Source organism: Sphingobacterium sp. 2149, from assembly GCF_031455655.1.
In the GTDB taxonomy this organism is placed as follows: Bacteria; Bacteroidota; Bacteroidia; order Sphingobacteriales; family Sphingobacteriaceae; genus Sphingobacterium.
This window is the reverse complement of sequence record NZ_JAVDTD010000010.1, coordinates 57672-173014: the sequence shown is the minus strand read 5'-3', so window position 1 is coordinate 173014 and position 115343 is coordinate 57672. Positions and strand designations below refer to the sequence as shown.

Genomic DNA, 115343 nt, shown 5'->3' with positions numbered 1-115343 from the left:
AGCAAATTGACTTCTGTGCCTACAAGATCTGCCCTAAACTTCCAGGGTGCGTAGTCCACCATAATGTCTTTGACATTACGTGGATCATATTTGATCTTGACCTGATACCGTTCTTGCATCAAGGCAAGCACTTTTTCCAGGGGTTGCTTAAATTTATGCTCATAATTGAGTAAGCTGTCCTGCCCCTTGACAACAAGCGAAACCACAAACAGACATGCGGTGAAAACAAGCTTAATCTTCTTCTTTGACATATGCATTAGGGTCTGGTTTTTTATATCCTTTTTTTGTTGGCCAGATGCCATCCTCAATCGGGATTAATTTCACTTTCTTCGGATCTACGACGACATGTTTCATTTTCTTTCTACGCCAGGTATAGCCAAAATGCAATAGCCCATCTTTGGTTTGAATCACTGCGGGATAAGAATACTGACTGATTGGCGAATCCTCAAGTATAAGTGCGGCCTGCCACTGCTTGCCATCTTTGGAAAAAGCAACATTCAATGGTGTACGTGCCCCTTTGGCTAAGTTACCTTCCGGAAGCACGTGGTTATACACCAACACATGCCGTCCGTCTTTTAGCGTTACGGCATCCGTACCCGAATTATTATTTGGGAGCGCCGTTTTTTCCAGTGGGGTCCAATGTTCGCCCCAGTCCTTAGACCAAGATGTTACGACCGCACGGTTGCGTGTGCGCGCCAATATTTGCAACCGACCATTTCCGTGGTCAAGTATGCTCGGTTGTATGGCATCCAAATTATCTGCACCACGGGCGATAGGGCCTATTTTACGCCAGGTCTTACCAAAATCCGAACTCGCCTCAAAATGTACATTCCAGCCATTTCCTTCTGTACTGGAAGGACTCAGCAAGGTGCCATTTTGCAAAAGAACAGGCTTATTTTTCACCGGTCCAATAAAGCCCTCGGGCAACTTCTCGGCAGCAGACCAAGTCTTACCGCCATCTTTGGAACGTTTGAGCATCCCCCACCATTCCGATGGCTTGGGTCCAATTTTGTAAAATAACAAAAGATCTCCGTTGGGTATTTGATATAAGACCGGGTTCCAGGTCGGCAAGCGCTTGCCATCTGGCTGTACACCATCCGCTGCCGACACTGGCGCTAACCAGTTACCGTTTTCAAGTCTACTCACATAGATTTCCACATCGGGATGACGTTCTTTCGTTCCACCAAAAAAGGCATATACCAGGCCTTGATCCGTCTCTGCCATCGTAGCGGAATGGCAGGACGGAAAAGATTCTGTATCATAAATAAACTCATCTTTTATTACGCCTTTTTGCCATTCTTTTAATGTCGGATTTTGTCCGTAAGAACACAAGGAATATAAAAACAATAGGGCTGTTGCTAATTTAATTTTTATCTTCATAAATGTATTTTTAATATTATACATGTATACTAAATACTGCTTATAGTTTAATTTTGAATTGGTAATCTCCTGATCCTATTGCGAGCCAAACACCTGATTTTTCCTGTCGTAGGATCTGAATATCTTTATCGTTTTTTATTTTTTGATTATTTTCCAGGATCGTGGACAGTTCTGTCGTAGGCAGATAGATCTCTGCTCTGGTATTGGCCGGAATAGAAATCTTCCATTCGAAAGTCGATTTGCTTTTGCTCCAATTGGATTGAATGGTTCCATAAACACTTTTGTAGCTTGCATCCACATGATCCAATCCTGCTACGACCTGCGGTTTCATGACAACAGTCTGAAAGGCATGCTCCTTTGATTTGATACCCGCCAAATCCTCATAGAGCCATATCAAGAGATCGCCCAACATCATCACATGATTTTGTGAATTCATCTTGGGATGGGCTGTATTGCCATTCCACAACTCCCAAATTGTTGTGGCCCCATTTTCGACCATATAACCCCAGGAAGGATAGGTCTTATTGGTTGCAATTTTATAGGCAAGATCCACACGGCCGATTTTGGTCAGCGTGCGCATAATCCATTGTGTTCCGATAAGTCCTGTACTCAGGTGCCCGTGATTTTCTTTTTCCACAATCTCCACGATCCGGTTGCTTAGCTTTTCTTTGTTCGTATCTTCGACTAAGCCAAAAGATAACGCCAATATATTATCAGTCAATGAATTGCCACCATAATATCCTGCTTCGTTATAAAACGCAGCATTAAATGCTACTTTCATCTTCGCTGCGCGATCCAAAAAGTTAGCCTGATCTTGTCCATTGCCGACGAGGATGCTAAATCGGGCCATCGTCTGCAACAAATGATAGTAATAGGAAGTTGCGATCAATGCACTCGGATATTTTTTATCGGCAATCTTACCTCTTCCAGCTTCAATGGTTACCGGTGGGAAGCACCAATCACCATAACTATCCTTGGTAATAATACCATCCGTTCCTGTATAACGTAACTGCATATAATCCATCCATTTTTTCATGGCCGGATAATGTTTTTTCAAGATTCGCAGATCGCCAGCCTGCTGATAAAGCATATTGGCGATCAATAGGTAAGTTCCAGGCCAGCTGATATTATCACTATAGTAGCGCCAAAATGCTGGTGCAACATCCGGTAATGCGCCATCCTCCTTTTGGGACAGCCGAATATCTTCGAGCCATTTAGTATAAAAATTAGCGTTATCAAAGAGAAAGTTCTCACCGTATGCACTGACTGGACGATCACCCAACCAGGGCTGACGCTCATTGCGTTGTGGACAATCTACCGGTATACCTTTGTAGTTTGAAGCAATCCCCCACCATGCATTTTGATGGATCTGATTGATGAGTGTGTTGGAAGACACAAAGGCTCCCGCATCGCGTATATCGTCGTAGACAAAGCGGCCAACAAAATTACTTTTTGAAGCTATGCCCGGATAGCCGCTGACTTCGACATAACGAAATCCATGGTAAGTAAATCGCGGTTCCCAGGTTTCCTTTTCGCCACCTTTTAATATATAATGATCCGTTGCTTTGGCGTCGCGCAGATTTGTTGTAAATAGTTCGCCATCTTCTGTCAAAGATTCTGCAAAACGGAGTGTCACTGCTGTTCCACGCCTACCGGACACCGTCATCTTTACCCAACCCGAGAAATTTTGTCCAAAATCAAGGATGTATTTTCCTTCGGACTTTTTGACGATCGAAATTGGTGCAATATCTTGCATCACCTTCATACCTTCCGACTGCGCTTCGTAATTGCCACCGGGCTCTTGCACAAAAGCAGCCTTCAACCATGTTTTATCGTTAAAACCTGGATTTGCCCAGCCCGTTAGTTCTTTTCTGGCATCATAATCCTCACCATCATATTCGTTATTTGCCGTTATGGGTCCTTCGGTCGTTCCTTTCCACGAATCATCGGTCTTAATGACCTCTGTAGAGCCATCCGTATAAGTCAGCATAAGCTGCATTTGCAATTTTGGGAATCCAAAGGTTTTTATTTTATAAGGTTTTGCTTGACGCATGGCATAAAACCGTCCATTTCCCAAGATCACCCCGATCGCATGCTTACCTGCCGAAAGTGATTGTGTTACATCCAAAACATTATACTTAATGTTCTTGGTATAATCCGTAGGCACTGGAGCCAGTACTTGATCGCCTATCTTCTTGCCGTCAATATATAATTCATAAAGTCCTAGCCCCATCACATAGGCTGTAGCCTGCTTAATCTGTTTGGTTGTTGTAAATTCCTTTCTGAAATAACGGGCAGCCAATTGACTAGTCTTTTCATTGTCTGATGGGAAATACTGATCAAAACCAATCCAGCGTCCTGTCCAATCCTTGTAATGCAGCAGCCCCATAGTCCAACCAGCCGGCTCAGACCAGCTACTTTCACCCTTATTCGTATACACTTTTACTTTCCAGAACACTTCCATGCGGCTCTGCAGAGCGCTGCCTGCATAAATAACATGCGTGGAATTATTCGAAACCTGTTTCCCAGAATCCCAAAAATCGCCGATATTCTGATCCAGTTTTTCTTGTGAGGAAGCGACAAGTACCTGATAGGCTTCTTGTCGGATAGACCGCTCACTGCCCTGCAATTGCCAGCTCAGTCTTGGAGCAATGACATCTATACCGATCGGATTCGAACGTAATTCGGTCCGCAGGTCAGCAACAGTGATCTGTGCTGTAGCCTGATGCCACAAGATCGACAAGAACATGGATAAAAAGGATGCAAGAGTATTAGCTTTCATTAGTTTTCAAAATCAAAATAAAGTACCATATGCAAAGCCCGAGCTGGCTCCTTCTCAAAATCATAGTAGACGTGCTTCATACCCATCGGCCCCGTCGTTTCTGGCTTTTGTGTTTTCGTGCCGATGGCTGAAATACCATTCATAAAAGAAATATCGCCTTTCGGAAAAGTAGGTTCCATGTTTTTCCATTCGGTATCTTGCTGTTCTTTCGGCGTATATAAACGCAAAAACACATCCTCCCGATCAGTAAACACCCGGAAACTTTGATCCTTTCCGATAAATTTGGTCCAATACATATTGGCATGGTACCCTTTAAATTCGGGATATTCGAATGGCGATTCGCCCGTTGCGGTGTTATTGTACTTCTTTTTCCACACGCCAAACTGATTCCCTTTCATCCGGTTTTTCCAAACCCGATAAGGGCCCATTCCTCGATATTCAACACCTTCGATTTGATCCTCCGGAAAATCGAAATTCACTCCGACAAAACGTGTAAAATAACTTTCAGGAAAATATTGAACATGCATTTTCAACTGTCCCGAAGCAAGGATTTCCCAACGCAAGGTATTGTAACTCTCTTTTTTATCAAAAGTAGATGCGATAATCACCTTTCCATCCTCACGGTCCAATTTGAAATCCTTATAATTTGTCGCCGCTTCCTGTAAAACCGGTCCGTTTTTGAAAGGAATTACTCCTTTGGCATTTTGAACCTGCTCCAGCAATCCGCTTGTCTTATTGATTTGATAGCTAATGCCATTCGCTTTCACCAGATAGGCATTCGCGGTCTCCTGTACGGCAATATCCCCTGTTCCATTTGGTTTCAGGAGGCTACTTGCCACCTGATTCGGCAATGTAATCGGAAAGCTCCAGGTAAAGAGTTCCTGTTGATACACATCTTTTGCGGTAATATATAAGACATCAAAGTCCTCCCAACCTGTAGGGAAATCAACTTTTAAAATCCCTTTATCACCGGGGCGGATATTGGGAGCGACAATCGTTCCTTTTTTTGTTTCCTTAACCTCATCATAACCGCCCAACTTTTTGAGTTCGTACGAAAAGGTACACTGGTTAACATTGGTAAATGCGTATCTATTTTCAATATGGAATGCCCCATCAAATCCCTTGGTCATTTCCCGCTTTTCAAAGAAAATAGGACTCCATACCTCTTTTATCGTAAAGAAGCTTCCTTCTTTTTCGCCATGTGGGCCAATAATACCATCCGGACCACGATTTCCATCAGTATCTATAATACCGCCTTTATCCGTCCTGACGATTCCCTGATCACGAAAATCCCAAAGAAAACCACCCGCAGCAAGGGGATTGGCAAGCATCGCTTTCCAATAATCCTCCAATCCGGCACCATGCCCGCCATCGTACATGCCATGCAAAAACTCCGTCGGCATAATGATATTGTGCCCATGATCATAGGTACCAATACCATAGTTATATTCCCGGTAATGGGTTGTTTCAAAACCATCATGTACGGCCCAAGGATAAATCACAGCACGTTTTTGAATATCCTCTTCTGCGAAGATGGGATCAAAATCTGGATTATGCCCACCTTCATTCCCATTTGCCCAGAAAACAACGGAAGGATTATTTTCAGATACGACCATCATCTCCCGCAATAATTTAGTGCCGACTTCCTTATCGTAGTGTCCGTGCCAGCCCGCTATCTCGTTCATGACATATAAACCCAATGAATCACAGACAGCCAGAAAATGATTGTCTGGTGGATAATGGGCCATTCGGACAGCGTTCATATTCATTTCCTTCATGAGCTTCACATCGGCAATGCTAACTTCTTTACTCGTCGTCCGTCCGGATTCCGGAACGAACGCATGCCGATTGACCCCTTTGAATCGGACCTTTACGCCATTGACATAAACGCCATCACGTTCTTTGACTTCTATAGTCCGAAAACCAAATTTTTGCTCCAGCTGGTGCTGTACCTTACCATTTTTCGACAAGGTAAATTGCGCTGTATATAAGTTCGGAAATTCGGCAGACCATAATTGCGGAGCTGAAAATTGTCCCTCGAGCCAATTGTTTTTGTCTGACAGCTTTGCTTTCAGCTGTTTTCCAAATTTCTTTCCTTTTGCATCAAGCAGTTGAACCGTAATTTCGTCCGCTTCTCCCGCTGTCGCTATTTTTGCCCGGAATGTACCATTGGCCTTTGCGTCCAATGAAATACGTTCAATATGATGCTGGGGCAGGGCCTCCAAATAGACCGGTCTAAAAATCCCACCAAAAATCCAGAAGTCACCTTCCCGTTCCGCCGCATTCACCGACTTGTTTGCCGAATGCTTAGCAACATGGACTTCCAATAGATTTTCTTCGCCAAACTTCAACAGTTTCGTAATATCGTATTTGAAAACATAATATGATCCCTGATGGATAGCGCCGGCTAGCTTGCCATTGATCTTGACTTCGGTATCAGTCATAGATCCTTCAAAAACAATACGCACCTGCTTATCCTGCCAAGCATCGGATACTTTAAATGTATATTTATAGTAACCTACCTCTTTGCCTTTATCAGCCTCTTTATTGAAGCCGTAATTATATTTCCCGAAGCCCTGTTGTTCCCAGTTGGAGGGAACTGGTATTTTCGTCCATTTCCCGGCATTCATGCCTTCGCTCACATAAAAGTCCCATAATACACCATCATCCTTTCCTTTTCCAGAGAGGTATTGGCTCGCTGTTTTTTGGGCAGATACCTGCAATCCCATAGTGCCAAAAAAAAGTAAGGATAACGCTATTTTTGTTTTCAAGTTCATGATCGCTAAAGACTATTTCAATTTAATATGTTGTAATGGATTATTTGTTCTAAAAGGTGCGGCCGGCAGGTCAGCGGTATTCACCAGGTTGGGCTGGGCAGCTTCGTCCCAACCAAAACGTACCTGACGAATCTGTTGTACCTGGTCACTTTCAAGTACGACTGTCTGTCCGTTGATAGCAGCCTGTGCTGAATAAAATATGCCATCCTCATCCGCAACTTCAAACGATGTTAAGGGTTTGCCATCGATAGTCTTTAAGCCTTTCGCATGTTTCAATTTTACCGTTGCTTGTTTACCTTGGTATTTTACAGCCTCTAGTTCAGGGCCATCGGCTACAATATTTCTATGATAGACGTATTTTAAAGCCTTAAGGGCATGACGACGACCGATTTCCCATTTATAACTTGGATGGAGATCGTGTGGATCATCGACCAGATCTGTCGTAATGATACGTGCTGTATGCGGCAATTGCAAAACCAGATCTTGGGCTTCCCGAAATTCCGGCAACACTGTTCTCGGCATACGGACATGACCTTTTTCGTCCAGGGAATAATAGAAAGGTGCGATTTCGGTAAAATAAAACGGTAATTTGGGGTTTCCCCAAAGTGTCCGCCAATTTTCGATCAGCGCCTTCATTTTATAACTATAACTAATAGTTTCTTTTAAAAAGGTATTGGATTCACCTTGGTACCAAACAAATCCTTTTAAAGTGTAAGGTGCTAATGGTGCAATCATCGTATGAAAGAATTTACCGGGATCGCCTTCTTTCTTTTTATCTTTCAGATAAGGTGAACTTGTCCAATATTCTTCGGAGAACCAGGGCTCGATTCTGCTGCCGCTCACAGCTGATGAAATAATGCCTACAGGGACACCTAATTCTTGCTGTAGCGTTTTCCCGAAGAAATAGGCCGGCGCAGAAAATTGACGCAGTGCCGAATCCCGGGCTACAGCCCAGCCCTCATATTGGCCATCCGGCTTGGCCAGAAATTTCCGGCGGACCAAAAATAATCGGATATTGGGATTGTTTGCTTCAGAAACTTCGTTTTTAGGAAAATAATCACCCTTCAGCGGAGTTTTTACCTTCACAATTTTACGCATTTGGTATTCCATATTCGATTGGCCCGAGCACAGCCAAACTTCACCGACCAAAACATCTTTAAGTTCGATCGTATTGTTTCCCCTGATGGTCAAGGTCTGTGCAACCGCATTAGCCGGCATGGCTTTTAGTTCAACTTTCCAATGCCCATTTTGATCAGCTTCTGTCGTCTTCAACTGATTTTGAAAGGCTACACTTACCTGCTCACCGGGATTTGCGGAACCAAAAATGGCGACCGGCTGGTTGCGTTGCAAGACCATGTGATTGGCAAAAATATTGGGCAATATGACATCTGCCTTTGCCGAGAAACCGGCTACCAATAAAGCAATATGTACAATAAACCGTCTCATTTATTTCAACTTTTCCGCTTTCAGCGAAGTAATCTGATAAATAGCTTCTTTGATCGAAGCACCTGCATTTTCAACATCAAAGTCCTGGTCTGTTTCTGTATCTGCATTTGGAAATCTTCTGACATCGCCTGTTCGGAAAGAGATTTTATTGACGTTGCTTACGGGTTGGAAAAATAGCTTCGTGCCTTTATCCTCGCCATTGATGGCAACTTGATAAGAGCGGGTGCTCACGTCGAAAGTTAACACAAAGTGATAGGTCTTTCCCGCTGCATATTTTGTCAGCGAAGCATTTCGATAACCTGCCTTATTTTTGATAATACCATCTTTGTCAATGATAATTCTAGCGGCAGCTAAGCCTATATCGTTGACCAACTCGATCTGTAGAGTACCATGATCATTTTGCTGTGGCTTCACTGTAAATTCGATGGTCCCTTTTTGGGCCGATTGAATCACACGATCTGCTTTTGCATAGTCGAAAGGGTCTTTATCGCGCAAGACCAATGCTTTTCCTTCAACCTTGGCACTTGCCCACAAAGGACTATAAATATTCCAGTTGTGATAGGCTTGCACAGCATTTTTCGCAAAATCATCGTTCACGACCTCATCTACTGTAGACTTGATCGGAACAGGTACAACAGCAGTCCAAATATCTTCTTTGTTCATACTGTACGTCAACCACATGTTACGATCGGGAACCATGCCATTTCCTTCGACGATACCACGAACATATTGCGGTCCATATGACTTATAGTTACCGCCATAACGCATTGTGGTGATCTCCCCGTTAACCAATAACAAATCCGTGTAATTCAATCCATCATTACTGGTCGATACGGCCAAGGGCCATCTGAATTCCGATGGGTTATACACTGTTGCATAGCGCCCGTCGGATGTTTTTTGTCCCCAGATCTTCGCATTGCTGTTCACAAACCCGGGGGCGCGCAATGGTGAGTATTGCCAGGTTTTTCCATTGTCCTTGCTCATCGATGTCAATGCATGCTTCCATAAACCGACGACCCTTCCATCATTGAGATGATAAAAGGAAAATGCTTTTACCGGACGCTGCAAAGGAATTAATGGATCGTTTCGATCAGACTCCTCTACCCATTGTTGCATCATGAGTGGCGTGCCCAGCAATTCGTCACAAGCTTGTACGAAAGCCTTGTCTTTGCTCTTTTTATAAAAGGGATATTTGGCACCCTTCTCATCAAAAGAGGCATTGAAGTGAATAAAATAGATTGGCCCAAAGCTACCATCTTTGTGAATTTCTCGGACTACACGCCCAAGACCATTTCCATCATTTGGATCGTCCTTGGCATCCAGTGCTACACCGTAATATCCGAGCGTCAGCAATTTATCATTCTTTGCATGATAAAAGCCCATACGTTGGTGCATGATTGCATATAAATTTTTCCCAGCCTTATCCGTACGTCCTGGCTTGGTAAAACCTTCCGGAACGAGATAGGTCGGGAATAAATCTGTCGGATTAGACCAATTTCGGCCATCTTTTGATGTTAACAGCAAGGTTTTTCCTTCCGCGATATGCTCCCCCACAGGATTGCTGAGAAACTGTAGGTAATAAGTATTGTTCCAATACGCTAAAAAAGGCTGGTGGTTATAGGTAAAACTATGCCCTCCGGCCAAATCAGGAAACTCTCTATTGGCTCGAAATACCTGGATATTGTGCGTACCCACAGCAGGGGTCAGCTGTCCATGATGGTAATCTACATTGGATAATGTCTTTCCTATATACTTTACTGTATCTTGTTGTGCTACCGCATGGTTCATAACAGAAGACAGCGATAGACCCACTAATACTAATTTGATACACATACTATTTCTTTTTGGCTTCAACCCGAAGCAAATTTTTTAAATCTTTATTGGATGCTTTGAAGATCGTTCCATGTTTATGTCCTTCTGGAACGGAAATCTTGTCGTTGATTTTTTCGAAGACCTTAAAATCTTTGGTGGACACAGCCTCATAGCTTTTGCTACCATATGAATCGAAATAGATTAACCATTGATCCTTGACTTTAAGCACCGCAGGTCCCTCACTTAAATACGGCGAGAAAGGCTGAGAGATCTGCTGAAATGGCCCCAACGGATTTTTCGCAAAGGCCACCTTTAGATTTCGATTGGGCCGCGTATTATCCTTTAATACAAGCACATAATCTTTTTGCTCTTTTTTGACAATGACGGCATCAATGATACTAAAGCCCGGATCACTAAATAATTTCGTCTTCGTAAAGGATTTAAAATCCTTTGTTGTCGTATAGTACATGCGGTGATTGTTTTTCTCTTCTTCTACGCCTTTTGCAAAACGATAAGGAATGGTGGAAGCCCAAATAATAATAAACCGGTCTTCTATATCATCATAAAATAACTCTGGTGCCCAGATATTAACTGTGGTCGCCTCTTGCTGCATCACAGGGATAATTTGTTGGTGTCCCCAATGGATCAAGTCTTTTGAACGTGCATAGCCGATTCCTTCATTTCCCTGCCACCCAATGGTCCATACCAGATGATAAATACCTTGTTTATCCCGTATCATCGACGGATCGCGCATGATTTTCTGTTTTCCTAATTCTGGTTTTAAATAAACCCCATTAATTGCATTCCAATGGTAGCCATCTTTGCTATACAGATAGCGCAAACCTTCATTGGCGGGTTCGTGGAACGAGGTAAATAGGTAAACATCCCGCTGACAGGAAGCCAAGATCGATGCCACACTAAATAAAATAAACAATTTGACCAAATTCCTCATTAAATGCTATCTAAGATCAATACCCAGTCGTTTCCATCTTTTTGTCCTCCCTCAGGCACAAAAGTTTGTACACCTTTATTTTCAAACTCTCCGATCACTTTGGTCGACCCATTTCGGGGATCAAACCAGGACGCTTTTACTTTGTCCCCATTGATTTTTCCCATATTAATTTTCATTTCCCTACCGTTGTAATTGTAGATAAATGCGTAATCCGCTGTTCGTGTCGCTAGTAAACGATTGTATTTATCACCATTATCCGCAATTAAAGACTGGTCTGGAACACGATCAAAGTAATTGTCTCTGGAAAGCATAAGTTCCTTCAAAAATTTCATCTGAGTAGCCCCCGGCGCATGAATTGCCGAATTCCATAGCTCATCCGAACCATACGCCGATGTCGAGTCTTGTTTTCCATGCATCTGCATCACTGAGTTCTGTCCATAAGTATAGCCAAACGCCCCCGCAAATACAGACCAATAACCGTATCTTCTGACGTCAGCATCTTTCCAGCGCGGTTGGGTGATATCGTGTAATCCCTGTGGGATGCCTTCATAAGAAGGTTCCCCGTCGATCGTTGGTTTAATGGGTTTTATATCCCAGTCGGCTGCCATAAACTTCCAGTTATCCTCGCCATAATGTTTCTGTTCATTCGCGGAAGTGTCCTGAGCGTAGGTACGGTGTCCAGATTGCACCATATTGAAATCCAGCCAGGGTCTATCGTGGAACCAATCCGAAGAAGCCGTTCGTCCTCTAGGATGAAAAGTCATTAAATGGTTATGATCGATGGCTTTTATTGTTTGGCCGATTTTCTCCCACACTTCCATCTTATCTGATCCCTTAATATCACCCCCATTTAACCAAATGATATTCGGACGGTCTTTCCACCTTTCCGCAAGAAACGTGGCATATTTTTCTGCTTGCTCAGCTGATACTTTTCCATCCTTCACCGGTGATCCCCAAACCGGCACCAAAGCAACATAGAGTCCTTTTTCAGCAGCCTTGTCAATAATATAATCGACATGATCCCAATAATCGTATTCCGTTGCCTTATCAGGATTGTTACCTTCGGTCACCAGCGGTCTGGAAATATCTTTATTGACAACCGAAGAATCTCCATAAACATTTACAGAAGGAACGGTATGCAAGACCATCGCCTGAATGACATTGAAGCCCTTTTGTTTTCGATCTTCAAGGTATTGATCGGCTTCGGATCGGTTGAGTTTATTAAACAATAACCAACCTGTATCACCCAACCAAAAGAAGGGCTGTCCATCTTTGGTCATCATGTATCTGCCATTTTCAGATATCTTCAATAATGTAGTGTGCTTTGACTCTTTATTGGAAGTACATGAAAACAGTGCTCCTGCAACTGTAAATAATATAAGTTTCTTACGTATAGACATGTTGTTATTTCTTATTTAGCCAAATAATTTCCGGCCCTTTTATATAATTGCTTAAATTAATGTGCTTGCCCAAATTGATCTGCTCGGTTTTGGTAATCGCTCCGCTTTTCGGATTAATATGTGTCATTTCAAAACGTCCTTTATAATCGGATAAGTCAATGTTTTCACCTATAGCTTGCTCGCTATAAATAATCAATCCCTGCGTGCTCTTTAATAGCCACGTACCGCTGTTGACTTGTACAGCTTTCATAGTCGATGCCGCACGGTAGAAATCGTTGTTTCCTATTTTAGGTAAGTTGGCCATAGACCCACCAGCCATAAAAGATGCCCAAGCCATCGTTGGGTAGTTGTCAGCAAAGTATAACACTGCTTTATCCGGATATTTTGTGCGGTATTCGGATACGGCTTTATAAACGGCCTCCATCGATGTTTTCTTTGGTTTCAACAAGCGTGCATGTTGACGCGGTGCCAGATTTTGCCCTCCTTGTGGCGCATAGGTCTTTCCGTCGGCTTGGTAGTGCCAGTAGCGGATATCAATGACCTGGATTTCTTTGGCACGTTCGGTATCCGCCAAAATAGCATCCTGTACGTCTTTCGTAGCACTTAAACCAATCATTGGATTTTTACCCGTCTCAGCCTTCCATTCTTTGATCACATCGATCCAAAACTGAACGAAATGCAACGGTCCGGTATATTCGGCGCTAATCATCTGAATAACTCCCGAGTTGTCTTTAAAATTATTTAAACATTGACGGATGTATGCGCGGTGTAATGAACGACGAACAGGGTTATCGATATCGTAGAACTGTTCTGCCATGAAAATTCGTTTATTACCCGCATAAGGAACCGGTTCTGGAAATCCGACATTATTGATATTATTAGCTGCACGCCATGGGAAGTCCGCGTAATGTGCACCAGCTTCGATAATATTATGTTGAAAATAATTTTGATGCAGCAATACCAAACCTTTTTGGTCTGCTAGATCTGCATATTGTTTCAAGCGTCCCCAGTAAAATTTGTTGTACTTTGTTAAATCATACTTAGACAAGCCGTCATAAGCTAAGCCCTGGCCACTACGCGCAAATGGCAGTTCATAAAACGGAGGCCACACCTCCCCATTGATCCGACGAATACGCTCGTGGTCATCACGTCTCCGATCGTACCAAAGCCCGTAATTGTGATCAATGGCAAGGATGTTGTCGTTAAGCAACGAATCTGTCATCACATCAAGATCATCTGTCAGTCCTGCTCCGACCTCTCCAGGCACATAGCGTGTGATATGTGGTTTCGCTTTCCCAGCACCATGCGGTCGAGCGCTACCATTCCACCACGGAACATCCGATTTGGCCCCTACGAGTACTTCATCACCACGTACCAACCAACCGTTTACGACACGCATATCGGCTTGTTTTTTTGCTGGGGTGATCTCTTTATAGCCGATTTGATCGATGGTTTTTACATTTGCGGTCATATTTAAGGGATAACGATCACCGGCTTCTGCAATAAAGTCAACCAGTTTCGTCATTGGATTTTCAGACTGACGCGTCAGCTCCATGGCAACACTGACGGGCGGACTACTGGATGCTTCGGTCAAAACTGGCAACAGTACTGTGCGTTCATCAGCCGCTAGGCCAATTCTTTCCCGTAACTGTGCATAATACAAGCTTTTGGGCTTGATATATTCATTCGATTGCTCCCAATAGCCATTTCCCTGAAATTGAGACCAAATCCCAAAAGCCCAGTTCTGTGCCGTTGGGGGTTGATAACACTCTACAAGTCCAGCTGTCGACTGCCAAAATACAGAATTTGCTGCCGACCAGCCAGCTCCCTGGCCATCTTGACCTCGGTTTTTATAGCTTAGTGCCTGCGCATCTATATCTGCATTATCAAAAAGAACTCCCGACGCCCAGCTGTCTATCCCACCACTGAAACTGAAAGGCTCTACTGCCTGACATTGGACAAAAGCATTTGGCCCTGCTGCCAGATAGCCCACTGCGAAATCATGATATCCCTGCTCAGAATAAAGCCGCTGAAATAAGGTCTGCTGTCCTTTTGTGAAAAAAGTATATCTTCTTTGGCCACCAATTTCTGAAACCGGGTCCCGGGAAATACAATCCTCAACAGTTAATTTTTGGGTACTTGCTAAAGCGTAAACGGCTGATCCTGCGAAATGCTGGAACTGCATGCGACGCACCCATACATTTTCCGCATTTTCAATAGTAATCGCCATCCAGCGATGGTCTTCGTCTTTCGGGTTATTCGCATCGAAAGCAGATTTAAGTGTGATATTTTCTATACCGACATTTTCGATTCTTCCTTTCCAATTATATTGCTCAACAGTCGTTTGGCCATAGCGTCTGTCCAATGCAGTTGTGATTGGTGCATCAATCTCGATACCATTACCTTTCACTGCGACAATCGTTCTATCCCAAGTAACATCGCGTTGCCCGGGTTTCCAACCTAGCGAAGTAATGCCACCACCAAAATGATCAGTACCAAGCTGATTAATCCAATCTTGCGTGGAAGGTCTTGTAATCCTAATTTTATCGCCAGCTTTATAGGAAGCTGCATGATCAATATCCAATACCCGCGCGTTGACAGGGACGTAAGTACTTGTTACGTTTGTCTTTTTTGCAAACGTGATATCGTCTTTTCCGAGAATACGGATGAGTGTTTCTCTTGTTGTTCCTTCACCAATGATGACAGTTCCATTTGTTGTGAAACCACTACCACGCAGAATAACACCCGAGGCACTTATTTTAAGAGAACCGGAAACAGAATAAACTCCCGCTTGTAAAAGCACCACTCCTCGTAATCCATCTTTACCCAACGGTAGCATTGACACATAGTTGATAGCAGCTTGTATACGTTGCGTCGCATCACCTGTTTTTAGAGGAACAACAACAGCAATCTGTCCGGTAGGAATAGCTTCATTGCCTCCTTTATATCCCGCGTAAGAAAAATCAGGAATCTGATTTCCTAAGGAATCTGCATGGTACACAAACTTGGCCTCATCCCATACCAGAGGACTATATGCCTTCATTTGTTGTGCATGTGCAGTATAAGCAATGCAGGTGAAAGCATATAATGCGATACAAGAAAAGAGCGAAATTCTTTTTATCATGATTATTTTTTATTTTTTGGCACGACGGCATCTATTGCAACCACCCCATTTAAATAATTCTCAATATTGGCGTAGCCGTTTTTCGCTATTTTTCTAGAATCACTTGGATCATTTGGATTCAACCCCATACTTTTTTCTACATTATCTGGAATGCCATCGTTGTCCGAATCTTGGTAAGGCATCCCCTGATAAGTCGGATATCCGCCTACTTGTGCAATATGGGATATAATCCCTTGTTTGTAGGAGTCTTCTGGAAGGCGTCGTTTAACATATGCAGACACAAATCCATGTTGCGTTTTTGTTGTATCATAATACACTTTATTCTCTGACACTTGCCTAATAATCCGTTGATCAACAGCGTCCTGTTTTGGTAGAAATGCACCTACATTTTTAAGAACATAGTTGTAAGCATCCTGAGCAGATAGTGCGGTAACGGGAGCCATTGAAAACGCTTTATCCACACGGATTTCTTTTTCACGATCACCAACATTCGGTAGATCTTCAATCTGGATGCCTCCGGCCCAGTTATTTTTAGTGACCTCTGGGAAACCTTCTACCACATTTCCATGTGCATATACTTTCCCATACTGATCTTTAAAGGCTTTATCTCTTCCAGATTCTGGCTTTAAGATACGGTACGCAATCGGCTTATCTTTGGGTGTAATTGGCCCCGGCTTATAGTAATTATTGATAAAGTTGAATAAGGATTTATTATCTCCGCCATCAGCACTTCTATTCCACCAGTTCCAAATAACATTATTAACAAATCCAAAGTCACCATACATTCCTATGGAAGGATTCCGACTGATATTTGACGCCCATAGGTTACGCATAAAGGTACTGTTTAAACCACCTATTGTACTTCCGAAAGCGTGGTTGTACGCATCCAGTGCTTCAGAAAAAATAGAATTTTGGATCGTAATATTGACAGTAGGTAATTTGAGATTTTTACCTTCACGGTCGTATACATGTCGATAGATAGACATATTTTCATCCAAACCCCAACTTGCAGACACGTGGTCAATCATAATATTGCCAACCACATTGCCTCCTACAGCATCATCACGTCTCGTTACATCGGTTTCACCGCGGCGGAAACGTAAAAACCTTAAAATGACATCGTGCGTATCAATCAGAAAAGATTCTCCGGCCACACATACCCCATCCCCTGGCGCTGTCTGTCCGGCAATCGTAATATAAGGCGCTCTGACAACAATTGGTTTTTCAAGTTGAATAATACCAGCAACATTAAATACAACGATACGGGAACCACCGGCCTCACAGGCTTCTCTCAACGTTCCAGGACCAGTGTCCGCAAGACTTGTCACGACAAAAACTTTTCCTCCTCGTCCACCAGCGGTATAAGCGCCTCCACCTTCAGCACCAGGAAATGCTTTAATTTTTGCCTGCGGTAAGTCACTCGGTTTTGCAGCCCAAGGGATATAGGGCTTCCCTTCCTCCTTTATAATTTTTTGTGCTTCTGCCCAGACTTTTTCTAAACGTATGATTTCTGCCTTGTCCCGTTCAGCAGCCAATTTTTTCAGGGAATCTGGAATAACCGGATATTGGCCCAATGCCGCTACGGGGCTTATTAGCCCCAATAGCAACACAGTATTTCGATTCAGTAACGATGTCATAGCTTTATTTAGCAGCTAATTTATTCAGATAGATTTCGATGTTCGCATAACCTGATGCTGTAATCTTCGCTGAATCGCTCGGATCATTTGGATTGAGCCCCATTTCTTTCTCGACTGTATCTGGAATACCATCATTGTCCGAATCTTTGTACGGTGTACCTTTATACACTGGATATCCGCCAACTTGAGATATGTCGGTAATAATACCAATTTTGTACGAATCCTTTGGTAATCTTCGATGTTCAAAATCTTTTTCCGGCAATTTCACATTGCTTAATAATTTGACTGGTTTACCATTTTTCACATCACCAACAACCCGTGTGTCGACAGGGTCTCTTTTGGGCAAGGTGGCTCCTGCATGTTCAAGAACAAAGCCGTAAGTTTCCTGCGCAGTCATTACCGGAAAACTAGCATGTGGGAATGGTTCCTTAACGCTCATTGCAGCGAAATAAGGCTGAGCTTCAGCATAAGTCATCGCATCCCCTTTTTTATTTTCCAGTTGCACACCACCATCCCAGTTGTTAGCCGTTACTTTCTCGTTTCCTTCTACAATATTACCTTTGACATGCGCCCGGCCGAATACCACATAAGGCAATTTACTTCTACCCGATTCAGGCTTCAAGATGCGATAACTTACAGGCTGATTTAAAGGTGTCGCTGGTCCTGGTTTAAAGTAATTGTTGACAATGTTGTATGTAGCTTGATAGTCTCCACCATCAATTGATCGATGTACCCAATTGTACACAACGTTGTTGTAGAAATTGAACAGACCATTCCACCCAATAGATGGGTTACGAGCCGCATTGTTTGCCCAAAGATTGCGCATGAATGTGCAATTCTCACCACCTAAAGTACTACCAAATGCATGGTTCCATGTATCTAAAGCTTCAGAGAAAATAGAATTTTGGATGGTAATATTTACAGTACCACGTTTTTCTTCTGCTTTTCCAGTACTATCATTATACATGTGGCGGTACATGGACATATTTTCGTCCAAGCCCCAGCTTGCCGAAACGTGGTCGATCATAATATTTCCCACCGGATTACCACCGATGGCGTCATCCCGACGGCCAACGTACGTTTCGCCCCGTCTAAATCTCATATGTCGGATCAAGACATCGTGTGTATTGATCCAAACAGATTCACCGGCCACGCAGACACCATCACCTGGTGCAGATTGTCCGGCGATAGTCACATACGGCGCACGAATAATCAATGGCGTTTTTAGGCGGATGATACCAGAAACGTTAAATACGATAATGCGAGGACCACCTTTTTCACAGGCCTCCCGCAATGAACCAGGACCATTATCTTCTAAGCTCGTCACCACATATACCTGACCGCCACGACCACCAAAAGTAAATTTACCACCACCTTCCGCTTCCGGGAAAGCCAAAATCTTAGCTTGTGGAAGATCATCAGGCCGCCCCGCCCAAGGAATATAAGGTTTACCCAGCTTTGCATATTCTTCTATGACAGGTAAAGCTTTTTGCCACGCTTCGTCAGATTGCTCATATGCTTTTTTCATTAGGTCATCTGTAGACTTCTTAACGTCTTCTGGTATTTTGGGATATTGACAAAAGGCAATGCATGTGAAAAGGCTCAACAATGCTGTCAGCGTTATTTTATGTAACATGTTTATCTAGTTAGTAGGATTTATAATTTCTATTTCAAATATATGTCAACTGTACATTTATTAAAAGCAATGTATGTCACAATACGCATACATTGCCTTGATATTCTGTACGTGGGAAACTATTTTAAAGGATCGAAAGATCCGGAACCATTCATGCTATCCCAACCCAAAGTTTGCTGTAAATAGGGAGAGGTAGACAAGATTGTCTGATTGAGTCCGAAGAAGTAATATTGTGGATACCAGGAGAAAGTCCATGCTCCATTTGTGGGATCCAAATCGTCTTTTTCTGCAATATTAAAGTAATTGTCGTATAAATAATCCAAATATTCATCTTGATTCGTGATTCCAGAAGGATACGAAGAGGGCTGACGCTCTATTACCGGCACGCCGCTTTTACTGTCCCTTAATAGCGGATCTAGATCACCAACGTATTCCGTACCACTATTTTTTACAGTAATAAATAAGCCTGTACGCCTTGTTCCATTCAATGGTTTCACTCCGATTCTTTGCGCAGTAGGAGAGTCTGCCTCGAAAAGCTTCCATCTCCTTAGATCGTAGAATCGTTTTCCCTCGTAAGCGAACTCTAATCTACGCTCATTAATCACAGCCCCAAATAACTTATTTCTATTTCCTATTGCAGCGCTTAAACCATAAGATCCATCCTTATTTTCAAGCCCAGCACGTTTACGAATCTCAATAATTCCCGCAAGTCCTTCTGTTAATTTATCTGAACCAATAGCCGATTCAGCTAAATTCAATATCACTTCCGCAAAGCGTAATTCAATAAAATCAGTTCCACTTTGTTGGAACCCTGCTCCGCCATTCGATATTCCAGAAGCTTTTGGATCAGCACCCTTTTTCAAATATATACCGCTGGCATTGGCACCTTGGGTTTCTGTAGACACATACGCTCCCTTTTTATTTTTCCAATAATAAGTCCACTGGCGATATTCGCTACCATTCGCATATGGGAAAAGCGCACCGTTAAATACAAATGTCTTTGAAAATCGTGGATCCCTATTTTTATAGAACTTTCGTTTATCATAACTATAAGTAGATGATGGATCATCTATACTTTTCCCATCTAACATTGGAAATGCATCCAGCATTTGTTTAGTAGGGGAAATAGACCCAGAACCAGAGAGTGCACGAGGTCTAACCACTTGTTCCCATCCATTATTTTTAACAGCCCCGCTTGTTGAGGTTAGATTATTAAATCCATAGACTATTACCGCTTCCGAATTTGCACTGCCTTCAGTCAAAAACAAGTCAGCCCAAGATTTGCCATTTGCTGTACCACCATTCTGAAACAAACCAAAGCCATTTTGCTCCAGCAAGTTTTTCGCCTCCAAATTGGCAGTATATGCCGCTTGCCACCTCTCACGAGAATCGTTTGGATTAAATTGCGGACTAGCATAGGTTAACAAAACGCGTCCTTTTAATGCTGCTGCTGCCCCACTTGTAATACGGCCCCAATTTGCGGCATCCCATTTTCCTGGCAAAAGACTCTTTGCCAGGTCTAAATCCTTTACAATTTGAGCAACGCATTCCGCAGTGCTGCTCCTTTGAACAGAATTCTCTTCATTATTTCCAACAACGGGTGTCTGTGAACTTAACACTAAAGGCACACCTCCATACATCCGAACCAATTGAAAATATTGAAATGCGCGCCAAAAATATAGTTGACCTTTCATTTGGTTTCGCGTTGCCTCGTCAATTCCTCCTTGATCGATTTTTTCTAAAAAAACATTGATCTCCTTCATTCTGGTCCACACGTTATTTCCTACGCTTGCTGACATTCGTTGACCAAAATATTTATTAGCATGATTATTAATATAAGAGATCGTATTCCATTTTTTGTTATAATCCGTTTCCCCCGCCAATTCATCTGTCGTTTGGGTAAATGTATTGCTATACCCTCCATTTTCAGACGCATCTTGCGTCGCCACAAATGTTTGTGCATTATTTGGCGGCAAAAACAAACCGTAAACATAATCCACATACGCACGCGCCAATATGGGATCTTTAAATACATCATCCTCTTTGACAGCAGCTAAGTCCGTTTTCTCCTCTAGAAAATTATCCTTACAAGCTTGATTTGCCAAGAGTAGGCATACTAATGCTATATTGAAAATTGATATTTTTTTCATCTGTATATAATTTTATTCCATCATTCGATGGAGCTGACCATTCAATCAAATTATCTTTAGTTTGTATTGAACAGTTTATTTTCACGTTATAATGTCACATTTACACCAAAAGAATACGTGCGCAAGTTTGGATATGTATCCCAAGCCGCTCCATTACCATCCTTATATTTAAATGGATTATAGATAGTTAATGGATTCATAGCGCTGGCATACACACGAGCATTGGCTACTTTTAGATATTTCACCAGTTTTTCAGGTAATCTATAACCTACATTGAAACTACTCATACGGAGCTGAAATGCTGGAACTGACCAAAAATTAGATACTCTATTATAAATATCAGACCATTGTGGGTTCGGCATTGAACCCGTAGGATTAAGATCTGGATCGTAGATATTTCCCCAAATGACAGGAAGATTGGTATAAACACGCGAAATATCGTTATTCAGTTTATTCCGTTCAGTAATTTCAGCATATCCACCAAAAGTTCCAGTCAATACCGCCTCAGCGCTAAAGCCTTTATAACCCGCTTTAAAAGTCATCCCTAATGCGTAATGGTTTGTATTATTTTTTGCTAATTGTATTTGGTCATTTTCGTTAATGATTCCATCTGGTCCCGCAAATGTACCATCCGCCTGGAGTGCCCCACGGACATCGCGGTAATAAAGCATACCTGGTCTTAGCTTATCAGCAGTCTCTTCAAATACTTGTTTAATATTATATTGACTTACGTAGTTGTCAATATCTTGCTGCGTTTTAAACATTCCTAAATAATCGTATCCCCAAGCACCGTTGTCAGATGGCCCATTCGGACGTGCTTTCCAAGGGTATAGAATATCTATATCATTAAAATCTCCCAAGATAACCTTATCATTAGACCAAGAAAAACGTGTGCTGATACCATAGTTAACCTCATTAACCTTATCTTGCCAACCTAATTCAAACTCATAGCCAAAGGTATTTTTACGGCCATAATTTTCCGCCGCTACAGATCCCCCAACTGAAACAGGAATATTCCCTGTTCTTATTACCAGAAGATCATAACCTTTGTTGTAGTAGCCATCGATTGTTGCGGATAATCGACTATCTAGAAACCGCGCATCAATTCCAATATTATTTTTATATTCATTGGCCCAAGTCGCATTTCTATTCGGGGATTTTTCCATTTTTAAGCCAGTACTCGCATCAATGGAGTTATTATTTTCACCAAAGACACCACCTTTTCCCTGCTGATATGTGTAACGTTGTAACCATCCCCAGGCAGCAGTCTGGTCATTACCGAGCTTACCATGAGACAAGCGTAACTTCAAATAATTAATCGCATTCGAATGGAAAAAGCTTTCTTCACTGATCACCCAACCTGCAGAAACATTGTAAAAATTTCCCCAGTAATTCTCCGGAGCAAATTTTGTTGACGCATCCGAACGAAACAAAATCTCTCCAAGATATTTATTACCATAACGATAGTTCAAACGTCCCACATAACCAAGTGTTCCTGATTCATAAGCGGCCGTACGCCCGCTCACCGCTCCAAAAGCGGTGTTAAATTGGCCATTCGTTGTTGCCAAAGGATCGTCTTTCCAAACATCTTCTTGTGAACTATTAGCCTCCGCTTTCTCAACAGAAAATAACCCAGAGAAATTATGCTTTTTCCATTGTTTATCATAAGTAGCGGTAAAATTTACCTGATAGTTGCTACCTGCCGCATTCGAAAAATAGACTCTGTTACCATTACTAAAAGTAACTGCTTTAGGATCTGTAGCAAGATCATAGATATGTCCATTGTCGCCTGCTCTTGTAAAGGTATACGTCTGATATTTTGTACCTATTTGTGTACCTCTATCATTTTTTAAATTTCGATTGTAAGATCCGCGTAAGATCAATCCATCAAGCCATGGTGCTCGATATTCCCCATTTAAGTTGATACTGAATTGCCGGGTGTCTGACGTTGCCAGATTACCAAGTTTTTGCAATTCAAAATAGTGATAGGCTGATAGATCTCCTGATGTCCCGGGTAATCGAACGGGCAAACCATTAACATACGACGGCACATAAGGAGAGGCCAACAATAAGTTACGATAATCGTTGTCATCATTCTCACCGCCTATTTTGTTAAAAGTTTTCTGCAAGTTTCCGGTATTTCCAGACACTTGTATCCCTACTTTGAAGTTACTTGCTACTTGAATATCGCTACCTGCCCTAAAGTTCCAACGATCATAGTCGAGCGTGCCCAAATTTCCGTCTTGTTTGCTGTATGCAACATTCGCAAAATAGGTTGCTTTATCAGTTCCCCCCGAAACATTCAAAGAATGTCGGGTCAAATAACTCGATTTCCATGCATCATCCAGCCAGTTGTAGGAATGATTTTTAAAGTAATCCAGCTCATCCTGTGAAAAAAACCATTTATCAAAGCCCGGCTTTGTCGCGTCACTATTGCTTCCATTCGGCCCGTTCATGATATTGAAATACATACCATATTGGTAAGCATCCATCATTTTTGTTCGATAAGCTTCATCGTTAATGGCATATGAACCGTTATAGCTAATCTTTGGCGTGCCTACTTTTCCTCTTTTCGTCGTAACCAAAACAACACCATTTGCCCCTCTAACACCATAAACTGCAGCTGCCCCATCTTTCAAAAAAGATATACTCTCAATTTCAGAAGGATCTAAATTGCCGAACAATGTTGCATCAGGTTGATTCTGTCCATCTACCTGAACCATACCATCAATAACGTATAGAGGATCTGTTGTTCCTCCATCTTTACTTGGCCCCATAGGTTTTCGTATAGTTAAAGACGCTTTCGTGCCAGGTCGAGTATTGCCTCCACTTACACTTAGTCCAGTAACACGACCCGCTAACGCAGCACCAATATTCGTCGTAGGTAAATCTTCTATCTCTTCCGCTTTGATCGCCACAACCGACCCTGTCAAATGTGCTTTTTTCTGTGTGGTATAACCAACCGTAACAACCTCATCGAGCTCCTGACTTTCAGCTTCCATGCGTATATTTAACACACTTTGGTTGCCAACTGGTATTTCCAATCTTTTATAGCCAACAAAATTGAGCACCAAAATCTCATTCCCAACGGGCAAGTTCAGCCTAAAAGTACCTCCCTCGTCTGTTGAAGTCGCAGTTTTAGATCCTTTGATGGATATCGTTACTCCCGCCAAAGGTTTTCCATTTTGATCAACCACCTTTCCTGTTATATTTTTAAAAAAAAGCAGATTGAGTTCACTTGGATTCGCACCATAAGAGAAGCATGGAATGGCCCCACCTGTCATTATCCCAATGGCGAGCAGCTTTGCCAACCGAATAGAAGATTTCCTTGGGAATATAAAGTAATTCATAATTTAGGTCCTTGTTTATTGGTTTGTTTTTTTGAGTCTCGCGGCCCACTTGTCACCTTCCTCTTTTAAATTATAGCCGTGAGACGCTAAATAGTTATTGATTTTGCCTTTGTATTTACCGAACCAGGCGTGTTTTTTTTCCGAAGATTCGGCCTGCATGGCAAAATCTCGAGCTTCATAAAGTAAACTGTCAATCATATGTACTTCATCTTTTGAAAGACTTGGAATCATATCTTGATAGGCCTTCACGGTGTTCGGATAAACATGATAGGTCATGCCGTTTTTAACTGCTTCAACTTCTGCCGGTGTTAAAACTTGTTTTAACCGGATTACGAAAGCTTGATTTAAATTGGAAGTTTCCTGAAGCGTCTCCTGTGCGATCTGTTCTTTTAGACTCTTATCCGTATTCTCCTTAATTTTCAAATCGCGAAGCGAATAACAGGCATTCAAAAGATAATATTGATCACGAATAATGTGAACCGCTCTCTCTTGCTTGGCTTGATCTGCTAGCGCTAGTTTAGCTACAATTTTTGCAGACCGATCTGTAATAGTTTTCCAATAGGCGTCCTCTGTTTGACTAAATGTCATAGACACGCTTAAAAATAAAATTGTGAATAATGTAAAACGTTTCATAGGCATGAAATGGTTTATCCCTTTTTTGGTTATTAAATATTAAATAAAGCCCCTTAACTTTATTTCCGTTATAATTGCTCAAAATAAACGTCAAAACGACACAAAATTTCAAGTGCTCAATATAACTGAAAATTTCATCGGCAACCGTCATGTACTATCCTGACCCACTTGCTATTTGACCTCTAGATTATCCACAACAACACCTTTAGAATCAAGACTATACAGCTTAATAAAATAGGTCCCAGCATTGATCATTGTCTTTGTATCGGTATTGATATAATTCCATTTTCCGGAACGCGTAGGTTCCAATGATACGAGAGTTTTGGGCACCAACACATGCCTATTTTTGTCTAAAATTTCATAGTAAGCACGACGAACTTCCTTAAATGGATTATGATACTTCACCAATAATGAATACACATCCGCTGCACCGACCTGAAACTCCCAAGCGATATAACTCTCACTAGCATTAAATACTAAACGTCTTTGTCCGGCAAACTCAATTTCGGAAACACCTTCCCGCCAAAGGGTTTGATAGGCTTTATAGTTTTTGACCTCCTTCAAGTCATACACTGGAAGAAGCCCACTTTGCTGCTGAAAGACCACAATATCTCCGCCGCGCTCAGTTTTCAGCAAAATTTCCTCGCCTACCTTTAGCACCCTACGGAATACGGCAAAATATTTTCCCGTATTCAATTGTACACTGTCTTTGGTCTCTTCAAAATTGTCCGGTTTCTCATTTCGTAGATAGAAAGCAGTGGTAGGTTCTTTAAAACGTAGATGATAGGTGCTATTGCTATCAAGCTCAAAATAATCTGAGCCAAACAAGGATGGTGGCAAGGAAAAAAACGATGTTACGCTAGAGCCATCCTTTTTCAATACACTGCCTATATCCAGCCAACTATGGAGTTTTATATTCTGCCGCGTTAAATCTAGATTATAATGATCTTGACCGCTTGATTCTGAAACTATGGCAACACCCTTCTTTGAGGCAATGGCAACGGCGTGCATTACTGCTTGTCCAGCATAAACGCGCGGGAAATTGATAACAATCTTTCCGTCAGCAACCCTAACAGTATAGTTTTTTCTGACTACGCGCTGGAATCCCCCATTTTTATAAATATCAAACTTATGCTCAACAAGTTGGCCATTGATAGCAATATCGAAAACTCGATCGCCATTGCCTGACGAAAACTTACCATGCCAAGGTTCGGCGAAATATAATTCAACTAAATATTCTCCATTAGGTACGTCAAATTGATAGCCCAACTTCTCAAGCCCATATCGGAAGCTCTGAAAAAGAGGCCAGTCTTTAGTTCCTTTAATTGGATCAAAAATAACGCGTTGACTGGCAAAATAAGTGTTCATCCCTTCAAAACTATCCGCCCAAGATTTACTGCCCCAGCCCAATTTCGACCGATACGGTTGGTCAGCTTTCCACTCTGCCCCGTATTCATCTGTATAATTATCGCCACCGCAATTAACACGGTAGAGATAATGATATCGAAGATCTGGTTTTAGAATCTTGGATGAGCCTAAGGAAAAGTCTCGAAAATGTGGACTTTCGGGAAAGTTATGTAGTATAATGGTGTCACGGCTAACGATCTTTCCCCCTATTCGTCCCTCGGCGTACAATATATTATACCTCACCTCAACACCATTAAATTCAATATGCTTTCCAAAACCAGGATGTTGCTTTTTTCCAAGTGACAGGAATCCTAAGTCATTGAAAAGTTCGACTTCCTCACAATTCGAAAAAATACGAATGTTGTCTTTCACTCCAGGGGCCAACCACCGATTTGGCCAGGAATGCATTGCGATATAAACCATTGGATGCTTCTTTTTACCATAATGCGACAGATACATGTAATAAGCATCCGTAGGCTCTCCCCAGGGGGTTAATAAACCTTTATAATTAACCGGGCCAATCCTGTCAATATCACGATTTCCTTCTCCCCCCTGAATACGCCCCGGATTATCATGTGAGTTCCAAAGCCATAAATAATGACCAATCGCTTTGGTTTTAACAGAATCTGCTAAACGAACTTTTGTTTGTAGTATATCGACAAAGCGCTCTTCGTTGTAGTTACTCTCGTTAGGAAGATAGGGTGGTTCGGCATGTAAGCCCAAGCTCCTCCAAGCGCCGTACTCTCCTACAAGCTGCTGCTTTTTAAGATCCTCTCCATAGGTATTTTGATTTCCCCCGTAAGTGCCTGTCCAATTTTGCGGAACATCCCAATCGGTACCACTACCACCATTACATGTAGTCACCAGTCGTTGTATAGACGCCGTAGGATCTAATTTCCGAATTAGTGCTGTACATTCCCGTGCAAAATCTTCGGGTAGTGTACTCTCATTTTCAAGGCCCCACAAAATTACTGAAGGGCTATTTCTACGTTCTCGTACCCATTCTGTTAACAATTTTTTGAAATTTTCTCGAAATGCTGGTGTGTCAAACCAAATATGGGCGGCAAGCTGTGTCCACAATAAAATGCCATGACGATCCCATGCGTGTTGATAGCGCAGGTTATGGGGTTGATGTGCATCACGAAATGAATTGAATCCGAGCGTTCTAATTTGTCTAATCCGGGCATCAATCTCCTCTTTATCAAAGGCATGTGATTGCCCCAATTTATGTTCATACTCCGCAATGCCATTAATAAATATAGGCTTTCCATTAACCAAGAAACGTGGGTCGCCAGAGGGCTTTAAACCTTTTGACCAACGAACAGACCTAACTCCATAATGTGTTTCAACCTCATCTGTAATCTGTCCACCAATTTTGATCTGCATTTTTATGCGATATAGGTAGGGTGAATCCACAGACCATAATTGCGGATTGGCCAAAACCAGATCTTTCAGCCGAATTTCCTTTGTTGTGTTTACTTTTATCTGATCTTTCGATGTAGATTGAAGAATTGATATCCCTTTCTGATCCAACACTTCGGTTACAATCTCCACATCTTTATTTCTCTGGCTTTTATTGCTCACTTCTACAACTTGATGTACGATCGCTTTTCGATGATCGGCAGTCTCATCGTTCCAGTAATGCTCGCCAAAAGGAGTAATAGCTACTTCATTTTTAATTAATAAACTCACAGGTCTAAAAACGCCCATAGGCTGTGATCCTTCTGAAAATCCACGCTCAGTAGAACAGCCGCCATCCACCCAAGGAAGATCCATGATATGAGCTGGATGGTCTGCCCGAACAGCTAACAAATTAGGACTCCCGTCCAATTTAATTGCATCAGTAACATCCAATGTAAATGTGGTTCTTCCCCCTGCGTGATATCCTACGCGCAAACCATTTAACCAAACTGTAGCATAGGAACCTACTCCCTCAAAAAATAAATAGAACCTATTCTTTTTTCTTTGCTGTTTGAGCGAGAAATTTTTCCGATACCAGGAGTAACCATGTAAATTGCCATGTAACAATCTACGATAACCTTCGTAGCTCTCCCAATTATGAGGAACATCGACTTTCCGCCAGTTATCGTCTGTCTTAAAAGAAGCCTGGTGAAATCCATTATATCTCGCGGAATCTTTTTGATCCATTATCGTCATCCAGTCAGCATCCAATGTTACTATTTTACGAACGTTCTGACCAAAAGAAAATAGCCCAAACACTAAGATACATATACAGCAAAAGAGTCTTCTTATCAACATCAACGTGGTCTTCATTATTTCTTTAAAATCAATTCCCTACTAAAGGCATAAGATTTGCCCTTCTTTGTTTGAATCTTTACTTCATGGTTCTGATAACGTAAATGGAGGTCTTCTCCTGAAAGTGATTCAACGGTAACCCCTAACAACTGACTGTCTTTCCACTCCATATTGATCTGAAATGCTCCTCGCGCTTTGATTCCTTGGACTTTTCCTGTTCCGATTTCCGCCGGTAATGCCGGTAATAGCTCAATTCCATCCGTGTGGCTCTGGAGTAACATTTCTATAATTCCCGATGCCCCACCGAAATTCCCATCGATCTGAAACGGTGGATGGGCATCAAATAGGTTTGGATAAGAACCACCTCCATTATCCGCCGGCCGCAATAGCATTTTTACCATGTGATAAGCATGCTGAGCGTCTTTTAATCTCGCCCAAAAATTAATTTTCCATGCTAAGCTCCAACCTGTCCCTTCATCTCCCCGTAACACCAACGAGCGCTTTGCAGCTTCAACCAGCTGTGGTGTACCAATCAGATTGATTTCATTTCCCGGGAATAAACCCCACAAATGGGATATATGTCGATGTTTATTCTGCGGATCGTCCATATCTACCAACCACTCCTGCAGTTGTCCATATTGCCCGATTTGGTTAGGTGCAATCTGATTCCGCATGTTGCTAATCGAATCCCGTAAAAGATTATCGCTATCCAGTATCTTGGAGCTTTGGTTGAAAATATCAAATAAGGAGCGAATAATCTGATGATCCATAGTAGGTCCCTTGACCAACCCTCCATTCTCTGGGGAGTTTGAAGGTGAGCTGACCAACCATCCCGTTACTTTGTCCTTGACAAGAAAGTCCTTAAAAAATAAGGTAGCATCCTTAATAATTGGATAATATTCTTTTAAAAAGTGTAAATCTTGTGTGTAAAGATAATGTTCCCAAAGATGTCTCACCAACCAAGCTCCACCTGTTGGCCATATACCATGGTTGGAATTATTAATGGGAGCTGTACCCCGCCATAAATCCGTATTGTGATGTAAAACCCAACCCCGGGCAGCATAATATTCTTTGGCCGTTTCTGCACCCGCCACATGCAAATCTTGAATCATTTGGAATAAAGGATCCTGCAATTCAGAGAGATTTAAAACCTCGGTCGGCCAATAGTTCATCTCCAAATTTATGTTAGTCGTATATTTGCTCCCCCATGATGGTTCTAAAGATGAATTCCAAATGCCCTGAAGATTCATAGGCTGGCTACCTGGTCGAGAAGCTGCAATTTGGAGATATCGGGCGTATTGCACATAAAGCGCGAGCAGCCCAGGGTCATCCAGCATTACTGCCCTTCTTAATCTTCTATCTGTTGGAATAGTATCGAGCTGGCTGCTATCGTAAAGTTCTATTGCAAAGCGATGGTACAAATTCTGGTAATCTTTTTGATGGATTTGATACAATTTATCAAAGTCCGACTTCCATAAATTTTTGGATCTATCCAATGCGATAGTAGCATACTGATCGTTCAGTTCTCGATACGATTTAAAATTGGTTGATGCAGTTAGATAAATCTGGACCTCATCGGCTTGTTTAACAACAAGATCATTACCCTCATAAAATACCCGACCACCTTTCAATTTGAGCTTTACGAAGGCTGTTCCTCGCATCGAACCATTTTTGACCCATACCTCCATACCGATGGAGGAGTCTATCATGTGATCAAGTTTGGCACGCTGATGTTTGGTATTCAGGCTTAATCTAAAAGTGATTTTCCCCTTCTGATCTGCCTGTAATCTTAAGCCGATAAAATTGTTGGGATAACTTGCAAAATAAGTTCTTTTATAGTGAATTCCATTAGCATCATAATTGACACGAACTTCACCTTTATCCATATCGAGTATCCGGCTGTAGCGCTTTGCCTCTTTGTGATCGAATTGCAAATTTAACGTACCAAAAGGCTGATAAGATGCCTGATAATTTCCTATTTTGGGACTGTTTGGATCTTGAATATAGTATTTCCACTCTCCATTAAGCGAGATTAGTTTTCCGGTGGAACTTTTTAATCCTATTGACTGCTTTGTATCCTTATAACCAGCTACCCCTCCTTTTCCTTCTAAATTGATCACCTGAATTGCGATACTATTTCTCCCTTCTTTCAGTAGCCCTTTAGGTATTTGATAAAGTCTTCTGGTATCATCTCCCACCGACTGACCGACGAGCTTACCATTGATATATGTATAATCAATGGTCCTGATCTTATTTAAATCCAACGACCATAGCTCTGACAGCTGATTTTTTGAAAGGTGAAATTCATAACGAAACCAAACGGCACCATCCAAACCCTCCAGTCCTAGATTCTCCCAACCCTCATAATGCGGAGCCCTCATAAGCGGCCATTTACTATCGTCAAAAACGAACTCAAAAGGCCCATGCTTTTGCTCGCGAATTTTCCCAATTTTTTCCAGCCAAGCATCAGGATCTTCTGATTCACTTTTAAGCCCCATAAATTCCCGCATCGCTAAAGATTCCGCACCTCTCTGTTGCCCTTGATCAAGCAACTCCCGTATGTTTTGAAGATACTTTGATGCGCCTTTTTTATTATAATTTCGTGGTCCATCCGTCCATAATGTTTCCTCATTAAACTGTAATTCTTCCTCCTCGACTCCCCCATAAACCATGGCTCCGAGTCGACCATTGCCAATAGGTAAAGCCTCCTCCCATTGTTTGGCAGGATGATCAAACCACACACGTGTTTGTGCAAAAGCGAAGCCCAAGGGCCATATCGACAAAAAAGACAATAAAATATACAGATACAAACGCATTATTTAGCTTCCAAAGGGTTTACATTTGACGTTAACTGACCGTTTTTATAATTACCACGGAGTATTTGTTTTACACGAGCTAGATTATTACCGTGAACATAGATAGCTTCATTCGCTGATCCGACTAAATCCAAAAAGAGCGCTGTACCTAACAATGGAAAGCAACTCTGCACATTCACTGATTTACAATTTTCAAGCTCGATAAGCGATCTTTCAGCCACCGGTGTTATGTTTTTTATATTCAATAGATTCAGTTCTTTACCGTTGTTGACGGATAATAGCGCACCCTGTGTGATCGCGACGTTTACATTACTCAATGTCAATCCATTCACATTGAGCGCTGAAAAACCTGTGGTTCCCTGCATGTTAATATCCGAAAACACGACATTTTCAATTGGCATTTCTGCTAAGCCTCGCATATAACCAATGCGATTTGTTGTACCAGATAAATTGTTGATAAAGATGTTCCTGAATTTAGGCGTACGTTCACTAACAGGTCCCGGTTCACTTTTAGCATATTCCATATCTAGTACAATAGCCTGATCTCGAATATCACGCATGACAATATTGGAGACTTGAATATTTTCTACAATCCCACCTCTACCTCTTGCGGTTTTTAAACGTATACCACGATCTGTTCCGTCGAAAATACAATTGGAAATAACAATATTTTTCACACCACCTGACATTTCACTCCCAATAACTACCCCACCATGTCCGCGAAGCATCGTACAGTTTGTAATGGTATAATTCTCTGCAGGGATATTGATTTTCCTTCCCGAACGATCCTTTCCAGATTTTATGGTAATGCAATCATCCCCTACACTAATGTGGCAATTGGCGATGCGAACATTGGAGCAAGATTCTGGATTGATACCATCTGTATTAGGCGAAGGAGGGTTATCTATTGTAACGCCTTCTACGGTAACGTTATCACAATATTGTGGATTAATTGTCCAAAACGGCGAATTTTGAATTTTAATATCTCTGATCTGTACATTTTTACAGTTTAAGAACTGTATAAAAGGCGGGCGTAAAAATCCTCTCTCAATCCATCCCGGAAGGTCCGGAGCCAAAACATCTTTATTGAGGCGTTTAAACTCTTTTTGCCATTTGCTATCTTCTGTCTGCTTCTTAACTTCAACCTCCGAATAGCCCCACCATTTTTTACCATGTCCGTCAATGAGCCCACGTCCTTGGATACTGATATTCTCTAGATTATTACCGTAAAATAATGGCGAAAAGTTTGTAACAACAGTTCCTTCCCAACGAGATTCAACCATAGGCAAATACTCATCAAAATTATCGCTAAAATGTAACTCCGCTCCAGCATCGATATAAATCGTAATATTACTTTTAAGATGAATGGGCCCAGTGACGTATTTTCCAGCTGGAAAATAAATCGTCCCCCCGCCTCTATTGGACGCTGTTGTAATAGCTTTTTTGATAGCCAATGTATTACTTCCGGTGCTGTCCTTCCGACCACCAAAATCCATGACGTTAAGCCAAGTTTGTGCCTGCAAACCCAACATGAATAAACAGAGTAATACAGTTATTATTCCATGACGATAGCTCTTTCTGATCATATTACTTTAAGTTAATCTTACAATTTTTTAAAACCTTTTTTTGCATTGACTTTACACCGTCCACATAGATGGTCAGTCCCTTGCCTTTGTGATATTTCTCGCCAGTGACATCCCAGTAAATAGCAATGTTCTTATTGTGATACGTTAACTGGGTGAGTGAAAAGTAGTCCCATTGATCTTTCGAAATCAACGGTTTTATCTCAAGAATAGGATTAATCTGTGGTTTTATTCCAATTAGATCCTGAATAATGACATCCGCAAACGTAGAATGGTTATAAAACTTACTTCTCGGATGATCTCCCTTCAACCATTCTCCAGTTTTCTCATCTTGATATTCACCGATGTAGGGTTTACCATTCATAACATGGGATTTGGCATATTTATGGATTTGCTCGTATAAATCGTTTGCGTCAACTGCTTTATTCCTTTTATAATCGCTTAAATAATTAGCCATCCCCCTGATGGTCTGTGAACTTGTAAAAGGCCAAATTGCACCATCCCATTCACAGCTATGTCCAGTACCACGGGTTCGAAATGTCGGTTCACGCCGCTCAGCCGTTGTTGTTCCCCAAGGTGCATTAAATCCTGCGGTATCGGGTAGCTGCAGCCAAGCTTTTCCATAAGCTGTTCTATCCGGAGGTAAATGAAAGTACCATGGGATAAAACCGATTGCTTCCCGCGTGGGGTGTAGTTCCCCTTTTTCCATCTTTGTTTTAAAAAATTGATCTTCTTTGTCCCAAAGCGAATCCAATATCAATTGGCGTAAAGTCTGTGCATAGGAATTGTATTTTTTCTCTAATTTTGGATTAGACACCAATTTGGCAATTGTCGCAATCGCTACAGCGTTTCCATACATATAGCTATTGATTGACGGACGCATATTGTGAACCTTACGTCCACCCGACACCGACTCTTCCATACCATCTTGAACGTCAAATTGCCAAAAGAGCCCATTTTTAGTCTTTCTTTCTTTTTCCCACTTTTCAAAATCCAAATCCAAATCCAATAGACGGTCTTTTAGATATTGATTATCAGGATTAACTTTACAATAAGCTAGTAAGGCATCAGGTAGCCAAGAACTGAATTGATGAAACCTTGGCTTCGATTGATTCTTGTCTGCATGATAAAGCCAAAAGTCGATGTATTCTTTTAGAAAAGCATTGTCACGAATCCACCTTCCTTCATACAAATGGTGTCCGAGCGCACAACTGATTGAATTGTATTTTCCAGCATGCTTCACTGGCTCAATAAATTCGGTCACCAAGGTGCCTTCCGGACTCGATTTGATATGTTTTCGGTAAGACCACCATCGAAAATAATAGGTTTGCTCGATTTCCTTATCCGGACAGTCAAATAAAGGAATATTAGCCATCATCCAGTCATAGGCATCCTTATTCGGAATATTATTGATTACTGCTTCGTTATCGTTTTTGTTAAACTCTTGAACATAGCTGTGAACTTTATCTTCTAATTTCTGCTGTGCCTTTACACACGATAGCGCACAGAAAAAAAGCGCAAGAATAGATTTTATAATTTTCATTCCTTATTTAATATCAAAAAAGTTGAAGTAGATGTATTGTGTTCTCGTAAAATACCCACTTCGTTTAAGTTGTTTATCCTGTACTATCCTGAAGGACATGGTTGTATTTACAATTTGGTTCCCCGATAATAGCCAAACAAGTCGTCTAGATCATCTCCTTGATTGTCCACGTCTGCATTATATGAATTAGAGAGTTCCTCATGATCTACTATACCCAAAATAAGCACCTCTCCTTTTGGAATCTTCAGCTCATTGACCCCTGGAGGAAAGGAATAGGTATGAATATCCACCATCGGCATGTATTGTATTCGTATAGCATTACGTATCCTTGCCTCTGCTTGACCAAAATCATTTGCACTTGCATCAATTTCCAGTATAGGTTTAGGCGCAAAAACTTTGTCATTACTATTAAAATAACCAATCAATATCTTCACTGCTTTATTATTCTTAAAGCGAAGATGTGTTCCCTGAAGCTTTTGCTTTTCGGTATTAATCTGTACCGCTTGCAGTCCTTCCAATTCGTTGGCCAGATGGGTAACAACTAACTCCTGATCTGCATACAATTTTGCGCCCTTTTTCAATGGAATAAGTTGCTGATCATCCAAAAACGTAATCTCTTCTGACTTTAATACCGCTTTGGCATGTGTATAGACATCCGAAATTGTAGCTAAAGAATCTATCGCATGTTTAAAATTATTCAACTCCGCTTCAAATACAGGAAGCATCTCTTTCCAGTGAATGAACGAAGCATCAGCTCCGCGCATGGGTATCTTACGTTGTTTAGTCTGCATGCTATTTGCATATAAATAGGCCTGATTTGTGATCTCCGTAAGTTTTCGATATTCCGTCACACTTTGCTCCAAATCGGGCAGCGCTTTCCGAAGCGCGCCAAGATCATGGGAATACTTGTATTGAAGCAGCTGAATAGCTGCCTTAACCTTATAGCTATAATGATTGGCTAACAATTGATGAATCCGTATATCAGTAAGCCAGCGATTAAATTCTGCAACATTTTTCATTGGTTTTCCTAACTCCTTAATCAGCGCAGCTGCACGATCTCCATGTTTCACAATTTCTTCCGACACTTGGAGAGGTGTCTCCCCAACATGGCCTTCCTTGTGGTAATCTCTCTCGACATAATCAATAATCATTTCTCCTTCAGGAGCTTCAGATTCATAAAGAAGAGTAAACAGACCATAACGATAAGGATTTATCAATTGCGTCATCAGCATTCCGAGTGAAGATGTCTGTCTATTACCATCTGTAATACCAAATCGCCTAAGTATTTTAGGCGATATCTCACCAATTTCTTCGATAGCCAATAGTAAATTCAGTGCATCCTTCTCGGGAATACCATAATATCGGGAAAGTTCATTCGACCAGTAAGATTGCTCTTGTGACAAATCTCGATTTTCATTCCAAGCATATCGTGACCATGCCTTGTACCACATCCAGTCGCGATCTACCTGAAGCAATCTATTATTTACCTTGTCTGCTGCATATGGCCAGTCCCAGTAAGATGCCTGGGGGTAAATATGAATACCGTTTGAATGATGAACTTCATGCATAGCTTTGACCGATCTCTGGATAAAATCAGGTGAGCCATATCTAAATGGTTCCAAGTTGGCTAAAATATGAACATTCTGAATATGGACTGTACCAATGGCACTTAAAGAGCGATGTAACTCGGCCCACTTCCCTCTTGGAGTATAGGTGGTCAGCGCCTCACCATTATATTTAGCCATAGTATAGAGGTTTTTATAAATTGGTAATGCAGCTTTCATAACAGCTGGTGCATCAGTGTCGTGGGCTCTTAAAATAATAGGTGGCTCGCCATTAGTACCAGATGCATGTAATCCGTCCTGTACTCCCGGAATGATGGTATTGGTAAACCAGTTAATATCATCTTGACCGACTCCCTCCATTGCCTCGCCCAACGTGATTAGTAATCCGACGTTTGGATACTTAGCCACAAAAGCAGCAATACTTTTGCGGGTGTAATCAGAAATTAGCGGTGTAATAGCGCGATTGCGCTCTTGAGTTTTTAACCCATGACGATCGGCAAAAGGCTTCGGCAGGATGATGTTATAAAACATCTGGATAATCCAAATACCCCTTTTATTAGCTTCTTTTGTCAAAAAAGTATAGATCTCCTCGTTTTTATCAAATGTTGTCTCATCCACTTCAAGCGCATAAGAATAATCTTTTAATTTCACCAATGAAGAAAAAGGGTGCCCATTCCATAAATACAAAGCATTGTACCTGTTTTCAACCATCATATCCAAATACTTCAACCACAATTTTTTATCATAAAACCATGGAAAAGATTCAGGTGTATAAGGATATTCGTAAATATCATGCCCCGGCAAATACGCAGTTTTTTGAAGGCCAATGCTTGTGCCACGCATAACCATTTTTGGTCCATCGGCCAAAAAGAATGGCCCAACGTTCAGCCAATGCCTATCTGCCAGCAACGCCATACAGCCATACAAAACCCCCGATTCATCCGTACCGATCAAAGTGATCGGATCTGTTTTGCTCTTTCGAAATAGAACAAAATGTTCTTTTTCAATCAATTTACTCCTGATTGAGTCTGGTAAAGATTTTCTTTGTACTGCCGTACTTACCTCAATATCGAGATGGTCGGTAACACTTGATTTAATCAATTCTTTTTGTAACAGGTCAACTGCATATTGAAACCGTTCTTGATTTACAATTCCTTCCATCGTGTAACGAACGGTACTACTTTTATTTCCGGCATAAAGTTCAGCAAGTATTGAAAAGACAAAAAGAAACATGCATAATAGTCTTTTGCACATAATTGGTTATTTATAATTCACTAATAAATGTTAATTTTACATATAAAATTTCAAACATTAAAATTCGTATCTCGTTTTTTACAAAGGAGATGCTTTACAAATGCAGATTTCTCTATTATTAACTAGAATATTTTAGTATTTTAGAGCATACTCAACAATAATTCATTGAAAAAATATTTGCTATTTCTAGATACAGAAACGTCTGGCCTACCGAAAAAATGGAATAAAAGGTACACAGAAAGCGATAATTGGCCACATGTACTGCAATTGGCCTGGATCATTTTTGACGAAGCCCAAAATGAGATCAAACGGAGCAATAAATATATCTACGAACCACTCATTCCGATCAGTCCGGCATCAGAGCAAATCCATGGGTTGACGCCCCCTTTCTTAAGGCAATATGGTGAGAAGAAAAAAGAAGTGTTGCGCAAGCTCAGTCATGACATCAAAAAATATAAACCTCAGATTGTTGGACATTTCCTTTCCTTTGATTTACAAGTATTATCTGCGGAATTCTACCGATCGAACCTTGCGCTTCCGTTTGGTGAAATAGATTATTTTTGTACACTTTTACATAGCAAAAGGTATGTTAGAAATCCAAATATGGTACATCTTCCACTGTCGCTGTTACATGAATCCCTATTCTTGTCTCCACCGGAACATTTACACGATGCAGAAAAGGACGCTGAGATAACAGCTAAATGTTATTTTGAAATGATTCAACGAAAGGATTTAACTCATCAAGATATCCTTAACCAGCAAATAGAATTTCATAACATCTTTTAATTTTTTCCTAATGAAAAATTCCGAGATTATCCTTTCTACACTAAAATCTACCCCTCCATTTCAGGCACTGCCCGAATCCCTGCAGCTCAGTATTGTTGATATATTCAATGAGTACCGCTTCTCCAAAGACACGCTTGTTTATCGACAAAGCATTACAGACATGGATGGGGTAGACTTAATCTATGAAGGTGAATATGAAACATTTTTCTTGGACGATTTAGACAACAAAAGATTAATAGAAATTCACCATAAACCCTATTGTTTTGGCGGAATATCCGTGCTCTTAAATAGAACAAAAGCATTAAAATCCGTAATTGCCAAAAAAGGTACAATTATCTATCGGTTACCTAGGAAAAACTTTATCGAGCTTTGTAACGCTAATGAAGAATTTTTTCATTTTTTCACTAATTCTTTTGGAAGAAGAATGTTGGATGAAGAATTTTCCCATTTTGTCAAATCTCCAGCTTCCTTTGAAGAAAGCTATTTTGCTGCAGATCAATTATATTCAAGAAAGATCGAACACATCACCTACAAAGATATTGTTGCTTGCTCTCCTCAAACGCCCATCTATGAAGTTGCGAAGACTATGGCGAATCAAAAGGTGAGCTGCCTGTTCATAAAAGATGATAACAGCATTATTGGTTATGTAACCGATATGACCTTGCGCGATAATGTAGTTGCTAAACAGGTACCAGTCGACCACGAAATTATGGAAGTCATGGACAACCCTATTGTTAGCATTTCAGATCAATCTTATCTTTATGAAGCAGTATTAAAAATGTTCCGGACAAAATCCAGATACCTGCTGGTTGAAAAAGAAGGAAACTACGTTGGATTTTTAAGCCGCAACAGATTATTAAGCGAACAGGGGCAATCTCCACTTGTTTTTATTCAATCTGTCAAGCTTGCAGAAACACTCAATGAATTGCATGAAAAGTGGAACAACGTTCCCGAGATTATCCATCAGTTGCTTGGCAGAGGCGTAAATGCTGAAATTGCCAATCAGGTAATCACAACCGTAGCAGACAGTATTGCACTAAAGGTAATCGAAAAAGTCATCGGAGAAATGGGCGAACCGCCTGCTAAATTTGTCTTTATGGTGACTGGCAGTGAAGGGAGAAAAGAGCAAACATTAATGACGGATCAGGATAATGCCATTATCTATGAAGATAAGGCAAACGAACATCGTGAACTCGTCCGAGAATATTTTTTAAATTTTGCTACCCGGGTGTCAGATCATCTAAATACAATAGGTTTTAGCTACTGTACGGGCGGATATATGGCCAGCAATCCCGAATGGACACACTCCCTATCCCATTGGAAAAACAACTACAAAAAATGGATTGAAGAAAGTATTCCTGAAAATGCGATTAAGTTTTCAACTTTTTTCGACTGCAGACGCTTGTATGGCGATCAAGGTATTATTAATCAGCTTAAAGAATTTCTCAATATTGAATTACAGCGGCCAAATGATCGCTTTTTTACCTTTATAGCAAAAAATGCCCTTCAATATGAGCCACCGCTAACATTTTTTAAAGCGATAAAAACCCAAACTATAGGATCATCCGAAGTATTCAATATAAAAAAAGCAATGACGCCTATTGTTGACTTGGTCCGCGTATACGCGCTCAAAAACCGAATTTATGAAGAAAACACTGGTGGTAGGCTCAAACAGCTATTAGAATTAGGAATATTCACACAAGAACAATATGAAGAATTACATCAATCCTATTATTATCTGATGTCGATTCGTCTGAAAAATCAAGCAAATCAGATTAGAATAGCCAAACTGAGTCCAAACAATTATGTACCGATGGACAGCCTGACAAATATTGAAAAAGCAACCATCAAAGAGATATTTAAAACGATCACTAACTTTCAGTTGGGAATCAAAGTAAAATTTACCGGTAACCTCTTCGGTTAACAGGTCGAATTAACACCAAATTGTTAAAAATCTCTTTCCGAAAGTTCAATTTTATATCCCTATGTCCATAAGGAAAACAAGGAAGCCATCAGTAAACTGATGGCTTCCTTAACGCATATTCAACTTATTTCATTAATCGACAGGTTCGGTTGCTTTACCTCTATCAACGATTGATTAGATGGTTTTGCTGCCTATTTCGTAGACAGTCTAATCAGCGTAAAGGAGTATGGTGCAAAAGTTTGAACAAGTTTTTTCCCATTATAAACAACAGTACTTTCCTTTGGACGAATATTTAATGGTTCTTCCAAACTATTACTGACATTTAGATCGGGATTGGCCAGCGTAACAAGCTGTGCCGTGGCCGTTAACTTCTTCTTGGAAACTACATCAAGATTAACTTTTTTCGGCTGACTATTGTAATTGACAACTTTCACAATCAATTCCTTTGAAGACTCGTCATAAACTGCAGATGCATACAAACTATCTTTACCCGCAACGGATTCACCGTCATGCATAATCGGAATAATAGCTGTGCCCCTGTTGGTTGCATACAACTTTTGAACCTGGTAGCTAGGTGTACCATATACTTGCAGATTATCAACCCAAATTAGATCCGGCGACCATTGCCACCCATCAACATGACCAAACAATGGCGCATAAGATGCCATTTCAACCACATCACCATTTCGTTCAAGACCAGTCATGAATGCAGCTTCAGAAAGTGCTGCCTCCCACGTACTTTTTCCAGGACCATTTGGTCGTGTCGTATGTGAAGCGTATTCGCCCGCAAAAATCTTTGCGCCGTTTCGGTTGTAATTGTCATAACGGCTCGCACTTGAAAGAAACCAGGACGGTGGGCGATAATAATGTTCATCGATGATATCGATATTCATGGCACGCAACTTATCATCTAAGAAATCAAAGCGATCCCCCTCTGGATCGGTACCTGAACTCGCTATAATTTTGATCTCTGGATGCTTTTCGTTCAATGCCTTCTTAAAGATGGCCAGACGTTCAATATATTGAGGTCCCCAATTTTCATTGCCTACGCCTAACATTTTGAGATGAAATGGCTCAGGATGCCCCATTTCTGCACGCAATTTACCCCATTTTGTAGCAGTAGATCCGTTGGCAAATTCAATCAGATCCAAGGCATCCTGAACATACTCATCTAACTCATCTAATGGTACAACTTCGCCTGTATTAAACTGACACGCCATCCCACAATTAAGGATGGGCACCGCAGTGGCGCCGATATCTTCTGCCAATAAAAAATATTCGAAGAAACCTAAGCCAAAAGTTTGGAAATAATCTGGCGTTAAACGATGTTTAAATTCAGTATTCCAACGGTTAATAATCAGTTCTCGTTCACTAATTGGACCAACCGTTTTTTTCCATTGAAATCGATTGGCCAAATCTCTACCTTCCACAATACAACCTCCCGGAAACCGGATAAAACCAGGTTTCATATCTGCAAGCATTTGAACCATGTCTTTGCGTAATCCCTTTCGTCTCCCTTTCCAAGTGTCGACGGGAAACAAAGACAACATATCGACGTCTAAAGTGCCCTCACCTTTAAACCAAACATTTAATTTAGCCTTTTCTGTTGTTTGGTTAACAGGAAATTTAACCGCAGCTTCCGACCACGATGCGACGGGATCAAGAGGAAGTTCAGCGGCTCCGATTACCTTATTTTGAGGATCAAGCAGTTCAACGTGGATTGTCATTCCTTTCGCAGTACTTTGGTACTGTAAAGAAAACTCATATGCTCCTCCCGCTTTTACCCCCATTCCCCTAAAGCCTTCATTTTGCAATCCTAATTTTAGATTGCCCGCATTATTTAATCTTAAATAACGTTTATTTCCCTTCCGCTTACTGTCATTCACCAGCAAATAAGTCCCCTCAACACCATTTTCGAGCTTCTTCCAGCCCATCCAAGGTTCATCAAATTCAAAGGATCTATTCTTCACCAATTCAGCATAGATTCCCCCATCAGCGCCCAAGTTAATGTCTTCAAAAAACACGCCCCACATATGTGGCGATATTTTCCCCGAGGGCTTATCTAACTGAATATTTAATGCTATTGGTGTCTGCGCCGCAGCTGAAAAGCCTAAACCCGCTAGCGCTACCATCAACGATACAACTTTCTTCATCTATATAATTATTTGATCATTAATGTTTAATTAATGAGTTTTAAAACTATCTTAGGTTAATTCCAATACGATTACTGAAAAAGCAGGAATATCTACTTCAACGGTACCATTAACAACCTTCGCCTTATTGTACACGGCAGGTGTAATCGTTGTCGGTTTGTCGAACGAATTATAATCGCGCAGATGCTCAGCGGTAAGTATTCTACCAGTTACTTTTCCGGCTTTAAACGAGCCCAAATCCACCTGCACCTTATTTTTCTTTTTTGGGTCAATATTCACAAGGGAAATATGTGTACGGCCTTGTTTGTCCTGTGAGGCTGAAACCGAAACTGCCGGTATCTTCTCTTTATTAAATTCAAAATCAGTCGATTGCAGCGATACAGGAATTAATTTAGCGTCCTGATGTACCTTATACATTTCCATGACATGGTACGTAGGCGTCAAAATCATATTCTTCCCTTCCGTAAGAATAACCGCTTGTAATACATTTACTGCCTGGGCTAAATTGGCCATCTTAACCCGACGAGCATGATTATTAAAGATATTCAATGTCATACCAGCAATCATAGCATCACGCATGGTGTTCTGTTGGTAGAGAAAGCCAGGGTTCGTCCCTGATTCGACCTCATACCAGCCCCCCCACTCGTCTACGATTAGATCTATCAGTCCTTTTGGATCGTATTTGTCCATGATGGCAATATTCTTCTCCACTAGTTCATTCATAAACCAAGCTGATTTCATGGTCTTGAAATACTCCTCTTCCGAATATTTCGTTGCAGAGCCTTTCTTATCCCAGTTGATGACCGCATAGTGATGTAATCCCATACCTTTCATCAAACCACTTGGAATTTTCTTCATGAGTGTTTCGGTCCAATTGTAATCTGCACTATTGGCTCCAGAAGCAATTCGATATAGACCACTCCCATTCGTCCAATCCGACATGAAAGTCGCGTATTTGCGGTAGATATCAGTATAATAATCGGCAGTCATATTTCCACCACAGCCCCAAGCTTCATTTCCTACACCCCAAAATTTAACCTTCCAAGGTTCCTGCCGTCCATTTTTACGTCTCCAATCTGACATGGGGCTTTCTCCTTTAAAGTTTACATATTGAACCCAATCAGCAAGCTCCTGCACCTCACCACTACCAACATTACCAGCTAGATAAGGTTCTGCCCCAAGCAATTCACACATATTTAAAAAATCATGCGTTCCGAATGAATTATCCTCTGTCACGCCACCCCACCAGTTATTAACCATAGCAGGACGTTGGGCTTTGGGGCCAACTCCATCCTTCCAATGATACGTATCGGCAAAACAGCCACCGGGCCAACGTAGATTGGGGATGTTCAAATTTTTGAGGGCTTCGATAACATCTTTCCGAACGCCATCAGCATGGGGAATCGAGTCATTTTTTTCACCAACATAAAATCCATCATAAATGCAGCGGCCCAAATGTTCAGCAAAATGACCATATATATGTCGACTTATAATCTGCTCTTGCTGCGGAGTTTGCAATTTGACACTACTCTGTCCATGGAGTAGCCCATTGACCAGCGCGAATACAACGCCTAATGTAAATCTTAGCTTCATCCTATATTGACTTTACTTTTTCACGATAAATTTATAAGTCGTTTTGGAGCTATATTGCTCTCCAGGCTTTAATACTGTCGATGCAAAATTGGGATGATTCGGTGCATCTGGAAAATGTTGCGTTTCCAAACAGAATGCCGAACGGAATGGATAGACTTTTCCTGCTTTCCCTTTAGGGTCTGTATCCTTCATAAAATTGCCACTGTAAAACTGCAAACCAGGTTCGGTCGTATAGACTTCCATTGCAATACCAGTCTTGCTTGTATACACCTGAGCAACCTTTTGGAAACCATCTTTCTTATCAAGTTCAAAATTATGATCATAGCCCTTTCCGATCTTTAGCTGCGCATTTTCATCCTCAATCCGAGCACCAATACGTGCCGGCTTCTTAAAATCGAATGCTGTACCCGCTACCGGCAAACTCTTTCCTGTTGGAATCAAGCTGTCGTCAACTTCTGTAATCGCCTTTGCATCAACCTGAAGTTCGTGATCCAAAATCGAAGAATCACCGGCCCCATTAAGATTAAAGTAAGCGTGGTTGGTAAGGTTCAATACGGTCTCCTTATCCGTTGTTGCTTGATAGTCTATAGCCAACCCATTGTCGTCCAAGGTGTAAGTTACCTCCATCTTGACTGTCCCCGGATAACCAGCTTCTTTATCGGGTGAAGTATAAGCCAATGTAATGGATGTTGCCGTGCTACTAACGACGTCCCAAACTTTATTATACACACCATTTGTACCACCATGAAGGGAATTTTCTCCATCATTCTTTTCCAAAGAATATACCTCTCCATTCAGCTTAAACGAAGCTTTACCAATCCGATTACCATACCGTCCAACAATAGCCCCATAAAAATTATTATAGTTTTCCTTGTATTCATTAGCTGAATCGTAACCCAAAATCACATCTGTCATTTGACCATCCTTATTAGGAACATTTAAACTCACCAAGCGTGCACCATAATTTGTCAAGGTAATGGCAAGTTTGTCATTCTTAAGCTGGAATAGTTTAACCTCTTTACCATCAATCTGGCTGTCAAAAGCCTGGTTGGAAGAAGAATCAGCCAATGTCGATGCCGGCTTATTTTGAGTTGACGGGGACTGACAGCCATAAGCTAATGAAGCACAGGTCAACAAACCAATAATAATTTTCTTATTCATCTGCAATTAAGTTTTGTTCCATCGTTTTGATGGAGGCTTCCTAATTTCAATTAGGAATGGTTCATAATCATTTATTTAATCAAATAGCGTTAATGCTACCAAAAACGCACATAAATAGCAGTGACCAATAATAAAGTCACGACAATTAATGCCAATACGGATGGTTCTACTTTGAACATCGATCGATCCAAGACGAAAGCTTTTGGATTAACCTTCGGTCCGAATAAGCTAACGGCAATCATAGCGATCATAGTAAATACAAAAGCTAACCCCATACAGATCTGGAACGGAATTTCATATACACCAGCTTTATTCAGATACGCAGTATAGATCCATGTCTCTGGTCCAAAAACTTTCGTTGCAAACTCGTTGAAGAATATAGACAACGCAAATCCAGTGATCAGTCCAGTGATAGCCGCCGCTCCGGTGGTTCTTTTCCAAAACATACCCAACAAAAACATCGCAAAAACCCCAGGACTAATAAAACCGGTATATTTTTGAATGAATGTAAATCCTCCGGCCCCGCCGATACCCAGCGCATCATTCCATGTAAACAGCACAGAAAGTAGAATAGAGATAACGATCGTTATCTTTCCTACCCAGACCATTTTAGCTTCACTCGCATCTTTATTGATATATTTTTTAAAAATATCCAATGTGAAGATTGTTGCGATACTATTTGCTTTTCCTGCTAATCCAGCAACAATAGCAGCTGTTAAGGCAGCTAATGCAAGTCCTTTCATACCATTTGGCAAATAGCCCAAAATTGCTGAATATGCATTATCGGCATGAAACACCCCCCCAGGAGCCATTTCTTGTTGTAATGCCCCATTTTTATAGAGCACATAAGCAGCTATGCCTGGAAGCATGACAATAATTGGCATAAACAATTTTAGAAATCCCGCAAAGAGAATTCCCGTTCGCGCAGTCTTCAAATCAGCACCCAAAGCGCGTTGCGTGATATATTGATTGCAACCCCAGTAATTTAAATTGACTATCCAGATTCCCGCTAGGTACATCCCTATTCCAGGTAACATCAGATATTTATTAATATCCTCCTGACTGGCGCCTGGTCCAGGTTTATCAACAAAAAGGTTGAAATGCTCCGGAGAGTCTTCCATCAGTTTGTTAAATCCAGCTAACGCATCTTTTCCTAAACCAAAATGTTCGCTGACTAAAGTCAACGCTACATAGGTCGTAGCTATACCACCAATAATCAACACAACAACCTGAATAACATCCGTAAAACCAATAACACGCATTCCACCTAGGGTAATAATCACCGCAAATACAGCTAAAGCGACTGTTATTGTATGAAAGCTATCTCCGCCACCGGCCATACTCGAAATGGCAATTGCCCCTAAATACAAAATCGATGTCAGGTTGACAAAAACATATAAAAACAACCAGAAAATTGCCATGATAAGACTTGTCGTTTCATTGTATCGATTATTCAGAAACTGGGGCATGGTGAAAATCTTATTTTTCAAATAGACCGGTATAAACCAAACCGCCACAATAATTAGCGCTACCGCCGCAATAAGCTCATATGCCGCCACAGCAATACCAACCTCAAAGCCGTTACCGCTCATCCCGATAAATTGTTCAGCCGAGATGTTTGAAGCAATCAATGAAGAGCCTATGGCCCACCAGGTAAGTGATCCTTCCGCCAAAAAGTAGTCCTTGCTACTGCTCAAACTATTGGTCTTTTTACGATAAATCCAGTAGCCATAGCCAGCTACGATAAAGAAGTAAATTACAAAGATGACGTAATCTACCGTTGCAAATTTTTCCATATTTCCCAAATTGGTTATTATAAATAAGCCATTTATGCCTTCACGAGAGAAGCACATAAATGGCTTAAGTTATTATTTACTGAGTAAATAATAAAGTTCATTCCATTTTAATTGATCTTCGAGTTTCGCTAGCGTAGTCTCCTCATCGATCAAAACATATTCCAGTCCGGCAATACGCGCAAAATCTTCGAGATATTCAGGCGTCAAGCTCAAACTGTAAGCGGTATGGTGAGCACCTCCAGCTACAATCCAGGCGCTGCAACCTGTTTTCATATCAGGTAGCGGTTTCCATAACACGCGTGCGACGGGAAGCTTTGGTAAATCCTCTTCCACGGAAACACCTTGTACCTTATTAACGATCAAACGAAAGCGCGTTCCCATATCGACCAATGAAGCATTCAGTGCATTTCCGCTCTGACCGTTGAATACCAAACGGGCAGGGTCCGCCTTGCCACCAATCCCTAGCGGATGCACTTCGATACGCGGTTTTCCGGTTGCTAATGCCGGGTCTACTTCTAACATATGTGAACCAAGTACCATTGGATTCTGTGGATCAAAATGATAAGTATAGTCTTCCATAAATGCAGTGGTTCCTGGTAATCCTGCTCCCATCACTTTACATGCACGCACCAAAGCTGGAGTCTTCCAATCTCCTTCACCTGCAAAACCATATCCCTCAGCCATTAATCGCTGTACTGCCAAGCCCGGAAGTTGCACCATACCATGCAGATCCTCAAAAGTATCCGTGAAACCTTTAAAGTTTCCTTGTTCCAAAAACTTCCTTAAACCAATTTCGATTTTAGCGGCCTCGATTAAGTTCGTATGAAACGCTCCGCCAGCTTTTACATTTTCGGCCAACTCATAAGCCGATTCGTACTCCGCCAGCAATGCTTCAATTTCCGCTTCAGTACTAGCGTTGATAACCTCTACTAAATCACCGATGGCGTAAGTATTTACCGAAAAGCCAAATCTCGACTCCGCTTCCACTTTATCGCCGTCTGTAACCGCCACATAGCGCATATTGTCACCAAATCGTGCAAATTTTGCGCCCTGCCAGTCATGCCACCCAGCTGCCGCGCGAGCCCAAACATTGATCCGTTCAAGCACCTCCGCATCTTGCCAATGGCCAGTCACGACTTTACGCGCTATCTTTAGGCGGCTAACGATATGTCCAAATTCGCGATCTCCATGAGCACTTTGATTGAGATTCATAAAATCCATATCGATACTATTCCATGGAATATCCTGGTTGTACTGCGTATGCAGATGTAGCAGTGGTTTTTGTAATGCCTTTAAACCTCTAATCCACATCTTTGCTGGGGAAAATGTATGCATCCATGTGATGACGCCTATACAATTTTCTGCACTATTGGCGGCAGCTAATGTGGTATATATCTCATCCGTATTCTTTACGATCGGTTTATATTTTACTCCTACCGGAATCGCTTTTTGCGTATGAAGGTAATTGGCTATCTCTTCTGCATGTAGAGCAACTTGTCTTAAAGTCTCCTCTCCATACAGGTCTTGGCTCCCCACGACAAACCAGACCTCTAGTTCTTTTAAATTGATATTCATGTTAAATTGTAGTTTTTCTATAGATTTTTTATTACTCAAACATTATTGACCATAATAGGAATTAGCACCATGCTTCCGTTCATAATGCTTTTTAACCAAAGCAGCTTTTAATCGAGCGGCTTTCGGATTGATCTGTTCTGTTAGCCAGGCCATTTTAGCAACCTGTTCCAGCACCGCACTGTTATACACAGATTTTGCTCCAGTTTTACCCCAGGCAAATGGAGCATGGTTGCCAACGAGAATCATTTCCACTTCTTGATAGTCTAGCTTGTTCTCACTAAAATGATTGATAATCTGAAAGCCTGTTTCATGTTCATAGTTTCCTGCAATCATTTCATCGCTCATCGGTGGAGCACATGGAATATCTTTTGTCAGGTGATCGGCGTGTGTGGTACCAAAAATAGGAATATCCCGCTGCGCTTGTGCCCATGCTGTGGCATAGGTTGAGTGTGTATGGGTTATACCTCCAATCTCTTCCCAGTGTTTGTAGAGCAGCGCATGCGTCTTTGTATCGGACGACGGGCGGAGATCACCTTCAATGATTCGACCGTCAAAATCTACAATTACCATATGCTCTGGCGAAAGTTCTTCATAGGGAACGCCACTAGGTTTAATAGCAAATACACCATGCTGACGATCGACCACACTCACATTTCCAAATGTAAAAAGCACTAAGCCCAATTGGGGCAATTGCATATTGCAATGATATGCTTCCTCTTTAATTGAATTATACATGATTAAATTTGAATGGTTAAACAGTAAGGGCACGCAATTCTTTTCCTTCTACGAAAGCACCCAAAGCACGGTAACGTTCGTAGCGTTTAGCATACATTGGCACCCATTTTTCCTCTGGTATATAGGTTTGTTCAAAGCCTTGCCCCATCGCTTTCATCGCATCTTCGACCCGGTCATATAAACCCGCTGCCGTGGCGGCAAACATCGCTGCGCCGATAGCGCACGTCTGCTCACTTTTATGGATACGAATCGGCATATTCATTACATTTGCCATCATTTGCATAATAAAAGGTGATTTTTTTGCGACACCGCCCAAACCAATCAAACCTTTCACAGGAATACCCTGAGCGACAAAACGGTCCACAATCGCCTTTGCTCCGAAACATGTTGCTTCGACAATCGCCCTGAAAATACGTGGAGCATCAGTTCCGAGGTGTAAGCCCGTAATTGCACCCTGCAAGGATTGATCTGCATCGGGTGTGCGGCGACCATTGAGCCAGTCAATTGCTAATTCAGACGCTTCTGTTACCGGAAGCAACGCAGCCTGCTCACTTAACCGAAACAATAGCTTATCTTCCAATGTGGCGATCAACTGTTCACGGTTGTCCTCAGACATACCTTCAACCTCTTGTATTAAATTCTTCGTTGGCCACAATAACACTTGCTTCAGCCATGCGTAAGCATCACCAAATGCAGACTGTCCGGCCTCCATGCCAATCATTCCCGGAATAATCGAACCATCTACCTGACCACAGATCCCCTTCACCAAAGTATGCTGTACTTCCTCCTTTGGGGCAACTAGCATGTCGCAAGTAGATGTTCCCATCACCTTACTTAAATAATACGGTTCAATTTGCCCCCCAACCGCACCCATATGACAGTCAAAAGCACCTACACCGACAACGACCGACGTCGTCAGCCCCAATCGTTGTGCCCATTCTTCCGAAAGTTGACCAGCAGCTTTATCGGCCGTATAGGTTTCGGAAAACAGTCGGTCTACTATACCGTCCAACAAGGGGTCTAGCGACGAAAAAAAGGAATTAGGTGGCAATCCACCAAATTCTTCAGCCCAAAGCGATTTGTGACCAGCCGAACAGACACCACGTTTCATAGCAGCTACATCTGTTCCTCCAGTTAATAAAAAAGGAATGTAATCGCAATGCTCCACCCAGCTGTATGTAGCGGCACGCACCTTTTCATCAGCCCTAAAAACATGAAGCAATTTGGCCCAGAACCATTCCGAAGAATAGACGCCCCCCACATACTTCAGATAATCGACTGAACTATTTTGATTATAAAGGTTAATCTCCTTGGCCTCCTGAACGGCAGTATGATCTTTCCATAATACGAACATGGCATTGGGGTTGTGCTCAAACTCTGGCAGTAAAGCTAACGGAATGCCCTTTTCATTTACGGCAACTGGAGTAGACCCCGTTGTATCAACGGAAATCGCTCTTACGGTTTCACCTATATTGCTTAATCCCGATTTGCTTAAGCAATCTTTTATGGTCGCTTCCAATCCTTCGATGTAATCCAAAGGGTGTTGCCTGAACTGACTTAAAGCAGCATCACAATACTCACCTCTTTTCCAACGCGGGTAGTAAAATACCGAAGAAGCGATTTCCTCGCCATTGTTAGCATCGACCAATACCGAACGGACCGAATCACTTCCATAGTCCACCCCAATGACATGCGATTTATTCATTTTTGCTGAATTTGGTTTATAACTTATAATTGTTCTTAACGTCTTACTTTTCAATTTTCCATCTCTAAAGTTAGCATTGAAAAAAATAATTAGTGTCAAATAAACATTTAATTTTTTAAATATGAAAGAAAATTTTCATATTTAAAAAATTGATCTAACTTCATAGCAGCAAATTATGATTGACCCCACATCCTGATATAGGCATATAAGACCGTTTAAAGGAGTATGTCAGCCAATTATTGTACTTATTTTTAGCTATTTACTTTTTTACATAGTTTTGCTCATGGAATTGGTGGAGTGAAGTCAGATAAAACGATAAAACGATAGACAATGGAATATTATAAAAAAGATTCAGGGATCCTTTTGGCTGTAGACTGTATCATATTTGGATTTAACGGCGAATCCCTAGAAGTACTTTTAATTAAACGCGATTTCGAACCAGAAAGAAATAAATGGAGCCTAATGGGAGGTTTCGTTCAATCCAATGAAAGTCCTGAAGAAGCTGCAAGCAGAGTGCTGAGACAGCTAACAGGACTTGAAAATGTATATATGGAGCAATGTAGTGTATTTGGGGAGCCTACCCGCGAACCTAACGATCGCGTTGTCAGCATCTGTTACTTTGCCCTGATTGATACGCAGCAATACAAACATATCCTCAGTGATGATTACGAAGCAAAATGGTTTCCTTTGCAAGAGCGCCCGGCACTTATCTTCGACCACGACCAGATGATTACTTCAGCGCAGCACCGCCTACGCATGAAAGCAGCGTTATATCCCATATTATTTGAATTGCTACCCGAGAAATTTACCATTCCCCAAATTGCTGCGCTCTATGAAGGCGTGTATAATATCGAGCTGGATAAGCGCAATTTCAGCCGAAAGCTGCTATCTTCAGATCTTATCATCAAGCTCCAAGAAAAGGATAAAGAAAACTCGAAGAAAGGTGCCTATTTTTTTAAATTGAATACGGCTATTTATAAGGAAAAGATCATGTCCTTTCTCCGTTATTTACCGAGCTGGTCTATCGAACCCTAAAAATAAAGCAGGAAAATCTAACCTAACAATAGGAATATATTCACTTTCAATTTTCGTTTTTTCAATTATTCCTTATATTTATCACAGGTATATCCTAGCTTTACATCTAGGAAAAGCTAAATGATGCATTTTATAACTATAAACAACATGAGCAAATTGAGATTAGCATTTATATTCTTTACAATTTTATTTATTTCATCATATACTACACTACAGGCACAAAATCCTGCATCGGCTCCCCCGACTAAAGCAGCGCAACAGGATAATGCCTTCAAGTATAGTCCCGATGGATTAAAAAAAGGAAGTTTGTCCAATCAATTTGACCACCTTAACTATATTTCGAAAAACAACTATGATTTCAAGATGGTGCGTAAAACCAATCTTGACATTGTCAAAAGGAATGTGATTGATACTGTAGCAAAACTTCACAAAGAAATCAGCTCATTGAAATCTTCTTCAAGCAATTATTCTTCGAACACAAAAAATTTGCAAGATTCTATCCAGGTCTTAAACGATCAGCTGGCGCAAGAGAAGGAAAAGACAGAAAGTTTATCTTTCTTGGGAATGAGTACATCGAAAGCTTTTTACAATACCGTTGTTTGGACGATCATTGGGATATTGGCAGTAGCGACATTTATATTTCTATTTTCCTATCGAAAAGCGAAAGTGGATACAGTGGAATTCCAAAAGACAGCGGAGCAATCCCAGGAAGAATTTGCAACTTTTCGCAAAAAGGCTATGGAAAAAGAACAACTGCTTAAGCGTCAGCTACAAGACGAATTAAACAAAAAAATCTAGTACTCCTTTTCCTAAAATTAGGAGATATATCTTGATCGACCTGTAGCGAATCCATGAACCATTCGATGACAGGTCGATTTTATTTAGCGGTGTAGGTTAAAGAAGAAAAACTATATTTGCATCGATCGAAATTGAAACAGACAGAATTACAATAGATAACATTTTGACCTACATTAATAAATTTATAATTTAATTACAAATTCTATTTGTTTTTAAATACGAATAACCTTATTTTTGCTGACCAAAAAAGAGGCCTTTTATGTCTCTTATATAAAATTGATTAATAAATATTTAGTCCCTATAATATGCCCAAGATTGGTAAAATAGCGCAGATTATCGGCCCAGTTGTTGACGTCAACTTCGCCGACAGTGAAAATCTACCTAAAATTTACGATGCATTGTACATTCAAAAAGAAAATGGACAACGTGTTGTATTAGAAGTTCAACAACACTTAGGTCAGGATCGTGTACGTACAATTGCCATGGACGCAACTGAAGGTTTAGTTCGCGGAATGGAAGTTGTCGATACTGGTGCTCCTATCAAAATGCCTGTTGGTGAAGAAATCAAAGGTCGTGTATTCAATGTAGTTGGTGATGCCATTGACGGGATCCAAAATCTGAATAAGGAGAATGGTCGTCCTATTCACAACGTACCACCTAAATTCGAAGATTTATCAACTGAATCCGAAGTACTTTTTACTGGTATCAAAGTTATTGACCTTTTAGAGCCATATGCTAAAGGTGGTAAAATTGGTTTATTCGGTGGTGCCGGTGTAGGTAAAACTGTATTAATCCAAGAGTTGATCAACAACATCGCTAAAGGTCACGGTGGTCTTTCCGTATTTGCTGGTGTAGGTGAACGTACACGTGAAGGTAATGACTTATTGCGTGAGATGTTGGAATCAGGTATCATCAAATATGGTGAGCATTTTATGGAAGGCATGGAAAAAGGTGAATGGCCTTTGGACACTGTTGACCACGAATTAATGAAAGAATCTAAATGTACTTTCGTGTTCGGTCAAATGAACGAGCCTCCTGGTGCACGTGCACGTGTTGCTTTATCAGGCCTTACAGTAGCGGAATACTTCCGTGACGGTGATGGCGAAGGTCAGGGCCGTGACGTATTATTCTTCATTGATAACATCTTCCGTTTTACACAAGCAGGTTCTGAAGTATCAGCCCTATTGGGTCGTATGCCATCAGCCGTAGGTTATCAACCAACGTTGGCAACGGAAATGGGTTTAATGCAAGAGCGTATCACATCAACTAAAAACGGATCTATCACTTCTGTACAAGCTGTATATGTACCTGCCGATGACTTAACTGACCCTGCTCCAGCGACAACTTTCGCCCACTTGGATGCAACCACAGTATTGTCTCGTAAAATTGCTGAGTTAGGTATCTACCCTGCCGTGGATCCATTAGATTCTACATCGCGTATCCTTTCTCCAGCCGTTTTAGGTAACGAACACTACAATACCGCTCAACGTGTAAAAGAAATTCTTCAACGTTATAAAGAATTGCAAGATATCATCGCCATCTTAGGTATGGACGAATTATCTGAAGAAGATAAATTAACAGTACACCGTGCACGTCGTGTACAACGCTTCTTATCACAACCTTTCCATGTTGCAGAGCAGTTTACAGGTTTAAAAGGCGTATTGGTAGATATCAAAGATACCATCAAAGGATTCAATATGATTATTGACGGTGAAGTAGATGAGTATCCTGAAGCTGCCTTCAACTTAGTAGGTAACATTGATGATGCTATCGAAAAAGGTAAAAAATTATTAGCAGAAGCAGTTTAATTTAGATTATATCTAAGAATAATGAAATTAACAATTATCACTCCTGACAAATTAGCATTCGAAGGCGAAGTAACGGCTGTTACTGTACCTGGCTCTGCAGGCTCTTTCCAAATTTTGAAAGACCACGCTGCCATCGTTTCTACTTTGGAAGATGGAAAAGTAATTATTCAACAAGGTAAAGGTGAACAAGAAGTGTTCATTAAAGGTGGTGTTGTCGAAGCAAAAGACAATGTCATTACCGTGCTTGCTGAAGGAATTATCGGAGATTAAATCAAATCGATTTTATAAAATTTAAAAGCTTCCGATAGAAATATCGGAAGCTTTTTTTTTTAAGTTTTTTTGACGTTTTCATCATTTTAAGAAGAAAATTGACCGTTGTCACAAAAATTAATTTTTCACAACAGTAGACCAATATTAAATATGGTATACGACTAACAAAATATAAAACCGAATAAACCTGCTATTTTATCAAAAAAAATTGCAAAAAGCATTTAATATAAAATTTTATTCTAAATTTAAAATTAGCAGTTTGCCTATTGCCAATTATTGTAATTCCTGCTACCTTGAGGAAATGAAAATCGAAAGTTTTTATAGAAACTTGAGATCGCATGATTTACCACCAAAACACCACGAAGGGAATTATTATACTGAGGTAAATTCAGGGTTATGAAATACTACGATAAAAATACATTGATCTATTTGAATGGAGCTTTTGTAAAAGCTTCCGAAGCGGCGTTGGATCCGTTTGCGCAGTCACTGCATTATGGGTATGCTGTATTCGATGGATTACGCGCATATAATACCCACAATGGCCCCCGTATCTTTAAAGCTGATAAGCATTTTGACCGTTTGAAGAAATCATGTGAAGGAGTTAATATTCCTTATCGTTGGAGTAATAGAGAGCTGATCGAAATCTGTTATGAGCTTCTGGCCACCAACAACCTCAGAGAAGCCTATATACGTCCATTGGTATTGACCGGTTCAAATATGCACTTAACCTCATCAACCGAAGCAACCATCATGATTGCAGCCTGGGAATGGGGGCCATATCTTGGTCAAAACTTATTACGGGTATGTATTTCGGATATCAAAAGACCTAATCCAAAATCGTTTAAAATTGACTCGAAAATCTCTGGGCAATATGTTAACTCTATCCTTGCCACAACGGAAGCCATCAAAAGAGGGTATGACGAAGCTTTAATGCTCGATCATGAAGGCTATGTTGCCCAAGCATCCAGTGAAAACATTTTTATCGAAAAAGATTTCAAAATCTATACACCGCCCACGAAGAACATCTTCCCGGGCATTACACGCCAAACGGTGAAAAATATCTGTAAAAAGTTAAATTTCGAAGTTATCGAAAAGCAACTGACTGTTGAAGATATTTATACTGCAGACAGCGCCTTCTTATGTGGGACTGCCGCAGAAATCATCGGAATCAAACAGGTCGATGATGTCATCTATCAAGAAGCTTGGGAACATAGCATAGGGGCATCAATCCAAAGACGTTATAAAAATTTAGTATTAGAGAACGAAAATTATGAAGTCATCATCTAACGGCGAAAATGCAATGAACAAATACAGCCGTACATTTACACAAGACGAAACGCAACCTGCTGCAAAAGCCATGCTTTACGGTATCGGTCTTACAGATGCCGACATGGAAAAAGCACAGGTCGGTATTGCCAGCATGGGATATGATGGTAATACGTGTAATATGCACTTAAATGATTTGGCACAAATCGTCAAAAAGGGCGTTTGGAACAATAATTTAGTAGGCCTGACCTTCGGAACCATTGGCGTCAGCGACGGGATGAGTAATGGTACAGATGGCATGCGTTATTCATTGGTAAGCCGGGATGTGATCGCTGACAGTATCGAAACAATCTGCGGTGGGCAATATTATGATGGCTTGATCTCTATTCCTGGCTGTGATAAAAACATGCCCGGCGCTATTATGGCAATGGCTCGTCTGGACCGTCCTTCTTTAATGGTATATGGTGGAACAATCGCTCCTGGCCACTATAAAGGGGAAGAATTAAACATTGTATCTGCATTTGAAGCATTGGGACAACGCATCTGCGGAAATCTATCCGATGAAGACTATGAAGGGATTATCAAACATACCTGTCCCGGTGCAGGTGCTTGTGGCGGGATGTATACAGCAAATACCATGGCTTCTGCTATTGAAGCCTTGGGCATGAGCTTGCCTTACTCGTCTTCCAATCCAGCAATATCGGAAGAGAAGAAAAATGAATGCCTCGAGGCAGGTAAACACATCCGTACCCTACTTGAGAAAGATATCAAGCCTTCTGATATCATGACACGCAAGGCATTTGAAAATGCTTTACGCACCATTGTTATCTTGGGGGGAAGCACGAATGCTGTTCTTCACTTTATTGCAATAGGTAAAGCGATAGGCGTAGACATCACCCAAGATGACTTTCAACGCATGAGCGATGAAACGCCTGTGTTAGCCGACTTTAAACCATCCGGCAAATACTTGATGCAAGATCTCCAACAATATGGTGGAACTCCTGCTGTCATGAAGTATCTCTTAGACGAAGGCTTACTCCACGGCGACTGCATTACTGTAACAGGAAAAACCGTTGCCGAAAACTTGGCTGATGTTAAATCAATCATGGAATATGATCAACCAATTATCAAACCATTAAGCGATCCTATTAAAGCTACAGGACACTTACAGATTCTTTACGGAAATCTTGCTGAAAAAGGTTCTGTAGCAAAAATCTCCGGTAAGGAAGGTGAAAAATTCACCGGCCCTGCACGCGTATTCGACGGCGAACATGATTTAGTAGCAGGTATTGCATCGGGACGAATCAAGCCTGGGGATGTTGTCGTAATCAAAAATGAAGGTCCTGTAGGGGCACCAGGCATGCCTGAAATGCTCAAACCGACCTCATTGATTATCGGCGCGGGCTTGGGTAAATCTGTTGCTTTGATTACTGATGGCCGCTTCTCTGGTGGAACGCATGGTTTTGTCGTAGGGCATATCACACCGGAATCTTACAAAGGTGGGCTGATCGGCCTTGTACATGATGATGATATCATCGAGATTGACGCGGTCAATAACAGCATCAATGTCATCCTTTCGGATGAGGAGATCGCACAACGCCGCACAGCTTGGGTACAACCGGCATTGAAAGTTAACAAAGGCGTATTATATAAATATGCTAAAACAGTTGCAGATGCCTCAGAAGGTTGTGTAACCGATCTATAGAAATCAAGAAATGGAGACGTTGAGCTCTAACGTCTCCTGATCGAATAGCTAAATACTAAAAAGACTGAATAATCAACAAAAAAAATCAACGTAATGAGTACACTGGAAATAACAGAAAATAAGGCTACCGCAGCGCAACAAACTCCGACACAAATTTCGGGATCTAAAGCTGTACTGGAAGCCTTATTGAGCGAAGGAGTTGATACCGTATTTGGTTATCCTGGAGGCGCAATTATGCCCATCTATGATGCCCTTTATGATTATACGGATCGTCTGAAGCATATTTTAGTGCGCCATGAACAAGGTGGAATCCACGCGGCGCAAGGTTATGCAAGATCTTCAGGTCGTACCGGTGTCGTCTTTGCGACAAGTGGTCCTGGAGCAACAAACTTAGTTACTGGATTGGCTGACGCCATGATTGACAGTAACCCGATCGTCTGTGTCACAGGTCAGGTCTTCGCTTCACTATTAGGAACTGATGCATTTCAGGAAACTGATGTCATCAATATCACGGCACCGGTTACAAAGTGGAACTATCAAGTTACCGACGCCACTGAAATTCCAGCTGCACTTGCAAAAGCATTTTACATCGCCAGCACTGGCCGTCCCGGGCCGGTACTGATCGATATCACGAAAAACGCGCAATTGCAATTGTTTGATTATTATGGTTACGAAAAGTGCAACCATGTACGCAGCTACAGACCTGCACCACAAGTACGAAAAGAATATGTCGAACAAGCGGCAGCCCTAATCAACACTGCCAAGAAACCATTTGTTCTTTGGGGACAAGGAATTATTTTAGGAAAAGCCGAGGAGGAATTTAAAACATTTATCGAAAAGGCCGGTATCCCATCTGCGAGCACTGTTATGGGTTTGAGCGCCCTACCAACAGACCATAAACTTCATGTCGGCATGCTTGGTATGCATGGTAACTATGCGCCAAACGTAATGACCAATGAATGCGATGTGTTGATTGCTATCGGTATGCGATTCGACGACCGCGTAACGGGTCGTTTGGATAAATACGCCAAACAGGCAAAAGTAATCCATTTGGATATAGACCCCGCCGAGATTGACAAAAATGTACAGACAACCGTACCTGTATGGGGCGACTGTAAAGAATCACTCCCGATGCTGACGGAATTGATAAATGCAACAGACCATTCTGCTTGGTTAGCGCAATTCCGCGAACTTGAAAAAGAAGAAATCAAGGAAGTTATCCAGGATGAACTTCATCCGCAAACAGATATTATGACGATGGGTGAAGTAATCAATGTGTTGAATGAATTGACGGGAGGTGATGCAATCATCACAACCGATGTTGGTCAACATCAAATGGTAACTTGTCGCTATGCTAAATTTAATAACAGCAAATCAAATGTAACCTCAGGAGGTTTGGGAACCATGGGTTTTGGACTTCCAGCAGCTATCGGTGCTTGGTATGGCGCTCCAGAAAAAACCGTTGTGGCCATCATCGGCGACGGTGGTATACAGATGACCATCCAAGAGTTGGGAACGATCATGCAATTTGGTGCAAAAGTCAAAATTATGATTCTCAACAATGAATTCCTGGGCATGGTGCGTCAATGGCAGCAATTATTCCACGACAGGCGCTATTCATTCGTGAATATCACGAGTCCTGATTTTGTTGCTGTAGCGAAAGGCTATTACATCGACGGTCAGAAGATTTCGGAAAGAAAAGATCTTCGTAATGCCCTGAAAACAATGATTGATCATGACGGAGCTTATCTATTGGAAGTGATGGTCGGTAAGGAAAATAATGTATTCCCAATGGTTGCGCAAGGAACATCGGTATCTGAGATACGCTTAAAGTAGAATTTAACATGGAAAAACAAGAATATACCATCACCCTATATACAGAGAATTCTATCGGTCTTATCGGTCGGATTTCAACGATTTTTTCGAGAAGAAAAATCAATATCGAAAGCTTGAACACTTCCCCTTCTGAAGTGGAAGGGATACATCGTTTTACCATTGTGATCACAGAAGCGGAGGATGTTCTTCGTAAGCTTTGCCGTCAGCTGGAAAAACAAATTGACATCCTCAAAGCCTATTACAACACCAATGATGAAGTGATCTGGCAAGAACAGGCATTATATAAAGTGCCTGCGGATGTTGTGAATGAAAAAGTTTACGTCGAGCGGTTGTTACGCCAATACGGTGCGAATGTCGTTGTGATCCGCAACGATTATATTGTATTCGAAACGGCCGGTCACCGCGAAGAGATTGATAAGTTAACCGAAGAGCTGACAAAATATGGCTTGATCGAATTTGTACGTGGAGCTCGTATTGCCATCATCAAGGATAGTGCTGGCTTCCACTCCAAATTGGTTCAGTTTGAAGCCCGAGAGCCTTCTGAAGAAATTGTAGAAAACGAATATCTCGACAAAAGAGATGATGTATTTACAATGTAAGCATTAAAAATATCATGCAAGAAACATTTAAATTTATCTTAAAGTCACGTCAAAAATTCATTGAATTAATTGAAGGCCTTTCTATAGAACAGCTTAACAAAATTCCTGTAGGATTTAACAACAATATCATCTGGAATTTTGCGCATATCGTTGTCAGTACCCAGACCTTGATCTATGTGCGTACAGGAATTAAAGCCGATACGGCTTGGGTAAAATATAACGAAGATTATAAAAAAGATACCAAACCAACCCGCTTTGTTGAACAAGCGGAGATCGATGAATTAAAAGAAATCGCCATCCGTAGTATTGAGCAAATTGCCGCCGATTATGACAATGGTGTCTTTGGAGAAATCACTTCCTTTTCAACAGCAACCTATGGTTATCCAATGGACACCATTGAAGAAGTTATTGCCCTGACATCTGGACATGACAATGTTCATTTCGGCTATGCAATGGCGCAACGCAGATTAGTACAATAATTAAAACAAATAATCAACAACCCATAACAGAAAGAAAGTAAAACAATGGCAAATTATTTCAACACTTTACCGCTTAGAGAGCAGTTAGAACAATTAAGTCACGCTGAATTCATGGACAACACCGAATTCACGGATGGCGTAAATGCTTTAAAAGGTAAAAAAATCGTAATCGTAGGATGTGGCGCACAAGGCTTGAACCAAGGTTTAAACTTAAGAGATAGCGGATTGGACGTTTCTTATGCTTTACGTAAGGAAGCTATTGAACAAAAAAGAGATTCTTGGAAAAATGCTACGGACAACAATTTTAATGTAGGAACTTACGAAGAATTGATTCCCACTGCAGATTTAGTCATCAACTTGACTCCAGATAAACAACACACGTCAGTTATCAACGCCGTAATGCCTTTGATGAAAGAAGGCGCTACATTATCGTATTCACACGGTTTCAACATTGTGGAAGAAGGTATGCAGATCCGTAAAGATATTACTGTCATCATGGTTGCGCCAAAATGTCCAGGTTCTGAGGTTCGCGCAGAGTACCTTCGTGGCTTTGGTGTACCTACCTTAATCGCTGTTCACCCTGAGAATGACCCACAAGGAAAAGGCTGGGCTGAAGCTAAAGCATATTGTGTAGGAACAGGTGGTCACAAAGCAGGTGTATTGAAATCTTCATTCGTAGCTGAAGTAAAATCAGATTTGATGGGTGAGCAAACGATTCTTTGCGGATTGTTGCAAACAGGTTCGATCTTATCTTTCGATAAAATGATCGAAAAAGGAATTGAAGCAGGCTACGCCTCTAAATTGGTACAATATGGCGTAGAAGTGATCACAGAAGCCCTAAAGCACGGTGGTGTAAGCGGCATGATGGATCGTCTAAGCAACCCAGCAAAGGTGAAAGCTTTTGAAATCTCTGAGGAATTGAAAGATATTATGCGTCCATTGTTTCAAAAACATCAAGACGATATCATGTCAGGACACTTTAGCAAGACAATGATGGAAGATTGGGCTAATGGTGATGCAAACTTATTGAAATGGCGCGCTGAAACAGGTGAAACGGCATTCGAAAAAACACCTGCTGGTGATGTTAAGATCAACGAACAGGAGTATTTCGACAACTACACATTGATGGTTGCTTTCATCCGTGCCGGTGTTGAATTGGCGTTCGAAACGATGGTTGAAGCGGGTATAAAGCCTGAGTCGGCATACTATGAATCATTACACGAAACACCATTAATCGCCAATACAATCGCCCGTAAGAAATTGTTCGAAATGAACCGCGTCATCTCTGATACAGCTGAATACGGTTGTTACCTATTCGATCAGGCTTGTAAACCGTTGTTGGCAGACTTTATGAAAACTGTAGATACTGATTTAGTCGGTAAAAACTTTAACGAAGGCCGAGATGGTTCAGTTGACAATGCTCAATTGGTTGTTATCAATGAAATTTTACGCGATCACCCCGTGGAAATTGTTGGACGCAAATTGCGTAAAGCAATGACCGCAATGAAAGCGATCAAAACTGTTTAAAGTTTATACGGAATTATACATGCTTCAAAATCATGAAAATTTCGTAATTTAGTATATTGAAACCAAGGTGATATTGAGACATTTACAATATCACCTTGGCTAATATAAAAATAACATAAGAGAGAATAAAAAATGTCAAAAACTTTAGTAGAAAAGATTTGGGATGCTCACGTGGTTAAGCGTGAAGAAGGGTTCCCAGATATTATTTATATCGATACCCATTTAATTCATGAAGTTACTTCACCTCAAGCTTTTGATGGCCTACGTAAAAGAGGAATCCCAGTTTTTCGCCCAAAACAAACGGTAGCTACTGCCGACCACAATGTACCGACACTTAATCAGCATTTACCAATCAAAGAAGAACTATCGCGTTATCAGGTTGATATGCTCACCAAAAATTGTGCTGAATTTGGTATTGAATTATACGGTTTGGGACATCCCTACCAAGGTATCGTACACGTTATCGGTCCAGAGCTGGGTATTACCTTACCGGGTAAAACAATGGTGTGTGGCGATAGCCATACCTCCACTCACGGTGCTTTTGGAGCTATTGCTTTTGGTATAGGAACCTCTCAAGTAGAACAAGTCTTCGCTACCCAATGTCTATTGCAGTCGAAGCCCAAAACAATGAAAATTGAAGTTAATGGTACCCTTCAAAAAGGCGTTGGAGCCAAAGATATCATCTTGTATATCATCTCCAAAATTTCAGCTGCCGGCGGTACGGGTTACTTTATCGAATATGCTGGTTCAGCGATCCGTTCGTTAAGTATGGAGGCACGTATGACCATCTGTAACATGAGCATTGAAATGGGGGCTCGCGGAGGGTTAATTGCACCTGATCAGATTACATTTGATTATGTGGAAGGTCGTGAATTTGCGCCGAAAGGAGAAGAATGGGATAAAGCGCTAGCCTACTGGAAAACATTATATTCCGACGAAGATGCCATCTTCGATAAAGTATTGACTTTTGATGCGGAAGACATCGCTCCCATGATTACCTACGGTACCAACCCCGGGATGGGAATGGGAATTGCAGAACATATTCCAGCAACTACTGCTCAGCCAGAATCAGAAAGACCGTCGTATCAAAAAGCATTAGACTACATGGGCTTTAAAGACGATTCAACAGTGTTAGGCAACCGTGTTGATTACGTCTTCATCGGAAGTTGTACCAATTCCCGTATCGAAGACTTACGTGAAGTTGCTTCATTCGTACAGGGTAAGCAGAAAGCACAGGACGTTGAAGTATGGATTGTACCAGGCTCAAAACAAGTAGAAAAACAAGCCAAAGAAGAAGGCTTGGATAGAATATTTGAGGCAGCGGGATTCCAGCTACGCGAACCAGGATGCTCGGCATGTCTAGGGATGAACGAAGATAAAATCCCTGCTGGCAAATATTGCGTTTCGACTTCAAATAGAAACTTCGAAGGACGTCAAGGGCCTAATGCACGCACCATGCTGGTATCTCCTTTAACAGCAGCCGCTGCGGCTGTAACAGGTAAAGTAACAGATGTGAGAGAGTTGATCTAAAAAAAATAAAGCGTAAAATATATTAATCCAAAAATGAAAAGTACTACTAAAATCACATCTATCATCTTAGCGGGGGCTACACTTTTTACCAGTTGTGCGAGCAAAACATTGATTCAATCAAATCCAGTTGGGGCAAAAGTTTATATTCAAGGAGAGTATGCGGGTACAACACCGTATTCTTATAAAGACACCAAAATCGTTGGCAGCACAACTGACTTGAAAATAGAAAAAGAAGGTTATGAGCCTTTTATTACCAGTTTTTCTAGAAATGAAAAAGCTGACGTCGGTGCTATCATCGGGGGGATATTTGTACTCGTTCCATTTCTATGGACCATGAAATATAAAGAGCAACATACGTATGAATTGATACCTCTAGGTAGCGGAGCAAAAAAAGAGTCAACAGACACATCATTGTCAGCTAAATTACAAGAGCTAAAAAAGATGTACGATGACAAGCTCATTACCAAAGAGGAGTATGAAAAGCAAAGAGAAAAGGTTTTGAACAATTAGCGTTCGACAAAAAATAAAACAGATAAAAAACGGAGGGCTAATAGACTCAGCTCCGTTTTTTATTTTGACTTTGAAAAAATGAAAAAATTTGAAACTTTAACTTCACGGGTAGTTCCACTACCTATTGAAAATATTGATACCGATCAGATCATTCCAGCGCGTTTTCTAAAAGCGACAACGCGCGAAGGATTTGGAGATAATTTATTCCGTGATTGGCGCTATGAATCAGACAATCAGCCCAAAACGGATTTCGTATTGAACAACCCGACCTATTCGGGAAAAATATTGGTTGCGGGGAAAAACTTTGGCTGTGGCTCTAGTCGCGAACACGCTGCCTGGGCTATTCAAGACTATGGTTTTGACGTTGTTATCAGTTCATTCTTTGCAGATATCTTCAAAGGAAATGCGCTGAATAATGGGGTTTTGCCCATTCAAGTTCCAGAAGAGTTTTTAGGGAAAATATTCGAATTAGTACATCAAAATCCTAATACAGAAATTATCGTCGACCTGGAAAAACAAACAGTCATGTTGAAAGAAACAGGCGATCAGTTTGAATTTGAAATCAATCCATACAAAAAATCATGCTTGATTAATGGATATGATGATATCGATTTTATCCTTAACCAAAAAGATTTAATCAAAGCATTTGAAGTAAACAGACAATGGTAGATCCTGTCGTCCATATTGCCAATTTAACTGTTCAGTACGGTAGAGATATCGTATTGCAAGATTTAAATTGGCAAATTTTTAAGGGTGAACAATGGATCTTAGGAGGACCGAGTGGTACCGGAAAAACAACGCTTGCAAAAGCAATTGCCGGTCAAATAAAATATGAAGGAAAAATCGAATTCAACCTCGGCTCCAACAATCCCCTTTCTTCAAAAATTCACTATGTTTCCAATTGGTTTCAGTTTACCAATCTGGAAGGCGACCGCAACTTTTATTATCAACAGCGCTACAACAAATTCGCGAAAAACGATACGTTAACTGTTTTTGCAGAGTTGAAACATTTTGCACAGGAGGAACAACTCTCTTTTGACGACGTACGCAACTATCTGACAATTTTTGGTTTTGAAAATTTCAAAGATCAACAGTTGATCGAACTCTCCAGTGGGGAGCATAAAAGACTACAATTGATCAAGGCGCTATGGCTCCAGCCTGAGGTCCTTATCATTGATCAACCTTATACAGGTTTAGACGTACAGTCTCGGCAAGACCTCAATCACATTTTTGATCAGTTGGCAAATAAAGGTGTGTCGTTGTTGCTTATTAGTAATGATGAGGAATACCCCAGCTGCATCAATCGCTTCGCAGAAATTCAGGAGGGCAAGATCGTTATTCGTCAACGTAGCGAAGAGCTATCCAGAGGGTTACGCCGAACGAGAAAGGCACTGCCTTATTTTCTGCAACGAGCGCCAGAAGTTTCTTCTCAGATCATGGTAAAGATGAACAAGATTAATATCTCTTATGGAGAAAAACAAGTTCTAAAAAACATAGACTGGGAGGTAAAAGCTGGTGAAAAGTGGCTACTGCAAGGTCATAATGGCTCTGGAAAATCAACTTTGCTTAGTTTAATCAATGGAGATCATCCCCAGGCCTATGCCAATGACATCTATCTTTTCGGTAAAAAAAGAGGATCTGGAGAAAGTATCTGGGACATCAAAGAACATTTGGGGATCATATCGCCAGAATTACATTGGTACTACGATATGAATGCCAACGTTGGACAGACCATCGCTTCGGGATTCTTTAATTCCATGAGCCTCTATCAACGATTAGGATTTGAACAACAGCAGAAGCTGGAGCAAATTCTTCATTTTTTTGACCTCAAAGAGGTTAAACATAAAACATTGGGATCATTACCCCTAGGCCAACAACGTTTGGTTCTACTGGCCCGCACGATCGTGAAACATCCTGAATTGTTGATTTTGGACGAACCATGTCAGGGGCTTGACAAAGAGCAGACACAGTATTTCAACGACGTCATCGATGATCTGAGTAAAAGCGGCCAAACCCTCATCTATGTAGGGCATTTCCACGCTCAGCTACCAACGTGCATTGATAAGAAAATGGTGTTGGAAAAGGGAGAAGTGAAAGCGATAACCAGAGTTATCCACAAAAAAGAGGCTTTTTCCACATAAAAAATGTGGAAAACGACCAGTTAGAATAGAAAATAGATGTTAGCGGTTAGCATTTAGAGACTAACAGCTCAATAGTTATAAAACAATGAAAAAAAATATTTTAATCATACCTGGAGATGGCATCGGCCAAGAAGTAACCACTTGGGGTAAAAAAGTTCTAGAAAAAATCGGTGAAAATTATGGTCATGAATTTAGCTTCGATGAAGCCATCATGGGCCATACGGCGATTGAAGCTACTGGCAATCCGCTACCTGACGAGACATTAGCGAAAGCAAAAGCTTCTGATGCGATCCTTTTCGGTGCCATTGGCCATATCAAGTATGATAATGACCCATCTGCTAAAGTTAGACCTGAACAGGGTTTACTAAAGATACGTAAAGAGCTGGGTCTTTATGCTAATCTTCGCCCGATATTATTATTTGATGAATTGTTGGATGCTTCAAGCTTAAAGCCAGAAATTCTTCAAGGGACAGATATCCTTTTCTTTCGTGAATTAACAGGCGATGTATATTTTGGCGAGAAAAATCGCAATGAGGACAACACCTTTGCGTCAGATTTGATGAATTACCACCGTTACGAAGTTGAACGTATCGCACGTAAAGCTTACGAGGCAGCGCGCACACGTAATAAAAGATTATGCTCTGTTGATAAAGCTAATGTTTTGGAAACTTCACGTCTTTGGAGAGAAGTTGTACAAGAAATCGCAAAAGAATATCCAGATGTTGAAACAGATCACATGTTTATTGATAATGCCGCCATGCAATTGGTTAAAAATCCAAAGAAGTTTGATGTTGTTTTAACCGCCAATCTTTTTGGTGATATCCTAACAGACGAGGCTTCGCAAATTGCAGGATCCATGGGTATGTTGGCTTCCGCTTCCGTAGGCGATGGCACAGGCTTCTTCGAACCTATACATGGCTCTGCGCACGATATCGCTGGACAAAATAAAGCAAATCCACTTGCGTCAATATTATCTGCAGCCTTGATGCTTGATATTAGCTTTGGCCTACAGGAAGAAGCTAAAACAGTTACCCATGCTGTAGCTGAAACATTAAAAGCTGGTTGGAGAACCGGTGACATTGCAAACAGTAGCACAGAAGCTTCAAAAATTTTAGGCACCCAAGAAATGGGGCAAAAAGTGTTGGAGTTTATTAAATAGTATTGAGATATGAGTAATGAAGTAGTGAGTATTGGGAATCAGATGCCGCAAGCCTTTGCTCGGGCACTTTAAATGCATTGCTTCTTACATATTTAGTTTATAAATCTTTTGAATTAAGAAATTATGTTACACGATCCTAATCATCTTTACATCTTCGACACCACATTGCGTGATGGCGAACAGGTACCCGGATGCCAATTAACTACTCCAGAGAAAATTGAGATCGCAAAGGACTTAGAAAAACTGGGCGTTGATATTATCGAAGCTGGTTTCCCAGTGTCTAGCCCCGGTGATTTTCAATCGGTGGTAGAATTGTCTAAAGCCGTGAACGATGTCATTATATGTGCATTGACCCGTGCCAATAAAAACGATATTGATGTCGCTGCCGAAGCATTAAAATACGCCAAACGCCCGCGCATCCATACGGGTATAGGCTCTTCGGACATGCATATCAAATATAAATTCAATAGCACACGAGAAGAAATTTTAGAACGAGCTGTTTCCGCTGTAAAACATGCTAAGTCCTATGTTGAGGATGTCGAGTTTTATGCAGAAGATGCTGGTCGCGCAGACTTAGAATTTCTAGCTAAAATGGTGGAATCGGTCATTGCTGCCGGAGCTACTGTCGTTAATATTCCTGATACAAACGGTTATTGTTTACCGGACCAATATGGATCAAAAATCAAGTATCTGAAAGAACATGTACGCAATATTGATCAAGCGATCATTTCCGCTCATTGCCATAATGACTTGGGACTTGCAACGGCAAATTCCGTCGCTGCGATACAAAATGGTGCCCGTCAGGTAGAATGTACAATAAACGGTATCGGTGAGCGTGCTGGTAACACGTCGCTGGAAGAAGTGGCTATGATCCTTAAGGTACACAAGCAAGCATTTGGAAGTTTAACATCGAATATTGATAGCCGCATGTTTACCTACTTATCCCGCAAGGTAAGTGAAATGATGAATATGCCTGTGCAGCCAAATAAAGCTATTGTAGGTCGCAATGCCTTTGCACATAGCTCAGGCATCCACCAGGATGGATTCTTAAAGCATCGCGAAAACTATGAGATTATCAGACCAGAAGATGTTGGTTTGTTGGAAGCTGATATCATTTTAACGGCCCGTTCTGGAAGACATGCACTTAAACACCATTTAGAGCGCTTAGGATTTCACCTTGAAAAGGACGATCTAGCAGATTGCTATCAACGCTTTTTGGTTCTGGCCGACGAAAAGAAAAATATTTGTGATGATGACCTGAAAAGCCTCGTCCAAGAAAAAATCTAGAAAAGGAAGGCTGCTCATGCAGCCTTTTTTCTTCAAAAAAAAATCAACTATATTTAAACACACAGTAGCGGTAGAATCTTTAGTATAATAGCGGATATCTGCATTTTCTTACCTACCTTAACTGGGCAATCCTCTAACAATGAATCTTTCAACCTTAAATATCGACTCCGAGGCCACACTTGAACGCATCAAGTCTGTGGTCAATCGCACCCCCTTACAGTATAACAGGCATTTATCCGAAAAATATGGCGCCGAAGTTTACCTCAAACGAGAAGACCTACAGGTCGTACGTTCGTACAAGTTACGAGGAGCCTATAATAAGATTATTTCACTTACAGAAGAAGAGCGGCAGCTTGGTGTTGTATGCGCAAGCGCAGGTAATCATGCACAAGGCGTCGCTTTCTCCTGTAATAAACTCGATATCAAAGGGGTGATATTTATGCCCGGTCCGACACCACGCCAGAAAATTTCGCAAACCGAAATGTGGGGTAATGGCAATGTAGAAATCATCTTAACCGGCGACACCTTTGACGACTGCCAAAAGGCTGCGCTAGCTTATACAGCAGAGTACGGCATGACTTTTATCCCTCCTTTTGATGACCTCAAAATTGTAGAAGGTCAGGGCACCGTTGCTGTTGAAGCCTTGCAGGATCTACCCGATATGGACGCTATGTTTATTCCTATTGGTGGTGGCGGTCTGGCTGCAGGCGCTAGCTATTACCTTAAAAATAAAAACAAAGCAATTAAATGTTATGGTGTAGAACCCGAAGGTGCTCCTTCCATGCAAGCTGCCCTGACACATGGCGCACCGATTGAACTTGAACATATTAACAAATTCGTTGATGGGGCCGCTGTTAAAAAAATCGGTACCACAACATTCGAAATCGCCAAACAACTGCTGGATGATACGCGTTCTATTCCTGAAGGAAAAATCTGTACCTGTATCTTAGAACTATATAATAAGGATGCAATTGTCGTCGAACCTGCAGGAGCACTTTCCGTAGCAGCGCTCGAGTTCCACAAAGATGAAATTAAAGGAAAGAAAGTCGTCTGTATCATATCCGGTGGAAATAATGATATTGACCGTATGAGTGAAATCAAAGAACTGTCTTTACTTTATGAAGGTTACAAACATTATTTCATCGTTCGTTTCCCGCAAAGGCCTGGCGCATTGAAACTTTTCGTATCCGAAGTATTGGGACCTAAAGATGATATTACACGATTTGAGTTTATCAAAAAGACTGAGCGAGAAAGGGGGCCCGCGCTAGTCGGCATCGAGCTCAACAAACCCGAAGATTATACAACATTGATTGAACGCATGAAAGAATATAAGTTTGATGTCATTGAGATCAACAAAGACCAAACATTATTCGAGTATTTGGTATAAAAATAAAAAGCCAGCGCTTAAAACGCTGGCTTTTTATTTTTATCTATTTCCAGGTTACAACTCATAGCGCCTAAGACCGACCGGTCATGATTTCGTAAAGTTCTAATAAAACGGAAAATTTTCATCACATAAAAATCTTATATTTAATTGTTTAATCAAAAAAATAAGCACATATGAGAGTAGTGATTTTAGCAATTCTGACCTTAATAGGTCAGCTTACCTTTGCGCAGACAGACAAAAGTAAACGACCAAGTCCTCCTGACAACACCAAGGTGACTACGGTCGATGGCATCACAATCGACATCAATTACAGCCGTCCATCATTGAAAGGCCGTCAATTGGGTGTTGATGTTGCCCCTATCGGTAAAGTATGGCGAACCGGAGCAAATGAAGCCACCACGATCGAATTCGATAAAGATGTATTGGTTGAAGGCAAGAAATTGGCCGCTGGAAAATATAGTCTTTACAGTATCCCGGGCGAACATGAAACAACGATCATGTTCAATAAAGTTTGGAATCAGTGGGGAACGAAATATGATTCCAAAGAAGACGCCTTAAGCATTTCCGTCAGTAATGCAACAGCAAGTACCTCACAGGAACAATTTAAGATTAATGCCAGTCCACAGGGAACAGTCTCCTTGGAGTGGGGAGCATATGTCGTACCCTTTACGGTTAAAGCGAGCAAATAGGTACGATGCTTGATAGTCAAGCAAAATTTATTGCACAGAAAAAGGGACTGACAGTAGTCCCTTTTTTCTTAAAACAGCGTCTTGTCCGGATCACAATAGTTTCGGCCAGACAGTTAATTTTTTAAGTATTTTTGCAAAAACTGATCCTGCTCCCACAATAGATGGAAGATATTTTCTTTGGCAACATATCCATGCGCTTCACGCGGCAAAATCACCATGCGCACAGGAGCTCCCAAATTTTTCAGCGCCTGGAAATAGCGCTCTGTCTGCAAAGTAAACGTCCCGGGATTATTATCTGCTCCACCGTGAATCAATAACAGTGGCGTTTTCATCCGATCGGCACTTACAAAAGGAGACATGGTCATGTACAATGCGGGATCATCCCAGAAGTTTCGCTGCTCACTTTGAAAACCGAATGGCGTTAAGGTTCGATTATATGCTCCAGAACGCGCTATTCCCGCTGCAAACAATTTAGAATTGGACAACAAATGCGCTGTCATAAATGCACCATAGGAATGCCCGCCTACCGCAACTTTTTTTCGATCGATATAGCCCAGCCGGTCTACCGCATCGATTGCTGCCTCAGCATTGGCCACAAGTTGCTCAACAAAAGTATCATTCGGTTCTTTTGTCCCTTCTCCAACAATTGGGAAGGCAGCATTATCCAATACAGCATACCCTTTGGATACCCAATAGATAAAAGAACCATAACTTGGGAATGTAAACTCCTTAGGGTTGGCCGTGCTCTGTCCAGCGGTATGCTTATCCTTGTATTCCCTTGGGTAAGCCCACATGAGCAATGGCAATTTTTCCTTTTTATTAAAATCATAACCGGCAGGCAGATAAAGCGTTCCCGAAAGTTCTACCCCATCGTTACGTTTGTAATTCAAAATCTCTTTATGAACTTTTTCCAAGGATTTGAACGGGTTTTCAAGAGCTGTTAGTGTCGTCTGTTTCCCTGATTTCATATTTTTCATGAAATAATTGGGGTAGATCGATGCTGATTGAAGCGAAATTAATAAGTCACCTGTTTTGGGATTTACTATTTGGCTAATACGTTCTTGTAGTGCGGATGCTGCTGCAGTGTAAATTCGCTTTTTCTTTAAAGAGTGTAAATTGAGTTCATCCACAAAGGGAAACTCGCCATCTTTAGTAATCCCCTTGCCCACAAATAAGACCTTATCCTTATCTATATACATAGCGTAAGTGCCCAAGCTATTTCTTTCCGTATACACGTCGCCAGGATCATTATACACGTCCTGACTGTTCCGATCGTGCAACAGTTTGGATTCTCCCGTGGAAGGATTAACCACAAAAGTTTTTTTATTTCTAGTATCATACCATTGCGAATGAACCAAAGCATACTTCTCATTGCCCCATACTACACCTGCATAACGGTCTTTGGTTTTGAAAATAAGCTTTCCCGCCCCCTTGAAAGGGTATGACAAGGTATATAAGGCATCCCGAAACTCCGTTTTATTATTCGCATCCCCACCGTCAAGGGCTTCAACATAGGCTAACGTAGCAGGTTGGTCGCTCCTCCAATGCCAGGCCCGTTTTCCAGCGCGTGTAGATGAAAAGCCCTTTGCCATAACTTCCGTTAAAGGCACCTCATTTACAAGTGCGATTTCCTTACCTGACCGATCATAGATATGTATCTTCTGTGGAAAATACGAAAGCGGAACCACATACGAATAGGGCTTCGCGATCGTTGATACCATCACATATTCGCCATTCGGGGAAAAGCTGATCCCTGTATAAATGGCTTTGTCTTTAAAAGAGGAAATTTTGCCGTTAAGATCCACAATTTGCAGATTCGACTGTGCCAATGTTTCAAAGTTTGCCTCGTCCAACGGGCTCTTCAGCAAGTCCTGATACGTTCTCAACTGAGAAACCTTTCCATCGCTTGTTGAAACAACCGGCCCTTTCGGCAAATCTTTGGAAGGATCCAATAGTGCAGGCCTATCCTGCGGCAGACTGGTGATCATTAAACCTGACGAATTTTTCAACCATTGAAAAGGTGCCGTCATTGTTCCATTCAAATTGTAATTGGTTAACTGTTTGACGTTCCGCGTAGCGAGATCAACGACAAATAAAGCTGTACCACTATCATTGCTATTGCTGAATGCCAAGCACTTATTGTCCGGAGAAAACATAAAATTGGATAATGCAGCCTTTTCTGGCATCCCGGCAAAGTCAGTATATTCAACATTTTGATCGATTTTTTTTAAGGCTATCTTATCGTAAAAGAGCGTTGAACTCTCCATATATGTTTTCGGATTAATCCTTAATCCCGCCAGTTTCATTTCTTCCTGCCCCAATTCAGCTAGACTTTTATAAGTCGGGCGGAATGTAAAAAGCATCCAATTTTTATCGCCTGAAATTTTCAGCTGAGGAGGGCGTACATAATCCGCTAACGCCAGAATTTCAGTAGAGGGTTTTTGAAAGGTAATGTTTTCCTGCGCTTGCGTTTGTAGTGAAGTTAACAGCAAGAGACCATAGAATAGTTTCTTCATAAATTTATTTTTCAAATTAAGGCAAAATAAAATAATAAAACTTTCATTAAGAAGCAAGATTTGTAGCTTTTTTATGACACTCAAATTAAACTTAAAACATTTGTAAAATAGCGGTAAAAATTACCAATTTAAAGTTATCCACATTCTTAATACTAACAAAATCAACAACTTAACCACAACAATCTTCTACAAACGCATGCTCTGTTAAACTTTTACCCAAAATGTGGAAAAGTCAACCTACCGCATAGCAGGAAAATGTAGGATATTTGTTAAGCTAATAAAAGAATTAGCAACTCAATGAAGTTTTTTACGTATCGGAAACGGACCGTTCTATTTGATAATTGTCTGTTTTCAATGCCCGGCCTAACCTTAGGATCGGGCTCCCCTATTAAAATTGATACAATTAACTTCGTTCCGAGTTTTTCTATAAAGATTGGAATAAAAAAAATAAACAAGTAACATGGCAAGAATTATCAAATTTGAGAAAAACGATTGTGCCCCTTGTGCACAAGTATCGGCTTATTTGGATCAAAAAGGTATCCAATATGAAACGGTTAATCCTTTTGATGAACCAGACTTGGCCGCAAGATTCAAAATCCGCACAGTTCCTACTGTAATTGTGTTGGAAAATGAAGAGATTCAACACCGTATCATTGGCTTTAAACCAGAAGAATTGGCTGCCATTGCACTTTAATAAATTCAGCGTATCATTTAAACCAAACAACAACATGATACACATTTATTATGATTCCAAAACGGGCAACGTACAGCGTTTTATGGATAAGGTCGCTCAAATAACAGGCTGGCAAATCCATAAAATAACCCCCGATTTGACGGTAAAAGAACCTGGACATTTGGTCACTTTCACCACAAATTTTGGGCAGGTACCCGAAAATACAGTAGAATTCATGAAACGCGAAGCTAAAAACATCTATTCTGTTACTTCCAGCGGTAATCGCAATTGGGGGCCGAATTATGGCTTAGCAGCTGATCGCATTTCACAAGATTTCGACATTCCACTGGCATTCAAATTTGAACTGTCCGGAACAATGGAAGACATTAATCAATTTATTGACATCTTAAAGAACTTTTGCGATGGTAGCAAACGAAGTAGCAAAAAACTGGATATTGCTTAATAATGAAATCATGATTAAGCATGATGACGAATTCAGCTTACATAAAGATAAGGAAGCAGTTCGTGCCTATTTCTTAGAATATGTAAATAAGAACACGGTGTTCTTTTATACATTGAAAGAAAAAATAGACTATTTGGTAGAGAATAACTATTATATTGACTTTTACCAATGGTTTACATTTGAAGAGATGGAAGAAGTATTCAACTATGTATACGCTAAAAAATTCCGTTTTGAATCTTTTATGGCGGCCTTCAAATTCTTCCAGAGCTACGCTTTGCGTGACGATTCTGGTGAGAAGTTCCTAGAGCGCTATGAAGACCGCGTTGTTGCTGTTTCACTATTCTTGGCAAGAGAAGAAGGTGTAAAAAAAGCAATTGAATACGCCGAAATCATGATCAATCAAGAATACCAACCAGCGACACCTACATTCTTAAATGCAGGAAAGAAACGCTCGGGAGAATTGGTATCTTGTTTCCTTGATGAAATCGGTGACAACTTAAATGGTATTGGTTACGCTGTTGATTCTGCTATGAAGTTATCTTCTATCGGTGGTGGCGTATCCTTCAATATCTCGAAAATCCGTGCTCGTGGCGAGGCAATTAAAGGTGTTGAAGGTCGTGCGGGTGGTGTACTTCCTATTATGAAAATCATGGAAGATACATTCTCCTATGCCAATCAATTGGGACAGCGTCCGGGTGCAGGTGCCGTATATCTCAATATTTTCCACTCCGATATTGAAGAGTTTTTGGATTGTAAAAAGATCAATGTCGATGAAAAGGTACGTATCAAATCCTTGTCTATCGGTATTATCGTGCCTGATAAATTCATGGAATTGGCAGAAAAAGATGAGCCTTGCTATTTGATCTACCCACATACCGTCATGCAAGAGTATGGACAATTCTTGGACGAGATGGATATGGACAAAATGTACGACGAATTGATCACGAATCCAAACGTAAAAAAGAAAAAGATCAATGCCCGTCACCTCTTGGTTAAGATTGCACAGACACAAAAAGAATCCGGTTACCCGTATATATTTTTTAAAGAGAATACCAACCGTGTCCATGCGTTGAATGAAATCGGTCAGGTAAAATTCTCTAACCTATGTACGGAGATCATGCAGGTATCTCAAGTATCCGACATTGAGATCTATGGCAAACAAGACACGATCCGTTATGGCATCTCCTGTAATCTTGGTTCATTGAATATTGCAACTGTAATGGACAACAAACGCATCAAAGAAACCGTAAAAACGGCTATGCGTGCTTTAACTGTCGTTACAGACGTAACCAATATTGATATGGTCCCTTCGATTGCAAAAGCAAATCGCGAGTTGCATTCCGTAGGGCTAGGTGCGATGAACTTACACGGTTATCTTGCAAAAAGCTTCATCATGTACGAATCGAACGAAGCATTGGATTTTGCCAATACGTTCTTTATGATGATGAACTATTATTCATTGGAAGCATCCATGGAAATTGCCAAAGAACGTGGTAAAACATTTGTTGGATTTGAAAAATCAGCCTATGCTGATGGCACCTATTTCAACAACTATGTCAACCGCGATTACATGCCAAAGACAGCGAAGGTAACGGAGTTATTCGAAGGTATACATATTCCAACGGTGGAAGATTGGTTGGCGTTAAAAGCACAAATCAAAGAACATGGCATCTACCATGCTTATCGCTTGGCTATTGCTCCAAATCAGTCGACTTCCTATATCATGAATGCTACTGCATCGGTTATGCCTATTGTAGATATCATTGAAATACGTGAATATGGCGACAGCACAACTTACTATCCAATGCCATATTTGACAAATGATAATTATTTCTATTTCAAATCGGCATATGATATGGATCAATTCAAAGTATTGAAGCTGATTTCAGTCATTCAACGTCATATCGATCAGGGTGTATCCACTATTTTGCATACCAACTCAAAAGATTCGACGAGAGATTTATCGAGATATTATATCTATGCACATAAACTAGGGTTAAAATCCCTTTACTATACACGGACAAGAAAATCAACGATTGACGAATGTGTCTCTTGTTCAGCTTAATTTTGCGATTTGGTAAACTAAATGCCTAATACTTTAAACTAAAAATGAGTAAAACATATAAAGCCGTCAACTGGAATACCCCCGAGAACGATTATGTATTAATGTTCTGGGAACAAAATATCCGTCAATTCTGGATCGACACAGAATACATTCCATCGAAAGATATTGATAGTTGGAAACGTATCAGTCCAGAAATGAAAGATGCGTATAAAAAAGCATTGGGTGGCTTAACCTTATTGGATACCCTTCAGAGTCATACGGGTATGCCTAAGATCATCGATCATATCGACACATTACAGAATAAAGCAGTATTGTCCTATATGTGTATGATGGAAGCTATCCATGCAAAATCGTATTCCACTATTTTCACGACAGTTTCTACAACCGCTGAAATCAACGATATTTTCGAATGGGTTCAGCAAAATAAATACTTACAATACAAAGCGCAAACAATCGATGGTTATTATCGTGCGATCGATAAAGAAGATGCTTCAGAAGAAGAAATCTATATGGCGATGGCTTCTTCGGTATTATTGGAGTCCTTCCTGTTCTATTCAGGATTCTTCCTACCGTTATGGTTATGTGGGCAAGGCGAGATGGTCGCATCAGCTGATATCATTAAAAAAATCATCGCTGACGAATCCATACATGGCGTATTCGTAGGATTGATCGCTCAAGATCAATTCAAAAAGTTAAAAAATCAAGATCAGGTCAAAGCACGTTTCTTGGCACTTCTTTACAATTTGTATGAGAATGAATTGAAATATACCGAAGAGATCTATACCGAAGTGGGCTTAACTGCCGAGGTGAAAGAATATGTTCGTTATAATGCCAACAAAGCGTTAATGAATCTTGGATTTGATCCGATCTTCGAAGTAAAACAGGTCAATCCAATCGTATTGAATGGATTGAATACCGAGACAACACAGCATGATTTCTTCTCCAAGAAATCAACTAACTACGAAAAAGCAACTGAGATTGTTCATCTAAAAGATGATGACTTTAAAATGGATGTGGTCGTAGATATATAATATTGGCGATAGCGTCAAAAAAGCCGTTAAGATCAATCTTAACGGCTTTTTTTATGTGTCTCTGTTGCCCGGCCGATTGTGAACAATCAGATTGAGTTTTTTGCGCGAAGGAGCATTAGACAAAGCGCTGCTTCTAAATAACTTTGCTGATTCGGGATTTTCACCTATAAATCAGTTTAGATAATCCTGGCTATCCATTTTGATAGCCATGACTACTATTGAAAGATCTATTGATACCCTGGATTCTGAGTCAATTTATTGTTGCGTTGAATCTCATCAGGTGAAATAGGCCATAAGAGATCGGATTCTTTAAATGTCGCACCAGATGCGTTTTTCGCACCGATTAGCGGAACAAAATCTACTTTTCCGGCTTCTGTTGTGGAGATTACAGGGAACATCTTTGTACGTACAATATCATCCCACATTTTGTATTCCAGCGGTAATTCGCGTAGACGTTCTTTCCAACATTCTTTGACAAAATTTTCTGCTGACAATCCTTGTAGTTCTGCCGTGAAAGCAGCAACAGATTTTCCAGCTGTGTTCGCACGTGCTTTGACCTGTGCTAAATATCCTGCTGCTTCAGCACTGACTCCGGTTGTTTTAGCGATACTTTCGGCCGCAGTTAACAAAGCTTCTGGATAACGGTAAAAATTCCAGTCCTTTGTCCCTCTTCCTGTCGTCAACAGAGCTTGCTCATCGACATAATACCATATACCAGCATCTTCTGAAGTCCATTTTTTACCATTAATCGGATTGGTATAAGACCAGTGATAGAACTGGTTAGGTTTGATCCGTAAATCATCTTTATCGTAAACATTCAAAAACTGTTTCGTAGGACCAAAAACACGCTCAAATATAGAATAAGTAGTAAATACCGAAACTGCGGACGAGCTAAAAGCAGTGGCTGTTCGCGCCCCACTATTGGCAATAATATCATCAAATTCTTGCGCATAGATGACCTCATCCAGATTATCCGTACGACGCAACAAGTTGTAGGCACTATTTTCTGCAAAGTCCGTATTTTGTGTCATCTTGTGCGGCGAGTTAACCACAATCTTAGCCATAGTAGCCGCATCGGCAAATTTACTTTGCTGCAAATAAACATCTGCCAACAGCATTGCCGCCACGTATTTTGTAATACGATGACCATTGTCTGCAAACGTCTTGGCTGGCAGTACCTCTACAGCACTTTTCAGGTCTGTCTCTATCAATTCATAGATTTTCGTCGCCTCGGTACGTTCTAGATAAAGTGGATCGTTCAATGTCTCATTCGGGAGTGTATACAAGGGCACTGCTCCAAATGTCTTGACAAGATAAAAGTAGTTGTAGGCTCTAAAAAATTTGGCTTCAGCCAATAAGGTATTTTTCTTGGTCTCATTGACCATGTTTATCTGCGGGATATACTTTACACCTGCATTAGCGATATTAATGGCTTCGTAAGCTCCATCCCAAATCGTATTCATTGTCGGGGATATTACGCTCGTATTTTGTTGTCGCGTCAACTCACGCGCAAACAAGGTGACACGCTCTTGCCCTTCATAACTATTCGTAAAATACCCGGTTAAAATGGTATTAATGGAAGCCGTAGAACCTAGATAGGAACCTGTTGTAGAATAACGTAATGGTGAACCCCGACGGTAAAGTGCATTTACAGTTGCTTCGGCCTGTCCTTCATTTTCATAATAACTAATTAATGACAGGTTAGAGCTAGGATTTTCGTCCAAAAATTTATTACAGGATGTTGTGAGAGCCAGTCCGGCCAATAACAACAGAAATAATTTATTCTTCATCTTTTTAAATTCTATGCATTAAAATGTAACATTAACACCCAAAGAGAATGTTTTCGCTCTAGGATAGGAGAAAAAGGTCATGTTTTGTCCAAATTTTCCATTCCCTTGTGCAGTAAATTGAGAAGTCATTTCTGGATCATACTGAGAAGTACTTTCCGGGTCGTAACCTTTAAAATCTTTTGAAGTGAATAAGAATGGATTATTCGCATTCGCGTAGATACGCAGTCTCGATAAGCCCATCCGCTTTAGTACGTCCGAATTAAACGTATAGCCAAATTGTATCAAATTTACACGCACATAAGAACCATCCGCAACCCAAGCATCGTCCACATTGGTGTCCTGACCAGCATGCCCTCCATTGGTCAGGTAGATCGCTTGTTGTTTGGTTTCTGGATTTGAACCGTTATACGCATCCGTCAGGATTTCTTTTAGACCATTGGTAATGCCAAAACGGTCATACGTTGAATGGAAGAATTGTTGCATGACATCAACTCCCTTCACAAATTGTAGATCTAACGTAAAGTCGAAGTTTTTATAACGCAAGTTGTTGATTAAGCTACCGGTCCAATCTGGTAGACCTTTACCGATAATTTCTTTTTCGGTTGTGCGTTTTGCACGCCCAATTTGTTTCACCGTAGCGTTTCCAGCATCAACGTCTGCTTGCGTGTAGACACCTAACCTTCTATAGCCGTAGAAGCTGTTGAGGTTTTCGCCAACGCGGATCACACTATTTGCACCACCGACCCAATCGTTCTTTAAGATATCTGCATTGTTCTCTCCCAATTTCAATACCTTATTCTTGTTGTAGTTGGCGTTCAAAGATGCTTTCCAATCAAAATTCTCATTGGTCACAATCGTACCGGTAATCATCATATCCAGACCTTGATTTTGTACGGCGCCGATATTTTTCATGACGGATTTGAAACCGGTCGCTCTTGGTATAGGTGTCTCCAACAGTAGGTCTGTTGTTTTTCGACGGTAATAAGAAACATCAAAATTTAGACGATTTTGAAGTAAACCCAATTCCACCCCAACATCAAACTGTGCAGTTTTCTCCCACTTTAAATCTTCATTTGAAATCGTGCTGACATAAGACCAGGGCGCCCGTGTATTATTTAATAAAATTGTACCAGCGTCTACGATTGATAACGATCGATAAGGATCAATTTCAGAGTTCCCTGTCAAACCGTAACTTGTATGCAGCTTCAAGTTGCTAATGGTCTGATTATCCTTTAAAAATTCCTCGTTGGACACATTCCAAGCCAAACCTAATGAAGGGAAAAATGCGTATTTATTGTTCTTGCCAAATTTGGATGAACCATCATAACGACTTGTAACTGTTGCAGAGTAGCGATTATCATACGAGTATGCTGCCCGCAAGAAATACGAATTCATCGCCCAATCATTATAGAATGATTCAGGCGTAGCTGGCGTTACACCTAGGTTCATTCGATTATACTCATAGAAATCATCTGGGAATCCTTCCGTCCGCATTTTATCGTAGTCATAGGTCTTCTTTTGCCACGACAGACCTGCCATCGCATTGATGCGATGTTTATCAAATTGCTTATTATAGGTCAGATAGGTTTCTTCCTGCCAATACAGGGTATTCGTATGCGAACGTTCCGCCCAGCCATTTGGTCTGGAAATATTATTTAATAATTTTGAAGAGTATCCTTTATAGTCTTTTCTATGGTGATCAATCCCCAATTGCGTTTTCAAATCCAATCCATCGGCCAGATGAAACGTTAATGCCGCATTTCCAAAAATCTGTGTATTGTAGCGTAGGCGTTTTTGCAAATCCAAAATGGAAACCGGATTGGCCATTCCTTCAAAACTTAATTTTTCGGCTACCGTAGACGACGCAGAATTTGTATAGAGTCCATTTTTATCATAAACAGGATACCAAGGAATCATCTCGATCATGGTACGACGCGCTTCCTGTCCACCACCGTCTTCCGGCGTATAACGACCCCAGGTGTGATTGACGGTTAAATTAATTGCTGTAGAGAGCCATGTTGTCGGTTTTGCATCATAAGCCATTTTTGCATTGATCCGCTTATTCCAGGTATTGTTCATGATTCCCTGTTGATCCGTATAATTCAAAAATGCACCAACAGATGATTTTTCATCACCTTGTTGCACATTTAACTGGTGATTATGTGAAATGGCCGTACGGGTTGCCTCGCGTTGCCAATCGGTATCATACAGTGGATTGCCATTTGCATCAAAATAGTCTGCATCATTAAACCACGTCTTTTTATCTAAAGACCATGACTTTCCTTGGTACTTATTTTCATTTTCCAACCCAATCATAAAGGCATCCACCCATTCCTGTGCATTGAGCAAATCCATGTACCGCTGAGCTGAGCTAACACCCGCCGATCCTTGATAGCTAATCGTTCGAGATCCATCTTTGTTTCCACGTTTTGTGGTTACCAAGATAACCCCATTTGCTCCGCGCGCACCATAGATTGCCGCAGAAGAAGCATCTTTTAAAACCTCTATGTTTTCAATATCATTCGGATTCAACAAATTGAAATCTTCCATCACTACTCCATCGACTACATATAATGGGTTGGAAGAAGAATTGATCGTTGCTACACCACGAATAACAACTCTATTCGCATTAGCACCAGGTTGGCTTGAATTCGAAAAGATATTTACCCCCGAAGCTTTTCCTCTTAAGGCGTCCAAAGCGCTGAAACTTTGATCTTTAATCAGGTCGGCTCCTTTAACCATCGCAATAGAACCTGTTACATCCGATTTACGCATGGTACCGTACCCTACAACGACAACTTCGTCTAATTGACTTTGATCATTGTCCAATTGCACAGAAACTGTTGTACCGGAAACAGTGACTTCCTGGGCTTTGTAACCTATGGAAGAAACTACCAGTACATCCCCCGATTTAGCATCTAGTGTAAAATTACCCAAGGCATCTGATTGTGTACCCTTCGAAGTACCTTTAACGGCGATGTTTACTCCCGAAATTGGCTTTCCGGTAGCATCCAATACTTTTCCTTTAACTTGTTGCTGCAAATGGTTCATCTCTTTCACGACGGATTTGCCCTCGTAATTGAATGAAGTTCCGACTGCGGCATTGACTTGTTGGAAAGTACCAGCAATGACAGCTAATGAGAAAAATAGTTTTGATTTTTTCCCAAGCTGCGCAAGTGATTTTACGTCAACTTTGCTCATATTAATAGTGATTTGGTTTATAAAAACGTTTTAGCAAACTGAAGCTTAGAACGTCTAGTTTAATTTAGTTTCCCTTAATTGATGTTTTTTTGCAATCAGCTGCTTGAAAAATTGCCTATTAGATTCCTTTTGCGTTCATTTACGATAAAATAAATAGCATCAGGTCTAAATGTCTATGGAATTATTGTCTCACAGAATTCGCAATAAATTAGCTAAATCGCTTTTGCTTTTGTTGTAAAATTTTTTTGGTTTCCCAATTTTGGTTTTCTAATTGTCTATAATTTCTTGTCTTTCTTTTGGTTATTATTTCTTGGTTTTAACATGTTATCCAGTTGGAAAGATAACATTTTAATTTTACTGGAGAAAGGTTTTAAAAAAAAATCTTTCTCCAGTACAGTACTTTTAGATATTTCCTTTTTTCATTTCGCTGATCGCATAATCGACAGCCCGTGCCGAAAATGCCATATACGTCAATGAAGGATTTTGTGTTGATGTAGACGTCATACTGGCACCATCAGTGACAAATACATTTTTCACAGCATGCATTTGATTCCATTTGTTCAATACCGAAGTCTTCGGATCGCGTCCCATACGAGCTCCGCCCATTTCGTGAATATCCAGCCCCGGAGCCTGCCAGCGTGTATCTGGACGAATATTTGTGAACCCAGCATCCGTAAACATTTCTGTCATGACAGCGATGTAATCTTTTTTCATTTTTTCATCGTTCTCATCATAATCGACAGCAATTTTTAACAGCGGAATTTCCCAATCATCTTTTTTACTTCCATCTAATGAAACCATCCCTGATTCTTTTGGTATGGTTTCACCCATCATGTGAGATCCGACCTGCCAAATACCCAGTTTAGGGTTTAACAAATTATTTTTCAGATCAAGTCCTAAACCCGAACGATCGGACTGTTTACCGCGCGAAGCGCCGAATCCGGCAGCATACCCCCTTAAAAAGTCGGTCTCCTGTTTGTGCAAGTTTCTGAAACGTGGAATATATCCTCCACCTGCGGGATTCCGCCCTTCGGTCTTAAAATCTAACAAACCTTCATACTCGGCATAGATACGTGCACTATAATTATGAAAGGCAACGTATTTGCCTAAAACTCCACTATCGTTGCCCAAACCATTTGGAAAACGGTTGGATGTAGAATTCAATAAGATCAAATTTGTATTGATTGCCGCCGCATTGACAAAAATCAGCTTAGCATAAAAATCAATTTCTTCTTTTGTATTGGTGTCAATCACACGTACGCCCACGGCTTTTCCTTTTTGTTCATCATACAGGATGGAGTGAACTACAGAAAATGGCCGTAAGGTCATATTTCCGGTCTTTGCGGCCCAAGGGATTGTCGTGGCATTCGAACTGAAATATCCACCGAAAGGGCATCCGCGCTGGCAAAGTACCCGATTTTGACACTGTACACGACCTTGCTCGATGTGAATGGGATTGGGCTTAGAGAGGTGTGCACAGCGGGCTGAAATTACCTTGCGTTCCGGAAATCTCTTTTGAACGCTTTCTTTAAAATACTTTTCAACAATATTTAAGGGGTACCCGGGCAGAAACTCACCATCTGGCAATTCTGGAAGTCCGTCGTGGTTTCCAGCAATGCCGGCAAATTTTTCGACGTAACTGTACCAAGGTGCTAAATCGGCGTAACGTATCGGCCAATCTACAGCAAAACCATCTCTGGCAGGGCCTTCAAAATCAAAATCAGACCAACGTTGTGTCTGTCTCGCCCATAACAGTGATTTACCCCCCACCTGGTATCCCCTGATCCAGTCGAATGGCTTCTCCTGAATATACGGGTGCTCTTTATCCTTCACAAAAAAATGGGCTGAATCCTCATGAAATGCATAACATTTGCTGACGACTGGATTTTCTTCCTTTACTTTGAAAGGCATTTCGTTCCGATGCTCAAACTCCCAGGGCATCATATTGGTAGTCGGGTAATCTTTAATATGCTGAACATCACGTCCACGTTCCAACACCAATGTTTTTAACCCCTTCTCGCACAACTCTTTTGCGGACCATCCCCCGCTAATTCCAGAACCGATTACAATAGCATCGTAGGTCCTGTTTTTTTCACTGTCAATATTTAAGTTTGCCATGTGCTATTTACGCCTTAACTTTTACTTCACCATTATACGGACCCGGAATAAGTTTATAGATCACCTTATTCTTCATCACATATTCTGAGTTCATATACCCCTGAATTGCACGTGATTTGAAAGTTTCAAAAAAAGCCTTCTCGTCGGTTTGGTCTTTTAACGCCATCAATGTGGCCTCAGTCTCTGGACCATTTGCCAAATTTAACCGTTTCTTCAACGCGTTGAAACCTGCTACAAATTTAGCCTGATTTTCTGGCGACTCACAATCGTCCACCATTTTAATGACAAAAAGATGCAGATTCAGATCCTTTCCTCCCGGTGTATCCGATTTGGGAATCAATATGTCAGCGAGATTGCCCAAAAACTGCTCATCCTCCGCCGAAATCTTCAGCTTATTCAATACAATGGATGCACCACCATCATTCAGACAGGACGACAAAATCGTCAGTCCGCCTGCTACAATGAAAAATTGCTTTATCGCGGTTCTTCGGTTCATAATCAGAATTCCATTTACAATTCGGTAATATTACGTATATCCAAATAAAAATACAAATGCTAAAACGATTAAATTATCCGACAATCCTTAAATCCATTGTGATAACAGCGCTTTTGCTTCAGACAAGTTTTCCACAATGTTATCCACAGCTGTTAGTCTAGCACGTTCTACCTCCTGTTTCGTCACCGCAATCAACCGCGTACCAGCGCCCAAAGCCGATTTACTTCCGGTTATCGTGTCCTCAATAGCTACACAACTATCTGCTGCTAAGTTTAAGTTCGTCAATGCCAAACGGTATGGCTCAGGATTAGGCTTGGGAAATTCGACGCACTCACGGGTAACGAAAAATTCAAAATAATCCAAAAGCCCATGTCTACCCAAAACCGTATCTACCGTACTGCGGAAACTGGAGGTGACAAGTCCGATATGAATGCCGCTCTCTTTCAAAAACGTTAAGATTTCCCGCGCATCCGGCATCAATTCAATGTCGCTCATGTTGGAATCGGCATAAGCTGCACGTGTACGCTTCCACATATATTCTTCCGTCGTATCGTAGCCGTAGTCATCGACCAATCGTTTGACATTATGTGCTAAAGTATGCCCTGCAAAATCACGAATCCAATCTTCGTAGCTGATCACTAAATTAAATTCATCCTTTAATATCGGCGCCCAATTTTTGAAATAGAAATATTCCGAATCAATCAACGTTCCGTCTAGGTCAAATAACACTGCCTTAATTTTATCCATAGTGTTAAAGATACACAAGTAGGCTGAAAAATCCTATTAAATGACACCGCAATAGGTCGAATTGGAGAGTACACCTTGATAGGTATCCCAAAAACCGATGTAGACATGATAATCAAATTTGTCCATTTTAAATCTCGGGATCTCAACCGTACATTCACCCTGCCATGCATCCGCGATAGCCATTTTGAGATCCCCCTCCCTATCCAAACTGACCAAGGCCAAATTTAATTTAAAAGTGCTATCCCTGTATTTCGGATTCGGCATCCAGTGTAATTTCAGCAGATCATCCTCCCATCGAGCCTCAACACCTTCGGGTGACATGAGCTCCCCGACAAATACCTGCACTTTTTCCATATTAATAACAGGTCTATTTTCGACATCCAAATCAATCGCGTTTTTGAGAATCTGCTGTTGTGCAAGCTGAAATTTCCCAAGCCCCGATTTTTTAGATTCTTCAAATTGATACCCAAAATTAACAATAGGCTTTATCCAGCCACAAAACTTACCTGCCAATTTCATTTTTTCACGATGTGTCAATTGCGCGGCAGTTGGAGGTTTGGAACTCTTTCTACGCGAACCGCGTATCACCCATTTGCCATTGAGGTTATAACCATAGACTGAACCCACTTTACCACGAAAACCACCATTTGGACCATCTTCTAATATTGCCATTTTTAAACCTTTTTATTGTAATGCTATAATCTATTTTACAGCCTAACAAATAATAGCCATCAATGTTTGACTTAGTTTAGTAATAAATTAGAATTTAGATAGGTTTAAGTTAGGTTTTGATTAGGCTATACCTAAACAAACCCTAACTAAACCCTAAGCTAACCCTAACTAAACCCTATGTAAATAGGCCATTTGACCCGGTGGCTAATATAGGTTGTTTATCATCATTTTTGGATAAGGTTTGGACATTTACTAAGTTTGTTGAAGTAAGCTATACAGAAGGAATACCGCTTAACAGAGATATGCGATGGACGTCGAGCTTAAGTGCTCGCTAAGAAATCTAAAAGCTTCATCGCTTTAAAAATTTATATCATGAAAATAATTGCTATCGGTCGCAATTACATCGACCACGCTAAAGAACTCAATAATCCAGTCCCTGCAACTCCCATTATATTTTTAAAACCTGATACTGCGGTGTTAAAGGATAACAAAGATTTCTATTATCCTGAATTTTCAAAAAATATCCAGTTTGAAACCGAAGTCGTCCTTCGGATATGTAAGGAAGGAAAACATGTGACACCAAAATTTGCATCAACTTATTTCGATGCTGTCGGCCTGGGGATTGACTTTACCGCCAGGGATGTACAGCAAGAATTAAAAGCAAAAAGCCTTCCCTGGGAATTGGCAAAAGCATTTGACCATTCGGCAGTCATCAGCAACTTGATTCCTAAAGAAGAATTTGCGGAAGTAAATTCGATTGATTTCTCCCTGCAGCAAAATGGACAAACAGTTCAGCAGGGAAATACCAAGGATATGATATTTTCCTACGAAGATCTGATTGTATACACCTCCAAATTTATTACCCTACGCAAAGGTGACCTCATTTACACCGGAACTCCAGTTGGTGTCGGATCTGTAGCCATCGGCGATTTATTGGAAGGTTTCATTGGCGAACAGAAGATGTTTAGCTGTAAAATCAAATAGCTGGGAAATAGCATGATAAAAAAAACGACAGCCATGCTCTCCCTGCTGGCCTGCATGACAGGTCTAATCAAGGGACAAGATATTATCAAAAGCCGCAATTATCCACAAAACTATTTTGTCCGCCCGATGGATATTTCTCCGCAGGCTTCGGGATCGTTTGGCGAATTGCGCGCGACGCATTTTCATGGCGGAGACGATTATCGTACACAACAACGTATAAATATACCTGTACATGCGGCAGCAGAAGGTTTTGTATCCCGTGTGCGGGTACAAATTGGTGGAGGGGGCAATTATGTTTACATTGATCATCCGAATGGTTATACTTCTGTGTACATGCACCTCGAAAGCTTCAATTCGGATCTTGCGAAAATCGTCAAAGATGAGCAGTACAAACAAAAACGTTTTGATGTCGATGTGTTTCTCAAACCCAACCAAGTTCCTGTAAGAAAAGGAGAGTTTATTGCAAACTCAGGAAATACCGGTGGTTCAGCTGGCCCACATCTTCATTTCGAGATCCGGGATACAAAAGCACAATTGCCGCTTAATCCGCAATTGTTTGGCCTGTTGTTTCCAGACGGGGTAAAACCGATTATCCGCGGTATGACGGTCTACGATTTAGGTTCCGAAATATTCGACGAAAATACTCCTCGAAGACATCAAACGATCAAGTCGGCCGGCAATGGTACCTATAGCTTAGCGAGTACAGCGCCGATACCTGTGAATGGCACCTTTGGATTAGGAATCAACACCGTTGATAAACGGAGAGGCATCTCCTTTACGTATGGTGTGTATTCGATTGAACTATTTTTGGATAATATAAACATCAGCACGGTACTGTTTGAATCCATTCCTTTTGATCAGACCCGTGCGATACAGTCCTACGTAGACTACCCTTATTTAAAAAAGTCAGGGGTACGCGTGCAAAAGAGCTTCAAAGATCCAAACAATCCGATCAACATCTTTAAAAACTTGGATAACCTCGGTAAAATAACGTTGAAAGACAATGAGGTCCATGATGTAAAATATGTGGTTAAAGATGTTCAAGGGAATACGAGTGAATTGAATTTTAAGGTACAAAACAATCCGTCGCTGTCAATCAGCCGCCCAACTGCGAAGGGCCTTAAAATGTTTCACTATGCCGACGAAAACAAATATGAAGCCGAGAACGCGCGTATTTACATGGGCAAAAACATCTTGTATGACGACCTTTACTTCAATTATACCCAAGAAGCAAAACCAGCAAGGGGTTACTCGGCAATGCACTATATCCACAACGTGTATACACCGGTCTTCGGATACTACAAGCTCATGATCAAACCCGACTACACCCTGTCTGAAAACCTGTATGACAAAGCCTTGATTGTTTCTTCTGATGGCGGTGCACAAGGGGGTAAATATGAGAACGGCTGGGTGGTAGCGAATGTACGCGAATTTGGTGGTTTTTACATCGCTGTCGATACCATTGCACCAAATATCATTGCGCGTAACCTGACTGACGGCAAGAATGTATCTAATCAACGCTCCATCGATTTTACCATCAGTGACAATCTATCGGGTATAGCTACTTTTGACGCTTATATTGATGGGAAATGGACATTAATGAAATATGATCCTAAAACAAGACATATCTGGCATGACTTCGAACCAGACCTCAGCAGCGGCAGACACGACTTTAAACTTGAAGTGAAAGACAACAAAGGAAATGTAAAGACATACGAAGCTTCATTTATGAAATAGAGTCCTGATTTTCGGTAATAAATCAGCGGTTTTAAGAGATTAATCGTATCTTAATAGACTAAATACAACGTATTATGGCAACACTTGAAGCAGGACAGAAAGCACCAGATTTCAGTGCAAAAAATCAACATGGCGAGACCGTCCATCTTTCCGATTTTAAAGGGCAAAAAGTTATTTTATATTTTTATCCCAAAGACAATACACCTGGCTGTACGACAGAAGCCTGCAACTTCAGGGATAATTATCAGTCGTTAAAAAAAGATGGCTTTGAGATCATAGGTGTAAGTGTGGACAATGAGGCATCACATCAAAAATTCATCAGTAAACATGAGCTACCTTTTCAGTTGCTTGTGGATGAAGACATGAAACTCGTCGAGGCCTATGGTGTATGGGTCGAAAAGAATATGTATGGCAAAAAGTATATGGGCACCGCACGTACTACCTTTGTGATTGACGCAGATGGTATTATCCAACATATTATCAAAAAAGTAGATAACAAAAATGCGTCTCAGCAGATCCGCGATTTAGGCGTTTAAAATCTAAATACTTATATCTATATTTGCCACTTATGAGCAAACAGACAGACGACTTTTTCAAAAGTGTAGTATCACACGCGAAGGAATACGGTTTTGTATTTCAATCGAGCGAAATATATGACGGATTAAGCGCCGTCTACGATTATGGTCAATTGGGTTCGGAACTAAAAAACAACCTCAAAACTTATTGGTGGAAATCCATGGTGCAGTTGAACGAGAACATTGTTGGTATCGATGCCGCAATTTTTATGCACCCCACAACATGGAAAGCCTCGGGTCACGTCGATGGTTTCAACGATCCGATGATCGACAATAAAGATTCAAAAAAACGTTACCGTGCAGATCAATTGATCGAAGATAAAATTGCGCGTTATGAAGCTGATGGTAAAACGACTGAAGCAACAGCACTATTAGAGTCGTTGAATACCGCATTGAATGCAGACGATCTAGCCGCGCTGAAAAGTATCATTGAAGAACATAACATTGTATGCCCAGTCTCAGGCACCAAAAACTGGACTGAAGTACGCCAATTTAATTTGATGTTTGCAACCCAAATGGGTGCTATGGCTGACGGTGCAGATCAAGTGTACCTTCGTCCTGAAACTGCACAGGGTATTTTCGTAAACTTCCTGAACGTACAAAAAACAGGACGTATGAAAATTCCTTTTGGTATTGCCCAAATTGGTAAAGCTTTCCGGAATGAAGTAATCGCACGTCAGTTTATTATGCGTATGCGCGAATTCGAGCAAATGGAAATGCAATTTTTCTGCCGCCCAGGCACGGAATTGGAATGGTATAACAAATGGAAAGAAACTCGCCTGAAATGGCATTTGGCATTGGGCTTCGATCCTTCCAACTACCGTTACCACGACCACGATAAACTAGCACACTACGCCAATGCGGCTGTTGATATCGAATTCAACTTCCCATTCGGCTTTAAAGAAGTGGAAGGTATCCACTCACGTACGGATTTTGACCTGAAACAACATCAGGAATTTTCTAAAAAGAAAATGCAATATTTTGATCCAGAGATCAATCAAAACTACATTCCGTATGTGATTGAAACGTCCATCGGATTGGACCGCCTTTTCTTAACTGTATTGTGTAACGCGCTGGTAACGGAAGACCTTTCGACGGAAGAAAAACAAGATTCGCGCGTTGTATTGAAATTTCCTCCAGCATTGGCTCCGGTAAAAGCTGCAATTTTACCATTAACCAAAAAAGATGGTTTGCCAGAGAAAGCACGAGAAATATTGAATACGCTGAAACTGGATTACAATGTTCAGTACGACGAAAAAGATGCTATCGGAAAACGTTATCGTCGTCAGGATGCTATCGGAACGCCGATCTGTATCACAGTTGATTACGATTCTTTGCAAGACAACACTGTCACGATCCGCCATCGCGATACGATGGCACAAGAACGTGTTGCCATTGCCGATCTTGAAAAAATAATAAACGACCTAGCTGGTTGGAATACCATGCTAAAAAAATTATTATAGCCAAAATGCTATAACAGAAAAAAGGTGTCCGCTGTTGGACACCTTTTTTGTTATAGATGTAGGGAGGCTAGATGCTATATGAAAATAGTTTAGTTAGTATTCGATCACGATCTCCTCATCCCAACGCTCGTTCTTGAAGATCTGAAACCCCAATTCTCCATGGGCAGATTCCAACAATTTACCCTTAAATTGTAGCTGAACATTGTTTCGTATTTCGCTGCCTAATTCAAATGTACGTAGTAACTGGTCTGCTCTGAAAACGCGGAATTGATATTTAATCACCTTGTTTTCTAAATAATAGCCCATAAATTGATTAAACGAAAAGCTTCGATTTTCTGCTGTAAATTGTGGCATTATCATCAACATACTTTTATCAACCTGATCACTACTTCGCGCTATAAAGGGGTAATAATGAAATACAGGATGAAGCTGCTGTACTTGAATACTATCAATTACACTGAGATCCTCCGTGTCGGTAAATGTCAGTTTAACCTCGCTATAAATCCGGTTTAAGTTCAATACCCGCTCGGTAACACCTTTCACTTCAAAGGTATCACGACCGGCAAATAACTCTGCAGACCGTTCAGAAAAAGGATTCGTAGCATAAAAGTGTTCAAAATCAGCAGCCTCCGACATAACCAGTGGCAATGTTGAATTTTTAGCAATCAGGCTCAGATAGTAGGTGCCGTTCGGCAATTCTAAATCAAAAGCGTCCTGCGAGTTAAGCACCCCTGAGGTAACCATCGCCTTCGAATTGGCATCGAAAACATGGTAATAGAATTTGCTGGGTAGCGCTTCCGGATTAACTTGACCATAAATCATCAAATTATCCATCTTAAAGGTGCCTGTCGTTGAGCTGTAACCCGATCCACCATCTCTACTTCCAGCCAATAGTGAGATTTTTAACCAAAGCTCCTTACTGTAACCGAGGGGAATATCTGCCAAAGAGGTGTTCACGGCGACTTTTCCTGACAATGATAGATTTGAGGGGTACTTAATGGTATCTGAGAGCAGCGAAAAACTATTCCCTTTATCCAAGGAATAACTCAATAGGAGCGCTCTTGGCCCTGTACTTGAGCTATTTCCATCAAATGCCCAGCTGCCTATGGAACGAATACCTTGCGTTGGAATTTTAATCAAAATCTCTCTAACACCTTTGAAGCTAATGGCTTTCCCCGTGGTGGGCCAGCCGGCCAGAAAATCATAATCTGTCTTTCCATCGTTGTAATCGATTGAGCTACCCTCATCTAGCGCAGTCTCAGGAATGGTGTTGCTGTTGTCAAAGGTCCAATGATACAGTAGCAACTCGTTTTGGGAAGCGGCTCTGTTTAAGGCAGCTCGATTTGGTCTTGCTGATTGTTTTTTTAGCGGAGTAACAATCGCTTCAAAATCCTTGATTTTGAATTTTACGGCATGAATTGTTTCATTGTTTTCACCGGGAAGTTTTGCATGCTTTTTGCACGAAGGCAATGCCGCTAAAACCAGGATGAATACACCCGAAAGAATTCCCCAAGTTGACTTGGATGCTCTTTTCATAAATATAAATGATTTATAAGTTAATTAACCGGCAGAATAAAATTAACTCATAAATTATTTAAATCCAAAACAGTAACCAAAATGTTACAACTAATTTTCGGTTTTTGAGATTACGGCTGTTGATTTACAAAGTTTGGATGGAGTATTCGTACAGAGGAGATCGACATCATCTTTCGCGTTTAACTGCACTTCCAATGGGACATGATGCGTGTCTGCCAATTGCGAACCACTCGCTGAAACATCAAACGCACTAGTCGCGCATGCGGTGTTCCTGCAGGTATTCGCTCGGCGAGAGTTTGGTTATTTTTTTGAATACCCGATTAAAATTCACAACATTATTGAATCCCGTCTTAAATGCGATGTTTGAAACGCTCTCCGAAGATTCATCAATCAACATTTTGCAGGCGCGTTCAATTCGGATTTCATTGAGAAAAGTAACATAGGTTTTCCGGGTATGCTTCTTAAAATACTTACAAAACGCATGTGGTGTCATGTGTGCTACCGCAGCGATATCTTCCAGGGAAATCTTGTCTCCAAAGTGCTGAAAAGTATATTGGAATATTTCATTGATCCGCAATCCTTCGGCATCTGAAAACTTCTTTTGTGGGATACCAGTATACAGCGAAGTCCATTGATCTACTTTTTTACTCAAAAAATTAATCAGCTTTACCAACGACAGCAGCCGATCGATGCCCGCGCTGGAATTGATGTGTACAAACTTTTCTTTTAATGCTACAGCATGTTCCGCATCCAATTTTTTACTGACATTGATGTGTTCCAAAAAATACTTAACATCATCAAATTCGGGGAAGTCCAAGAAAGATCTAAAATGTTCATAGTCGAAAAAAATATGGATCGCATGTATGCCATCCTTTACATCCTCTCCCGTTTTGAACATATGCGGTTCATCCGCGTCCACAATATAGATTTCATCCTGTTCGAAACTGTGCGTAAAGTTGCCGATCATAAAGGTTCCCCGGCCTTTTAAAATATAGGTCAGCTGGATTTCCTTGTGCCGGTGGTAATTGCTGTAGAATGAAGGCAGAATGTCTTCCTGCACACAAATAGATCCCTGGTAAACTACCGGAACTGTAAATTGAACAACTTTCATTATATATTGAAATAACAAATATTAAACAGTTATTTCAAATATAGGATTTTTTAAGACAATAAACGTTAATTTTTGGCTATATATTCCTTCACCTTCGCCACAAACTTCGGCATGGCAGGATCTTCACCGCTTAACGATAAGATCTCCAGTGTTTCCGGATTAATCCAAAGATAGCTCGGTGTGCGGTCTATCCCAAAATTATTTTCCATCGTAGCCTGATCGTTGTAGTTTAAAAAGTAACTCTGTTTTCCCAGGGTAAGATCTTTGCTTGCTTTCGTCCATTTGTCCAGATCCTTATCCAGCGAAAAGTAAATAACCTGTACCCCTAGGGCATTCAGTTGCGCTTCCTTTGTCCGTAGCATCTTGATATCAGCTTGACTATTGCTATTCGATGCCTTCCAAAAAGCGGCAATCAGCATTTTCGATTTTGACACATCGTTCAGGTTCAGCGTATCCCTTTGCACATTCATAGGCGTTATTGATGGAAACACAGGCATATTTTCATAAAAATCTTTCACCTTATCGACCTTTTCCCTGGCAAATTTGAAATAAGGGTGTTTCTGTAGTTCAACATCAAAGCCCTGCAATGCCGCATCAAATTTCTTATAATTTGTCTGGTCGAGCGATACGTACTTAAAAAAATAAGGCAATAGCAAAGAGGAACGGTGGGTACTGTCGAGAATAAAATCGGTATAAAGTGTGCGTGGGTTAAATGCTTCAGTGCCACTCAACCGCTGTATTTCATCTACGGCTTTTTCATAAGAACCGTCGTTTCTTGCTGCCATCGAAGGCAACTGACTCTCCAGCTGCCTTACCCGTTGACTTTTATTGGTGCTTTTGCTTTTTTCTTCCTGCTCACGCTGTTGATATTTCGCATTGAACAGCATAAAATCTTTAGCATTGGAAGAAGATGTCGTCAACGTAAATTTCCCATGTTCTTCGTTCAGCTCGTAGTCGCTTCCACCTTCTAGAACTAACGTGTAGGGTTCCATTCCCTTTATCTGGATATCGTAAAATCCCGCCATAGCCAATTCGCCTTCCAGAACAAATTGTCCATTAGTGACCTGCGTTTTTACAAATTGCTGCAATGTATTGTCGTGATCCACGAGGCTTACCTGCGTCCCATTTGGTGCAGTGGTTTTTCCGGTGATCGTGTAACTGAAACTCTTCGCTATTGCCGCTTTCTTTTCCGATTCTGTGCGTTGGGAACAGCTTGTTGTTCCCAAGGCCAACACTGCTACCAAACACAAATAGTTAATGCACTTCATAATCCCTGTAATTTCCATTTTCAAATAGTCTAATCTTTCCTTTTTTTCCTTTAATCTGCAAGGCGGAGACTTTCCCATTCTCCCATGTGATATCTACTGTATAATTTCCTCGGGCCTTGAGACCTTTAACTTCCCCTTTTGACCAAGCTTTGGGTAAGGCCGGCAATAGGTGGATATACCCATTGTGGCTCTGAATGAGCATCTCGGCAATCCCTGCTGCTCCACCAAAGTTTCCGTCTATCTGGAAAGGTGGATGCGCGCAGAACAAATTGGGGTAAGTGCCCGCTCCGACACCTTGGTAAGTCGTTTCATTGTGATATGCCGGTTTGAGTAGCTGTCTTAAAATCTCGAGCGCATGATCTCCATCCTGCAGTCTTGCCCAGAACAATATCTTCCAGGCTCTAGACCAGCCTGTTCCCTCATCCCCACGTACAGCGAGTGTCTGACGCGCCGCTTCAGCCCATTCGGGCGTTGTTTGTGGCGATATAAATGCTGCTGGATATAGGCCATATAAATGCGATACATGCCGATGTTTAGGCTCAACTTCCTCATAGTCCTCCAGCCACTCCATCACGCGCCCAGATGCGCTAACGACCACAGGTGGTGGAATATTCGTTAGCTTCTTTTTAAGGCTATCAACAAAAGTATCTTTCTTTTTAAGAATAGCATCTGCCTGAATCAACGCCTGATACAATTCCCGCACGATCTGGTTATCAATTGTAGGTCCCATCACCACCGCAGCGACTTTCCCATTGGGCATCCGAAATGCATTTTCTGGCGATACCGACGGCGAAGTCACCCACCACCCTGTTTTAGGGTCTTGAACAAGTGTGTGATCGTAAAACACGGCAGCTCCTTTTAATATGGGATAAATCTCGCTGAGGTAACTTTTATCCCCGGTAAAGAGATAATGTTCCCAAAGATGGTTACATAGCCAGCCCGAAGCCGTACTCGCTCCCCAGGAAGCTTGCTCGCCCGGAGCAGAATATCCCCATACATTGGTCATCATATAAACCACCCATCCCGGCGCATTATAGTAAGCCTTTGCGGTCTGTTCACCCGTCTTAGCAATACGTTTAATCATCTCGATAAAAGGCCGATGATATTCAGTCAGGTTGTTGACCTCTACTCCCCAATGATTCATCTGTGCATTGATGTTGAGATGATAGTCACCATTCCACGGTGTATTGATCTCATTTGCCCATAGGCCCTGCAAATTAGGGGGAAGTGAATTTGTATTTTTCGGAGCAGCACTTGAAATATTCAAATATCTCCCAAATTGGTAATAAATCGTCGCCAGATCTGGATCCTGTACTGGATTTTTGTAGAAATTTGCTATCCGTTCATTCGTAGGAATAGTATCATTGGCTGCATTGCCAAATAGGTTGAGTTTTACCCGATTGAAGATCTTTTGGTACGCAGCAAGATGGTTGCGGTATATTTTTTGTTCATCAGCGATTTTTGCCGCTTCCACATTTGCCTTGACAACAGGTAGTGGATTCTTTCCATAATAGGAAGTACTTGCGGAAAAATAGATTGTGAGATTGCCCTTTACCGATACTTGCAAAACCTGATCCATTTTGCTGATCTGCAGATTTTCACCTTTTACCCGAATTAAGCCGACAAACTTCAGGTTTTTACCACCTTTTCCATCGGGTAATGATCCTTCAATTAGAATTCCATCATTCAGTAGGGTGTACCGGTCGATATTTTCTTGGCGCTGGAACGATAGGTCAACCTTCTGTACCTTATCTTTCGGTTGGTTCAGTTGGATAAGTCCAACATTTTTATCAAAGGAAGTATAATAGTTTCGTTGGAACTGCTGCCCGTTTATTTTAAATGAAGTTTGCGCAGACGCTGTCGCTAAGTCCAATGAGCGTTTGTAGTCTTCCACTGTTCCGGCTGGCAATTTATAATCCAGTAATAGGTTGCCGAACAGTTGATAACAGCCATAGGGTACATTTGCTCCGTTGCCAAATCCAGAACCCTTTCCTTTCGTAACAAAAGTTTCGTTGACCAGCTTTTCGGCCTCATCATTTTTGCCCGCTTTAAGTAGTGCCTGAATGGCGTCGACATTTTTATAGGCCTCATCCTTATTGGGATCCTCGGGGCTACCCGACCACATGCTGATCTCATTGAGTACAATTTTTTCCTGATGGGGATTGCCATCCGGCATCATGCCGATAAGTCCGTTTCCCAGTGGTAAAGTTTCTTCCCAGACTTTAGCGGGCTTATTATACCGAAGTACAAGCGGCTGTTGCTGAGCAAAAAGCATCGTGGTATGACTGGCACATACCACGATGAGCATTAAAATTCTATTTACCATACAATTCAAATTCTGCTATGGCTAATTCGCTGCCTTCTATAAATTGCTTGGGCTCAAATTTGATAAACTTGGTTGCGCTATTGGTATCAAAAAACACCTGTTGTAAAATTGGGTTTGCTTTAATATTAGAGAACTCTCCTTCTTTGGCGACAGTCCATTTTTTACCGTCGGCACTGGTAGATATGCGATACTGTGTTGGTGTGCCAACATGCTTTCCATCTTGACGAGGAAGGAAGCCGATACCAGAAACAGGTTTGTCTGTGGAGACAACAATTACGCCCTGGTCGGCAACTGTAGCGAAAGTATTCGCCTTTCCATCCAACATATAGGCATTGGCATTAGATCTGCCGGTTTTAATCTGAAAACCGCGTAGCTTTTTGACTTCTTCTGTGCGAAAGGCAAATGGCTCATCATATTCCTTAAACAATCCAAAATCACTGAGCGTAATCGCTACAGGCGCATAAATATGTAGCCTTAATCGACTTGCAGTCTGCGGCTGTTCCAATTTGATCAGGCGGTTTGCACCAATGCTTGTTGCTTTGGCTAAGGGCTTCCAGCTGTTATTTTCCCATTGTTCAACGAAAACACTATCGATACGTTGCCCTAGCTTAATATTCTCCCTTAACTGGATAAGATCAAATTTAGCCGGTGATTGTAATTTAATTTCTAGCGTAGCCGATGTTTTGGCATCGTCTGTTGCCCAATAGCTATAGCGGTCGTCATCGATAATAAACGCTGTACTGTAGGTTTTACTGTCGCCATTACGTGTATTTGATGCGGTAATGCTTGCCCCTTTGGCTAGATTTGTACGGAAAGTTTCCTTCACTTTCTTTCCAAAAGCCTGCAACGACTTCACATCGTGCTCATGTAATGTACCGGAAGGCATCGGTGCTAAGCCCAGGTTCATGCAGGCTCCCCTACCTACAGATCTCAGATAGATTTCAAACAGTTCGTTCGGTGTTTTTACGCGGCTATTTTGCTCCTCATGGTAAAACCATCCCGGGCGTTGAGGCACATCACATTCAGCAGGTATCCAATATTTACCATTACGGTCGCCCGTTTCGGCATTGTGTGATTCTGTTGCACCCGGAACAGCGACTTTTCCGTTTAACCCAATGGGCGTAAAAGTTGCCCATGATGTTTCGGCCGCATATCCTCTTTCATTGCCAACCCAACGCATATCCGGACCGATATCTGAAAAAATCACCGCCTGGGGCTGTAATTTACGTACGATAGGCCAAGTTTTTTCATGCCACTCATAGTAAGTTGTGCGATCGATGATGCGCTTCCCTTCATGTCCACCATAGAAGCCATCCCCACCATTTGCGCCATCATGCCAAGAGGTAAACAATGGACCATAATTGCTCATTAGTTCAGTGAGCTGTTGCCTGTACGCATCGGCATAGGCTGGAGTACCGTAACGTTCATCGTGACGGTCCCAAGCAGAAAGATATACACCAAATTTCATCCCATTCCGGTGGGTCGCCTCCATAAAGTCTTTGACCATATCACCTTTTCCATTTTTCCATGGTGAAGCGGCAATACTGTAAGATGTCGTCTTGGTTGGCCATAAACAGAATCCATCGTGGTGTTTTGCCACACTAATTAGCCCCCGGAAACCACCGGCCGCTGCAGCTTGCGCAATTTGGTTCGCATCAAAAGCCGAAGGATTAAACAACGCAGGCTGTGCATCACCGTAACCCCATTCTTTGTTTTGGAAAGTTGTTGGTGTATAATGGATCAAACAATACGTTTCCATCTCCTGCCACTTTAATTGACGCTCGGTCGGCAAAGCCCCATAAGCTTTTAAAGTATCTGACTTGGCTACAGTTCCGCTGGAAAGTAAAATGGAGGATAACAAGATTGTCAACATAGTCTTTATTTATGTGCTAGAAAATTAGGTTGTAAAGCCCTAAGATAAGAAGTTTTTACAAAATGCTGTATGTAACATTTGCGTACGATTGTAACCCCAAAATCACTTCGCGGATAAAAAGTCTTGAATGTTAATACCGCTAAGCATACCCGACAATCGCTTGGTCCGACTGAAACTGTGGCAATTCAATAGCAACTATGATCCACTGTGAGCAGGCAAACAAGTTTAACATGCAGAAAAATACCCTTGGAAATCTGATGAAAATAAATGATTTCACTACTTAAAAATGTGGATATAAAATTTTCATCTCGTACCTTTACATATCATGAAACAAGATCAATCTAAAATCATACGTGAACAGGTCGATCGTTCTGCACTTCGCGAACATTCGACCCCCTTATACCTTACATCAAGTTTTATCTTCAACAGCGCTGAACAAGGTCGGGCGGTCTTTGCTGGCGAAGAGGATGCGATGATATACTCCCGTTATGCCAACCCAAATACTTCAGAATTCATCAATAAAGTGTGTATTCTGGAAGGTGCAGAAGCAGGCTTATCATTTGCGTCCGGTATGGCGGCCGTATTTGCTTCCTTTGCGGGAATTATTGAAAGTGGAGACCATATCGTTTCTTCACGCGCAATATTCGGGTCTACTCACCAGTTATTTACGGAGCTATTCCCCCGCTGGGGAGTGACCACGACTTATGTGGATGCAGCAAATCCCGAAGAATGGGAAAAAGCGATCCAGCCCAATACAAAAATTATCTTTCTAGAATCTCCCTCTAACCCCGGGTTGGAATTGGTGGATCTGGAATGGTTGGGTAAATTCAAAGAGAAATATCCCCATATTATCCTTTCTATCGACAATTGTTTTGCCACACCTTATCTTCAGAAACCCATTCAGTATGGATTTGACCTGGTTATCCATTCGGCGACGAAGTATATGGATGGGCAAGGCCGTGTTTTGGGTGGGATTGTTGTCGGCAAACAAGCGCTTATCGACAAACTGATGTTCTTCATCCGTCATACAGGTCCGGCGTTATCCCCATTCAATGCCTGGATCATATCAAAAAGTTTGGACACTTTGGGCATCCGTATGGACCGCCATTGTTCCAACGCATTGGCTTTGGCTGAAGCTTTGGAAAATCATCCAGAGATTGAAGATGTCAAATATCCATTCTTGCCCAGCCATCCACAATATGAACTGGCCAAGAAACAGATGAAAGCCGGTGGCGGCATTGTAACGTTGGTTGTCAAAGGCGGCTTCGAGCGCGCGAAAGCTTTTGTGGACCAGTTGGAGATGATCTTATACACGTCCAATCTAGGCGACTCAAGATCGATCGCTACGCATCCTGCTTCCACCACACACTCTAAACTATCCGAAGATGAACGCCTCAATTTAGGCATCAAACCCGGCAGTATCCGTCTATCGGTGGGCTTGGAAGATCAACAAGATATTATCAACGATATCTTGCAGGCTTTGGAGAAAACAAGATAACAGCGAACAAGCTCCACTTAAAATCAAAAAGCGCCTTCGCAATATGCGAAGGCGCTTTTTGATTCGTTCTGCCATCGCCTTTAATTCAAGGAAGCAATGGCTGCTGCATAATTGGGCTCGTCTGCAATTTCCGCAACTTGCTCTTCATACAATACCTTTCCGTTTTCATCCAATGTGATGACCACACGGCTCAACAGACCTGCCAAAGGACCATCGGCGATAGTCAATTGATAAGCATCAGAAAAGTTTGAATCTTTATATTCTGATAATGTCACCACATTATTTAAACCTTCTGCTGCACAAAAACGTCCTTGCGCAAAAGGTAAGTCTTTGGATATACACAACACGACCGTGTTATCCAACTGAGAAGCCTCTTGATTAAATGCACGTACAGAAGCAGCACAAGTTCCTGTATCGACACTAGGAAAAATATTTAACACAATTTTTTTTCCTTTAAAGTCTGCAAGAGACTTATCGGAAAGATCGCCTGCAGTTAATTTAAAATCAGGTGCTTGCTCGCCAACCTGAGGTAAACTGCCTTTTGTATTTACTGGAGTGCCTTTAAATGTAATTGTAGCCATATAATTATGATCGTTTAATTTTATTATCCTTGCACTTAAAGGTACGAGCAAAAAAAATATTACACAACATTTATTAATTTTAGTCAAACATTTATTATGTTAGCATTGTATTTGAAAGAGGAATGTTAACCAAAAATAAACACTAGTATGAAGAAACTACTATTCTCAATACTTTGTGCAAGCCCGTCACTCCTGTTTGCACAAGGATCTCAAGTGAATCTACAAAGTCCCAAAGCTGTGGGAATGGGGGGAGCAGGTTCTGCTTACTTTTTAGATGAGTCTTCCATTTTTTATAGTCCGGGTGCTTTAGCAAAAATGGATCATAACGCCATTTCCGTTGCAGGGAATGCTGTCATGTACAAATCTGCCTTTCAAGAGGTCGGCAGCACCGTTGTTTATAATACTAGAAATCAAATATCCACTCCTTTTTCAGTATTTGCTGCATTTGGACCTAAAAACTCCTGGTGGAAAGCCGGTATTGGAGTTTATACACCATATGGTGGGGCTGTCGATTGGGGAAAAGATTGGGTTGGTAAATTCAGTTTAGTTAGCCTTTCGCTACGCGCAATCTATATTCAACCTACATTAAGTTTCAAACTGACTGAAAATTTTAGTGTCGGTGGTGGTTTCGTCTACAACGTCGGTACGGTAGACCTGGAAAATTCAGTTCCGGTATTCTATCCGGATGGTCATGCAGGACTTGCAACCTTAAAGGGCACCGGTACAGGTACAGGTTATAATGTGGGTATCCACTACAATTTAGAAGATGAATTTTCCATCTCTTTAAGTTACCGCTCGAAAGTTGTCACTAAACTTAAAAATGGGGATGCAACTTTTGACGTGCCGGAATCGGTGGCAAGTAATTTTCCTGCGGGCAACAAATTCAGTGCTGAGTTACCTCTTCCATCCACTTTTGCTGCCGGAATAGCCTTCCCGCTTTCGGAAAAGCTAAAAATGGCGATCGATGCAACACTAATCAATTACGACATTTATAAGGCACTGGATTTTGACTACAAAGAAAATACGCCTGTATTACAAGATACGCATTCGCCAAAAAATTATGATAAAGCAGGATCGATCAAAGCAGGTTTGGAGTATATTGCCTCCGACCGTTTGCAATTGCGTGTAGGAGGGGGCTATATCGCCACTCCAGTACAACAGAGCGCCTATGTTTATCCGGAGACACCAGATAACACCCGATATTTAATCTCTGGGGGTTTTACAATAAAACCATCACCAAAATTTGACGTCACAGGTTCTTTTGCTTATCAGCGCATCATGGCTCGCCAGTCAACCAATATTGAGAGCCGTCTATCGGGGACTTATGCGACTAACATTTTTGCTCCAGGCATTGGTGTAAGCTATAAATGGTAATTAACAGCCAAATTTGACTAAGATGAAAAAAAACAAACTTTACATAGCCGCAGCGTTAGCACTTGTCGCTATTGCTTCGTGCAAACCTTCTTTGGAGGAGTATACACCTTCGGCAGGATCGCTTAATTTTTCAAAATATGTTGCCATCGGGAATTCATTGACGGCAGGATACGCAGATGGGGGACTTTATCTGGAGGGCCAAAAGGTTGCTTACCCCAACTTAATTGCCGAGCAGTTAAAACAAGTGGGTGGTGGGGAATTTAAATCGCCGTTTTTCAGTGAAGATCAAGCCAACGGTTCTGGCTACATTACCCTAACAGCACTTGTCAATGGACAGCCTGTGACGGCACCTGTTACAGATAAACTGGCCTACAGACCTGGTTCAACAAAACTATTGACGAAATATACTGATCCGGTCAATAACCTCGGTGTACCGGGTATGCGGATGGATCTTTCTATGGTAGCAGGCATGGGCTCAACTGCCGGCAATCCGTATTTCGAGCGCTTATTGCCCGACGGGGACGCCTCGAAAACGTATTTCACCTATTCAACGACACAAAACCACACCTTTTTTAGTTTTGCACTAGGCAACAACGATGCATTGGGTTGGGCAACTAATGGTGGAGTGGTCAATATGAATCCAACAACGAATCAGCCCGATCCAACAACCGTATTGACTGAAACTGCCCAATTTACAGCAATTCTCAATGGTTATGTGCAGGCGCTGACTACCGGCGGGAAAAAAGGTGTACTGGCCACCATTCCAGATGTAACCGCAACACCTTATTTTACAACGGTTACCCGTGCAGCCCTGCTGGCAGCTGTCAACGCAACAAATCCGCCTGCGCCGGTAACGAATATTTATATCGCTACGAAATCTGGAACTCGTGCAGCGACTGATCAAGATTATTTTGTACTTCCTTTCTTGTCTGCAGGACTATTGGGTAAGCCAAACGCAGCACAGTTTCCTTACGGCTTGCATCCATTGAACCCCGTGGAAGACAAATACGTGCTTGATGTAAGCGAAACAGCAACAGTTGTGAAGCGGATCAACGAGTACAATGCAGCCATCAAAGCTGCTGCAGCTTCAAAAGACCTCGCTTTAGCAGACGTAAATGCCTTCCTAAACAATGTAAAAGGTGGTGTTCGTATCAATGGATTAGCTGTTAGTGCCAAATACATCACTGGAAATGCGTTCTCTTTGGATGGCATCCACCTCACGCCAATAGGTAATGCCCTCATGGCCAACATCTTTATCAGTGCGATCAATTCTAAATATGGATCGAAGATCCCACAAGTTGACGTCGCCAAATATCGCGGTGTTAAACTGCCAGATACCGTCACAAAATAAACAGTGACCAACATACTGACAAAAGGCAGACGATTATTCGTCTGCCTTTTTTGTATATTTGTGTTGCACAGATTCCAGTTAGATCTGTTATTACCAATGATGTGCTATTCGCTAAAATTGGTGTGCAAAAAATGAATAAAATATTTTAAGATGAAAATCAAATTAAACCGTGTCAACCAGGCTGTGCATTTTGAAGCCAGCAGTGAATTATCTTCGGTCAAAGTCAACATCGATGGTTCGGAAGCGATCGGCGGCGAAGGAAAAGGTGTTCGTCCCATGGAATTGGTTTTAATGGCACTGGGTTCTTGTAGTGTCTTCGATCTCCATAGTATACTGGTAAAACAGCGCCAACAAATTGACGATATCCAGGTTGAAGTGGAGGGTAAACGCCGGGAAGAAATACCACAGGTATTTACAGATATACACATCAATTTCTTCTTAAAAGGTGAAATTGATGAGGTAAAAGCAGCTAAAGCGGCTGAACTGGCCGTTAAAAAATATTGTTCTGTACATGATATGTTGGCCGCGGATGGTATCAATATCACGTATTCTTTGAAAATAAACTAGATATTGAAATAGTAAATTTTTCAGATTAACAGTCGTACTTTTATCAAGTATTTCGAAATTCTTCGCCTACATACGCAACACTGTTTATCAAAGTTACTTCTACTATCTTTACTTATTAATTGCTCTTGATATACATTATACAACTGACTGCTGTATTGTTATATGGTTAGTCTTTATATCATCCGCATATAAATAATTAATCAATCGGGCACATCTGGCATCTTTATCAGAGGAGAAAAATCGCCCTTAAAGATATCTAATTCATAAAACTTGTCGTCGGTATCTAAAATAACTGTAATTACTAAAAGCATACCATCTATATCGTGAAATTCCATATCATTTAAAATCCCACCTGTACGACGCTCATCCTTTCCTTCGATAACAACTTTTAAACTGCCCATTCCTCCGTCATCCATTTCTTCAACAAAAATAGTCGGCAAAGTTTCGATTATTTCAGGACCTTCGGGAGTATCTTTAATAATATAGCTTAAAAGCCTAGTTTCAGCTGGTGTTAATCTCCTTTTCATTTTTTTCTTGGAGGTTGAATTGTACCAATATTTATTCTTCCGTTAGGAAGTCTTATTCCACTGTATTTAACTGTTACCCCATGAGCTAGTTCCAATAGGCAGCTGGATACCAAAACAGGGGCACTCCACCTCTCAGATTTCAATTCTTTAAAAAAGCTTTCCAGTCGTAGTTGCTTTTTGTTATGAGATATATTACCTAGACTGCTCGTGTATTCTCATAAAATAATAATAATAATAATAATACACACTTTTATCTAAAATATCCTGAGAAATCGCAACTCCAAATCTATTTTTCCATTTTTGGTTCCACGCAGGAACTTCTCCACGAGCAAGCGCATTTCTAGAAGAATTTACATCATGCATTACGCCTGCTACGCTACCCCAGGGAACTATAATAACATCGTAACTTCCATCGTTAGTATTAACAAGAGTTGATCCGAAAGGATTAACAAACCTAGTGGACCAACCTCCAGCTGACATTCCATCAGGATCAATATAGACCAATGGACTATACTTTGCATAGTTATATTGAGACCAATGAGCATAATCCTCTGTTATTGGATCAATCACATTGCATCGACCGATCTCTTCTTCGTAAAACCTTGCCCCGTAATCTTAATGGTTTTCCACAACTTTTCCGTATTCTGCCCGATTTTGCAGTAGCTACAAATCACTTTTCTCAAAATTAGCAATGATATAAGATATCTTACAGCAAAGTATTTGTACCATATTTTCAATTTGCTTCCACTGTCACCTGATTTGTATTTCGACTTTTATGATTTATTGAAATCGAAAATTGATAAAATTTTAGTTACCCATCTCTTAACATTTTTACGATTGGTCAAGCGGAAATAATTCTTAACTACAAGAGGAATCATATTTAAATTAGGAAAGCTCTGAATATATACCAATAAATCAGATTCGGTATTTACCCTTTCCAAAACTGACAAGACTTTATCTTCAATAAAGACTTTTAATTGACTAATTCTCTCCTGCTCTGACATCGAGCTATCTAAACTTAGTACTCTGTTAATAAGAAGTTGATCATTATAATCTGACGTTCCTAGGCGTTTAAGGACGTGCATTTTAAGATCGTTCAATTCAAGCTTGTTAATAATAAACCCATAATCAATATAATAGGTATCAGAATGATTTGATTGATATACTGAAATTACTTTATTTATTTCAGGCTTTTTTAATATCCAAGTATTTTTATTTCTAACAAACTTGTGTGGTAATAGAATTTCATCTATCGCTTGCTTAAATTTTATCTTATCCATAATTAATAGAACTCTAAAACCGTATTAAAACTTTCCCCAAAATGCTTTTCCAAAACAGTCTTATATCTTTCTAATTGACTGATTCCTTTGCTAATTTGATTAGGATTAAAAGGTTTATATTCATAAATTGTTTTGGTTGAAAAATCAACATAATCTAACCTAATTCCTTTTATCGAATTATATTCTTTAATTCCTTGTTCCGCCCCGGCTTCCAGTATTCTATAGCCCTTATGTAGAAGGTTCCCTTGTCTCAGACTAGATTTAGTATAACTTCCCCCTGATCTAAAGGCAAATTTAAGTATACTCCAAGAATGTCTTAATGCATAACGATTTTTAAATATCAATGGCAAAGCTAACTTAGCACCATTATAAAGTCCATTTGCTAAAATAAGACCGTCCCCTACACCTGAAGCTAAACTTGCAAAGTTCATCAAATCAATTGCAGGGTCTCGAGCGGCATTAATGGTTCTGTAATAATCAACTACGTTATATGGTCTACTACTAAAATATGGATGATCAGATCCAAAGTCCCTAAACGCATTAAAGCCTCTTTCCAACCAATTACTATTGTTGTTTTTACTACGCGTTACTGTTACCTCATCGAGACCAATAACATCATTATTTGAATCAAATTTTTGCCATTGATCTGAAGAAAATTTATTATTATTATTTATAGTATCTAATCCAAACAGGTCGATGTAGGTCAGAGGGTTGTTTAACACATAAGCATATGATGTATAATCATAGTGCATTTCCGCCATTGGATCCACCACATTCCACCGTCCGATCTCAGCGTCGTAGAACCGTGCGCCGTAATCATATTGACCTTCCAACACATAACCACTACCCAAATTATGTGTTCCTAGATTCAGATCTTTCTGAATCTCCTTACCATTATAAAGATACTTATTATCAATACTTGTTGCAATGGATTTTGTCTTGCCAAACGGATAATAATCCTGTTTTTGCATTACCGTTGCTAGTGGTGCTGAGGTTGTACCGTCCTTCTTGAGTACGACACGCACATTACCCAGATGATCGGTCAGATTGTAATAATAACTATAGCTGCCAGAGCTGTTCAACAAAAAGCCGTCCTCCGTAGCAATGCGCTCTATAACGGGACTGGCGGATCCTGTCCTACTATATTCAATGCGTCCCAGATAATCCTGTTGCGTCGTTGTTCCACCAACAGTTGATGTCCTGTTCAGTTTTCTTCCTGTAGCATCGTATATATAAGAAATACTTTTACCACCTCCAACAGCTGTCTTTGGTAGGTTCAGGAAGTTGTAACCCAATGTCATTCCCGTGCGGTCTTTCGTGGCATTTCCGTTTCCGTCATAGACAAATGTGCCTGTCAATCCCCCTGAAAGGCTCGCAAGCCGGTTGCTCTTGTTGGAGTTATTATAACTATAGTTAATTGCTGTACCATTATCACGAACCAATGTTTTGATATTGCCCATGTCATCATAGCTCAGGGCTTCGCTCATTACTGTTCCGGAACTCACACCGTTCTTCAACCTGTTCAGGGCATCATAACCATATGTAAATGTATTACTTGTTGTAGCGGAATAACCCCACAATTGCTGGGCAATATTGCCATTATACTGTGCGTTTGCCAGTACTGTGGTTCCATTTTTATTGTAGTTCAACTGAGCTGTAAACTGAGGTGAACTTGTCTTGGTCATCCAGCCACGTTCATTGTACTGATAGGCGATACTTGTCATAAAGTTAGTACCGCTGTTTTCACTATGAAGTGACTTGGTTTTCAGCTGCCCGATCTCATTATAGGCGAGCCGGCTCTGGATGATTTCGGTCTGGCTGTTGACCCTCTTCTTTGTCTGTGTCAATCGCCCAACATGGTCATATTCATTTGTGGTCAAGAGTGTTGTCAAATCCGTAGAACCGCTGATCCTATGCTGTCTTTTGTTCGTCAAAAGCTCTCCGGAGAAATTATAGGTATTTGTCACACGGTCCACTCCTCCAAGATGATTGTCCGCAACGGTTTCCACAACATCTCCGAATTTATTGTAATAACTTACCGATAATAAAGGCGATGTGCCGTCGTCTTTAGCTATTTTTGTTCCTGTTAGCAATCCTTTCACCATCCAGGTACTGTCCAGGCCAGAAGTTGCAGGGAGAATAGTTGTTGTCTTGAAACTGTAATCATCGTAATAATTGACTGTTAATTCCGATAACTGTGAGACTGTACTTGGAAATGCATTATTACTGTAGGTGGTTCCGGTGCGGCTTTCCCATACAGCTGATATGCCATCAGCCATAGACTGTATCTGGGACCGGGTTTTCTGATCTGTTAGGGTATTCGTATAGATTCCTGTCGAGGCGATGCGACCAAAAGCATCATATTTCGTATAGGTCCATTTTCCTGCGCCGCGCTGTACAGAATCCTGCGTTAATATGGGCTTGTCATTCTTATTGTAAACAAAATATTCCCAGCCCTTTCCAGGGATCTTCTTCTCAGTTATCCTGAGTCTTTCATCATATTTATAAGCGTATATGAGCTCATTAAAATCATTATCATTAGTTTCTTTTAATGTAAGAGCAGTATATCCAGGAGGAACAACATATCTTAAATTACCATAGTCATCATAGACATAATAGGTATTCAGTGCCTTCGTCTTGGTCAGCCAGACTCGTTTAAGGACAAGTTTGTTTTCGAAGATATCAATGTATTCCTCTATCGTTCCGGCCTTTGCACTGTCGGCTATCCAGTTCTCACTTTTTGAGACAGTTTTATAGAGTTTTTTTGCCGCGTAATATGTACTACCATCTGCGCTGATATCGTCTGCATTTATTGTCCACTTTCGGACATCCCCAGCCACGTTGGTACCATATTCGAAAACCAGCGTATGGCCTGACGCACTTGTTGTACCAACCGTTGACCGGTTCGAGGTAAGTTGCCATGGCTGTCCGGATGCTCCCTGTTCAACTATACGGTTCAGCGGACTGTTGTCGAATCTGATAGCCGAATGTGGGTTATCCGTTTTCACAATAGCTGCATCCCAAGTATTCCCAGCCGAATAGTATGCCAACTGATCCACCTTGGCAGCTCCATTAAAATTACCGTTATTCGCTCCATTCTTAACATGTGGGAGATACTTGATACTATCCCGGCCATTATAGTCATATTCCAAATGCTGTACAATATCATTTTTTGACGGGCTGGCCTGCCATCTTACATTCTGTGTTGCTCTTCCTAAACCATCAAAATAATCTATAGAAACATTTGCACTGTCTACCGGTTTACCCAGAAGAGATGCTGCAGTTTTGTATCCTGCTTTCCTAACGGACCTAGTGACGATGTTATTCTTGCCAAAACTTCCAATGTCATTATTGGTTGTACTGGCAGCTACTGAGAAGCTAACCGTCTTGGTTGCACTGCCGGCAGCATTATAGGCTGTAATCGTGTAGCTCGTCAATGCTTTGGCACCTGTTGGCGTACCTGAAATCACCCCCGTGGACTTATTAAAAACCATCCCTGCAGGTAATGCCGGGCTGATGCTGTAACCGTTGCCATTCCCGATCCAGCGCACCTGATAGTTTCCGGAATCACCTAGGTAGAGATTGTCTACAGACAGTGCAAAGATTCCGTTCAAGCTGGAAAATGTGGCAGACAGTGGACTTCCATTATCGCTACCACTACTTCCTGTTCCTGCAATCGTTGTAACTACACCTGATGGCGTGATCTTGCGGATGCGATTATCCAATTGGGTCACATATACATTTCCCGATCCGTCTACGGTGATGGCCATGGGAAAATAAAAACTGGCCCCGGTTCCCGTACCGTTAACAGTACCTGCTGATCCAGACCCGGCGAATGTAGTTACAACCCCTGCCGCTGTGATCTTGCGGATCTTACAGCCGTTGTACTCGGACACATATAAGTTACCCGTTGCATCTGCGGCTATTCCCTTCATACCGTGAAAACTGGCGCCAGTTCCCGTGCCATTAACACTGCTTGCCGAACCCGATCCAGCTAGGGTAGTGACCACGCCAGAAGATGTGATCTTCCGTATGCGAAGATTATTTTCATCGGTGACATAAACATTACCGCTCCCGTCGACGGTTATTCCCCAGGGCTCACTGAACCTTGCCGATGATCCTGTGGCATCTGTATATCCTGCGGTTGTAGAACCGGCCAAGGTCGTCACGGCTCCCGAAGGTGTAATTTTGCGGACCATGTTGTTGCCCCGGTCGCTAACATATAGGTTCCCGGAGGCATCTTTGCATATGGAGACAGGTTTATAGAACCGGGCGACCGCCCCTGTACCGTCCTGCCATCCACTGACCGATGAAGTTGAACCTACAAAACTCTTTACTTCCCGGCTATCCGGATCATAGGAGCGTATGGTATGGTTACCAGCGTCACTTATATAAATTAAGCCTGAAGAACCGGCGACCATTCCCGCTAGCCCCTGAAAACGTGCTGCAGTACCGATTGCATCAACGTAGCCGGACGTACTGCCCCCGGCCAGTAAGGTTACGTCCCCTTCGGAATATACAGACCCACCACTGTTTGTAGGTAGATAGTTTACTGGTTGACCGACCATAAGTGTTCCGGGAATTGTATAATTGATAGCCGGAAGAGAGGGAAGGGCCATTATGCTGGCCATACTTCTTGATTTTGGCGAAGCTCCCCGTGCATAAATCTCAGAACTGTCAACAGCCTGTCCATATATTGTTCCCACTCTTAAGATCAGAAGAGCCAGGATTATTTTTTTAATTGTTCCTTTCATAACGAGTTTGATTTCAAGAATAATCGATGATTTATCCCTCTATTACACCCCATTGATCACTACACTGATATATAGCAGTTACTTTCCCATCGGATCCGCCTATGTATGCAATAGCAGATCCTCTGGAATAATAACCCGGAGGAGCATAGTTACCCTCGATTGTGAAGAGTACGGTTCCCACTTCTATTCCCGGGCTCACTTCATTGCCGGTATTAATAAAATAATACCTTTTTTTATCGGTCGATTGACATAAGAGTTCACCGGAGCCATCAATGAAGGATTTATAGGCCAGATTAACAACGTATGCATTTTCTGGAAGACGCCTATTCCCATCGCAGTCGTACAGTTTTCCATTGAAATTATAGCAATATGTTCGGACAACATCCCCGTCATGGTTCTTTACAGCAATCAGCCTATTGAAAACGTCATATTCATAAGATTCTCTTATACCCCGAGAATCTGTTTTACTTTTCATTCCTATGAAGGGAGCATAGGTATAGGAAGTGATCTGTGCCTTTTTTAGGGAAGCATTATTTCTGAGCAGCTTTATAGCATTGTCAATGGTTGTTTCGGAAGCTGTTGGCGAATTGAGCGCATCTATCGTCGGCTGTCCCAAAATTCCAAAAATCTCATCGTAGCTGGCGTTATCTATTTCGGCTAGAAGGTATTGTCCACAATAGCCCCATAAATAGACCTGTTGGGGTTTACCATTTTCCTTGACTTCCTGTGGATTTCCGTAGACATCGTATTTCGTAAATTCCTTTAGAAGAACTGCCCTGGAATCCAAACGGAGATATTCCTTCCAGAAAGCCGTGCCACCATTGTCATAATATGAAACCAAAATATCCGGCTCGAGATAATTAGTCGTTTTACTTTCAAAATTCATCCTATATATTCGTGAAGGGGCAATAATATTACCAAATGTTCCGTAATCAATAATATCTTGGCTTAAAGGAGTTGTGTTATAGGCATTATTTTGATAGCGAAGTTTAAAAATTTTGGTCACAACAGGATAGGCAAGCATATTTTTGGATTTCATAGTCCTAAATGTGTGTTCCCGCACAGAAATTCCAAATTTTGAAAAACTAAAAGGAAAAGCATAGCTAAATTGGCGGCCAACATTGCTGCTAGGCGCATTATTAACTTCATAAAAGAAGATAAGATTAGGGCGATTAATCGCGATATCCCGATCTCCATCAAAGGCGGTAAAATTAGCCATCTCCGTATTGGTTGTTTCTATCATATTGCCATCCCTGAGCTCTTTGACAATGGAATATTTTAGGGAAGGAGTTTGAGTCGGATACGCTCCCGATGATGCCCGTCGCCCCCCAACGGCTCCTTCTTCAACAAGTTGGATAAAAGGTACTCCATAAGTATTCAAAGTGGCAATGGCATAGGTGTTAACTGTTTCTTTCTGTAACACTTTGGAATTGTTATAGATTCTTTGCATCAGTTCCAGTCCCCTGTAAGCTTGGAAAGAGACAAATGGATCTTCAAACTGTTCACTATTGAAATTTGAATGCATCAGGAGCGGAGCGCCATCCATATAGCCATTGTCATGATTAGAATAAATTCTTGTTGTGAAACCATTCCCGGTCGTTTTTTCTGTTACTTCTGAATAGGTGACGTGAGCCCCTTTTGTCAATCCCAGCGGAAAGAAATTTCTGTCCATCCCACGCTGATAATAGGCCTGAACCGAACCGGAACTTCCCGACCAGAAATCTCCCGACTTATATGAAGTGAATCTACTTCCCGAGTTGGAATACCGAGGATTGCCAGCAAGTACCCCCGATGAGATTGCTCCATTATTTATATAATTTCGGGAGTAAAAGTATTCTGTTTTTTTAAGAGCAGTTCCGTCTTCCGGGCTTGTTACAATACTTTTGATACGTAGCCCCCCGGCAATCAGATTCGACGTCGTATCGTGGACAGTAAATGGATATTGAAATGCTACTCTACTGTAGGTATGCGGTTCATATTCAAACATAGTAACGCCCCCTTCAGGATATTGGATCTTTTTAAGCATTTCTGCCTGTAGATAGCTGGCGTTGGGCTGACGGGTTGCGTAATAATTAGAGTTATAGCCATATTCATTGCCGTTAAAATAACCCCAGTGATCGACAGCTCTCGACTCATAATTTGGCAACAGCTGCTCGTTATAGGTAAACCTGTATTCCTGATCTTTTAGAAATGAAGTACCTGTTCCAACTCCCAATAAAATTTCATCTAAGCGCAATCTCGTACCGTTCTGCTCCCTATATCTGAATCGGATTGCCTTATTTGCCCTGCCGATTCGTATTTCATCCAATTTCTGCCAATAACTCCTTCCACCGTTTGGATCTGGAGATTGGGTTGCATATAGTAACTGACCGATGTTAGGTTGTTCGTACCCTGACATATTATAAGCCAGTTCACTGCTCGGACTATAATGAAATGTTACTTCCTGCAATGGTGTTTTAATAGACTTTAAATAACTTGGATAGATGAAGGAATATGTGCTCCTCTGGAGACTTCCGCTATATTGATACCCCCCTGCCCCCCAGCTCACTGAAAAAACAAGGAGAAATTGGGCATAACTCTTAAAATTGTACGAACCGCTTGATACCGTAAGATCCCTAAAGGTGTCCGGTATGATTAGACGACCTTTGCGTTCATACTCGAAGTCGGTGCTATATCCATTGGGAGATATAATTTTGCTCAAATACCAGGCAGTAGCAATATTATCCTGACTGTAACCAAGGGTTCCAGAATTTGTAAACTCAATATTGTTTACTGCGTTTCCAAAGATATACTGATAACCCTTGTCATCGGTAATCCTGATCCCATATATACAGCGCTGGCTGGTCTGGGTATACATGCCGCCATTTTGGTTCGGAGAATCACCAAACTGGAGATTATCTTTGATTTCTATGATTTCACCTTTAAGCGTATAATTTCCATCCGATAAAAATCTCAAAACCGGAGGGCTCGATGAATTCTGCCGGGTGATGTAAAACACTCCAGAATAACCATTAAAGTTGAAATAAAATTCATCAGGGGAACCATCGTAGGCATAATCATTTAACTGTAGATTTGCACCGTCCCTGGCAAACTTCTTGACAGAATTGATATCAGTATACGTTTCCGCAACTCTTCCACCGGTATAATAATATCCGATATCATAGGTATAAGTAACCCCATTGACAGTACGATATATCTCGTCTTTTTCCGCTACGACTTTGCGGTATATAGCCCCACCGCCGGTACTTAAGCCCCATCCGAGTCCCGAAAAACCGGGGTGTTGCTTAACCCTGTTTCCCTTTGTGTCATAATTGAGAACAAGGGGTACCGAGAGATCCCTGTAGCTGACCGTATAAAGAGGAATCTGTACATCCGCCTGTCCAGTAAAACCAGAGACTGGAACAATACTCCTTTCAATTAATTTTTCAACGTTAGGAGAGACAAGACTTTGGCAATAGGTCGTGTTACATTGCCAAAGAAATAGCAAAATGAGAATAATTCTTTTCATATTATTCAAAGTATAAGTTAAAAAACACTAAAATATATGGCGGAAAATTTCTTGGTTAAATTTTTATCTGTAAAGCTATACGGCAAGCTATAATAATTCCATTGGAATTAACAATCAACACCTCAAGTTAAACAATACATTTTATTTAACCAAACTAAATATATTATTTATTTAAGTATATTTTTTAAAGTCTTTTTTGCTCTTCAGTCTTGGTCGGCTGGTTACTACTCTTAACTTTTTGATTTCCAAAATGGTACCGCAGCGTCAGATTCACCTTTCTGGTATCCCGATAATCTTTATA

Annotated in this window: 77 protein-coding genes (2 of these 77 cut by a window edge); 32 read left to right on the top strand and 45 right to left on the bottom strand. The window is 41.2% G+C overall.

Translation table 11 applies throughout. From position 1 onward, the window contains the following. From J2X77_RS15745 to J2X77_RS15655, 19 genes are all read right to left on the bottom strand, one after another. Nucleotides 1-251 carry the start of an acetylxylan esterase gene (locus J2X77_RS15745; protein WP_209578202.1) on the bottom strand. Its footprint begins 1162 nt before the window's first position, so the window shows 251 of its 1413 coding nt (coding positions 1-251); its start codon is at nt 249-251; its stop codon lies off the left edge, out of view. Further along, nucleotides 232-1380 carry an exo-alpha-sialidase gene (locus J2X77_RS15740; protein ID WP_209578201.1) on the bottom strand — a complete coding sequence of 383 codons (1149 nt, stop codon included), beginning with the start codon at nt 1378-1380 and terminating at the stop codon, nt 232-234. The genes J2X77_RS15745 and J2X77_RS15740 overlap by 20 nt, the downstream gene beginning before the upstream one ends. Nucleotides 1381-1420: 40 nt before the next feature. Beyond that, entirely contained in the window at nt 1421-4162 is a 2742-nt protein-coding gene (locus J2X77_RS15735) for a family 78 glycoside hydrolase catalytic domain (RefSeq protein ID WP_310081526.1), read from the bottom strand. Then, nucleotides 4162-6939 (bottom strand): glycoside hydrolase family 2 TIM barrel-domain containing protein, encoded by a 2778-nt coding sequence (locus tag J2X77_RS15730; RefSeq protein ID WP_310081525.1) that lies wholly within the window; start codon nt 6937-6939, stop codon nt 4162-4164. The genes J2X77_RS15735 and J2X77_RS15730 overlap by 1 nt, the downstream gene beginning before the upstream one ends. A 12-nt stretch (nt 6940-6951) precedes the next feature. Beyond that, complete coding sequence (locus J2X77_RS15725) at nt 6952-8385, bottom strand: sialate O-acetylesterase (RefSeq protein ID WP_310081523.1); 1434 nt, start codon at nt 8383-8385, stop codon at nt 6952-6954. After that, nucleotides 8386-10218, bottom strand: coding sequence for an exo-alpha-sialidase (locus J2X77_RS15720; RefSeq protein WP_310081521.1), 1833 nt, complete (start codon nt 10216-10218; stop codon nt 8386-8388). It abuts the gene before it with no gap. A gap of 1 nt (nt 10219) precedes the next feature. Then, entirely contained in the window at nt 10220-11149 is a 930-nt protein-coding gene (locus J2X77_RS15715) for a glycoside hydrolase family 43 protein (protein ID WP_209578197.1), read from the bottom strand. After that, on the bottom strand, nt 11149-12549 hold the full coding sequence (locus J2X77_RS15710) for a glycoside hydrolase family 140 protein (RefSeq protein WP_209578196.1): 1401 nt from the start codon (nt 12547-12549) through the stop codon (nt 11149-11151). Before J2X77_RS15710 ends, J2X77_RS15715 begins: the two co-directional genes overlap by 1 nt. A gap of 4 nt (nt 12550-12553) precedes the next feature. After that, entirely contained in the window at nt 12554-15673 is a 3120-nt protein-coding gene (locus J2X77_RS15705) for a DUF6298 domain-containing protein (protein WP_209578195.1), read from the bottom strand. Between the two features lie 2 nt (nt 15674-15675). After that, complete coding sequence (locus J2X77_RS15700; RefSeq protein ID WP_209578194.1) at nt 15676-17310, bottom strand: polysaccharide lyase; 1635 nt, start codon at nt 17308-17310, stop codon at nt 15676-15678. Nucleotides 17311-17314: 4 nt separating this feature from the next. Beyond that, on the bottom strand, nt 17315-18946 hold the full coding sequence (locus J2X77_RS15695; protein WP_209578193.1) for a polysaccharide lyase: 1632 nt from the start codon (nt 18944-18946) through the stop codon (nt 17315-17317). Between the two features lie 119 nt (nt 18947-19065). Beyond that, nucleotides 19066-21096 (bottom strand): RagB/SusD family nutrient uptake outer membrane protein, encoded by a 2031-nt coding sequence (locus J2X77_RS15690; RefSeq protein WP_209578192.1) that lies wholly within the window; start codon nt 21094-21096, stop codon nt 19066-19068. A gap of 86 nt (nt 21097-21182) precedes the next feature. After that, the gene (locus J2X77_RS15685; protein ID WP_209578191.1) at nt 21183-24446 is read right to left on the bottom strand and encodes a SusC/RagA family TonB-linked outer membrane protein; all 3264 of its coding nucleotides are present in this window, start codon (nt 24444-24446) and stop codon (nt 21183-21185) included. 15 nt (nt 24447-24461) lie between these two features. Further along, nucleotides 24462-25034 carry a DUF3826 domain-containing protein gene (locus J2X77_RS15680; RefSeq protein ID WP_209578190.1) on the bottom strand — a complete coding sequence of 191 codons (573 nt, stop codon included), beginning with the start codon at nt 25032-25034 and terminating at the stop codon, nt 24462-24464. A gap of 216 nt (nt 25035-25250) precedes the next feature. Next, complete coding sequence (locus J2X77_RS15675; RefSeq protein WP_310081518.1) at nt 25251-28745, bottom strand: malectin domain-containing carbohydrate-binding protein; 3495 nt, start codon at nt 28743-28745, stop codon at nt 25251-25253. Nucleotides 28746-28759: 14 nt separating this feature from the next. After that, nucleotides 28760-31558, bottom strand: a complete 2799-nt coding sequence (locus J2X77_RS15670; RefSeq protein WP_209578188.1) for a glycosyl hydrolase family 95 catalytic domain-containing protein — start codon at nt 31556-31558, stop codon at nt 28760-28762. Continuing rightward, on the bottom strand, nt 31558-33144 hold the full coding sequence (locus tag J2X77_RS15665; RefSeq protein WP_209578187.1) for a glycoside hydrolase family 28 protein: 1587 nt from the start codon (nt 33142-33144) through the stop codon (nt 31558-31560). The genes J2X77_RS15670 and J2X77_RS15665 overlap by 1 nt, the downstream gene beginning before the upstream one ends. A gap of 1 nt (nt 33145) precedes the next feature. Continuing rightward, nucleotides 33146-34684 (bottom strand): MGH1-like glycoside hydrolase domain-containing protein, encoded by a 1539-nt coding sequence (locus tag J2X77_RS15660; protein WP_310081514.1) that lies wholly within the window; start codon nt 34682-34684, stop codon nt 33146-33148. A 107-nt stretch (nt 34685-34791) separates the two neighbouring features. After that, nucleotides 34792-37503 (bottom strand): hypothetical protein, encoded by a 2712-nt coding sequence (locus tag J2X77_RS15655; RefSeq protein ID WP_209578185.1) that lies wholly within the window; start codon nt 37501-37503, stop codon nt 34792-34794. 165 nt (nt 37504-37668) lie between these two features. Here J2X77_RS15655 and J2X77_RS15650 point away from each other — a divergent pair, with 165 nt between their 5' ends. Then, complete coding sequence (locus tag J2X77_RS15650; protein WP_209578184.1) at nt 37669-38289, top strand: 3'-5' exonuclease; 621 nt, start codon at nt 37669-37671, stop codon at nt 38287-38289. Nucleotides 38290-38299: 10 nt separating this feature from the next. Beyond that, entirely contained in the window at nt 38300-40213 is a 1914-nt protein-coding gene (locus tag J2X77_RS15645) for a DUF294 nucleotidyltransferase-like domain-containing protein (protein ID WP_310081512.1), read from the top strand. 191 nt (nt 40214-40404) lie between these two features. Here J2X77_RS15645 and J2X77_RS15640 read toward each other — a convergent pair whose 3' ends face one another. The 7 genes from J2X77_RS15640 to J2X77_RS15610 form a co-directional block, all read right to left on the bottom strand. Beyond that, nucleotides 40405-42366: an alpha-L-arabinofuranosidase C-terminal domain-containing protein gene (locus tag J2X77_RS15640; protein ID WP_310081510.1), complete on the bottom strand. Its 1962-nt coding sequence runs from the start codon at nt 42364-42366 to the stop codon at nt 40405-40407. A 51-nt stretch (nt 42367-42417) separates the two neighbouring features. Then, the gene (locus tag J2X77_RS15635) at nt 42418-43959 is read right to left on the bottom strand and encodes an alpha-L-arabinofuranosidase C-terminal domain-containing protein (RefSeq protein WP_310081508.1); all 1542 of its coding nucleotides are present in this window, start codon (nt 43957-43959) and stop codon (nt 42418-42420) included. Between the two features lie 12 nt (nt 43960-43971). Next, nucleotides 43972-45120, bottom strand: coding sequence for an aldose epimerase family protein (locus J2X77_RS15630; protein WP_209578180.1), 1149 nt, complete (start codon nt 45118-45120; stop codon nt 43972-43974). 95 nt (nt 45121-45215) lie between these two features. Next, nucleotides 45216-46916, bottom strand: coding sequence for a sodium:solute symporter family transporter (locus J2X77_RS15625; RefSeq protein ID WP_209578179.1), 1701 nt, complete (start codon nt 46914-46916; stop codon nt 45216-45218). Nucleotides 46917-46988: 72 nt separating this feature from the next. Next, nucleotides 46989-48491, bottom strand: a complete 1503-nt coding sequence (gene araA / locus J2X77_RS15620; protein WP_209578178.1) for an L-arabinose isomerase — start codon at nt 48489-48491, stop codon at nt 46989-46991. Nucleotides 48492-48533: 42 nt separating this feature from the next. Next, nucleotides 48534-49226, bottom strand: a complete 693-nt coding sequence (locus tag J2X77_RS15615; protein WP_209578177.1) for an L-ribulose-5-phosphate 4-epimerase — start codon at nt 49224-49226, stop codon at nt 48534-48536. A gap of 16 nt (nt 49227-49242) precedes the next feature. Further along, nucleotides 49243-50931: a ribulokinase gene (locus tag J2X77_RS15610; RefSeq protein ID WP_209578176.1), complete on the bottom strand. Its 1689-nt coding sequence runs from the start codon at nt 50929-50931 to the stop codon at nt 49243-49245. A gap of 330 nt (nt 50932-51261) precedes the next feature. Here J2X77_RS15610 and J2X77_RS15605 point away from each other — a divergent pair, with 330 nt between their 5' ends. The 18 genes from J2X77_RS15605 to J2X77_RS15520 all read left to right on the top strand — a co-directional run bounded on the left by J2X77_RS15605 (nt 51262) and on the right by J2X77_RS15520 (nt 70957). Next, nucleotides 51262-51966, top strand: a complete 705-nt coding sequence (locus tag J2X77_RS15605) for an NrtR DNA-binding winged helix domain-containing protein (RefSeq protein ID WP_209578175.1) — start codon at nt 51262-51264, stop codon at nt 51964-51966. A 147-nt stretch (nt 51967-52113) separates the two neighbouring features. After that, nucleotides 52114-52764, top strand: a complete 651-nt coding sequence (locus J2X77_RS15600) for a hypothetical protein (protein ID WP_209578174.1) — start codon at nt 52114-52116, stop codon at nt 52762-52764. A 305-nt stretch (nt 52765-53069) separates the two neighbouring features. Further along, the gene (gene atpD, locus J2X77_RS15595) at nt 53070-54572 is read left to right on the top strand and encodes a F0F1 ATP synthase subunit beta (RefSeq protein ID WP_209578173.1); all 1503 of its coding nucleotides are present in this window, start codon (nt 53070-53072) and stop codon (nt 54570-54572) included. A gap of 21 nt (nt 54573-54593) precedes the next feature. Next, entirely contained in the window at nt 54594-54842 is a 249-nt protein-coding gene (atpC, locus tag J2X77_RS15590; RefSeq protein WP_209578172.1) for an ATP synthase F1 subunit epsilon, read from the top strand. 396 nt (nt 54843-55238) lie between these two features. Next, nucleotides 55239-56129, top strand: a complete 891-nt coding sequence (locus J2X77_RS15585; RefSeq protein WP_293883940.1) for a branched-chain amino acid transaminase — start codon at nt 55239-55241, stop codon at nt 56127-56129. Continuing rightward, nucleotides 56113-57813 (top strand): dihydroxy-acid dehydratase, encoded by a 1701-nt coding sequence (gene ilvD / locus J2X77_RS15580; protein WP_209578170.1) that lies wholly within the window; start codon nt 56113-56115, stop codon nt 57811-57813. Before J2X77_RS15585 ends, ilvD begins: the two co-directional genes overlap by 17 nt. Nucleotides 57814-57906: 93 nt before the next feature. Further along, on the top strand, nt 57907-59649 hold the full coding sequence (gene ilvB / locus J2X77_RS15575) for a biosynthetic-type acetolactate synthase large subunit (RefSeq protein WP_209578169.1): 1743 nt from the start codon (nt 57907-57909) through the stop codon (nt 59647-59649). 8 nt (nt 59650-59657) lie between these two features. Further along, nucleotides 59658-60248, top strand: a complete 591-nt coding sequence (gene ilvN, locus J2X77_RS15570) for an acetolactate synthase small subunit (protein ID WP_209578168.1) — start codon at nt 59658-59660, stop codon at nt 60246-60248. Nucleotides 60249-60262: 14 nt separating this feature from the next. Further along, nucleotides 60263-60727, top strand: coding sequence for a DinB family protein (locus J2X77_RS15565; RefSeq protein WP_293883946.1), 465 nt, complete (start codon nt 60263-60265; stop codon nt 60725-60727). Nucleotides 60728-60772: 45 nt separating this feature from the next. Further along, on the top strand, nt 60773-62254 hold the full coding sequence (gene ilvC, locus J2X77_RS15560; RefSeq protein ID WP_209578167.1) for a ketol-acid reductoisomerase: 1482 nt from the start codon (nt 60773-60775) through the stop codon (nt 62252-62254). A gap of 132 nt (nt 62255-62386) precedes the next feature. Continuing rightward, complete coding sequence (gene leuC / locus J2X77_RS15555; RefSeq protein ID WP_209578166.1) at nt 62387-63784, top strand: 3-isopropylmalate dehydratase large subunit; 1398 nt, start codon at nt 62387-62389, stop codon at nt 63782-63784. A 33-nt stretch (nt 63785-63817) separates the two neighbouring features. After that, the gene (locus J2X77_RS15550; RefSeq protein ID WP_293883949.1) at nt 63818-64294 is read left to right on the top strand and encodes a PEGA domain-containing protein; all 477 of its coding nucleotides are present in this window, start codon (nt 63818-63820) and stop codon (nt 64292-64294) included. A 78-nt stretch (nt 64295-64372) separates the two neighbouring features. Continuing rightward, complete coding sequence (leuD, locus tag J2X77_RS15545; RefSeq protein WP_209578164.1) at nt 64373-64963, top strand: 3-isopropylmalate dehydratase small subunit; 591 nt, start codon at nt 64373-64375, stop codon at nt 64961-64963. Continuing rightward, nucleotides 64957-66435, top strand: coding sequence for an ATP-binding cassette domain-containing protein (locus tag J2X77_RS15540; protein ID WP_209578163.1), 1479 nt, complete (start codon nt 64957-64959; stop codon nt 66433-66435). The genes leuD and J2X77_RS15540 overlap by 7 nt, the downstream gene beginning before the upstream one ends. Before the next feature lie 85 nt (nt 66436-66520). Next, a complete protein-coding gene (leuB, locus tag J2X77_RS15535) occupies nt 66521-67594 on the top strand; it encodes a 3-isopropylmalate dehydrogenase (RefSeq protein ID WP_209578162.1) in 1074 nt (357 codons plus the stop codon). A 123-nt stretch (nt 67595-67717) separates the two neighbouring features. Beyond that, a complete protein-coding gene (locus J2X77_RS15530; RefSeq protein ID WP_209578161.1) occupies nt 67718-68881 on the top strand; it encodes a 2-isopropylmalate synthase in 1164 nt (387 codons plus the stop codon). Nucleotides 68882-69020: 139 nt separating this feature from the next. Then, entirely contained in the window at nt 69021-70268 is a 1248-nt protein-coding gene (ilvA, locus tag J2X77_RS15525; RefSeq protein WP_209578160.1) for a threonine ammonia-lyase IlvA, read from the top strand. A gap of 173 nt (nt 70269-70441) precedes the next feature. Beyond that, on the top strand, nt 70442-70957 hold the full coding sequence (locus J2X77_RS15520; RefSeq protein WP_209578159.1) for a DUF2911 domain-containing protein: 516 nt from the start codon (nt 70442-70444) through the stop codon (nt 70955-70957). Nucleotides 70958-71070: 113 nt separating this feature from the next. On the opposite strand, the gene J2X77_RS15515 is transcribed toward J2X77_RS15520, so the two are convergent. After that, the gene (locus tag J2X77_RS15515; RefSeq protein ID WP_310081496.1) at nt 71071-73473 is read right to left on the bottom strand and encodes a prolyl oligopeptidase family serine peptidase; all 2403 of its coding nucleotides are present in this window, start codon (nt 73471-73473) and stop codon (nt 71071-71073) included. 460 nt (nt 73474-73933) lie between these two features. Between J2X77_RS15515 and J2X77_RS15510 the strand changes: the two genes are divergently transcribed. Genes J2X77_RS15510 through nrdF form a run of 4 tightly spaced genes read left to right on the top strand, consistent with a single transcriptional unit; the run spans nt 73934 to nt 77705 of the window. After that, nucleotides 73934-74167, top strand: a complete 234-nt coding sequence (locus J2X77_RS15510; RefSeq protein WP_046673718.1) for a co-chaperone YbbN — start codon at nt 73934-73936, stop codon at nt 74165-74167. Nucleotides 74168-74201: 34 nt separating this feature from the next. After that, nucleotides 74202-74609, top strand: coding sequence for a class Ib ribonucleoside-diphosphate reductase assembly flavoprotein NrdI (gene nrdI, locus J2X77_RS15505; protein ID WP_209578157.1), 408 nt, complete (start codon nt 74202-74204; stop codon nt 74607-74609). Continuing rightward, complete coding sequence (gene nrdE / locus J2X77_RS15500) at nt 74569-76674, top strand: class 1b ribonucleoside-diphosphate reductase subunit alpha (protein WP_310081486.1); 2106 nt, start codon at nt 74569-74571, stop codon at nt 76672-76674. Before nrdI ends, nrdE begins: the two co-directional genes overlap by 41 nt. 44 nt (nt 76675-76718) lie before the next feature. After that, nucleotides 76719-77705: a class 1b ribonucleoside-diphosphate reductase subunit beta gene (gene nrdF / locus J2X77_RS15495; protein ID WP_209578155.1), complete on the top strand. Its 987-nt coding sequence runs from the start codon at nt 76719-76721 to the stop codon at nt 77703-77705. Between the two features lie 227 nt (nt 77706-77932). Here the strand turns inward: nrdF and J2X77_RS15490 are convergent, their stop codons facing one another. From J2X77_RS15490 to J2X77_RS15465, 6 genes are all read right to left on the bottom strand, one after another. Then, the gene (locus J2X77_RS15490) at nt 77933-79495 is read right to left on the bottom strand and encodes a RagB/SusD family nutrient uptake outer membrane protein (RefSeq protein ID WP_310081484.1); all 1563 of its coding nucleotides are present in this window, start codon (nt 79493-79495) and stop codon (nt 77933-77935) included. An 18-nt stretch (nt 79496-79513) separates the two neighbouring features. After that, the gene (locus tag J2X77_RS15485; RefSeq protein ID WP_209578153.1) at nt 79514-82696 is read right to left on the bottom strand and encodes a TonB-dependent receptor; all 3183 of its coding nucleotides are present in this window, start codon (nt 82694-82696) and stop codon (nt 79514-79516) included. A 402-nt stretch (nt 82697-83098) separates the two neighbouring features. Then, nucleotides 83099-84814: a GMC family oxidoreductase gene (locus J2X77_RS15480; protein ID WP_310081481.1), complete on the bottom strand. Its 1716-nt coding sequence runs from the start codon at nt 84812-84814 to the stop codon at nt 83099-83101. 7 nt (nt 84815-84821) lie between these two features. Continuing rightward, on the bottom strand, nt 84822-85310 hold the full coding sequence (locus J2X77_RS15475) for a gluconate 2-dehydrogenase subunit 3 family protein (RefSeq protein ID WP_310081480.1): 489 nt from the start codon (nt 85308-85310) through the stop codon (nt 84822-84824). Between the two features lie 87 nt (nt 85311-85397). Continuing rightward, the gene (locus tag J2X77_RS15470) at nt 85398-86057 is read right to left on the bottom strand and encodes an HAD family phosphatase (RefSeq protein WP_209578150.1); all 660 of its coding nucleotides are present in this window, start codon (nt 86055-86057) and stop codon (nt 85398-85400) included. 36 nt (nt 86058-86093) lie between these two features. Continuing rightward, nucleotides 86094-86729, bottom strand: coding sequence for a DUF6266 family protein (locus J2X77_RS15465; RefSeq protein WP_310081475.1), 636 nt, complete (start codon nt 86727-86729; stop codon nt 86094-86096). Nucleotides 86730-87101: 372 nt separating this feature from the next. On the opposite strand from J2X77_RS15465, the gene J2X77_RS15460 reads away from it, so the two are divergent. From J2X77_RS15460 to J2X77_RS15445, 4 genes are all read left to right on the top strand, one after another. Next, a complete protein-coding gene (locus J2X77_RS15460) occupies nt 87102-87713 on the top strand; it encodes a fumarylacetoacetate hydrolase family protein (protein ID WP_209578148.1) in 612 nt (203 codons plus the stop codon). Between the two features lie 12 nt (nt 87714-87725). Further along, entirely contained in the window at nt 87726-89450 is a 1725-nt protein-coding gene (locus J2X77_RS15455) for a M23 family metallopeptidase (protein WP_310081473.1), read from the top strand. A 74-nt stretch (nt 89451-89524) separates the two neighbouring features. After that, nucleotides 89525-89986: a thioredoxin-dependent thiol peroxidase gene (bcp, locus tag J2X77_RS15450; RefSeq protein ID WP_293883980.1), complete on the top strand. Its 462-nt coding sequence runs from the start codon at nt 89525-89527 to the stop codon at nt 89984-89986. A 32-nt stretch (nt 89987-90018) separates the two neighbouring features. Next, nucleotides 90019-91488 (top strand): glycine--tRNA ligase, encoded by a 1470-nt coding sequence (locus tag J2X77_RS15445; protein ID WP_310081470.1) that lies wholly within the window; start codon nt 90019-90021, stop codon nt 91486-91488. Between the two features lie 93 nt (nt 91489-91581). Here the strand turns inward: J2X77_RS15445 and J2X77_RS15440 are convergent, their stop codons facing one another. From J2X77_RS15440 to J2X77_RS15420, 5 genes are all read right to left on the bottom strand, one after another. After that, complete coding sequence (locus tag J2X77_RS15440) at nt 91582-93024, bottom strand: hypothetical protein (RefSeq protein WP_310081469.1); 1443 nt, start codon at nt 93022-93024, stop codon at nt 91582-91584. A gap of 250 nt (nt 93025-93274) precedes the next feature. Next, nucleotides 93275-94135 carry an AraC family transcriptional regulator gene (locus tag J2X77_RS15435; protein WP_293889394.1) on the bottom strand — a complete coding sequence of 287 codons (861 nt, stop codon included), beginning with the start codon at nt 94133-94135 and terminating at the stop codon, nt 93275-93277. A gap of 65 nt (nt 94136-94200) precedes the next feature. After that, entirely contained in the window at nt 94201-95403 is a 1203-nt protein-coding gene (locus J2X77_RS15430; protein ID WP_310081467.1) for a DUF4369 domain-containing protein, read from the bottom strand. After that, nucleotides 95390-97729: a glycoside hydrolase family 95 protein gene (locus J2X77_RS15425; protein WP_310081465.1), complete on the bottom strand. Its 2340-nt coding sequence runs from the start codon at nt 97727-97729 to the stop codon at nt 95390-95392. The genes J2X77_RS15430 and J2X77_RS15425 overlap by 14 nt, the downstream gene beginning before the upstream one ends. After that, nucleotides 97719-99602 carry an alpha-L-fucosidase gene (locus tag J2X77_RS15420; protein ID WP_310081463.1) on the bottom strand — a complete coding sequence of 628 codons (1884 nt, stop codon included), beginning with the start codon at nt 99600-99602 and terminating at the stop codon, nt 97719-97721. Before J2X77_RS15420 ends, J2X77_RS15425 begins: the two co-directional genes overlap by 11 nt. A 325-nt stretch (nt 99603-99927) precedes the next feature. On the opposite strand from J2X77_RS15420, the gene J2X77_RS15415 reads away from it, so the two are divergent. Then, a complete protein-coding gene (locus J2X77_RS15415; protein ID WP_310081461.1) occupies nt 99928-101100 on the top strand; it encodes a PLP-dependent transferase in 1173 nt (390 codons plus the stop codon). 80 nt (nt 101101-101180) lie between these two features. Here the strand turns inward: J2X77_RS15415 and tpx are convergent, their stop codons facing one another. Further along, nucleotides 101181-101681 carry a thiol peroxidase gene (tpx, locus tag J2X77_RS15410; protein WP_293883993.1) on the bottom strand — a complete coding sequence of 167 codons (501 nt, stop codon included), beginning with the start codon at nt 101679-101681 and terminating at the stop codon, nt 101181-101183. A 147-nt stretch (nt 101682-101828) separates the two neighbouring features. Between tpx and J2X77_RS15405 the strand changes: the two genes are divergently transcribed. The 3 genes from J2X77_RS15405 (at nt 101829) to J2X77_RS15395 (ending at nt 104973) form a co-directional block, all read left to right on the top strand. After that, nucleotides 101829-103055, top strand: coding sequence for an OmpP1/FadL family transporter (locus J2X77_RS15405; protein WP_293883995.1), 1227 nt, complete (start codon nt 101829-101831; stop codon nt 103053-103055). 22 nt (nt 103056-103077) lie between these two features. Then, the gene (locus tag J2X77_RS15400) at nt 103078-104406 is read left to right on the top strand and encodes an SGNH/GDSL hydrolase family protein (protein WP_310081458.1); all 1329 of its coding nucleotides are present in this window, start codon (nt 103078-103080) and stop codon (nt 104404-104406) included. A gap of 150 nt (nt 104407-104556) precedes the next feature. Further along, the gene (locus J2X77_RS15395) at nt 104557-104973 is read left to right on the top strand and encodes an OsmC family protein (protein WP_310081455.1); all 417 of its coding nucleotides are present in this window, start codon (nt 104557-104559) and stop codon (nt 104971-104973) included. 200 nt (nt 104974-105173) lie between these two features. Here the strand turns inward: J2X77_RS15395 and J2X77_RS15390 are convergent, their stop codons facing one another. The 6 genes from J2X77_RS15390 to J2X77_RS15365 all read right to left on the bottom strand — a co-directional run. After that, on the bottom strand, nt 105174-105500 hold the full coding sequence (locus J2X77_RS15390; RefSeq protein WP_209578135.1) for a DUF6984 family protein: 327 nt from the start codon (nt 105498-105500) through the stop codon (nt 105174-105176). A 192-nt stretch (nt 105501-105692) separates the two neighbouring features. Beyond that, nucleotides 105693-106070, bottom strand: a complete 378-nt coding sequence (locus tag J2X77_RS15385) for a hypothetical protein (RefSeq protein WP_310081452.1) — start codon at nt 106068-106070, stop codon at nt 105693-105695. 203 nt (nt 106071-106273) lie between these two features. Next, complete coding sequence (locus J2X77_RS15380) at nt 106274-106780, bottom strand: DUF4304 domain-containing protein (RefSeq protein ID WP_209578134.1); 507 nt, start codon at nt 106778-106780, stop codon at nt 106274-106276. Between the two features lie 2 nt (nt 106781-106782). Then, a complete protein-coding gene (locus J2X77_RS15375) occupies nt 106783-111534 on the bottom strand; it encodes a DUF6443 domain-containing protein (RefSeq protein WP_310081450.1) in 4752 nt (1583 codons plus the stop codon). A 31-nt stretch (nt 111535-111565) separates the two neighbouring features. Further along, entirely contained in the window at nt 111566-115042 is a 3477-nt protein-coding gene (locus J2X77_RS15370) for a hypothetical protein (RefSeq protein WP_310081448.1), read from the bottom strand. 184 nt (nt 115043-115226) lie between these two features. Continuing rightward, nucleotides 115227-115343, bottom strand: partial view of an outer membrane beta-barrel family protein gene (locus J2X77_RS15365; RefSeq protein WP_310081446.1) — the end only. 2253 nt of this gene lie beyond the right edge of the window; 117 of the gene's 2370 nt are visible here — the last part of the coding sequence; its start codon lies beyond the right edge, outside the window; its stop codon occupies nt 115227-115229.

Coding starts and splice junctions, on each gene's coding strand:
- J2X77_RS15740 (WP_209578201.1), bottom strand. CDS start 1,380: ATGAAGATAAAAATTAAATTAGCAACAGCCCTATTGTTTTTATATTCC.
- J2X77_RS15735 (WP_310081526.1), bottom strand. CDS start 4,162: ATGAAAGCTAATACTCTTGCATCCTTTTTATCCATGTTCTTGTCGATC.
- J2X77_RS15730 (WP_310081525.1), bottom strand. CDS start 6,939: ATGAACTTGAAAACAAAAATAGCGTTATCCTTACTTTTTTTTGGCACT.
- J2X77_RS15725 (WP_310081523.1), bottom strand. CDS start 8,385: ATGAGACGGTTTATTGTACATATTGCTTTATTGGTAGCCGGTTTCTCG.
- J2X77_RS15720 (WP_310081521.1), bottom strand. CDS start 10,218: ATGTGTATCAAATTAGTATTAGTGGGTCTATCGCTGTCTTCTGTTATG.
- J2X77_RS15715 (WP_209578197.1), bottom strand. CDS start 11,149: ATGAGGAATTTGGTCAAATTGTTTATTTTATTTAGTGTGGCATCGATC.
- J2X77_RS15710 (WP_209578196.1), bottom strand. CDS start 12,549: ATGTCTATACGTAAGAAACTTATATTATTTACAGTTGCAGGAGCACTG.
- J2X77_RS15705 (WP_209578195.1), bottom strand. CDS start 15,673: ATGATAAAAAGAATTTCGCTCTTTTCTTGTATCGCATTATATGCTTTC.
- J2X77_RS15700 (WP_209578194.1), bottom strand. CDS start 17,310: ATGACATCGTTACTGAATCGAAATACTGTGTTGCTATTGGGGCTAATA.
- J2X77_RS15695 (WP_209578193.1), bottom strand. CDS start 18,946: ATGTTACATAAAATAACGCTGACAGCATTGTTGAGCCTTTTCACATGC.
- J2X77_RS15690 (WP_209578192.1), bottom strand. CDS start 21,096: ATGAAAAAAATATCAATTTTCAATATAGCATTAGTATGCCTACTCTTG.
- J2X77_RS15685 (WP_209578191.1), bottom strand. CDS start 24,446: ATGAATTACTTTATATTCCCAAGGAAATCTTCTATTCGGTTGGCAAAG.
- J2X77_RS15680 (WP_209578190.1), bottom strand. CDS start 25,034: ATGACATTTAGTCAAACAGAGGACGCCTATTGGAAAACTATTACAGAT.
- J2X77_RS15675 (WP_310081518.1), bottom strand. CDS start 28,745: ATGTTGATAAGAAGACTCTTTTGCTGTATATGTATCTTAGTGTTTGGG.
- J2X77_RS15670 (WP_209578188.1), bottom strand. CDS start 31,558: ATGCGTTTGTATCTGTATATTTTATTGTCTTTTTTGTCGATATGGCCC.
- J2X77_RS15665 (WP_209578187.1), bottom strand. CDS start 33,144: ATGATCAGAAAGAGCTATCGTCATGGAATAATAACTGTATTACTCTGT.
- J2X77_RS15660 (WP_310081514.1), bottom strand. CDS start 34,684: ATGAAAATTATAAAATCTATTCTTGCGCTTTTTTTCTGTGCGCTATCG.
- J2X77_RS15655 (WP_209578185.1), bottom strand. CDS start 37,503: ATGTGCAAAAGACTATTATGCATGTTTCTTTTTGTCTTTTCAATACTT.
- J2X77_RS15645 (WP_310081512.1), top strand. CDS start 38,300: ATGAAAAATTCCGAGATTATCCTTTCTACACTAAAATCTACCCCTCCA.
- J2X77_RS15640 (WP_310081510.1), bottom strand. CDS start 42,366: ATGAAGAAAGTTGTATCGTTGATGGTAGCGCTAGCGGGTTTAGGCTTT.
- J2X77_RS15635 (WP_310081508.1), bottom strand. CDS start 43,959: ATGAAGCTAAGATTTACATTAGGCGTTGTATTCGCGCTGGTCAATGGG.
- J2X77_RS15630 (WP_209578180.1), bottom strand. CDS start 45,120: ATGAATAAGAAAATTATTATTGGTTTGTTGACCTGTGCTTCATTAGCT.
- J2X77_RS15625 (WP_209578179.1), bottom strand. CDS start 46,916: ATGGAAAAATTTGCAACGGTAGATTACGTCATCTTTGTAATTTACTTC.
- araA (WP_209578178.1), bottom strand. CDS start 48,491: ATGAATATCAATTTAAAAGAACTAGAGGTCTGGTTTGTCGTGGGGAGC.
- J2X77_RS15615 (WP_209578177.1), bottom strand. CDS start 49,226: ATGTATAATTCAATTAAAGAGGAAGCATATCATTGCAATATGCAATTG.
- J2X77_RS15610 (WP_209578176.1), bottom strand. CDS start 50,931: ATGAATAAATCGCATGTCATTGGGGTGGACTATGGAAGTGATTCGGTC.
- J2X77_RS15605 (WP_209578175.1), top strand. CDS start 51,262: ATGGAATATTATAAAAAAGATTCAGGGATCCTTTTGGCTGTAGACTGT.
- J2X77_RS15600 (WP_209578174.1), top strand. CDS start 52,114: ATGAGCAAATTGAGATTAGCATTTATATTCTTTACAATTTTATTTATT.
- atpD (WP_209578173.1), top strand. CDS start 53,070: ATGCCCAAGATTGGTAAAATAGCGCAGATTATCGGCCCAGTTGTTGAC.
- atpC (WP_209578172.1), top strand. CDS start 54,594: ATGAAATTAACAATTATCACTCCTGACAAATTAGCATTCGAAGGCGAA.
- J2X77_RS15585 (WP_293883940.1), top strand. CDS start 55,239: ATGAAATACTACGATAAAAATACATTGATCTATTTGAATGGAGCTTTT.
- ilvD (WP_209578170.1), top strand. CDS start 56,113: ATGAAGTCATCATCTAACGGCGAAAATGCAATGAACAAATACAGCCGT.
- ilvB (WP_209578169.1), top strand. CDS start 57,907: ATGAGTACACTGGAAATAACAGAAAATAAGGCTACCGCAGCGCAACAA.
- ilvN (WP_209578168.1), top strand. CDS start 59,658: ATGGAAAAACAAGAATATACCATCACCCTATATACAGAGAATTCTATC.
- J2X77_RS15565 (WP_293883946.1), top strand. CDS start 60,263: ATGCAAGAAACATTTAAATTTATCTTAAAGTCACGTCAAAAATTCATT.
- ilvC (WP_209578167.1), top strand. CDS start 60,773: ATGGCAAATTATTTCAACACTTTACCGCTTAGAGAGCAGTTAGAACAA.
- leuC (WP_209578166.1), top strand. CDS start 62,387: ATGTCAAAAACTTTAGTAGAAAAGATTTGGGATGCTCACGTGGTTAAG.
- J2X77_RS15550 (WP_293883949.1), top strand. CDS start 63,818: ATGAAAAGTACTACTAAAATCACATCTATCATCTTAGCGGGGGCTACA.
- leuD (WP_209578164.1), top strand. CDS start 64,373: ATGAAAAAATTTGAAACTTTAACTTCACGGGTAGTTCCACTACCTATT.
- J2X77_RS15540 (WP_209578163.1), top strand. CDS start 64,957: ATGGTAGATCCTGTCGTCCATATTGCCAATTTAACTGTTCAGTACGGT.
- leuB (WP_209578162.1), top strand. CDS start 66,521: ATGAAAAAAAATATTTTAATCATACCTGGAGATGGCATCGGCCAAGAA.
- J2X77_RS15530 (WP_209578161.1), top strand. CDS start 67,718: ATGTTACACGATCCTAATCATCTTTACATCTTCGACACCACATTGCGT.
- ilvA (WP_209578160.1), top strand. CDS start 69,021: ATGAATCTTTCAACCTTAAATATCGACTCCGAGGCCACACTTGAACGC.
- J2X77_RS15520 (WP_209578159.1), top strand. CDS start 70,442: ATGAGAGTAGTGATTTTAGCAATTCTGACCTTAATAGGTCAGCTTACC.
- J2X77_RS15515 (WP_310081496.1), bottom strand. CDS start 73,473: ATGAAGAAACTATTCTATGGTCTCTTGCTGTTAACTTCACTACAAACG.
- J2X77_RS15510 (WP_046673718.1), top strand. CDS start 73,934: ATGGCAAGAATTATCAAATTTGAGAAAAACGATTGTGCCCCTTGTGCA.
- nrdI (WP_209578157.1), top strand. CDS start 74,202: ATGATACACATTTATTATGATTCCAAAACGGGCAACGTACAGCGTTTT.
- nrdE (WP_310081486.1), top strand. CDS start 74,569: ATGGTAGCAAACGAAGTAGCAAAAAACTGGATATTGCTTAATAATGAA.
- nrdF (WP_209578155.1), top strand. CDS start 76,719: ATGAGTAAAACATATAAAGCCGTCAACTGGAATACCCCCGAGAACGAT.
- J2X77_RS15490 (WP_310081484.1), bottom strand. CDS start 79,495: ATGAAGAATAAATTATTTCTGTTGTTATTGGCCGGACTGGCTCTCACA.
- J2X77_RS15485 (WP_209578153.1), bottom strand. CDS start 82,696: ATGAGCAAAGTTGACGTAAAATCACTTGCGCAGCTTGGGAAAAAATCA.
- J2X77_RS15480 (WP_310081481.1), bottom strand. CDS start 84,814: ATGGCAAACTTAAATATTGACAGTGAAAAAAACAGGACCTACGATGCT.
- J2X77_RS15475 (WP_310081480.1), bottom strand. CDS start 85,310: ATGAACCGAAGAACCGCGATAAAGCAATTTTTCATTGTAGCAGGCGGA.
- J2X77_RS15470 (WP_209578150.1), bottom strand. CDS start 86,057: ATGGATAAAATTAAGGCAGTGTTATTTGACCTAGACGGAACGTTGATT.
- J2X77_RS15465 (WP_310081475.1), bottom strand. CDS start 86,729: ATGGCAATATTAGAAGATGGTCCAAATGGTGGTTTTCGTGGTAAAGTG.
- J2X77_RS15460 (WP_209578148.1), top strand. CDS start 87,102: ATGAAAATAATTGCTATCGGTCGCAATTACATCGACCACGCTAAAGAA.
- J2X77_RS15455 (WP_310081473.1), top strand. CDS start 87,726: ATGATAAAAAAAACGACAGCCATGCTCTCCCTGCTGGCCTGCATGACA.
- bcp (WP_293883980.1), top strand. CDS start 89,525: ATGGCAACACTTGAAGCAGGACAGAAAGCACCAGATTTCAGTGCAAAA.
- J2X77_RS15445 (WP_310081470.1), top strand. CDS start 90,019: ATGAGCAAACAGACAGACGACTTTTTCAAAAGTGTAGTATCACACGCG.
- J2X77_RS15440 (WP_310081469.1), bottom strand. CDS start 93,024: ATGAAAAGAGCATCCAAGTCAACTTGGGGAATTCTTTCGGGTGTATTC.
- J2X77_RS15435 (WP_293889394.1), bottom strand. CDS start 94,135: ATGAAAGTTGTTCAATTTACAGTTCCGGTAGTTTACCAGGGATCTATT.
- J2X77_RS15430 (WP_310081467.1), bottom strand. CDS start 95,403: ATGAAGTGCATTAACTATTTGTGTTTGGTAGCAGTGTTGGCCTTGGGA.
- J2X77_RS15425 (WP_310081465.1), bottom strand. CDS start 97,729: ATGGTAAATAGAATTTTAATGCTCATCGTGGTATGTGCCAGTCATACC.
- J2X77_RS15420 (WP_310081463.1), bottom strand. CDS start 99,602: ATGTTGACAATCTTGTTATCCTCCATTTTACTTTCCAGCGGAACTGTA.
- J2X77_RS15415 (WP_310081461.1), top strand. CDS start 99,928: ATGAAACAAGATCAATCTAAAATCATACGTGAACAGGTCGATCGTTCT.
- tpx (WP_293883993.1), bottom strand. CDS start 101,681: ATGGCTACAATTACATTTAAAGGCACTCCAGTAAATACAAAAGGCAGT.
- J2X77_RS15405 (WP_293883995.1), top strand. CDS start 101,829: ATGAAGAAACTACTATTCTCAATACTTTGTGCAAGCCCGTCACTCCTG.
- J2X77_RS15400 (WP_310081458.1), top strand. CDS start 103,078: ATGAAAAAAAACAAACTTTACATAGCCGCAGCGTTAGCACTTGTCGCT.
- J2X77_RS15395 (WP_310081455.1), top strand. CDS start 104,557: ATGAAAATCAAATTAAACCGTGTCAACCAGGCTGTGCATTTTGAAGCC.
- J2X77_RS15390 (WP_209578135.1), bottom strand. CDS start 105,500: ATGAAAAGGAGATTAACACCAGCTGAAACTAGGCTTTTAAGCTATATT.
- J2X77_RS15380 (WP_209578134.1), bottom strand. CDS start 106,780: ATGGATAAGATAAAATTTAAGCAAGCGATAGATGAAATTCTATTACCA.
- J2X77_RS15375 (WP_310081450.1), bottom strand. CDS start 111,534: ATGAAAGGAACAATTAAAAAAATAATCCTGGCTCTTCTGATCTTAAGA.
- J2X77_RS15370 (WP_310081448.1), bottom strand. CDS start 115,042: ATGAAAAGAATTATTCTCATTTTGCTATTTCTTTGGCAATGTAACACG.